Genomic DNA, 115,343 nt, shown 5'->3' on the forward strand with positions numbered 1-115,343 from the left:
GGTGAATACGGTTGGTGAGCCCTTTGTCAATTAGCTTGCGCCGTCCCACATCCAACATTCCCTCGGAAATATCGACGCCCGTCACCTGGGCGTCTGGCGAAGCGGCTCGCAGGGTCTCAATAGCAAAATCAGCCGTACCTGTTGCTATATCTAGGATGCGGGCTGGGCGTAGTTGTTTTAGCTCGCTCACAGCCTTACGTCGCCAGTAGATATCGGTACCTGCGCTTAAGAAGTGATTCAGAAAGTCATATTTACCAGCTATGCTGTTAAACATCTGGGCTACCTGCGTTTTCTTGCCGGCAGCATCGTCTTTGTAAGGTACAACAGTCATACTTCTGAAGCCAAGAACGAAAAATGGATGGGCGAATTGCTCAAACATAACGCCTTGCCCACGATTATGTTGAAAAAAAACGGGCCGGGCGTAATGCCCGGCCCGCTGGAAGCATGTGTGAACTGGCTTAGTCGTTGTCAGTCTTCACTTTAGTTTTTTCGCCGTTAGCGTCTTTGGCCTTCGAGTCGATGGTTCCGTTCTTGGTTTTGGTCTTTGCTTCTTCGCCCTGCGGGCCTTTAGCTTTCACCTTTACCTTGTCAGAATTTTCATCGACCTTGGTTTTGATCTTCGTGCCATCAGCCTGCTTTATCTTGGTCTTGCCAGGTTGCAGCGGTGCCGTTGTGGTTGTCAGAGTAGAGCTGCTGGTGGCAGGTGCTACGTTAGAAGAAGCACTCGTACTGGTAGCTCCTGACGATACAGGATTAATCGTGGGAGCAGTTTCGCCTTCCTTCAGAATCACCCGGAACTCTACGCGACGATTCAGCTGCATGTTCTCCGGCGAGTCGTTGGGAGCAGCCGGACGACGTTCGCCATAGCTCACCGTCACCAAACGCGCATCCGATACACCCTTCTTCAACAAGTACTTGTAGGCAGCCGTCGAACGGTTGTCGCCTAGCTCCATGTTGTACTCGTCGGTGTTGCGTGAATCGCAGTGACCTTCCACCGAAATGTTCAGGCCGGGGTTAGCTTTCAGGATTTTAGCAATATTGTCTAGCTCTGTGATAGACTCCGGCCGCAGGTTGTACTTGTCAGTCTCGAAGTAGATCTTCTTGAACGCGTAAGCTGATTGACTAGTCGTGTCAACATACGGCACGTAGAAGTTCTTGGTAATCGACGTCGAATCGTTGGTCGAAATTGGTACGGCAAACTCTTCCGTAACGATATTCTGTCCGTCTTTCGACACCGCTACCTGGTAAGTACGGCCCGACAGCACGCTTACTCCGTAGTCACCCGTTTCCGGCTTGGTTACGTCGCGGTAGCTCAAGGCCGTTTTGTCGGCCTGTGTTCCCGTGAACACCAGTTCTACGCCTGGGATTACCGAGCTGCTATCACGGGCGCTAAATACCTTGCCTCGGATATTGATGTTCTTGATGTAGTTGATCGTGTAGATATCTTTCTCCCCGTAACCACCAATGCGGTAGCTCGACAAATAAGCATAGCTACCATCCGGGCTCAAGCGGTAGTAGATGTCATCATCAGGCGTGTTAACGGGGTAGCCCATGTTTTCAGGACGGCCCCACTTACGGCCTACCGAATCCCACTGCGACTTGAAGATATCGTAGCCACCCATGGTGTTGTGGCCGCGCGAGCTGAAATACAGCGTCTTGCCATCACGGCTCAGGTACGGGCTATCATCGTCATACTTGGTATTGATTGCGTTACCCAGCGTCTTAGCCGTTCCCCAGTCACCACCAGGCTGACGTGTAGCGTAGTACAGGTCAAGCGTACCGTCTTCCGAGTATTTGCCCGTCGAGAAGTAGATTGTTAAGCCATCAGGGGTAATGTAAGCGTCACCTTCATACGCTTTTGAGTTGATATTGCCGTTCAACTTCTTAGGAGGGCTCCAGTCACCACCGGCCTTCTCAGAATAGAAGATGTCTCCATTTTCGTCCTGACGGTACATCAACAGCTTCGTGTCGTTGTCGAACAGCTGCGTAGATGCATCGTGGCCTTTGCCGTTGAGCGCGCCGCTCAGGGAGCGAGGCTTTTCCCATTCGTCATCGTCGATGCGGTGGGTCTCAAAAATATCCTCGTAGTACTCACCATCGGAAGCGACGTTCCCACCCTTTTTAGAGTTGGCACTTCCTGCGCCTGTTACGTTTTCGCCCCGAGAAGTAAACAGAAGCAGCTTGTCATCAGTAGAGATAACCGGGCTGTGTTCCGAATACTGCGTGTTGACGGTCGGACCTAGGTTCTTTACAAAAATATCCTTAGGGCTGTTGAACTGTACCTTGGCATTTTTGCTGTGCTGGATCAGTTGAGCCAACTCCGCTTTGCGAGTATCGGTCTTCTTTTTGAGCGTAGCATTGTACGCCTGGAAGTGCGTGATAGCCTCATCAAAGTTATAGTTGAGGTGATCTACGCGGCCGAGCCAATACTCAACATCTTTTGACACCTTCGGCTTCAGACGTTGTGCCTTATAGATATAGTCGCTAGCCTTTTCCTTGTCAAAGGACATGTAGGCAATACCGGCTCGGAATAACGCTTGAGCGTTATTCGGTTCCTTGGCCAACACTTGCTCGTAGTAAGGGATGGAGGCCCGGTAGTTCTCTTGATCGAAGAACTTATTTGCGGTCTTTAGCTGCTTGCGCGTGCTCTGGGCCAGCGCTGGCTGGGCCATAGCTGCGCCCAGCGCTAAGGCGCAAGAGGCTTTCAATAACCTTCTGACTAAGTTGTCCATTGTTAGGAGGAGTTTGAAAATAATCGGTTACAAAGAAAGGATTACAGGCAAAATACCTGCCGTCCCTTCTAGAAATGCGTTTTATACTGAAAACCGGTTCTAGGGTTGAGGCAAACTGGAGAATGCTTGAGAGGATAATAACACAAAATCACTTCTCCAACTATTCACTAGCTTCTCATAGTAACTATGAAAAATTGAGGTAGTATAATGGGCAAAGATATAAATTTCATAATACAATCTTTATAGTATCCTATTGAAGTAAGTTGGATACTATACCATAGTAGAATCCAACAGAGCTTACGAGAAACACTGTCGAACTTACTCACCAATTCGCGCAAATATAGGGCTACAACATTAACAACAAGGGTATTATTAGAAATTTATGTCCTCTACTGGCTTTCCGATTCTTCTACCTTTGCCGGTACTAACCTGATTTGTTGTCTATGATCATTCGCGAAGCAAAGTTTGTGATGAGTAACTCGCGAGTCGAGCAATGCCCGCCCCCTACGTTACCTGAATACGCTTTTATTGGCCGTTCCAACGTCGGCAAGTCTTCATTAATTAATATGCTGACGGGACAAAACGGCCTAGCTAAAACCTCGTCGCTACCAGGAAAGACGCAGTTGATTAACCACTTCTTGATCAACGATGAATGGTTTCTGGTGGACTTACCCGGTTATGGGTATGCTAAGGTGAGTAAAGAGTCGCGGGCACAGTGGGGAAAGATGATCAATTACTACCTGCGTAAGCGCGAGAGCCTAGCTTGTGTGTTCGTTCTGATCGATTCACGCCATGCACCACTCGCGCCCGACTTAGAATTTATTGATATGCTGGGCACCGAAGGTATCCCCTTCGTGTTGGTGTTTACCAAAGCCGATAAGATGTCGGGGAGCCGGGCGCATCAAAACGTGAAAAGCTACCTAGCTAAGCTACAGGAGAGCTGGGACGAACTGCCACGGCACTTTGTCACCTCTGCTGCTGAAAAGATGGGCCGGGATGAGGTACTCAACTTTATTGAAGACGTAAACCGGCAATTGGCTCAGGCGGCTGAGAATTCTTAAATTGGCCTTCTAATTGCCCTCCTACTTTGCATTTTTCCTTTTGCTTCTTCTCTTTTTTCGTTTTCACAACATGAAAAAAATCACGTTTGCGCTGGCCTTCGGTTTGTTGGCGGCCACGGCCCCAGCTTTTGCCCAGAAAGCTCAATCTAAATCGCCTGCGCCTACGCCTGAAACCACTCCAGCGACTGAAGCCGCAGCTCCGGCCCCCGGCCACGTTGGTAAGTCCATTCCCGTGGCCGAATACTACGAGGGCGGCCAGGAAGCTATGTATGCTTTTATAGAAAAGGAACTGAAGTATCCCATTTTGGCCAAACGCAACCGAATTCAGGGTACTTGCATCGTGAGCTTCACGCTGAATACGGATGGCACGCTGTCGGGCGTTAAGCTGGTGAAAGGCGTGGGCGGCGGCTGCGGCGAAGAAGCCTTGCGTGTGGCGAAGCTGCTTCAGTTTAAAAAGCCTGACTACGCCATCCTGACGAGCTTGCCTATTGTCTTTAAGTTGTAGGCTAGCTTCGTCGCGGTGACGTCTTCTCTCCTACCTTTGTATCCTTGACTAACTTTCTTTTTCCATGCCTTACGACCTGAAGGAAATTGCCGCCATTAGCGGAATGCCCGGTCTTTACCGCTTAGTGCGTCCAACCCGTGCTGGCGTCATCATCGAATCGCTTGACGAGCGCGGCACTCGTTCGGTAGCTTCGGCACGCAACAAGGTTTCGCTCTTGCACGAAATCTCTATTTACACCGAGGATTACGACCAAACGGTACCGCTAACAGAAGTGTTTGACCGGGTGTATCAGAAGTACGGCACAGCCCTACCGCTGAGCAACAAGTCGAATGATCAGGACTTGGTAGCCTTCATGGGCGACATCATTCCTGACTATGACCGTCAGCGCGTGTACTTGTCCGACATCAAGAAATTGGTGACGTGGTACCACGCCGTTAGCAGCCGCTTGGAATACCAAGAAGCCGCCACGCCAGGCGAAGATGCTGGAACACAGCAAGAGCAGCCAGCCGACGACGAAGCACTAAGCACCGCAGGTATCATTCCGACGGAAGCTGACTCGGATGCAACTGCCAATCCAGAAGCTACTGAGAAGAGCGCTTAAACTCCTCTTTCGTCTTGCCCTTATAAAGAAGGCCGCTTGCGTATGCAAGCGGCCTTCTTTGTTATAGATAGAAGCTAGGTACCTTTGATGGCTTAGCTATTTACAATGGGAGCTTCGGAGTGTTCAGCAGCCAAAAACTCTTCGGCCTTCTCCACTAACTCCTTGGAGCCAATGATAACTGGGCAACGGTCGTGCAAGCCGGTAGGCTCGATTTCCATTGTTCGTGTATAGCCGTTGCTGGACTTGCCACCCGCTTGCTCCACAATGAAAGCCAACGGATTGCACTCGTACAACAAGCGGAGCTTACCACTGGGCGATTTTTTGGTTGCCGGATAAATATAAATACCGCCCTTCAACAGGTTGCGGTGGAAGTCGGCTACCAACGACCCAATGTAGCGTGCCGAATAGCTTTGCTTCTTGCAATGTGCGATGAAAGCCGCCAGCCCTTCGGAGAAGGATTCGGCACTGCCTTCGTTGATCGAATAAACGGTGCCGCTAGCCGGGATGGTGATATTAGGGTGCGAGAGGAAGAATTCACCTAGAGAAGGCTCGTAGGTAAAGCCATTTACGCCGTTGCCAGTGGTATACACCAGCATGGTGCTGGAGCCATAAATTACATAGCCAGCCGCCACTTGGTGGGTACCCCGCTGGAGACAGTCCTGCTCATTGCCCACGGTGCCGGTGGGAGAAATACGCCGGTAGATACTGAAAATAGTACCGATGCTAACGTTAACGTCGATGTTGGAGGAACCATCCAGCGGGTCCATGGCTACTACGTATTTGCCTTGGTTGTTGCCAGTCTGGATTACTTCTTCATCTTCTTCCGAAACAATGGTGCACACCTCACCACCATTACGCAGAGCCCGGATGAAGCGAATATTAGCCACTACATCTAGCTTTTGCTGATCTTCACCTTGTACGTTGCGGTTGCCATAAGCACCTGCAATATCAATTAGGCCCGAGCGATTAATTTCACGATTAACAATCTTAGTAGCTAAAGCAATATCGCGCAGCAACTGAGAGAGTTCACCCGTTGCGTAGGGGAAATCTTCCTGCTTGCGCATAATAAAACGGTCGAGGGTAGTACCAACAGGCAGCGCCAGTGAGTTATGATCCATAAAAAGGTAAAGAAATGAGCAATGGGTCTATGGTCAAAAGTAAGCTTTTTCGGCTTTCAGTAATAGAACTTTGCCGTATGACAATAGAGATTTTACCAGAAAGACAAGCGAAAGAAGCTCCTTTGACGAAGAATAGCGCTTAGCTTAACTAGAGCCTCCTTTTGCTTTCGGGAAAATAACGAAACTGGAGCTCAACAGTGGCTCTCATTGGTTAAATGATAAAAGGGCACCGGGAAGGCTAGTGCATGAGCCAACTGTTTTGCTTAATGCGTGGTATAAGGCAAGTAGTTATAAAGCCTCCTTGCTTTGTCGTTGCATGGTACGCGCGGCAACTTTCGGCAGGCAGTCTACTTCATCTACCTGCCTTTTCTCACCTAATCCCTCTGACTATCATGGCCGTTCTCGTTGGTAAACGTGCTCCATCTTTCCGCGCTAAAGCTGTCATCGACGGCAATATTGAAGACGAGTTTTCACTCGACCGCTACCTAGGCAAGAAGCACGTCCTTTTTTACTTTTATCCTTCTGACTTTTCGGCTATCTGTCCCACAGAAGTGTTGGCGTTTCAGGATCGTCTTGCCGAGTTCGAGGCCAAGAACGTAGCGATAGTTGGCTGCTCCACTGATTCGCACAATGCCCACCTAGCTTGGTACCAGATTCCGCGTAACCAAGGCGGTGTGGCGGGTGTTACGTACCCGCTGGTAGCTGACGCGACCAAGACGATTTCGGCCAATTACGACGTGCTGGGTGGTCATTACGACTACAACGACGCCGGCGAAATGGTCTTTGTAGGCTCCCCAGTGGCTTACCGAGGCTGGTTCCTGATTGATAAAGATGGGATTGTGCGCCATCAGGTCGTGAACGACCGCCCGCTGGGGCGCAGCATCGACGAAGCGCTGCGCATGGTAGCGGCGCTGCAATTTTTTGAAACCAACGGAGAAGCTTGTCCCGTCGACTGGAAAGAACCCACACCACAAGGCGCGCTGCGCTAGTGCGGCTAGCTCATTCCGCCTTTAGGAGAAGCTCTGGTGCGTGGCACCAGAGCTTCTTTCGCTTAGGAAGGTCGGCAAACACGTACTTTTGCATTCTTACCAACTAAGCTCCTAGCTCCCGCTCTTGTTAGCAGTCTACAATATTGCGCTTCGTCTGTATGCCACGCTGCTGCAGCTGGTGGCGCCTTTCAACTCAAAAGCTGCCCAATGGGTAGCGGGCCGGCGCGGTTTGCTAGCGCACATTCAATCCACAATTCGCCATGAAACAGCGCCAATAGCGTGGTTCCATTGTGCTTCGCTGGGCGAATTTGAGCAAGGGCGCCCACTGATAGAGGCATTTGCCCAACAGTATCCTGGTTACAAGATCGTGCTGACGTTCTTTTCGCCCTCGGGTTACAATGTGCGTAAGAACTGGCCGGGCGCCCACTATGTGTTTTATCTGCCGCTCGATACAGCTGCGCACGCCCGCACCTTTTTAGACGCGGTCCGACCTAGGTTAGCCGTTTTTGTGAAGTACGAGTTTTGGTACCACTTCCTATCGGAGCTGCACCACCGGCAAATTCCGACTATTTGCGTTTCGGCTATTTTTCGCCCCGAGCAAGCCTTCTTTAAACCCTGGGGCGGCTTGTTTCGACGCATTCTCGGGAGCTTCACGCACATTTTCACTCAGAATGAAGCATCCGCAGAGCTGTTACGGAGCATTAATATCCGGCAAGTAAGCGTGGCTGGCGATACGCGTTTTGACACGGTGGTGAGCACCGCGGCCGCGCCGCCGAAGTCGCTGCCGCTACTTGAGGCCTTTGTGGCTGATAAAGCGCCAGTGCTGGTGGTGGGTAGTAGCTGGCCGGAAGACATTTCGATAGTTGCCCCGCCGTTGCGTCATATTATGGGGGACAGCATCAAACTGCGCGTGATTGTGGCACCGCACGAACTGCATGAGTCGGGTTTGCGGCAGCTCGAAGCCATGGTACCGGGGCAGGCTGTACGCTATTCTGCCGCCCAGCCCGATACGGTGGCGCAAGCTAGCATCCTGATTATTGATTCGATTGGCTTGCTGCGTGAGCTATACCGTTATGGCGCTATTGGCTATGTAGGTGGTGCTTTCGGCAAAGGGCTCCATAACACCTTGGAAGCGGCCGTATTTGGCCTGCCCCTGACTTTCGGGCCGCGGTATAAGAAATTCCAGGAGGCGCAGGAGCTGGTAGCACTTGGCGGCGCACGTCCCGTAGAGAGTAGTGCCCAGCTAGAAGCCATAGTACGAACGTGGCTTCAGGATACTCAGGTGCGGCAACTTGCTAGCCAGACCAACCGGCAGTACGTACTTGACCATGCCGGCGCCACAGCCAAAATTATGGCGGCGCTGCCGCTAGAGCGTGACTGAGTGACTAAGTGACTGAGTGCTATTCGAGAATCTCAGTCACTCAGTCACTCATCACTCAATCACTCAACTACTCTTTATGACTGGCATTGTTGTTAAATCTACCGGCTCATGGTACTTGGTGCGCGACCTAGCTACGGGGCAGCTGCACCGATGCCGGTTGCGAGGTAAATTCAAACAGAAGGGGTTGAAAGTGAACAACCCGCTGGCGGTGGGCGACCAGGTGGAGTTTACGGTGGAAGAACAAACGGAAGGTGCGGGCGTCATTCACCACATTGAGCCGCGGCGCAACTACATCATTCGGCGCTCGGTGCACAAGACGGAGCATGCCCACATTGTAGCCGCCAACCTCGATCAGGCGCTGCTGGTGGTTACGCTGGTGTCGCCGGCTACTTCGTTTGGGTTTATCGACCGGTTCTTGGTAACGGCCGAGGCGTATAGCATTCCCGTCACGCTCATCTTCAACAAAGCCGACCTGCACGACGAAGACCTAACGGACTACCAGCAGCAAATTCAAAAAATGTACAAGCGTACGGGCTATCCTAGCCTGCTTGCTGCAGCGCGCACAGGCGAAGGAGTGGCTGAGATTGACGCGCTGCTGGATGGCAAAGTCACGTTGCTTTCGGGCCATTCGGGCGTGGGCAAGAGTACACTTATTAATGCATTGGTACCCGACCTCGATCTTAAAACTGCCGAAATCAGCGAGTTCTCGGATAAGGGCGTGCACACCACTACGTTTGCCGAAATGTTGGAAGTACGACCTGGCACCTATATTATTGATACGCCAGGCATTAAAGAGCTAGGTTTGGTGGATATCCCGCCGGCTCAACTCGGGCATTTTTTCCCGGAGATGCGCGCTTTGCTCAACCAATGCCGTTATCATAATTGCACCCACGTGCACGAGCCCGGCTGCGCCGTGCGCGAAGCCGTGGAAAAGGGCAAAATCGCCTTGCCGCGTTACGACAGCTACCTGAGTATGCTGAACGAGGAAGACAACCGACACTAACTGACATGGTACACAGCTTCTTGTTTGCTCCTTTTTCCGATCCGGCCCGCCAGGAGCAGTTTGAGGCTGTCGAAAACGCATTACGCACGGATGCAAGTGCGCCTACTACCCTGCTACTCGGCAACCTAGGTGCTACGGACGCGCCGCCGGTCGATGCCGTGTTGTTGCAACCGGGTAAAATCGTGCTGCTGATGCTGGTGCCACAAAGTGGTCATTTACGCATTCCAGCGCTCGAATATGGTACGTGGCGCCTCAGCGACCAACCGATAGCGGGTTTTGGCGAAGCCGATAACCCGTTCGACTTTTACCAGCATCAGAAAGACTCTGTGCTGGAATGGCTTGGCGTGCAGCTCGACCTAGCGCCGACGGCGTTGCCGCCGCTGGCGGGCTTTGTCGTCTTACTTGCGCCTGTTACCTATGGGCCTGAAGTTGAGAATCAATTAAGCCGACAGACAGCAGCCTACAACTTCCAGCTCGTGAACGACGCGCGACAGATGCCGCGCCGATTGCGGCAGCTGGCACCGCTGGGGGACGCTCCTGCCGAAGCAAACTTAAATGAATGGGCTGCCCAGCTACGTGACCAGTTCTTGACAGCAGAGCCAGCGTTTTCTGACGCGGATGAAGAACCTAGCTACGGGTTCTGGGAGCAGAGTGCCCGCCGGCTATGGTTGTGGCTTGGCGCGGCTGATGTGCCCGCCGACCCACCCTACAGTACAGCTTCTGATCCTCGCCAGCTGGAGGCGCTGCGCCGGGAGCTACAAACTGAGCTTCGGCAGCAGCAACAAGCGGCGCAAGCTCGGGAAACAGCCCGGGAACAGGAGCTTACGCACCTGCGACAACAGCTGGCGCAAACACCCAACCACCAATTGGCCGCCCAACAAGAGCGAGCCGAACTGGAAGAAGCCTTACGCGTAGCGCGCACCGAATCGGCAACTCGTAACCAAGAGCTGGACGCCCGAATTCAGCAGCTCGGCCAACTTATTGAACAACTGCGGACACAAGCGACTACGCCAACGCCCGCAGTAGTGAAGCAGCCTAGCCCAGTGGCTGCGCAACCGAAGATACCATCACCTAGGTCTGTTCGCAAGCCAGCCCCGGTAGCACTGCCGACGAAGCTGAACCTAACGCGGGTGGCCATGGCTTTGGGCGTGCTCTTGTGTTTAGGGGTAGGTAGTTGGGCACTGGTGCGCTTCTCGAAGCACTACCTGGCTGCGCGCAAACCTCGGCGCGAACAAGCTGCGCGAATAGCCCGGCCTGCGGAAAGCTCCTCGCCGCAGGACTACCTAGACTCAGAAAACTTCACGTCGCAGACGGTGGATTCTACTAGTGAACACGCAGAAGCACCAGGCCCAGACGAGTCGTTGATCGTGCAAGATGAGCCACCAGTAGTGAACGACCCGAAGCTCATCATGCAAGTGGCGAGCGACAGCGCCGTGAAGGCCGTGGAGCAGGAAGAAAACCCGGAGTCAGACTCTATAACGCAGTAGTCCAGCTTCTTTGGCGCTTGGCTGCGTATAAAGGGCTTTTCAGGCTTCTTCTAAACTTTTATGGCTGAACAACTTGCCTTTTTAGGTCTCGGTGGCATGGGCGTGGCGATGGCAAAAAATCTGCTCAAAGCTGGTCATCAGCTCAACGTGTACAACCGCACCGCTAGCAAAGCGGCTCCGCTGCAAGAGCTAGGTGCGCGCGTAGCTAATACACCAGCCGAAGCAGTTCAGGGCGCTTCCGTCGTTTTTACCATGGTGACCGACGATGCCGCACTGGAGACCATCACGACGGGCTCCGATGGCCTGCTCAGCGGCCTTGCGCAGGGAGCCGTGCACGTTTCGTGTAGTACCGTGGCGCCCGACACCAACCGCCGCCTTGCAGAAGCGCACCAGAAACACGGCTCCGCGCTGCTGGCAATGCCCGTATTTGGCAAACCTGAAGCGGCGGCAGCCGGAAAGCTTTGGCTTGTCGTAGCCGGCTCCACCGCAGCCAAGCAGAAAGCAGCGCCCTACCTAGGTGCCATCGGACAAGGGACGTACGACTTCGGCGAAGACCCCGGCGCGGCTAGCTTAGTGAAACTTTGCGGCAACTTCATGCTAGGTGCCGCCATCGAGGCCATGGCCGAAGCCTTTACGTTGGCTCAGAAAAGTGGTATCGACCGCCAGAAGGTGCACGAGTTTTTTAGCAACACCCTCTTCGACTGCGCGGTGTACAAGAACTATGGTAAGCTCATTGCCAGCCAGCACTACCAGCCCGTCGGGGCCGAACCGGTTATTATCCGCAAGGACCTGAAGCTGGTCCTGCGCGAGGCCCAAGAACAGATTGTGCCCATGCCGTTCGCAAATATCATTTTTGACCAGCTTTCCGCCACAGTTGCCCGCGGTCGAGAGAATATTGACTGGGCTATCTTTGCGCAGCTCGCCGCCGATAACGCCGGCCTAGGGCAGAAAGGGTAATCTATAATGTAGCGCGAAGCTCCAGCTTCGCGCATCGTTGAACGTCTCACGCTAGTCTACAGGACATAGCCTTATCGTTCAACGATGCGCGAAGCTGGAGCTTTGCGTTACAGATAACTATTCCGTTTCTGCCGGAGGCATCAGCACAGTGTCGATGATGTGCGTTACGCCGTTGCTTGAAACCACATCGGGAGTCGAGACGGTAGCGTTGTTGATCATCACTTTGCCATCCTTCACTGAAACCTTGATTTTCTCGCCGTTCACGGTGGTTAGCTCCTGACCATCACGCAGGTCAGCGGCCAGTAGGCGGCTCGCAATGACGTGATAGGTCAGCAAGCCTTTTAGCTTGTCTTTGCTTTCGGGGCGCATGAGGCCAGCAAGAGCGCCTTTGGGAAGCTTATCGAAGGCAGCATTGTTGGGCGCGAATACGGTGTACGGACCCGCACCGCTCAGCGTACCGTCGAGGCCGGCCGCTTGCACAGCTTTTACTAGCGTCGTCATGCTTTTAGCTTGCACAGCGTTCTGCACAATGCTACGGTCGGGGGTCATGGCAACACCGTCAACCATGACGCCATCGGCCTTGCCCATGCGGGCGGAGTCAGTGGGCATATTGGCCGAGTCGGCGACGCTCATAGTAGAGCCGGGCTCCTGCGTTGCCACGTCGGCACCTTTGTTGTCGCCGCCACAGCTAGCTAGGCTGGTGGCTAGAATACTTGCACTGAGCAGGAAATAGGATGTAGTACGGAAGGTTTTCTTCATGTAACAGTTGAATCGTCAGGGTGAATTGGTAAGCGGAAGAAGCAGGAAGCGAAAATAAGGCACCTCCGCTCCTACTATAACCTACGCACCGGTTGGGCTTCTGGATGCCGCGAGCTAGCCGAATTGGTTACCTTTGTCCTAGCTTCCGCCTTACACAAGCGGAAACCTCACTTCCCCACCTACAACTTTCTAGACATGAAAACCGCTGAAATTCACACCAGCAAAGGCGTTATGAAGTTTGAGTTCTTCGAAGAAGATGCTCCGAACACGGTAAAGAACTTTACCGAGCTAGCCGAGAAAGGCTTCTACGACGGCACCAAGTTTCACCGCGTCATCCCGAACTTCATGATTCAGGGCGGCGACCCAAACACCAAGCCCGGCGCTAAAGGCATGCCCGGCACTGGTGGCCCCGGCTACAAAATTAAGTGCGAAACCTCCGGCGGCAATCAGTACCACGACCGCGGTGTGATTAGCATGGCGCACGCTGGTAAAGACACTGGTGGCTCGCAATTCTTCATTGTGCACAATCGCCAGAACACGGCCCACCTCGACCGGGTGCACACCGTATTCGGCAAAGTAGTAGAAGGCGAGGACGTTATTGACCAGATCCGCCAGAACGACGAAATTGAGAAAATTGTGGTATCGGAAAGCTAGGCCAGCTTAGCTATTTGTACCTTAAGAAAAAGGCCCGTTGGAACACTTCCAACGGGCCTTTTTCTATCTCAATGGGAACCTCTACCTGATGAGCGCGTAAACTCAAGCAGACCTATTGTTAAGAATGATGCTTAAGAAAACGCCTATACTTGCCCTTGCAGTGTTCGCAGCTAGCCTGCAAAGCTGCTCTTTGTTCCGCTCCGACGTAAATTCTGAAAACCCTGCTGTGGCTGCACAAGCCCAGCGGGTAGAGTCCCTGAAAAGTCAGGTAGATGACCAGGAGCGCCTCGTAGATGACGCTAAATCGCGCGTTGATGCTGAGAAGGACCGCCTAAAGGCGCTGAAGTACCAGTTAAAAGGCGCACAACAAAACTTGAAAGGCCGGAAGCTGGAAGCCAAAAGCTAGCTTTCTATTGCAGCGCAAAACACACGCTGTCTATAACAGCAAAACGCCCCACCTACCTTCCGGTACGTGGGGCGTTTTTCATGAGTAGCCTAATGGCTTACCGACGTCGGCCACGAGGCTTTTCGTCCTCATCTTCGTCGTCATCATCGCCGCCGAAGCTAGGCATGGTGAACATGGAGCTGAGTAGGTCCTTGAACTGGGTGCCGGCCGTAACGCGGTTGCGCGAGATGAGGCTGTGCTCAGCTAAGCCGTGCAGGCAGAACTCCATTAGGAAATAGGTCGTCTCCTTGTCCTCGTTAGGGTGCAGGAACGTTACAATGTTGCGCAGACCGGGTACTTGGTCGAGGGCTTTTTGGTAGTCCTTGTCGGAAGCATCGCTGAGCACGTCGACGGTGTTGCCAGCGCCGAACCAATCCTGCACCTCTTTGTAAGGATTCGGGATGTTCTTCTTTTTCTTCTGCTTGTCGGGGTCAGGGAAGTAGTTCAGGAACAGCGTGCGGATAGCCTTGCCCATCAACTTCTCCGCCACGATGCCAGCACCTTCCTGTTCGCCTTCGTACACCAGCTCCACCTTACCCGTGAGGGCTGGTACAGCAGCTAGGTAGTCGGCTACGCGGATGTAGGTTTTCTTCTCACCGTTGATCAGGGCACGACGTTCGGCGGCACTGATTAAGCTTTCGTAAGCAGCAATGGTCAGACGGGCTGATACACCGCTTTTTGCATCGACGAACTCCGAGCCGCGTGCTTCAACAGCCACTTGCTCGACTAGGTCGCTCACGATTTCGTTCGTCGTCACCATGCCTTTCTGCTCTTCTTTGATGCGAGCTTCCTGCTTGGTGATGCGCTTACCAATCTCAATCGACTTGGGATAGTGCGTAATGATCTGGGAGTCAATACGGTCTTTGAGCGGCGTCACGATAGAGCCACGGTTGGTGTAGTCCTCAGGGTTGGCGGTGAACACAAACTGGATATCCAGCGGCAAACGCACCTTGAAGCCCCTAATCTGGATGTCGCCTTCCTGCAAGATGTTGAATAGCGACACCTGAATACGCGCCTGCAAGTCGGGCAACTCGTTGATCACGAAGATGCCGCGGTGCGAGCGAGGAATCAGGCCGAAGTGAATTACGCGCTCATCCGAATACGGCAGCTTCAGCGTGGCCGCTTTGATGGGGTCGGCGTCGCCGATAAGGTCAGCCACCGATACATCGGGGGTAGCTAGCTTTTCCGTGTAGCGGTCCGCGCGGTGCAGCCACGCTACGGGCGTCGCATCGCCTTTTTCGGCGATGAGGTTTTTAGCATAAATAGACAGTGGTTGCAGCGGATCATCATTCAGCTCCGAGCCTTCCACCACCGGAATGTATTCGTCGAGTAGCTCCACCATGAGGCGGGCAATGCGGGTTTTAGCCTGCCCACGCAACCCGAGCAGGTTGATGTGGTGCATGCTCAAAATGGCGCGCTGCAGATCAGGAATAACTGTTTCCTCGTAGCCGTAGATGCCCGGGAACACTTCTTCTTTACGCTGGAGCTTGGCAATCAGGTTATCACGCAGTTCCTGCTTCACAGAGCGCGGCTGATAGCCGGACTTCTTCAGTTCGCCTAGGGTACGGATGTTGGTTGAGATCATATAAAAGGGAAGGTAGTCTGCCAGATGGAAAGATGGGCAAAGGTCAGGAAGCAGACAACTATGAAATAACTGTCTAACCCCATCATTGGTTCGGAAGCAAACGTGCTGAGCCAGCGAAAAACCTAGGTTTTGTTGTTCGCTTACCAATAAGCGTCACTCACATACATATGTGATGCCCCTTAGTTGCAGTGCGCAAGCAGAAGCTATAGTATTGTGTTTGATAAACTTATCTCCAATACTACATGAAAAAATTCTTCAAAATACTAGGCGGGGTGCTGGGGGTCGTCGTACTCGCGGTTATTGGGTTCGTGGTGTGGGTGCAAGCACGTGGCATTCCCACCTACGACAAGCCCACAGCCTCTACGGTGGCTGTAGCTGCCACACCAGAGCGCCTGGAGCTAGGTCGCTCGCTCGTACTGGCCAGCTGCAACGACTGTCATATGAACAAGAAGAACAACAAGCTGTCGGGGCAACAAATGTTAGACACCCCCAAGGAGTTTGGCAGTCTCTACTCGGCTAACATCACGCAAGACAAAGACCACGGCATCGGCAACTGGACTGACGGGGAAGTCATTGCGCTGCTGCGTACGGGAATTGGACGCGATGGGCGCTACCGTATCATCATGCCGCATTTCGTGCACATGTCGGACGAGGACGTGAACAGCGTTGTGGCCTTTCTGCGTTCCGACCACCAGTGGGTGCAAGCCGACGCTACGCCAACCCATGCGCAGGAGCCTAGCCTGCTCGTTAAAACGTTGGTGAACACCGTGATGAAGCCTACGCCTATGCCTACGAAGGCCGTGGTAGCGCCCGCCCCCACCGACCAGCTTGCCTACGGACGTTACTTGGTTGTAGGACGCTACCAATGCTTCGAGTGCCACTCGAAAAGCTTCGAAACCAACAACGCCCTTGAGCCCGAAAAATCGGAAGGCTACCTAGGGGGCGGCAACCACTTGCTCGACGTCAATGGCGTCGACATTGTATCGCGCAACCTTACCGGTGATTCCGGCACCGGCATTGGCGATTGGAATGCTGGCGATTTTACGAAAGCCGTGAAGTTCGGCATGTCGCCGAATGGCCCGCTACACGCACCAATGCCCAAATACTCCACCATGAGCGACGGAGATGCAGCGGCTATTTTCGCTTACCTGCAATCGATTCCCAAAATCAAGAACGCCACGCCCGAAGACAAAGGCGCGGTAGCAGTACAGTAGCCCGATTTAGCCAAATCCTTCTCTGTTCAACACCAACAGCAGCTTAGTTAGCGGCTGGTTATCTTTTTAGCTTCTATGAAGCACGCCCGCTTACTCCTACTTTTCCCCTGCCTGTTGTCGATCGTGTGCCGAGCACAGCAACCGCTGATGCAATGGCACCATCTTGACCCAGCTGCCAACAACACAATGGGTATCAGCACGGAGCGGGCCTACGCCTTGCTGCACGAGCTAGGGTTACGGCCTGCGTCGCCCTTGTTAGTAGCCGTTATTGATGGTGGCGTAGATACTGCGCATGCCGATCTGAAGGCTGTGCTCTGGCACAACCCACGCGAAATTGCGGGCAACGGCCGCGACGATGACCATAATGGCTATGTAGATGATGTGTACGGTTGGAACTTCACAGGTGGGAAAGATGGCCGCAATGTGTTTCACGACCAGAAAGAGGAAACTCGCCTGTATGCCCGTCTGCGTCCTCGCTACGAAGGCAAGACCCTAGCGCAGGTACCGACAGCACAGCAAGCCGAGTTTCGGCTGTACGAACAGGCAAAGGCTGCTTACACAACTAAGCGCGCCGAAGCCGAAACCGCTTACCAGAACGATACGAAACAGCTAGCCGAAGACATAGCTAATTCGGCCACGCTCAAGAAAGCGTATGGGGTGCAGGTGTTGGACTCCTCCTTGCTCCGTCGCTCGCCATCTGCTGACACTACCCTGACCAAGCTAGCTAGCTTGTTCTACCGCGTTACGCGGAGGATGCAACAGCCCAACGCCGACTCAGCATTAAATTATTACCGCCGCTACAATGCCGAATTAAAAGATCGGCTGGATTACGCGTATAACCTAGCCTACGATCCGCGCCCCATTATCGGCGACCAAGTGCAGGACCTTCGCCAGCGGGATTACGGCAACGCCAATCTCGCAACCAGCCTCGTTGACCACGGCACCAAGCACGGCACGCACTGCGCGGGCATCATCGCCGCCGACCGTACCAATAAGCTAGGTGGGCAAGGCATAGCCGACAACGTACGCATCCTGTCCGTGCGCTGCATCCCCGATGGCGATGAGCGCGATAAAGACGTGGCGAATGCCATTCGTTACGCCGTCGACAACGGTGCGAAAATCATCAGCATGAGTTTCGGCAAGTACTTCTCGCCGGAGAAAGCCGCCGTGGATGAGGCCATGCGCTACGCCAACGCGAAAGGCGTGCTGCTCGTGCACGCCGCCGGCAACGACCATCTCAATACCGATCAAATCCCGCAGTACCCGCAGGGCCGTTACCTCAATGGCCAGCAGATCCCGAACCTACTAACTGTAGGCGCCAGCGCCCGCACCAACGACACACACTTGGTAGCCCCGTTCTCCAACTACGGCCGCCAGTCAGTAGACGTGTTTGCGCCTGGCGTGGAAATCATGTCTACGATGCCAAGCAGTAGCTATGCGCCCATGAGCGGCACCAGCATGGCCGCGCCATCTGTGGCTGGCGTGGCGGCAGTGCTGAAAACGTACTTCCCCCAGCTTAGCCCCACCGAGCTGAAGCGCATTATTATGCAATCGGCGCTGCCCTACCACACGCAGGTGCTGAAGCCTGGCACCAAAGAACTGGTCGATTTTGCTACCCTTTCCCGAATGGGCGGGGTTGTCAATTTATATGAGGCCGTTAAGCTAGCGAGTGCTGCACAAGCGCCAAAAGCGCAAGCGCGCAAGTAGCGCGTCCTGTATCTCTTACGGCCGTTGCGCTAGTGCTTGCTCCAGCACTGCTACTGTTTCTGCTCCGGCCGATGGTCGCGGTGCCGCTCCCTGGCGAATTCGTCCATCCCGCCCAATAATCCAGTAGCTCGGGAAGCCACCCACGCCGTAGTTCGCCGAGGCTTTGTACCCGCCGGGGTCAAGGAGGTGCACGCTGTTGGGGCTGGTGAGTGGGTGCCGGGCTAGGGCTTTCTGCCAGTCGTCGGCTTTGCGGTCGATTGAGATGTAGAGAAACACCACATCGCGACCCATAAACTGCTTTTTCAGCTTCACAGCCGCGGGTGCCTCGGCGAGGCACGGCGCGCAGCTACTATACCAAAAATCAAGGTAAACGACTTTACCGCGAAAGTCCTGCAATGACACGCGCTTACCGCTGGCGTCCTGTAAGGTGAAGACAGGAGCTAGGTCGCCACGACGTAGGTGCTCGGTAGATCGTAGTGCTTGCCGTATGGTACTAGCCACAACGGAGTCGCGGTTGTGCGCTTTAAATAAGGGCAACATGGCGAGAACAGGTTGTGGATTGTCAACCAATGGGCCACGCAACTGGTCACAAAGCATACGTCCTATCACTTGGTCACGAGCTGGAGTGTCACCAAAATCAGCCGTAGCTTGTGCAAAGATTTGCTCAGCAGCATTCAAGTCGACAGGCAATATTCCATTTGGCGGCAGCAACCGCGCATATTGGTATTCCTCAAATAGGTGACTCGTTGCAAGTCGTATACTCAAGTCACTGTTGTGGCTGAGCGACGATAAGGGCAAAGCGGTAAATGAAGCAAGAAAGTCCGCAGGCAACGCAGGCTCCTGTTTCGTGGTGTACTTCGCATAATGCATGTAGCTCAGCAAAGAAACAGCCCGTTGTATATCCAAGACCTGCTTGTGAATGCGGATAAACTCGGTGGGCAGTGGTTGCTGAGCAGCATAAGCATTCATATACTCAAGTTGCTGCTGCCGGCGAAGATCAACTTTGCGTTTGTACTCAGCTGGCAGGTCTTTAGTGTATAGTCTTTCTGGAACAGAATCTCGGCTGTTATCGAAGTGTCGGTGTGCTTGGGCTAGGTAGTTGTTGACGAAGCTACCACGGCCTGTAAAATCAACGGTTTTATAAAAGTCCCTGCATTCGGCCGTCACATTGACTGAGTCGCCAGGTTGGAGAAAGACAATCATCGAGCAGTTACTTGGCCCATTGAGCTGACCGTCAATAGGAGCAACTACTCCTTGCAAGACCAATCTAAATTTTCCTGTTGCATCCAGCAGAACTACCTCGGGGCGTTTAACTCCTTTCCGCGCTACCCACACAGAATCGCCTGCATGAGCATTCAGTAATCGTCCGGTCAGGATAATATCCATTTTAGGCACTGACTTAGCTGATACTGCCGTTTCAACAAGCGGCTTAGCAGTAGAACAGGCCGCTAATACGGCCACAAGAATTAACAGCAGATTACGCATAGCTAAGTAGATAAGAATAGAAACAAAAAGCCGCAGAAGTAACGAGACTTCTGCGGCTTTCTATATAGTGCAATGTATTCTTATTCAGCGCAACAGCATGTTACAGGCTCTTGCGGCGGTTCTTTTTGTAGTCCTCGAAGATCAAGTGACCTAGACCTTGCAGACTGCTATAGTACGCTTTGCCTTGGTTCACCTCCGTGAACTCCTCCACGAACTGCTTCAGATATGGGTCGGAGGCAATCATAAAGGTGGTAATCGGCACTTTCAGGCGGCGGGCCGAGGCAGCTAGGTTCAGGGTTTTGTTGACCACTTTCCGGTCGAGACCAAAGCTGTTTTTGTAGTAGCCATTGCCCTCCTTCAAGCAGGTTGGCTTACCATCTGTAATCATGAAAATCTGCTTGTTCGGCGTTTTCCGCTTGCGCAGCAGATCCAAAGCTAGCTCCAAGCCAGCGACTGTGTTGGTGTGATACGGACCTACTTCCAGATATGGCAGGTCTTTCACTTTGATTTCCCAAGCGTCGTTGCCGAACACAATCACGTCGAGGAAGTCTTTGGGATACTTCTGCTTCACCAGCTCGGCCAGCGCCATGGCCACCTTTTTGGCGGGCGTGATTCGGTCTTCGCCGTACAAGATCATGGAGTGCGAGATGTCAATCATCAGCACCGTGCTGGTCTGCGATTTATGCTCGTTTTCCCGCACCTCTAGGTCGCCCTCGGCTAGCATGAACTCGTCGGTGAGGCCGTGATTGAGCTGGGCGTTGCGGATCGATTCGGTCATGGAAATCTGATCCAGCGAGTCGCCAAAGCGGAACTCGCGCATGTCGGTGCTCATCTCGTCACCTTGGCCGGTGTGGGGCGTGCGGTGGTTGCCAGTTGAGCTCTTCTTCAGCTTACCGAAGATTTCCTCTAGGGCACTCTTGCGAATATTTTGCTCGCTTTTGGCCGTAATCTGGAAAGAACCCTTCTTCTGAGGATCTTCGTCGATGTAGCCCTTCTTCTTCAAATCCTCGATAAAGTTGCCCATGCCGTAGTCATCGTCGGTGAGGCCGTACTGTTTATCGAGCTGCGAAAGCCAGGAAAGAGCCTCCCCCACGTCGCCCGACGTGATGGTGACCAGTTGCATAAATAGTTTAAACAGAGAGTCAAAGCCCTTCTCAGGCGACTCCTCAGGCACAAAATCTCGGAAACGAAAGCCAGCAGACATAAGACAGGGGTTAGGCTAGGAGAACAACAGACGAGTGAAGTTGGTTTATCGGTACCGGTTTTTGGGTTGACCACTCAGTGATAAAGCCGCACCGTCGAGCAATGTTACGATGTCTACTTACGCCTCGCCGTTGATATAAGAATCGTTGAACAACTCATCACAACGTCGTTCGACAGGAGACAGAAGGCAGCGTCGCCACACGCTCAAAAATCAACACCCACACATAAACCACCAACGATGAAAGCAATCTGGAACAACACCGTCGTAGCCGACAGCGACGACACCATTGTAGTCGAAAATAACCATTATTTCCCGGCTGATGCTATCAAGCGCGAATTTTTCGAGGATAGCATCGCCCACACAAGCTGCCCCTGGAAGGGTCGCGCCAGCTATTATTCCTTGCGCGTAAACGGCGAGCTGAACAAAGATGCGGCTTGGTACTATCCGGAAGCGAAGGACGCAGCCAAGAACATCGAAGGACGGGTAGCGTTCTGGAAAGGCGTACAGATCGTGTCGTAAAGGCTCTAGCGCAAAGCGCCAGTTTCGCTCATTGTGAACGATTGAGCGGGAAAGAACTACGCTAGCTCGACAACCTAGCCCCGATATTCTCGCAATGGGCGAAGCTGGCGCTTTGTGCTACTGGGGGTGCAACCTCAAGCGCCACGGGGCGTTAGTGCTGCTGTCGGCCCTGCGCCGACCTAGCTTCTTTATTGCTTCCTCGTTATGAAATTACCCGTCCCCTACCTTTTGCCCGGCGCTTTGCTTATGCTAGCTAGCCTCGCTAGCTGCGATACGCAACGCTCCGTTACGGAGCGTGCCGATCCTTCCGCTTCTTTGCGTAGCACTGCCAGCGCCACAGTGCCAGCTACCCCAGCTGTTTCGCCTACGGCTGTTAGCTTTCACAAAGAAGTGACGGAAGACGGCCATCGCTTTGTGGTAGAGACAAAGGGCGAAGGCAGCCAACGCCAGTTGATCTTGAGCGCGGAAAAGGGTGGCCGCGATCTGACTACCAACACGCAGGCCCTAAACGGCACCGTCACCGACGTGGTAGCCACCGACCTCAACGACGATAAATCGCCGGAATTGCTCATCTTCGTTTCCGACGCGGGAAGCGGCTCCTACGGGCAAGTGGTGGCGTATAGTTTTCTGAGTCAAAGTCGTCAGGCGCTTACCGTGCCCGACCTAGCTGGCGCTGCCGCTGAAGGCTATCAAGGGCAGGATGTATTCAAGGTGCAAGGTCAAGAACTGCTTCGCTCCTTCCCGCTCTACAAACCCGCCGACCCCAACTGCTGTCCCAGCGGCGGCACACGCACGGTGCGCTATAAGCTGCCCGCCACAGGCGCCGCGTTCCAACAAGTAGCCTTTGCTGATCAAGCCAAAAAATAGAACACCCTGTAAAGCAAAAGGCCCTGCTACCTAGGTAGCAGGGCCTTTTGCTTGATAAAATCTATAGGACCTAGGTTAGTCAATCCACTTGAACTTGTACTCTAGCTTCGGCACCGGCATGCGGTCAGCCACGCGGCGCAAGCGGTTGGGCAGAGCCACGATGTAGTCACGGGCTTTCTCAGCGGCTTCGTTTAGGCCAGTCACTTTTTCCACTTTCCAGTCGCGGATCAGATCTTCGAGGATGTCGGTGTAGTCTTGGCTGGTGTACACGCCGATACGCTGGGCAGCGTCGGTGAAGTGGCCAAATGTTTTGCCCATTTCCACCCCTAGCTCGCGCATGTAGTGGGCCGGCATCACGATTTTTTTGCGCATCATGTCTTCAAAAGCGAGCATCATTTCTGATGGGTCTAGCTCGAAGATCTTATCAACGAAGGTTTTGTACACGCGAGCATGACGGGCTTCGTCGCCGGCAATCATGCCGCAGATCTTGGAAAGCTGCGCGTCGCCGGCTTTGCGGGCCAGAGTACCCACGCGGCGGTGCGAAATATTGGTAGCTGCTTCTTGGTAGCTGGTGTACACAAACGAGCGGTACGGGTCACGGCCGGTACCTAGGTCGAAGCCGTCGGCAATGAGGTATTGGGTGCTGTTCTCAAACTCGCGCATGTTTACGCGGCCAGTCAAGTATAGGTAGCGGTTCAACAGGTCACCATGGCGGTTTTCCTCGGCCGTCCAGCCCCGAATCCACTGGCCCCAACCGTTGGTGTGCTCGTCGCGGTCGAGGTTTTCGAGGTCATGAAACCACGACTCGTAGTTGGGCAGTGCTTCTTCGGTGATGGTGTCGCCGATGAGCACGGCCAGTAGGTCATAGCTCAAGCCTTGGGCCCGTTCGCGCAAGAGTTTCACTTCATTGAAGAAGACATCGGTGTCGAGCCGAGAATCTGGCAAGAAATCAGACGGCTGCCAGCTGTCTTCAACTTTTCTGAGGAAGGAGTCCATGTTCTCTCGAATGAATGATTCGAGTGATTGGAGTACCTCGGCGCGAGAGGCAAGGGCGGTGGAGATCATGACGACGGGAGAAGATCTGGTGAAAAAACGAATTCAAAGGTACGGTACCCGTATTCAGGGATACGTGAGTTATTCTTCAGGTAGGTCACATAAAATTTTGGCCTTTTTACTTACTTCATCGATTTTACATCCACTTGGTATAGTCGAGGTAACAGCGTATCAGCACTAAATGAAGTTCCTGCCTGAAAGTGCCAGGTAAGTGGCTTAGGCGCCGTTCGCGCCGACAAGTAATATGCTAAGAAGCGTGCCATCGAAGGAGTAAGCAACCACACCACGTCGGGTCGTTGGGCTAAGCGTTGGAGCGCCACGGCAAAGTCGCGCGTACCGGTAAGCTGTTGGCGCAAGGCCGCATTAGCAGGGTCGAGCGTAGTCCAGCCGACTAGGCTCAGCACGGGCTGCTGACTAACGCTGTATATTTCGAAGGGCGACAAGCTTTTGTAAGCCGCCTCCAAGCTAGTAGTTACGATGAAGCGGCCAGCCACCGAGCGTTTTACCTGGGCTAGGTAGGCTTCGTGCGCAGCCCGCTCTCGGCGCAAAACGTGCACACGATGCAACGTTTTGTAGCCATATAAAGCCACCACCAATGCAGTACCAACGGCAACTACCCGCAAAAAGTGCGTGGGCAGCCTTATTTGTTGAGCTGTAGCCACATATCCTAAGTTGCTCAGCAACCATAGATCCATCAGTGGCAGCCCTAGCCGCGGCGGCAGCTTCAGGAGAATACCTAGGCCCAAGATCAACGCCCCATACGCTAGCTGCACCAGCCAAAAAACCAGCTGCTTATTGCGCCACCCAACTAACCAGAAGAGCGCCGCTTGCCCGAGTAGCACCGGAAAGTAGTCGCGGACCAACAAGCTTACTAGGGTTTGCAGCTTGCCAGGCACCTCTCGCTGCAGAAAGTAACGCGCGTCGAAGCGCATCGCCCGCTGAAACAGGGCTTCATTTACTAGCAAGGAGTCGCCAAGCATCCAATGCCTTACAGCTTGCACCCCAAGTTTATCAGTTGCAGTGTGGGGCGTGGGCCGGTACAGCTGGTAGTCATTGCAGTTGGATTTGAGCACATCGAGGGTGCGGTAAGCAGCCATTTGCGGTGTCCAGGCGAATGATAGCAAGGCGCTGCTCACTGCTAGGAGGGCGATGGCCATACCTAGCACACGTAGCCCTGGCCTCCCTCCTAGCCACCAAAGACCCGGCGCTGCTGCCAGCAGACCTAGCCCTGCCGCACTAGGCCGCACCAGCCAAGCTAGCCCTACCATCAACAGGCCCAACGCTACTAATGGTTTTTGGCGCGCGTGCTGTGCCGCCAGCAGCAACCCCGTTCCACTCAGCAAAATAGGGATGCGGCTATAATTGAACCACAAGCTATGCTCCAGCCAAGCTAGCAGAAAAAACAAGGTGAGCCCGGCTGGTAGCCAAGCCGTTGGTACGCGTTGGGGCCACAGCTTACTGAGTACAGCAAAAGCAGCCACTGTAGTCAGGTAAAGTAAGCTGTAGAGCAACAAGCCGTACCAGGGCCAGCCGGGTGCTACTTGGTACAACCACGCTAACAGCAGGGCAATGCCGTGAAAATACAAGTGTAGATCGGTGACCGGTGCCGCCGCCGAAGCGCCACGTAAAAGCTGCGTAATAGCTAGGTCATCATTGGTTTCGTAGTAGCACCCGAGCCCGCTGCTCCCGAGTAGCAGCAATAAGGCTGGCAGCACTACGATACAAAAGGGTCGGGCAAATTTCAAGCAAGTAGAAAATACAGGAGCTCGGCAGAAAGGTCGCCAAAGAAAAAGCAACGCCCAATTTTACGCACAAAGCATTTTTTGCGCTACAAAGCCGTAGCCGCCACACAGCGTTTAGCATACCCCTGCATCACGCTGGATTCCGCGGCCTAGTTACTGCCGAGCTGAGTTGCGCTTCAACCTAACAGGTGAATGAGGAGCAGACAACAACTAAATACAAATTCTAGGATATAAAAATACTAGCCAGTTCAGAGATTGACCATTACCATGATAATTGTCATATACTCAGGGGGCTTCCAAATGGCAAAAAGCAATCTAGTCCAACTTTTATGGAGATGCTTATGTCATCAAATTATCATTAAATAGGCCCTTACTTGCTAGCAGGCATAATAGTTGCCTACTTGTCATCGCTGCTGGTTGTGCTCCGTGCACCGACAAGTAACAAAAGCGATACTTTAATCAATATGAAATAACCTGATTATATAATTATACTTTTCTACTACAAAGACCAATTTCATCTTTAGATCCTTCTATCATAACCGCAGCAACGCCTATTATATTTGTCCAACTTCGTCTCACTTTACGCTACATACTATTGCATACTTATACAATAATCGATTTTGAGGGTGAATTCGATATCCGTATTTCCCTGTTAGGTGCGCGGTACAAAGCAACCTATTATGGCCCGCACGAGGACAAGCTAGGTGACATCCGGCCGGCTGGGGATTTCCCGAGCTTGATCAAAAATATTCACCGGGCTGTGGCCGCCTGCAAAGGTATTCCAACGACTCCACCTTGTCGCACAATTAACATGGCCGAGTGGATTCGGGCCGCTAGCGCCCCAGAAGTTTGGGCTGTGCAATCAACGGCTAATGGCTGAGGCGTCAGTAGTACCCCTTGGCTTCATTTCCTACACTAAACAGAAAAGGCTCCCTACTTACTAGGGAGCCTTTTCTGTTGTGCGCCGTACCATACAGGCTTTTACAACTCCTATTCGGCAGCCTTTTACTGAGCCGAAAACCGCGGTAAATGCTTGCTTTGCACCTGTGAATCGTTCCCTGCTACGCTTGCCCAACTACACGCTGCTATTCGTCAGCCTGTTCACCCTTGCTTACTTCTTCCTGACGCACGAGGGCCTCTATGCTATTGATGATCATTTTTATTCCCGCTATGCCCACCAGCTTGCCACGGGCACTTTTCACCTAGGCCCTGATCCTCATGGCCTGTTGCACGATCCGCTGCACGAGCGGGTGCTCATCTTTGCGCCGGTAGCGTTGCTCTATCGTTTCTTTGGCGTGGATATTATCACCACTACCATCTGGCCGCTGCTGTGCACGCTGGGGTGCCTCGTGCTTTTTTGGGTACTCTACCACCGCCGCGAACCGGTAGTGGCCGCGGCCGCCATGCTCTTGCTGGGGCTCCATTACTTTTCGCTCAACCTCAGCAATTACCTTTACCCCGACAACATTCTGATGCTTTGGTGCTTAGCCAGCGCTGCGGCACTACTATTTGGGCAACGAGCCGCGCGTGCTTCCGGCGCTTGGGGTATAGGCTTTGCGCTGCTGACGTTCGCCGCCTTGCTGAGCAAGGAAACCATCGTGTACTACTTCCCTTTCTACACCTTTGTGCTGCTGCGCGACCTAGCCAGCCGACGCAACTATCGGTTTTGGGCCTTCTCTGTGGGGACGGGCCTACTGCTGCTGGCTAGCTACCTAGCTATTTATCAGCTTTATACCCATGATGCATTGTACCGCATCCACCTTATTGAGCGCACGAATGATTTTTTGAAAGAAGGCAACTACCTAGCGGGTAATCGGGCAGCCCTACTAGGGCGCATCACGTGGCAGCCGCTGGATTTCTTTATCAGTACGGGGCTAGGTGGCGTGCTGGCGCTGGCAGTGGCGGCGATGCTCGGCAAGCGACAAACACAGGACGCAGATACCAGCTTTTGGCTAGGCCTAGCTTTTACAACCCTTGCCTTTTACTGGCTGGGCAGCACTTCGTTAAACCAATACAACCCCATTACGCTGCTCCCGCGCATGACCACGCCCTTGCTACCCCCACTATGCCTAGCCGCTGGTTTTGGGCTACGAAACTTCGTGCAAACGGGTCGCGGGGGCTGGCTGCTGGGCGGCGCGATGCTCGTGGCGGCCGCCTGGGTACGCAGCAGTGTATCGTTGATTTACGCGGGCTTGAGCCTTTATTTTTTCGCCGCAGCGTGGTGGTCGGGCCCGGCTAGGAAAGCAACGGGCACGGTAGCTTTTGCGAGCCTAGCCTTGCTGGCGGTGGGACTGTGCACGGCTATTCGCCCCGTGTACTTCATGCGCAAACCCAGCGTTTCCTCCCACTTCGACCAGAACCGAATCTTCCGCCAATACCTGCAAGCCCCGGCCCGCGGCGTGGTATTCGTCGATGACTTTCTGATTGACAACTACGATTTCTACTACGGCTACCAAGTGCCGCCGGACCTCACGTTTCGCCGCTACACCGCCGCCGATTCGGTGCAGCTAGGTCCTGGCGAGCACGCGTGGCTGCTCCTCAACCGCAGCACGCTCACCAACGACGAGCTGACGCGCAAACTCATTCGCTACTCGGAGCAAGATGTGTTAGCGCGCTTTCCTAGGCGGCGCACCGTGGCGGAAGCGGGCAAAGTGACGCTGTACGAGGTGAAATAGCGGGGTAAGTTACCCCATTGGCTAGCTTCTCATAAGCTTTGAAAGCTAGCTCCGACTTTGGAATAACTGTTTAACAATTTGTCTACTAACTGAGGCGCAGCAACTTGCTTCAACAAACGGTACAGCGCTCCTGCCTCGCGGAAGTTACGCCAACGCACCGCTTGGCGCATTTCCCAACGCAGCCGAATAGCGAGGGCAGCACGCTCGGCGGGAGTGCAGCACAAGGCCAGCACTTTGCGGCACACCTGAATGGTTGAGGCCAGAAAGGGGTCGTTGGGCCGGTAGCCGCGGCGCGACATCGACGCCGGATGCAGACGCTTTTGGGTAGTCACCTCATCGAGGAAGTAGAACTGCCAATTGCGGGCCGCGCGCACCCAGAAGTCGAAGTCTTCGTAGGCGAGTGTCTCATCATAGCCACCTAGGTCGTCGAGTGCGGCGCGGCGCATGAGCATGGTGGGGGTGCTGATGAAGTATCGGCTGAGCACATCGGCAAAAACATCACCGGAAGCTGGCCGCGGAAATAGTTGGCCATCGGCCGTACGCCGGTAATGATAGCGCACAAACTGGGAGCGGTCGTCAATCAGCTCCGCATCTGAGTACACTACGCCATACTGCGCATCAAGGCGCCGAAAAGCAGCTACCTGGTGGGTAATCCGCTCGGGCAGCAAGACATCGTCGGTGGCAAAGTCGAGTAGAAACTCGCCCTTCGACTGGCGGTAAGCGCGGTTGAAAGCAGCGCAGTTCCCAACGTTATCGTGGAGCAATAGCAACTGCCAAGTTGGGTTAGCCGCTGCATAACGCGTGAGGATGCTGGCGCTGGCATCGGTGCTGGCATCGTCGACGAGAATAACTTCTAGGTTCGGATACGTTTGGGCCAGAATGGAATCCAGGGCTTCTGGCAAAAACGGCGCATGGTTGTAGCACAGTGCCACAATGGTAACCAGCGGCGACGCTGCCACTTCAGCCACTTTAGTGGTATGCACGTCAGCTTCTACCATGCCTTAAGCGCGCCAATAGTGACGGAAGTACGCTCCACATCCTATCAGCAACAGCCCAAATCGCACTGCGTGCGCCAACGGAACACCTAGCAAACCGTAACGTGGCAGCAACACGGCCAGTAGGCCCGCGTACAGTACCGCCGATCCGGCTTGCACGGCTACGTAGCGCCCCACGCGCGCCTGCGCCATGAGCAGGAACAACAGCATCCAGGTGAGGAACTTGGCCCAATCGCCTACTAGTTGTGGACCTACCAGATGGCGGGCGGCCACAAAATGCGTATCAAACAACAAGGCCAGCAGCCAGTCGCGCAGCAGAAACACCGCTCCTAGCCCGGCCGCCGCCGCTACGGCCACCACGAGTAGCACCGTGCGCACGTAGCGCCGCAAGGCAAGTGGCTGACTGGCTAGGGCTGCTAGGCGCGGGTAATACACACTACTCATCAGGGCTGAGAATACCATTGTATAGTTGTCCGACAGCTTCGTAACCGCTTGCCACAGATCAACTTCAACCAACGAAAACCTACGGATCAAGACGCCACGCAACACGAAAGTAACGGCGTAGCTGAACAGCAGCACACTCACGGCCATCAACAAGAACTGCCCTAGCTGGCGCACCGCTACGCAGCTTACGCGGCCACGCAACGCAGGCAGCAATCCTTGCCGATATCCCATCCAAAAGCTAGGTACTGCCACTAGCCCTTGCCCCAGCAAATAAGTCAGCAACGCCTGCCTAGCTCCTCGCCCACTCACCAAGTCCGTAGCAGCTGCTCCGGCCCCAAAAATCGCCACGGCGACCGTCAGCCAGAGGTACGCGCGCAGCTTTCCCGCCGCGAGCAGCACGGCCACCAAGTACGTTTGCGCAAGCAACAACGTCACTCCTATCGCAAACAAGACGCCCCAGTCCCACGTCACCTGGAATATGCCGACCAGCGGCCCTGGCACCACCACGAGCGCCAGCAGCCCAAGCAACAACGCACCTACGTTCAAAACCAGCCCAGCTCCTAACCACGCTTTATACTGTCGCCGCGCAGGGTGTAGCGGGGCTAGGTACTTGATTATGCCCACTTGCACGCCGTCGCTGGGCAGTGCCGTGAACAGCGCCAGTAGGTTTTGGAAATGTGCTAGCAACGTGAGGCCGCCGGGACCACCATACAGCGCCAGCAACTTATTAAGCACCAGCGCCCCCGCCGTTCGGGCGCCGAGTGCCACGCCTGTTCCGAGCGAGTTGCGCACGAAGCGCTTCACCACCTCGCTCCGGGTTTCGGGCGAGGCAGCAGCGGCAGCGGTAGAGAATAGCGGCGGCATGTGTAAACCCTTACAACTCCCACGCGAAGGTCAGCTTCAAGCTCAGCACACCACCTAGGTGCCGCTTGAACTGGAGCAGCGAATGATTGGGGCCTTCTGGCAGCGTGGAGGTACCTAGGTCGAGTAGGCGCATGCCGTTGTCGCGGGCAAAGGCATATAGCCCTTCGTTGAGTAGCACCACGGGGCTGAACACATTGTAGGCCAGCGGGCTAGCCGGGTAGAAATTATACAGAACCTGGCTGTTTACGCGAATAGCCACCGTCAGCGCCGCCCACGCGCCTTTGCGGTCACGCACGGAGAACAAGAAGTGATTTTGCGGAAATAGGCGGAACAGCTCTTGCAAACGCGCCACGTCTAGGCTCAAGCTCTGCCCTTTTTCGGCCCGGCATTGTTGCAAGAACTCATAGACAAGCGGCAGCAGCAACGGCGTTTCCTGCTCAACCTGAAACCCTTCACGGCGACATTTCTGCAAACGACGCCGCTCAGAAGGATGCAGCCGAGCTTCAAAGCCTAGCTCCGTTAGCTCCAAGTGATTGTTTAGTTCGGCCAGCGTGACGCGGGCACCTAGCTGCGTGAAAGCCTGCGTCAGCAGCGTACTAGCCGCCTGATCGTAGGCAAACGGGTAGCTGCGCACCAGCACCTGCCGGATGCCTCGCGCTTTCAACTCTTGCTGAACCTGTTGCAAAAAAGCCAACACCACGGCCGCCGTTAGCCCCTCCGCTAGTTGCACCGACCCAAAGGGCGCCTGCCAAGGACTGTACGCCGTGAGCGTATCGGCTTCTATAAATACTTGGAAGCTAGCTATTGTGGCGGCCTGTCGCCCATCTTCCAAGTGAAAACATAGCTGCTCTCCGGCGTGCTGCTGCAAGGCTAGGTGCGCGGGCATGAGATACAAGAAGGGCTCAAAGGCCAGCGGCCGCTCCGGTACAACGGCCGCGTTGCCGGTGGTGCAACGCACTACGTACCGGCCGCCATCAAGCGCGAGTGGAAGCAAACGGAAAGTAGCAGCGGATGACGACAAGACGAAAAAAGAATGTGTGGCTGGCGAAATTACAAGTAAATACGCTACTCCGCAGCAGAAGGGATACGCGCCAACCGTTACGCATCAGGCTGATCTGATCAAACCGTTTTCCTACGACCGATTGTTTAGGCAATAATACCCAACGCAGGGGCTGACTTTCTTCGTACATACCTTTCGCCCCTGCTACCTAGCTTTCCCCTCATGATTACTGATCCAACCGCCGAAGAATCTACCACCGAGGTAGATGATTCCATTGATTCGATGCGTAGCATCACCGACCGCGACGCAACCCGCCAAGCGCGTGAGCAGATGGTGGGTGAGCGGCCGGGCACGTTGCAGGTGCGCGAGAATGCTCTCAAGCCGCGCCTGTTCCTAATTTCGTACGATGAACGATTCATTAAAGAACAGGAATTCAGCAACTACGCCACCCTCCGCACCTACTACGAAGCCCATCCGCAACTAAACCACTGGCTCGACGTGCGCGGCTACAACGACCTAGGGTTGATGGAGCAGCTAATGCACGATTTCAACTTGCCAGCGCTCCAAATGGAAGATGTATTGGGCGACTACCAGCGGGCTAAAGTGGATGTGCTCGAAGACAACCGCTTGTTTTTGGTGTCGCGCATGACGGACTTCACCCCCAGCTGTGACATCGACGACGACCAACTCTCTGTTTTCACGGGCCCCAATTTTCTGATTTCTTTCCAGGACGATTATGAGGACTGTTTGGAATCGGTACGAAACCGCATTCGGTCGGGCAAGAGTCAGATCCTGCGCAGCTCGCCGCTCTACCTAGCCTATGCCCTCACCGACGTAGTACTCGACCACTACTACCCTACCATGGCGGCCATCGGCGACTACATCGAGTCGCTGGAAGATGAGATTTTCCGCGGACGACCTAACCGGCGGCTGCTCGCCCGCATCTTGCGCATCAAGAAAGACATCACGCGCTTTCGTCGCCTCGTGTACCCCGAGCGCGATAAGGTTGCCGAGCTGCTGCGCCTGCCCGACGAAGTGTTGCCCGAAAACATCAAGCTTTTCTACCGCGACTGCTACGACCACGCCATTCAGGCCCTAGACCTCGCCGAGAGCTACCGTGAATCCATCAGCAGCCTCGTGGATCTGTACCTCTCCAGCCAGAGCAACCGCATGAACGAGGTCATGAAAGTGCTGACCATCATCAGCAGCATTTTCATCCCGTTGAGCTTTGTGGTGGGTCTGTACGGCATGAACTTTCAGCACGAGGACGAGCACGGCCACCTCATGCCGATGAACATGCCCGAGCTGTATAGCCCTTTCGGCTATCCTATTACAGTCGCGGTTTTGGTACTAATCGTGACGGTGCAGCTCATATACTTCTACCGGAAAGGCTGGCTCAGGAATGACTGACTTTGTCGAATGACTGAGTGGCTTCGCACTGAGTGACTGAGTGATTGTTCGCGTACCTTGCCCGGCTACACGATACTCAGCCACTCAACGTGGTTAGTTGCTCTTAAAAGCCGTGCGGCGCAACTCCGTGCCTAGGATGCGGTAGAGCTGATAGGTGTTGGTGGCCGGCTCATAGTTCAAATCGATGCCGGGGGCGCTGCTGTCGAATGGCTGGCCAGTGAGCAGCCGCCCCTGCCCGTCGTAGAGGTATGCTTTGTGCGGGCCGATTTCAGTGAGCGCAAAAATGCGGCGCCCATTTCCAAAGTCGAAATATTGGACTGGCTTAGTGCCCGACGTTACGAAGGTTTGGGTAAGCACCTGGCGGCCGGTGGGCTCAAACAAAGCTAGCTTGCCGCCATCTTCGCGCACGACTACGTAGCCGCGCTGGCGTTGATCGGGTATTAGGCGGAAGCTGCTCGTGCGGCTCCAGGTAGCCACCCGGCCCCGACTTACCACATCGCCGCTCAGGTTGAAGCTCACCCGCTCCCCGTGCTGCGTCACAACGGTGAGGCGGCTGCGGCGCAGCGTGGGGCCGGTTTCCACAAAGGCTGCCGAGTTGAGCCGAGCCCCCACACTGATCGGGAAGCCTGGATACACTCCGCCTTGCTGGTCGAAGGCGTAGATATACCCATTTTCCAGGGGCACTACGATTACGTCGCGCCCTCCCACGATGAGGTAGCTAGGTGTCCCGGCCAAGCTAAAATCGAGGCGCTTCGGCTGCCAGCCCGTAAAAGCGTTGCCGTTGGCATCGTACAAGAACAGGTTGCCCCCGCCGCCCGCCACGAGCAAGCGCGTAGCCCCGTTGCCAGCCGGCGAAGGAGTTAGTGAAGTGGCCTGCACCGTATCCGGCAGATTTAGCGGGAAGTTGGACGCCTCACGGCCTTGCTCATTGAGCAGGTGTAGGCGGTCGGGCGTGGCAAAGAGCAGCCCAGTGCCATCAGACCAAGGCATGCGTCGTAAGGCACCAACTAGCGGCCCAGGCAGCGAGTCAGACCATGCCACCACGTTGTCGGGCGTTACGTAGTGTAGCACCCGGGCCTCATCTTGCACCAGCACCCCCGGTGCCCGAGCCCCAGGTACGGGTATCAGAGTAGGCACGCTGGTCAAGGGCGTTTTGAAGGTGAGCAGCATGCCGGTTTCGCTTTGCGTTTGCGCACGGGCTACTGCCGTGCTGGTGGCCGGATGCCGCAGAATTAGCTGCGTGAAATACTCTGCACCGCTTTCCGTCTCGTTGGCGGCCGGCACAAATTGCCAGGCAATCTGGGGGAAGCGCTTCACCAAGGGCTCATTGCGCAGGAGGCCCGCCCGGCGTTCTTCCACCAGCGCCCGCAACAGAACATTCCAGCTATTGCGCGTATCCACGATAACGCTGAGGCGCGCCTGCGGCTGCATGTCTTGCAGAAACGCTACCTGCGTCGGGGAGCGGCTCCACACTTCGCCCGCTACAATATCGGTGAGCCACAGACGTAGCGCCGCGGCGTCTTCTCCGAAAGCTAGGTAGTTACCCACTTGCACCACCGCGGGCGTTTTGAACCCCGCAAACGCAGAGCCTAACAGCTGTGCTGGTAATTCGGCCACACCAGTTTGGTGAATTTGGTAGGTGCCTACCCGCTCAAACGAAGGAGTGGTTCCGGTGGCTCGGCGCAGCTGCCCCAGCAACGTAGCTACCTGCGTTGGGTTGGGGCAGTACGCCAAAGCGAGCTTCGCTGGACTCTGACGCGGTGAGGCGGAGGCTAGGTAACATAGGGCTACTTCCTCGCTCAGGGCGGCGGCCAAGCTATCGACCAAAGGCGCCGTGCGTCGCATCACCGAATCGGGCACGACGGCGGGCGGCGTGCGCAGCGTTTCTACAGAACCTAGCCCCAAGTGCACCAGCACGGCCGTCCGGATGGAAAGCACCTCGGCCATGCGCAGCTGTTGGGCCGGCTGCCCGCGCAGCTTTTCGTGCAAAGACCCACGGGCGGTTTCGGGGTTGGCGAACCCATTAAACAAAACCTTATTGCCAACGAGCTTCATTTCCAGCTGACCACTGCTGCTTAGGCTCGATAAGGTGGTCATGTCCGACGTAAGGTCGGAGCGAAAGAACAGCCCTAAGAATTGCGGCAAACGTCGGTAGTTCAGCAGCAGCGTGGCATCCACGTCTTTGAGCTGCATAAAATCGGTATTCTGAAAATCGGCCGCGACGGTGGGCAGGCCCGGGTGTTCGAGGCGACGAACAACGGCTTCTACCAGCCCTGCGCTGGCACTCAGCAGCAAATGGTTACGATAGTTGTAGAAGGTCAGGCCCTCTCCCGTGCTCTGCACCCGAATGTCGGTGAGGGTTTCGCCGTGGTAGTCGCGCGTGGTTACGCGGTAGTCCGGGTCACGGCCGAGCGCATCGACCAGCGTCCGCACTTGCCGGTACTCGCGCACCGTCTGAATCGGTACCTGAAACAGCACGTCGAAGGAGTTAGGGCTGGTGACGTGCACCGACGTCAGTACGGTTTTGCTGCCCAAAAATCGGAGCAAGCTGTTGCGGGTACCGGTTAGGCTGTCGACCAGCGTCGCTTCGTCTTCCAACTGCTGAAAATACCGCACGCCCGTCAGGTTGTCCCAGAGCTGAGTTTCCTTGAGGTGACGCACCAGCGTTGGATGATCGTGGGTGGCCAGCACCATCACCGCATCATCGGGTACCAGCGTCCAGGGGTCGACGGGAACAAGGGCTACGGTGCGCCGATAGTACACGTAGGAACCGAGGGCGGAAACCAACAGCATCCCAACCAGAAACACCAGTAGCTTATTCGACATTCAGGGGTGGTAAGGGTAGAACAGGGCGGCAAAGGTAGCTATTCGGACCCGCGCGCTGTAAGGTTGCGGGGCGCGGCGACAACCTAGCTTTTGCCTTGTCACTTCTTCTTACGTGGGTTGCCGCCGAGTTGCTGAGTTTCGGCAACCCTCCCTCACATTTATATGTGATTGACAACCACTTACCTGTTCCTTTATCTTTACCAACAGGTTATCCGCTATTATCTTCGTTACCACCCCTACCTCCTAGGTCGCCCGCACACCGGCAGCCATCCTTCCTCGCCAACGGCCTTTCTACTGCCTGCCGCGCGGCACTCTCTCCCTTTTCCAGTTCATCAGCTTACCGCCTGACCTAGGTGCTTTGCGCCAGGCCCCGAGCAGCTATATCCTTCGCCCTTGCGGTGCGCGCTACTTCGTCGCTTTTACCCCACGTCTAGCCTAGGCTTCTCCCCTTCTGGTCAGCAGCTGCTTCTTACCCGGCTCCTTGTACGAGCCCCAGGCGGCTGTGCCTTGCGTCGTCCATTTTTTCAACACCCAACCCTTCAATCCGCATGAAAAAGACTGAAAAACAGCTGCTCGAAACCCTGGCCAAGATTGCCAAACTCGCTAGCTCCGCCACCGAAAGCGACGACAGCGCCACCCCAACCGACAACAGCAGCACCGAAGCGCCCTCCGCCGCCGCACCCGACGACGCCCATGTTGGCTGCTCGATCAAGGAATTGCCCGAGCGTTTGCGCCCTAAGGCAGCCGAAATGGCCGTGCGCATCAACCCAGTTAACGCCCCTTCTCTTACTGCCTTCAACGCCCTAGGGCCAGAGGCCGCCGCAGCGGTATTGGACCCACAATTTCTGACGCTGCTCACCAGCAAGTACTGGGGACCAGCGCCGCGCGTGCTGTCGGTCAGCTTCATGGAAACCACGCCAGCTGATCTGCGGGCGCGCATTTTGAGCCACATGAATGCCTGGAGCACCTCCTGTGGCATCTCGTTTCGCCAAACAACCAGCATCGGGCAGGTCCGCATTTCACGGGCGGGCAGCGGCTACTGGTCGTACCTAGGCACCGACGTGCTGCTGATTCCGAAAAGCAAGCCGACGATGAATTTGCAAGGCTTCAGCATGAGCACGCCCGAGTCGGAATACCGGCGGGTGGTGCGCCACGAAACCGGACATACCCTCGGGTTCCCGCACGAGCACATGCGCCAGGAGCTGATTTCTCGCATCGACCCGCAAAAAGCCTATGCCTACTTCCTGAAAACGCAGGGTTGGAACAAAGCTACCGTCGATGCCCAGGTACTCACGCCGCTGAAGACCGCCGACATAGTAGGTACGGCAGCCGATCAGACGTCCATCATGTGCTACCAGCTGCCTGGCTCTATCACCAAAGACGGCAAACCCATCCCCGGCGGCATCGACATCAACCTGCTGGACTACGCTTTCGCTGCCCGCGTCTACCCCAAAGCTGGGGCTCAGACCGCTCCCCCATCGACAGCAACTGCCTCGGCGCAGCAGTGGGCGCCAGAAGAGGACGTGACGGACGAAGCAGTGCTGGCAGAGGCGCAAGCCACCCTCGCGGCTAGCACCACCGACAGCCAGGTGAGCGACACGCTTGACACGTACGCCACCAGCTCAAATGGCGTGGCTGCGGAGGTGTAAGCACCCATAGCGTGCTCAGACGAACCTAGGCCTCACTACCTAACCTATTCATTAGTAGAAGTTAATCTTTAATAAACCACCACGATGCCAGACAACAAGTCCAAAGTTATTGACCCAGGCACGGTAGACACTGCGTTGCACGTTGACCGGCCGGGGCCGATGCCGTCCGCCGCACCCGTGACGGATAGCGTGACCCAAATCCTCAGCGCCGGGCCGGTAGGGTCCAAGCTGAATATTGCCGTGCTGGGCGATGGTTTTGCCGCCACCGACCAGGACGCCTACAACCAGAAAGTGCAGCAACTGCTGATTGATGGCGTGTTCGGGCACGACTACTTCTACGAAGACAATCAGGCGTTTAACATTTTCCGGGTGAACCTGATTTCCAACGCTTCGGGCGTCAGCACCCGCGTGTACAATGAGAACGGCACCCCCGATAATCCCAAGGACGACTCCATCGTCAGCACAACGATGAAGGATACGGCCCTGAAGTACATCTTCAGCGGGTCGTGGGCGCACTGCTGGCTGGAAGGCACGGCCGACACCGCGGCGCTGGTGCAGGCGGCGCTCAACAAGTGGGTGCCCGATTATGACTTAGTAGTTATTCTCTTGAACGACCCTCGCTACGGTGGGTGCGGTGGCGGTGGCTTCCAAGTGGTGCCGCTCGGCATTGGTTGGGAAGTGCTGGCCCACGAGTTTGGGCATGGCACGGGCGGCGTGGCCGATGAGTATTGCACCAGCAATGTGTACTCGGGAGGCGAGCCGGGCGCTGTTAATGTGACCGTTAACACGAACCGTAACACGCTCAAATGGCGCAACTTCATCAATCCGAGCACGCCTATTCCAACCGGCACTGGAGCCTGCGCGGGCTACACGGCCGGTCCGAAACCGGCGGGCTGGAGCGACTCGCAAGACGTGGGGCTGTTTGAGGGTGGCGGCACCAATGGACGTGGCATGTACCGGCCCGTAATTAACTGCCGGATGCGCGGCAACTCACCCGAGTTCTGCCCCATTTGCTACACCACGCTCAAAAACAAGATGCACCCCTACACCGGGCGCACCTTCCTGAAGTGCTACGCTGGCGACTTCAACGGCGACGGCAAGAGTGACTTGCTCATGCACAACGGCAACTCAATCATGATCTGTCGTTCTAACGGGGAGCAGCTCGATGTGGTGTTCAGCGCCGTGGAGCGCGTGCCGGGTTCCTGGCAGTTCAAGCCCAATGACCGCTTCTACGTCGGCGACTTCAACGGCGACGGCAAAGATGAGGTAGCGGTGTTCAACGGCTCCGACTGGAACATGGAATACCTAGGCCTGCTGGCCGATGATGGCAAAAACGGCCTCAAGCTGATTGCCCGCTACGATAACACCATGCCGAATTGGGACTTCAAAAAAGACGACCAGTTCTTTGTGGCGGACTTCAACGGCGACGGCAAAAAAGACCTCATCGTGTTCAACGGCACCAACTGGAGCATGCCCTACCTAGGAATGCTGCAGTGCTCGGGCACTGGCTTCAGCCTGGTGCGGCGCTACGACGGCAACTTCGCGGGCTGGCAGATGACGGCTGGCGACAAGTTCTACGTGGGCGACTTCGACGGCGACGGCAAACAGGACCTCTATGTGTTCAACGGCGACAATTGGTCGATTCCGTACCTCGCCATGCACCGCAGCACCGGCAACGCCTACACCATGGTGAAGCGCTACGACGCCAACCTAGCTGGCTGGAACATGACCAAGGGCGACAAGTTCTACCCCGGCGACTTCGATGGCGACGGCAAAACGGACTTGTATGTGTTCAACGGCGAAAACTGGAGCATGGCGTACCTTGCCATGATGACTTCTAACGGCGCGGCCGTCACGATGACGCGGCGCTACGACGGCAACGCCCCCGGCTGGCAGATGCGCAAGAGCGACCAGCACTATGTAGCCGAAATCAACGGCGACAAGAAAGCGGATCTGTTCGTGTACAACGCCACCGACTGGGGCAAGGAGTACCTTGGTACCATGGTCTCGGACGGCACCAACCTAGCCTGCGCCTGGAAAGAAGACTGGGTTGGGGAGTGGAACCTAGGTTCCGTCGACCACTTCATCCCCTGCAATTTCGAAGGAGCCGCTGGCAAGCGGGACTTGTTTGTGCACAATCAAAACTGGTTCGGCATGATCAAAGCCACGCCCACGCTGACGCTGCAAAAGCTTTATTATAAGTACATTCATAACTACCGCTACGGTAGAAATTGGTAAGCAAGGAGGTGTACGATGAACAGAAAATCAATCCGCGGTATTTATTCTAAGCCCATGGACGCTGCCGCCCGTCCGATAATCGAAAACGCCAAGCTGCCCACCATGACTGATGCCGTGGCGCCCATGCAGCAAGCGCCCGCCCGCGACGCAAACTCCCGCCTAATGGATGATGCGCAGCCGCCCATAATTGACACCACCAAGCCTACGATGGGCGCGTTTGTTGTGGACCAGCCCGGCCCGATTCGCGTGATACCACGTGTATTGCCAGACCAAGAACCCCGGCTGATCCGCGCCGCGCCCGACACTTCGTACGTAGTGCTGCGGATGCGTGTGCAAGATGGTAAGCTAGCTATTGTTGGCTCTAAACGGGTGGATGGTCCGCTGCTGGCCGAAGAGGAAGTCGTGCAGGATGGTCTAACCTACGAAGCCTCGGTCGATGATAAGCGCCTGAGCCTAGGCTCGGTACCGGATTTCGGCGAGCAGCGCAGCTACCCGCGCCCCGGCACCACCGAGCACTACATCACGGTGCTGCCTAGCTTCGACTTCAACCTGCGCGTGCCCAGCGACAAGATCAGCTTGCAGGATCTGCCGAAGCTGAAGATTTCGCTGTACCGCTTCAAAGTGCCGGTGCCCAACCTGAAGCTAGGCCCGCAACCTCTGCGAGCTCAACTCGACCAAGAGGTACGCGTTGTGGCAGAATTGAACGGCATTCAAGTAGCGAAGCTCCCGAGCGACGTGCAAGAAGTTGTACGACGGGCCTTTACGCGCTAAGCGGTGTAGCGTAAGGCCTGCGAAGTAGCGAAAGTTAAAACCAGAGCTAGGTCTAAGCTCCCCTCCTTTTTTAAGGAGGGGGTTGGGGGTGGTTAGCTAGAGCTAGAAAACTAGAATTAGCTTGTCGTTCAACGACAAGGAACCACCCCAACCCCTCCTTAAAAAAGGAGGGGAGCTTCGTGCTAACCCTAGCCCTATGCTGTGAACCCTTGTCCGATTATATTCTTAGAACCTAGGTCAAGGTCATTCAAGTAGGCTCGAAGCGTAGGCTTCGCGCTACCTTTCTAAAGCGCCACCAGACTCCCGCAGTCTGGTGGCGCTTTGCTTTTGTTGTGGTTGCCGCCCGCGTTGTAGTATCTTCCGCGCTGACAAAACAACTACTCTCACTCCGTATGCCCGAAGAACAAGGCCATTTTCAGCGTGCCATTACCCTTTTTGATGCCGTTATGCTCGTCACGGGCGGCATGATTGGGTCCGGTATTTTCATTGTATCGTCGGGCATTGCTCGGCAGGTTGGGTCGGCGGGTTGGCTGCTCGTGGTGTGGCTGCTCACTGGCTTTATCACACTGGCGGCGGCGGTGAGCTACGGGGAGCTTGCTGCCATGTTCCCCAAAGTAGGCGGCCAATACGTGTACCTGCGCGAAGCATATAACAAGCTCGTAGCCTTCCTCTACGGCTGGACTCTGTTTCTAGTGATTCAAACAGGGGTTATTGCCGCCGTGGCCGTCGCGTTTGCGCGCTTCACGGGTGTGCTGCTGCCCTGGTTCAGCGAAACCAACGTGCTCTTCCAAGTCGGTCCGCTCGCCCTACCCTTCCGCGATACGCCCTATACGTTTCAGTTTACCACGGTGCAGCTATTGGCCATTGCCCTGATCGTGGGGCTCACGGCCATCAACACGCGCGGGGTACGCACGGGCAAGCTCATTCAGAACATCTTTGGCTCAACGAAGCTCATTGCCCTTTTCGGCCTGATCGTGCTAGGCTTTGCCATCGGTATCAACTCGGAAGCTGTTTCGGCCAACTTCCACAACATGTGGGATGCCGCCCGCCACACCGCCGGTCAGCCGACGGTACCGCTTTCCAGTTCGGCGCTCGTGCTGGCCATTGGTATGGGCATGGTCGGCTCCTTGTTTAGCTCTGATTCTTGGAACAACATCGGCTTCTCAGGCGATGAAGTCGTAAATCCGCAGCGAACTATTGTATTGAGCATGGCCATCGGCACGGCTATCGTGACGGCATTGTACCTGCTCATCAACTTGATGTACCTGATGGTGCTGCCTCTTCAGGGCGACCCGCAGGCTACTACTCTCGCGGGCCGCGGCCTGATGTACGCTACCAACGACCTCGTGGCAACTGCTGTTGCAGAAAGCTTCCTAGGTCCAGTGGGCGCCTACGTACTGGCCGTACTCATCATGATCAGCACGTTCAGCTGCGACAACGGCACTATCCTGTCGGGCGCGCGGGCATATTATGCCATGGCCAAGGATGGCGTTTTCTTCCCGGCTATGGCCCGGCTCAACAAGGCAGGTGTACCAGGCGTGGCCCTATGGGTACAGTGCGCGTGGGGCTGCTTACTCTGCCTCTCCGGCTCCTACGGCCAGCTCCTTGACTACGTAATGTTCTCGGTAGTGCTGTTTTACGTCATCACCATCATCGGCATTTTTGTGCTGCGCCGCACCCGCCCCGATGCACCCCGGCCGTACCGAGCAGCAGGTTACCCAATCATCCCGCTGCTGTACGTGGTACTCGCTTCTAGCTTCTGCCTTATCCTCCTCACCCAACCCGAAACGGCTGACTTCTCCCGCCGGGGTCTGGTTTTGGTTGCCCTCGGGGTCCCCGTGTACTTTCTATTTGGGCGACGCTTCGCGAACAAGACGGAGTTGTAAACAGGAGTTTGTCATCGATTCCTCTATAAACAACACCGGCCGCTCAAATTGAGCGGCCGGTGTTGTTTATAAGCTTTTGCAGCTTGGGCAAGTGCTTTCGTACAACCTAGGCTTGCTGGGTAGGGCGGTCGGTGTTCATGTTGTTCGGTACCTCCTGTGGGCCGTTGGCTTCTTTCTCGCCGAATTCCTGCGCGTGGCTGCGCACGGAGTGGTCTAGCTCGTAGCTACCTTCGGCCTCAAAGCCAGGGCCTTGGGCTTGCTCGCCGGCGTTATCGTGGTCGTTGCCTCCCTGGGGCGAGGTTTCGCTGCCTCCGATGTGTAGGTTTTCGAGCTGATCTTTCTGGTTACTGCGCTGGTCGTAGCCATTAGCGCCCGTGTTACGGTAGGCCGAAGGATCGTTGCTCTCTTTGCCGTTACTTTCCTGTTCCTTCACTTTTTTGTGTTGTTCCAGGTTTTCGTTCTTGGCAATGCCTTCTTTGATGTTGGCGTTTTCGTTCTGGTTATCGTCGTTGTTGTCGAAAAGACTATCGAGTATCATCAGTTCCGTAGTTTAGAAAGTGGATGGTAGGGTATGCTTATTTTGTTTACGGCAGGTCGGGTTAAGAGTTGTAGGACCCAGCTACCGTTTGCTAGCTAGCCGCCCTACTCCAAATACCGTACACTACCAGTGCCTGCATTAGTTAGCGGCCCTCATCCGGCTTCCTGACTTATCTTTGTGCCCTAGCTCTCTTCTTGCATGGATTTCTCCAAACTTTACCGCCCTAGTGCCCTCAACAGCTACCAGTTCATTGCCGTGACGGGCCTGATCATGAGCGCTGCGGCTCACCTGATCCTGCATTTTTTTGTGCACCATCAAGTACCAGGGTTCAACTGGCTTTACGTGTGCTGGACGGGCCTCTACATCATTGGCTCCTTGATGAACCTGTTTGGCAAGCCCAGCGACGGACACCATCACCACCATCACTAATCGAGGCAGTTTTCTAGCTGCCTAGCTTGCGCGCAGACTTGCTACCTAGCAGGTCTGCGTTTGTATTTCTGCTCTTTTGCAAAACGCCTATTGGATCAAGCAAGCTTTGCAACGATCCTAGTATAGAGTTGCTGCTCTACGGGGTAGAAGTAAATGTCTGTCGTGGCAAAGGCTTCACCGCCTTAGCATCCCGCTGGTTGCTATTTGGGCGAACAGTAGGCATGTTTGCTGGCGACGAAGGGGTTGAGACACGCATTGCATTAGGACGGCTCACGAAGCTTCCTCCCGGCTCTAACTGCTTGGTAGTGCCTTTTTCCTCAACGTTGGCTACACCAATAAAGCGGCGCATAGGTCTTTTTCTAGGTTCTATCTGCTTGGTAATGCGCGCTGGATTGGGCTGCAGAAAGCCGTCTGCGAAGCAAAAGGCTGGTAACATACCTAAGGCACTTATATAGAAAGCTAGCTTCTTCATCAGACGTAGTAGTTTGCTTATGCAGAGCCATTTGCGTGCAGTAAAGTTGCAGACGCGGCCTGTACAGTCTCGTTTATAAGTCAACTCTTTTGCGTGCTACTAGCATCCGCTACCCGCACGAACAACTCCCGCTTTTACTATTCTTAGTTGAAGTTAAACTTTATGGGCATTTATATTTAATTCTCTATCAGTTATTTATTCTGATTACCTGTGTACTAGACAATCCTTGGCAAAAGAATGTCCGTACACACACTCGTGCCGCTAACCTTCTTGCGGTAATTGAAGCTAGGCCGCCGACGTCTCCCACCCTGTCGCGGCATGTGAAGTATTTCATTTTGCTATGAAGCACATGGACAGTGGCGTTGCGCCAGGTAACCGCACGGTGTGGTGGTGGCTGGCGTTACTAGCCGTAGTGGTGGGAATTGGATTGCGGGTGTGGCAATGGTCACTTGGCACCACCATGTTTATGGATGAGCTAGCCATTGTGCACAACGTAGTTACTCGCTCGGCCGGGCAGTTGGTCAGCGCCCCCTTGGTCGAGGCCCAGGTGGCGCCGCCTTTGTTTTTAGTCGTGGAGAAAGCCTGCTGGACGCTCTTCGGCAGCTCGGAGCTGTCATTACGCTTACCGCCGTTGCTCGCCTCCGTGGTGGCCCTGCTACTGTTCTGGCCGGTGGCGCGACACGTCCTCGACGAGCGCCTGGTGCCGCTGGCGCTGTTGACGTTTGCGGTGGGCGTCACCTTCGTACATTATAGCAACCAAGTAAAGCAGTATGCCAGCGACGCGGCCGTGGGGTTGCTGATCTTGTACCTAGCATTGCGCTTACGCGAGGTCAAGCTGCCATCTGCTCATTTTTGGGTGCTGGGAGCACTAGCAGGTTTGGTGCTGCCTTTCTACTCGCAAGCTTCGCTGATGTACTTCGCTGGTTGTGGCGCGGCGCTGGTGCTCCTGGCCTACTTCGATGCTGGCCGCCCCCGGTTGCGGGTTACGCTGACGGTGGTAGCGGCCTGGGCGGTAGGATGCGTGCTGAGCCTAGCTTTGGCACAGAACACACTACGGCCCATTGACCAAGCCTTTATGCATTATTTCTGGCGCGAAGGCATGCTGCCGCTGAATGTGCACTTGCCCATCGACTTCACCCAGGATCTGGCGGAGCGCTGGGCCAATGGCCTTGGCTGGCCGCATCCTGCCAGCATTTGGGTGGGATTCACCCTGCTCGGCGTGGGGCTACTATGGTGGCAGCACCGCGAAGTAGCCCTCCTACTGACGGCGCCGTGGGTGCTGAGCACGCTGGCGGCGCTGCTGCACCAGTTTCCGTTGCGGCAGCGCTTGATGGATTTTCTGGTGCCTACCCTGATTCTGTTTGTGTTCGTGGCTTTTCAGGCCTTCGTGCGGTGGGCTTGGCGGCGCAGTGCCGTGCTGGGCGGGGTGGCGCTGGGGCTATGTCTGCTTCCTATCTTGTACAGCACGACTCGTCATAATCTGCCGCCTTTCTGCGTGGAAGACGCCAAGACGCTGTACGCTAAGCTAGCTCAAGTACGCCGCCCTACCGATGCTGTTTATGCCTACTATGGGGCAGGGCAGTATTTGCGGTGGTATGGCCCGCAGTATGGCCTTCGCCCCGCCAGCTACAAGCTAGGGCATTGCTACCGCCACTTTCCAGGAGCCGAGCGCAACTACTTGAAGGAAGTAGATGCGTTTCGGGGGCGACGCGTGTGGCTGGTGATGATGCACTTTGACTCGTACGAAGAGCAGGACTTGAACGCCTACCTGAGCAGTATCGGGCAGCCGGGGCCGCGCATTACGGTGCTAGCTCGAATGCCCGACGAATCAGTAGGCTACAAGGTATCCTACGCCCAGCTCTACGACCTGACCGATGCCAAGCGAGCCGCACGCTTCTCGGCCGCCACCTTTCCGCTTGTACCCACGCCCGAGCGCCCCGCCGACGAGATATGCTGGAGCTGCTACGGGCCACAAGCCATTGCTAATAACCACTACTAGCGCACTTCCAACTCCCCAAAAAGCAAACTACACACCGGCGACTAACCTAACTATAATCCCAAATCCAACTTGAATAACCATCAGATTTTCTGGCCTTTCGCAAAGATTATACCTTGCGTAGGTCAGTTTATGGATAAGCTTCCTGGCTAATCTGCAACCCGCATCAGGTAAATGTAGTAAGGACGTGGAAGGATGGGATAAAAGCTCAACAGCTGCATTTTCTCAAGCTCATTCTTACGCTGCCCTTTCTACCTACTACCTGGCTGGTCTTATTCGAGAGCCTTACACACCTGCTTTGTGATACAGAACACGACCGTAGTAGAAGAAGACGGCACCGTTCCGGCTGCTACGCCCGCTCCTGCCCCGCCCCGCATGAGGCGCTTTGCTATCAATGTAGCCTCACTCTTCAGCGTCCAGATTGCCAACTTCCTGCTGCCCCTCCTGACAGTACCCTACGTGGTCCGCATCATCGGGCCCGCTAACCTAGGTCTGCTCAACTTCTCGCAGGCATACGTCACGTATTTCAGCCTGCTGATCAACTACGGGTTCGACATGGCTGCCGTACGCTCCATTGCCGCCAACCGCGACGACAAGGAAGCCACAAGCAAGATCTTCAGCCAGGTCATGGCCGGCAAAACGCTGCTCTGGGTTCTCTCTACGATCATCTTCACGGTAGTTTCGCTATCCAACCCCGAGTTTCGGCAGCACCTATTCCTGCACGTGTGCACCTACCTAGTCTGTATTGGTACGGTGCTTTCGCCCTTCTGGCTCTACCAAGCCATGGAAGACCTAGGTCGGGTAGCCATCTTCAACCTAGCCGTAAAGCTGATCTTCTCCTTGTCGGTGCTGCTGCTGATCCGGCACGCCGAAGACTACTTCTACCAGAACCTAGCGATCAGCGTGTCGCAGATTGCCGTCAGCGTCACGGCTTTGTACGTGGCCATGCGCCGCTTTGGCATCCGGTTTACCTGGCCCACCCGCCCAGAGCTGCTAAACCGTTTCAAAGAAGACCGCACCATCTTCTTCTCGTCGGTCATGATTACGATTTATGCCAGCTCCAACGTGTTCTTCCTAGGTCTGCTTGCCCCAGCCTACAACGTCGGGATTTATTCGGCGGGGACGCGCTTGGAAGGCATGGCCGAGACCTTCGTGGGCTTGGCGCTTAATCAGGCATTTTTTCCCATTGTTGCCAACGCCTTTGGGCAAGGACGCGAGCAAGGCTTGCGCATGGTGCGCAACACCTTCTTCCCCCTGTTCATTCTGATGTCGGTGGTTTGTCTTGGCTTATGGGTCGTAGCGCCGCTGTTCATCGAGTTGCTGTACGGGGCCAAATTCCTAGGCTCTATCTCGGTGTTACGCATTGTGTGCGTGCTACCACTCATTATTGGCATGAGCAACTTGCTGGGCATGCACACCATGCTCAACCTGCGCATGGACAAAGCCTTTTTCATGGTCACGGCCATTGGCTCTGTCATTGGCGTGGCACTTAACATGTTGCTGATCAAAAAATTCGCTCACCTAGGTGCTGCTTATGCGCTTGTTATCACAGAGTTGTACATCACCCTAGCCATGTACATCTACCTGCGTTACAAGGGCATTGAAGTAGTCAAGCTCTCGCATTTGCGCGAGGCTTTTTTCTTCACCAAAACACGCATTCAAACTCTACTTCATCGATAATCATGGAAACTGTAGCGGCCGTAGTGGTCACGTACAATCGCCTCGACGACCTCAAAAAGTGCATTGAGACGCTGCACCAGCAAACCCACAAGATCGATGCCTTCATCGTAATCAACAATGGCAGCACCGATGGCACCGGGGAATGGCTAGCTACGCAACCGGGTCTGCACGTCATCAACCAGCCCAACCTAGGCGGCGCGGGCGGTTTTGCCACGGGTATTGATACGGGCTACAAAGGCGGCTACACCTGGCTCTGGTGCATGGACGACGACTGCCTAGCCGCCCCCGACGCCCTGGAGAAGCTGCTGGCCTCCCCGAACCTAGGTCCGTGCATTAAGAACTCGATGTCGGTGAGCGTGAAGGACCACGAGGAGCTAGCCTTCTTTGTGCCCCGCCCCAACAAAGAATACCGTAAAGTGTCGGACATGACCAGCGTGGATTTGGTGTATGGCGTGGCCTCCTTCTTCAACGGTACGCTTATCCACTCCGACGTGGTAAAAACCATTGGCATTCCGGATAAAAACCTGTTCATATGGGGCGATGAGGTCGAATACATGACCCGTGCGCAGAAGATGGGCTTCCCGGTCGTGACGGTGCCAAGCAGCGTGTTTTACCACCCGCCTTCCTTCGACCGCGACGGTATTCCGTGGCCGGCTGCCTGGAAGCAGTATTACGCCGTGCGCAACCAGCGCCGAGTATTGCAAAACCAACACGGTAACACCATCGGGCGGATGCTGTTTGCCACTTGGGCCACGAAGGCTACGATCCAACAAGCACTTGCCAAACGAAAAAACCGCTTCTATAACTTTCTGCTCTTTGGCGAAGCCGCCCTGGATAGCCTCACCAACAATTTTAGAAAGCGCCCCGATACTATCTTGACGTTGAGGTTATATAAGTGGCGCAACAAATTGGCCTAGCTTTCCAGCAAGCGTCATACAACAAGCTAGCCCAACCAGGCACTCCCAAAACTAGGAGCTGCTTGGTTGGGCTAGCTTGTTGTATGACGACGCCTGCCGGTCGGACGTTTAGGGCGTCGGGTCGGCAGGCATGCTGGATGGTTAGCCTAAGAACGCCAGTAATGCTTGGTAAAACTTAGCTGGCGCCTCTAGGTGTGGAATGTGTCCTACTTTCTCGATAGGCACCAGCTTAGCGCCTTTGATTTGCGCCGCAGTGCGCTGACCCAGCGCGGGATACTGCCCCATCGTAGCCAGCACTTTGGGGTCTTTAATCAGCCCCTTCCCTACTACCGTGCGGTCAGCTTGGCCAATAATAAGCAAAGTCGGCGCCTTCACTCGATTAAATTCGTAGCACACCGGCTGCTGGTAAATCATCTCAAACGTTAGGGCATTAGCGAGGGCTACTTTGGGAAAGTCGGGGTGGCGGGTTTGGGCGACCAGCGGCTTCAACCATTCGTCGTGGGCGGCGGGGTAGCCATTGGGATAGTAGCTGCCGTGGTACTTCCGCATACTTTCTTCGGTGCTTTTCAGCTCCGTCGCTTCCGCTTGGTCGACAGACTGGAAAGGTACTCCTTGACGGTAATCCTCTAGGCCAATTGGGTTTTCCAGCACCAGCTTTTCCGTGGCATCGGGGTACAATAGCGCAAAGCGGGTAGCTACCATGCCGCCCATGCTGTGCCCCACCACCACTGCCTTACGAATACCTAGGGTATCGAGCAAGCGCTTGGTGTTGCGCGCCAGCTGGTGAAACGAGTAATAGATAGCAGGCTTATCAGATTTACCGAAGCCAATTTGGTCGGGCACTACTACGCGGAAACCAGCTTTGGTCAGCGTCTGAATGGTGCCGCGCCAGTACGCTCCAAAGAAGTTCTTGCCGTGCAGCAGCATTACCGTGCGGCCGTTGGCTTTGCCACTCGCGGGCACGTCCATGTAGGCCATGCGCACCGTTTGGTGCTCCAGCTTCAGCGGCAAATAGGCAATAGGATATGGGTACTGATAACCGTTGAGCGTGGCATCAAGCGTGGTCGGTACTTGCGTAGTTTGGGCAAAGCCAACGAAGACATATCCCAAGAAGAGGCTCAGGAGCAAAACAAAACGAGAGGTATTCATGCGGATTACAAAAGTGATTATCCGCTGATACGCACATCCTCCCCGAAAGTAAACACAGGCCCCCTTCGCAGCACCTAGCTTTCCCGACGGTCTAGCTTACTTTTTCTGTGTCTGGAGCATAAGCCGCAGTTCGATTGCGCGCGTATCCTCATCCGACCATACTACTGACTTGACGTCATCTAGCCGGAACACCGACGTCCCATCCGGCTCCCCGTATTCATTGTAGCAATCGGCGATAAACTCATCCTCCGTAAGCCGCACAACGATGGCGTAGTAGTTCATCCCTGAGTACGTATGAAAGTAGAGTACGTGCCGCAGCTGTTTCGATTTCGCTAGAATCTCCGGAATCGTCAGGTACACTTCCTCCGTATTATCGAGGCCTTTTATGCGCCCATAAATCTTGTCGAGGTTGTTCTCTTTCAGCTCAACATTACGAATGTATCGATCATCGTAGTCTGCCTGGAATATTTCACTTTTCCGGATAGCTCGCAAGCCATGTAGTAACCCGTTCGGGTTCACCATTTTCAGCATCACCGTTTCGTCGTTATGGTCTACAACGTAGCCTAGGGCAAAGCGGCTCGGCTCGCTAGGATTTGTGCGCAGCGTAACGATGCGTCTTTCTACACGTGCATTTTCTAACAACTCCGTAATCAGATTTCCCATTTAGTATAGAGTGAGTAGGATTAAATAAATATGTAAGCGGAAGGGTGGCAGCTCCTTTGGTTTCAAGTACAAATTATACTTATTCGCACCATCCACAAGTACAATTTGTACTACTTGGGCGAGTAGGCAGCCTACACGCAAGAAGCCCATACGACTATGCAATTGTACTGCCATTCTCGTGTGAGCTGGGCAGCACTGTTGCATAGCCGTATGGGCTTCTTGCGTATAAGCTTACGTCAGAGCTCGACGGAGCCGACTTATTTCTTCTTTTCCTCTAGCTGCAACGACGAATCACGAATCAGCAGCTTGGGTTTCAACACAATACGCTGAGCCGGGAAGTTTTCGGTGCGCTTGCGCATTTGCAGAAACAACTGCACGGCCGATTCGCCCATTTGCTCGCCACGCTGATCGACGGAGGTGAGGCTAGGCTGGGTGAGCGTAGTGAAAGGCTCGTTACTGAAGCCAGCCACGGCAATATCCTCGGGCACCCGGATGTTGTGCTCATGCAACACGCGCATAGCGCCAGCCGCCGGGAAGTCGTAGGAGGAGAAAATAGCATCAGGACGCTGCTCCAGCTTCAACATCTCTTTCATGCCTGCTTCGCCTGAAGCGTGGCTGGAATTAGGCAGCCAAAACACTATTTCCTCATCGATGGGCAGCCCGTGGGCCCGTAGAGCATCTAGGTAACCTAGGTGCCGGTTGCGAGTCGTGTTCATGTGCTGCGGGCCAGCGAAGTGCGCAATGCGCGTGCAGCCCTGCTCGATGAGGTGCTTCACGGCTTGGTAAGCGCCTTGATAATCATCCAAGATGACCGCATTTACGTGCGCGAGTTCCGGCATCCGGTCGAAGAACACCAGCGGGATGCCCTGCTGCTGCACCTTCTCGAAGTGCTCGAACTCGTGCGTAGTGCGCGACATCGACACCAGAATACCTTCTACCTGCGCGTTGAGCAAGGCTTCGATGTTCTTTTTCTCGCGGCGCACGTCCTCGTTTGATTGGCACATCATCACGTTGAAGCCAGCTTTACTAGCCACCGCTTCAATACCATCCATCACGGACGGAAAAAAGTAGCCGTTGATGTGCGGCACAATCAGGCCGAGCATGTTGCTACGCCCCTTGCGCAGGGCCGCCGCCAAATGGTTGGGCTGATAGTTAAGCTCTTTCGCTAGCTCCCAAACGCGTGCTTTGGTTGCCTCGCTAATGTCATCATGCCCATTAAGCGCCCGCGAAATAGTTGATACCGAGAGGCCTAACTGTTTTGCTATGTCGGTTATTGACGCCTTTTTTGCCACAAACTTGTTCTTTAAATCGTTGCTAGGGAGAGGCCGCCCAATTCTGCACTCATGTGGTAGAAGGTCGGCATGCAGCGCAAGTTATAATTTCATTTCTCTAACCTCAATAATACTTCTTTCGCTTGAGCTACATGATCGGTTGCCCGGCTCATCGAATTGAAAATATATTGGATTACGCCGGCTTTGTCAATGACGAAAGTTACCCGGCCGGGCAGTAGCCCAAGCAGCGCGCGTGGCACCTCATACAACTTACGCACTTGCCCACCCGCATCGGCGAGCAGCGGGAAAGGCAACCGGTGCTTCTGCGTAAACTTTTGGTGTGCCGCTTCGCTGTCGGAGCTAACCCCTACCACCTCGGCACCTAGGTCTTGGAACTCCTCGTACTGGTCGCGAAAGGAACAGGCTTCAGCAGTACAACCAGGCGTGTCGTCTTTGGGATAAAAGTAGAGCACAATGCTGCGCTTGCCGCGTTGTTCGCTCAGCTGAAAAGTATCGCCAGTGGTAGTTTTCAATGAAAACTCGGGGGCTTGATCGCCGATTTGGAGCATGAGAAAAGGGGGGTGATGAATAAGGCTAAGGCAACTCGAAACAGGTGGCAACTCAGCACGCCCAAAACTAATAAGCTGCGCTATTGTTCATGATGCGCTTCTACGGTCGCACGCGTCGCGGCCTAGAGAGCCTAGAACGCAGTAGTGCTTCTTTTCGTGCAACGCTCGGCATCTACGTTCTCACTCTAGGGTTCAGGGCCGGGTTATAACGGCTCGCCCGACACGCTGAAACTGCTGAAACGAAAGGGTTTGCACGGTGTTCTCGCCGCTAGGCTGTGGCAAGTAGCCCTTCACTCCTATTGAGGATACTTCAGTTACAATGAGCAGGCAAGCATACCACGGGTGTCCTTCCTCCGTGATTTGCACGATATCCTGTTCCTCGGCCCGCCCTTGGCTGGCAGCTTGCACGACAGTTTCTTTGCTGGTAGCCAGCTCATCTAGGAAAACTTCGAGACCTTCACCCGACATAACAAACAGAAAGTAAGTTGAACAAAGTACTTGTACGCCAAGCCAACGATTGCTAGCTAGGTTCTGTGCCTGTACGTAATCCGTTCACGCTACGGCTAGCTCGTGAGCCAGGTGAGGCCTTGTCTTGTGCCTAGTAGTTACGCTAATACGCCGCGCGCTGTACTTCCTTCAAGGTCATCCGGCGACCATCCCAAGTGTTCTGGCGCAGCATCACATTTGGGTACTTCTTGGCAAACCAATACACGTTCTCCTTCTTGTCGGCTAGCGCCACGACTACGCGCCAGGCCGGCTCCGGCGTATCAGCAACCAAGCCGTCGGCGACCCGAATCTGGGCGGTGTAGTACACCGGTGCGTGGCATGAATCGAGCGGTTGGGCAGCGCATATAGTGGCGCCAAAGGCTGGTTTACGCCCAAAACGCAACGTGCGCAAGGTATAAGGTAGCGCCTCTTCAAACAGTATATCGTGCCGCATCTGCCGCTGACCAACGCCCGGCTGGTTCTGGGAGGAATTATAGGCCTCTACGTACTGCAATCCATCATCGGTGATGGCTTTGAATGTGGCGCCCTCTCCATCCTGGGCTGAGGTTGTGAGTTTGTACAGCGGAACCGGCTGGTCGCGGCGAAAGAACAACGAGGTGAGACAGTGCCGCGGCAAAGAAGCGGTTGGTAGCGAATAAAGTTGATTCACTTTGATTACCGGAAACAAGTCTTTCCGTTTGTGGTCGGTGCTCTTAACGTTGTACTCCATGCTGAACTCTTCCTTCACGGTCAGGATGGTGCAGTCAAACTGTTGGGGCTTATTCCCAACAGTTTGTTCGACCGCATAGGTAGCTACTTCCGTTAGGCTATCCTCCCAGAATTTATCCATGGCCCACTGCGCGTTGAAATGCGGCACGAGCTCATGCAATGCTGTGGCACGCGTTACGGCATTTTCCGTGTGTTCCGGCTCTTGTTTTTCCGTTGAGCAAGCTCCACTACCCAGCAACACTACAAGAAAAAAACAGTACCGGCGCGTGGCAAAACCCATGAGAACAATTGGAAGTTAGCTCTTCCATACGCGGAAACGCCACGCACGTTTGCCCCAACTACTGCTCAGTTGCGCGCCACGCAGCTAAGTCCTCGGCCGTGTCAATGTCGCGCAGCACGGGTAGCAGCGCCACGCGCAACCCTAGGTGCGCCGCGTCGGCCAACGTGGTAGCTAGCACATCGGCTGTGCTCCATGCCTTATTCTGAAACAGCTCGCTATGCAATTGCTTCATCCCTAGCAAGTAATACCCCCCATCGGCGGCCGGCCCGAGCACAAGGTCGTGCGTCGATAAAGCTTGGAAAGCATCCGTCAAATGTCCCTTTGTCAGCGCCGGACAGTCGGTGCCAATAATAACCGCCGAAGTTGCGCCCTGGTGGAAGGCTGCTGCAAAAGCTACCTGCATTTTCTGACCTAGGTCGCCGCCGGGCTGCACTTCTTGCTTGAAGCCATGCCACACGTCAGCCACATCTGGTGAAGAAGCGGGCTCGGCAAACCACACCGTTTTAGCCACGTCAGCTAGCCCGTTGGCGGCCTGTTGGGTATGCTGCACCAGCGCTTGGTATACCTCTAAAGCTGCTTCCGGCCCAATGGTGGCCGCCAAGCGAGTCTTCACCCGGCCTAGCTCCGGGTGACGCGCAAAAACAAGTAAATGGTGCAAAAGAGTAAAAGTTAATGAGCCACGGGGCAGCTAAGTTGCTTCGCTCCTTATTATGCTGTTGTGCCGCCGCAACTAGAGCCCGCGCCAGCGGTGCAGCCGTAACAATGCTGATTGATAACAATGGAGCGCTGATCCAGAGCAGCTAGGTTGAAGTCGCGAATGTGCTGCGGAGCGCGGGCATCAACCAGCAAGTCAAGCATCTGATTGAAGTCGCAGTCATATAGTTGCCCATCCCAGCCAATAGAAAGCGTACTGCGGCACATCACATTAGCCGCTGCAACGGGGTTATAAGCAGCAATGAGCTTTTCCATGTAGCCCGTATAGTTGCCGCTTTCCAGCAGATAGTCGAGGAAGCGACTGACTGGCAAGTTGGTAATGGTGAGCAGGTTATTAAACACGATTCCATGCTCCCGTAATAAGCGCTGCTTGAAGTCGCGCTCCAAGCCAATTTGACTGCCGGGCAGGAAGGCACCTGCCGGATTGTATACCAAATCCAGCGTTAAGCCGCTGCCTTCTACGCCGTAGCCCACTTCGTTCAGCATACGCAAGGCTCTGATCGAGCGCTCGAACACGCCGGTTCCTCTTTGTGCATCGGTGCGGCCCGCCGAAAAGTGCGGCAGCGACGACACAACGCGCACCTGATGCTTGGCGAAAAAGGCCGGCAAGTCGTGGTACTTTGGGTTGGCAACAATAATGGTCAGATTGCAGCGCACAATGGTCTGCCGACCTAGAGCCGAAATCTGCTCCACCAGCCAGCGGAAATCCGGGTTCATCTCCGGCGCACCACCGGTTAAGTCAACCACTGAAATATCCGTTTGCGCCAACGCGTCCAGACATAGCTGCATGGTTGCGCGCGTCATGATTTCGGTGCGGTCCGGACCAGCATCGACATGGCAGTGGCGGCAAGTCTGGTTACACATCTTGCCCACGTTGATCTGCATAACGCTGATACCCGTCGGGCGAAGCGGCAGAAGCACCGCCTCACGCAAGCGTGAGGCGAAAGCCGGAAACTGCGCGCCCGTTGCTTCCGCCTGGTTCAGAACGGTTAGCTGGTAATCGGTGTCAGCTAAGGGGTGATGTTGAGCGTGCAGTGACTTCATGTAAATAACGCGCTGAGTAAGTGCTAAATGACGAAGAGAGGAGTGCTAGGTCGGTGAGCAAACCTAGCCTGTGCGAATGTTCTTAGGACTACTAACCCAACTTTTCCGTATATCCTCCCCTCCGCAATCACATCGTCAATTCTTTGGCCTTATTCATCATCTGCACGCCGTGCACTAAGGCCGCGCCGCCTTTGATAGCCGCCGCTACGTGCACAGCTTCCATCATCTGGGCCTCGTCGGCGCCTTTTTGCAACGAATCAGAGGTATAGGCATCAATGCAGTAAGGACACTGCACGGCGTGCGCCACGGCAAGCGCAATCAATGATTTCTCCCGTTCCGTGAGGGCACCATCTTTGAACACTTCCGCGTAGTAGTCGAAGAACTTGCGCCCCATCTCTGGCTGCCACTCGGTGATATTGCCAAATTTGGCGAGGTCGGCGGGGTTATAGTAGGTTGACTTTTCCATGTTCCGTGCGTGGTTATGCGGTGATTGAAAGAATAGCTAGCCAAAAAGCATCTAAAGCCAGACAGCTTTCCTGGCTACAAGGCTAGCTTGTAGTTAGTAAAAGAAATTCCTAGCTAATTGTTTAGGCACGCGGCCCTTATATGCGTTGCACTCGAATCTGCACCCGCTCACCGTCCTCACTGGTGAGGGGTTCGAGCACAATGCGGTCTTCCTCGTCGAAGTAGATAGCGAGGCCCCGCACAATGCCCACGGCTAACGCGCCCATACGGCGCGGCGACACGTAGTTGATCAGGACCTCATCTGGAGCAATGCGCTTCACATCGAGGACCGGAGGTTTGTTGCCGGTGTGCTCCTGGCGTACCCGCGTGTGCATCACGGCCTCCGTATGCTCCAGCATCTCCAGCGTCCGCCAGTCGGGGTCTACTAGCTTGTGGTACATGTACATTAAGTCGGGCACCAAGTATTCCCCAAACTTCTCCTGAAGCTTCTCGGCTGGAATACCGGTCATTTCGGCTGCTTTGCCTACTAACGCGAAAAGGTGCGCGTCGGGGTACACGTCGCGGTGGTTAAAGTCGTCCGCGCTCAACCCAGCGTTGGCTACTAGCTGAATCCAAGTACTATGGTCGTACTGCGTCTGGACGTAACGCTTCAGGAGCAAGAAGATGGTTCCGTGCACTTGTTTTTTGCTTGTAGTCTACCTTTTCCTAGATTCTGTTACGCCTTCAACAACTGCTGCTTTAAATAAAATAAAGCGTCGCAAGAGTCATCGAACTCCTGCGACGCTTCATCGCTAAGCCACTATGTGCTTACTACTAGATGTTGCCAATAACGGTCATCGTAGAAAGTGTTGGCGTTGGGCTGCCACCCTCCTTCTCAACGGTCATCGCAAAGGCCTGAGCACTAGCAATATTCTTCATCTGCTGCAAACTATCGCCGGCAGCAGTAGCCGAGGCTAGCACCCCAGCATCCACAGGCTTGCCTTGGTCGAGCGCCCACAGCTGATACTGTTTGCCGGGTGGTGGTGCGGGCAATTTGCGCACATCCAAGTACACGGCTTTGGTCGTGGGGTTGTAGAGTACCCTAGCTTTCGCCCCTGGGGCCGACGGCGTGCCTACCAGCGCTACCGTTTTGAACTGGTCGCTGCGCAGCACGGCTAGCTCTTGGTTGCGGTAAGACAACGTTTTATTTACTGCCTGCACTGTAGAGGCAAACCCAGCTTGTTGATTTTGTGCAACTACTAGGTCTGTCTCGGCCTGCTTCCATTTGTTATAAAACACCAGGTTGGCAGCACCGCTCAAAACCAGTAGTGCCACGGCGGCGGCCATGCTCCAGCTTACCCGAAAGGGTACAATTTTAGGGTCTTCAACTTCAGCAGCTGGCGCGGTCATTTGGCGCACGACTGGCTCCGGTGAGCTAGCTGTTGGCGCCGGTGCTGCGTCTTGCCGAATGGCGGCATGAAAGCCTGCCAAAACCCGCTCTTTCATGCCGGAAGGTGGCGTGAGAGCGTGTGCTTCTCCGTAGATGCCTAGCGCGCTTTCGATCTGCTCGAGCTCTGCCCGAACCTCCGGATACGCGGCAGCTTGACGTTCTACGTCAGCGCGTTGCGTGTCGTCCAGTTCGCCGAGGGCGTACTGTTCGAGGATGCCTGATTCGATATATTCCTGGATGTTCACGGCTATCGAATCAGTTTTGCGAGTACCTTGATTGCGGCCCTGGCCCGGGTCTTTACCGTGCCGAGGGGTAAATTGAGTTCTTCTGCCACTTCGCTTTGCGTAAATCCGCCGAAATAAAGCAGGTCAATGATTTGTTTCTGCTCAGGGTTGAGCTGACGGGTCACTTCCTGCAGACCAATGTGCTCAGGCCGGAACGACGGTTCGGCGGCCTGGCGCAGCGCTGCACTTTCTTCTATCGGCTGCGTACGACTATTTACGCGGTACTGTCGAGACCGGATTTTGTCAATCGCTAAATTTCGACTGATATTTAAAACCCACGTGAATAATCTGCCTTTAGAGGCATCGTAGGACTGGAATGAGTGCCATATTTTGACTAAACTTTCCTGGAGTACATCCTCTGCTATTTCCTCTTTTTTTACAATTCGGAAGATCACGCCATACAGCGCAGCAGAATACTTCTCATAGAAAAGCGTCATGGCAGACTCGTCCCGGGCGCGGAGGCGCTGCACCAGCAGCTCCTCTGAAACTGGCGTGGGTAATTCGGGGGTAGTGGCAGACACGGCTACGATAGAGAATTAGACTTGTCACCAGTTCTGAGAGACCAACGACGAGACGAAAGTAAACATTAAGCGTGCACTTCGACAACCAAGTTAGTGCCATATCACTTTTTGGTGTCGAGGTCTAAGCTGCTACGGGTGCTTGTCGTGCAGGGTTCACAGACGAGCTTATCCTATCCAATTTCGTGATCTGCTTACCAGTAGAGGCGCTGGATTCGCACTTTTCTTCTCGAATAAATTCTTGCTAAGCGGTACAGCATAGCGGTCAGCAGCAGTTTCAAAACGCAGAATTTTGCGTCTTTACAGGCCCCAACGTCCGTACACAGAACCTTACTTTCTTGTTTACTACGCAAAGACAAGCGCGCATTCGTACGGCCCACCCGCCTACGTCAACAACCTGCTCTGTCTGCTGCTACCTAGCTTCTTTTTCATTCGTCATGGCAATTGAGTCTTTCAATCCCTACACCAACCGTGTTGTTCGGCGCTTTCAGGCATTTTCCTGGGTCAAGACCGAACGCATTCTAGCCCAAGCGGCCCAGGCGGTCCGCACTTGGCGCACTACTTCGTTTGAACACCGTGCTGCGTGCATGCATCGGGCCGCCGAGCTGTTGCGCGAGCGGCAAGATGAGCTAGCGCGTATCATGGCCGTGGAGATGGGCAAACCCGTTGCAGATGGCCGCGGCGAAGTGCAGAAGTGCGCCCTTACCTGCGACTACTACGCCGAGCATGCCGAGGCGTTCCTGAGCGATGAGCCCCTGCAGTCGGAAGCAGCCCGCAGCTTTATTGCTTACGAACCCCTAGGTGTGGTATTGGCCGTGATGCCTTGGAATTTTCCGTTCTGGCAAGTAGTACGCTTCGCAGCGCCCGCCCTAATGGCTGGTAATGTGGGGCTGCTGAAGCACGCTTCCAACGTGCCGCAGTGCGCGCTGGCGCTGGAAAAAATATTCCATGACGCTGGCTTTCCGCCAGCTACGTTCCGTGCGTTGCTCATCGAAACCGATCTGGTTGCCAAGCTCATTGAGGACGACCGGGTGCAGGCCGTTACCCTTACGGGCAGCGAGCTAGCCGGGTCGAGAGTAGCCGCCGTGGCGGGGGCCAACATTAAAAAGGCGGTACTGGAGCTAGGTGGCTCCGATGCCTTCATTGTGCTGGCCGACGCCGATCTGGAGCTTGCAGCCAAAACCGCCGCTCAGGCGCGCATGATTAACTCCGGCCAGAGTTGCATCGCGGCCAAGCGCTTTATTGTGGAGAAATCTATTCTCAAGGAATTTGTGGCCCAGCTGAAGGCGCACCTGCAAGCCATGCGCACCGGCGATCCGCTCGACGAAGCTACGCAGTTTGGCCCTCTCGCCCGCCCCGACCTAGCTGACGAGTTGACCGCGCAAGTCAACGACTCAGTGGCGGCGGGCGCCAAGGTGGAGCTAGCAGGTGGGCAGGATAAACCTGGCTCTGCGTTATTCCGCCCGATGATTATTTCGAGAGTGAAGCCCAAACAACGCGCTTACCACGAGGAGCTGTTCGGCCCTGTGGCCATCGTCATGGAGGCCAAAGATGCCGACGATGCCATTCGCCTGGCCAACGATTCGCGTTTTGGCTTAGGCGGAGCTGTCTGGACGCGCGACGTGCAGCGCGGCGAGGAGCTAGCCCGCCGCGTTGAGTCGGGGGCTGTGTTTGTGAATGCCATGGTGAAGTCGTCGCCGGAAGTACCGTTTGGCGGCGTAAAGAAATCCGGCTACGGGCGGGAGCTTTCGTACCTAGGTATTCGGGAGTTCGTGAACCAAAAATCGATTTGGATCGGTGGCGAAGCTCCGCCTAAGCAAAAGAAAGTAGAGTAAGCTAGATCTAAGCTAAGCTCCCCTCCTTTTTTAAGGAGGGGTTGGGGGTGGTCCTGTTAGAGCTAGAAGACTAGAACTAGTATCGTTCAACAAGAGGAACCACCCCCAACCCCTCCTTAAAAAAGGAGGGGAGCTTCGTTCTGATCAGCGCTTTCTAGCAGTACCCTAGGAGCTTGTATGTTACATAGCCCGTTATTTCATGAAAAAGCAAACTCCAGGTACCCAAAGCGCCCGCCTCTGGAATAGGCCAGTAGCTCGCTGACTCTTCCAGATCGGTGGTGCGGAAGTCGACGGGGAAGAGTGCGGGGTTAAGGCCAACCTTGCGAAAGCACCCCGCCGCCCGGCGCATGTGAAACGCCGACGTGACTAGTACCAGAGATTTGATTTCGGGATGGCGCGCGAGCAGTTCTTTGGTGAACAAGGCATTTTCGCGGGTATTGCGGCTTCGGTCTTCCAACAGGATATCCGCCTGCGGCACCCCGCATAGTCGCAGCAGGGTATTTACTTCCGCCGCTTCGGTGTGCACGTACTTGTCGATGTCGCCGGAGCCGCCCGACACGATGATGCGCCGCACCCGGTGCGTACGGTACAGCCAAAGCGTGTGCGTCAGGCGGTCGGCGGCACTGGAGAGATATACCCGGTCGTGCGGCGACTTATGGGTGTTGGCCATGCCGGTCAGCAGCACCGCTGCGTCGTGGGGCGCAATGGTGCGCACGGATACAGGCGGCAGTTCCCAAGCCAGCAAGGCCCGGTTCGATAATGCGGCATTTGTGCCGACGAGCGCCACAACCAACGCAGCTATCACGAACCGTTTGCGCCGAACAGGTTGGCGAGTAATTAGCGCCGCAACCAGCAACGCGACCAGCCACGTCGCGGGCATCACGACGTAGTACAGAAACTTGGATAGTAGAAAAAACACGCTTGCGAAGCTAGGATAAAATAAGCGAGGACCAACGCCCGCTACGAGCCACGATTCGTGAACAGCCAGCGTCACGGGGTTCTCCGGTGCTCTTCCCTACTGGTAGGTAAAACGCCCAAACGGTCGTGCTGCTTAAGCAACACGACCGTTTGGGCGTTTAGACCAACTAGAAGCTAGGTAGTGGTTGGCAGGAAATCGCGCAACCGTTGCAGCATTCCGTGCACTTCTTGTTCGGTAGTAAGTGTGTCGCACTCCAAGATCCGACCTTGGCAGTAGCTGACAAAGAACGGTGCTATCTTCTCTTGCATCATCTTCTTGGCCACCGGATTCTCATCCGAGTTTAGGCGCAAAAACAGAATGTGCTCAAACGGCTTTTCGTCGGCGAACTTAGCGAAGGGCGGAGCTAGCTGCTCGCAGATGTCGCAATTCTCAGAGGTGAATTTGGCGAACACCTTCAGGTGGTCGTGCGTGAGATGACGAAGACCTTCGTCGTTGGTATCCACGACGCGCATGCGTTCAGATACTTTCATAGGCAGGGCAGATAAGGTAAGGGGGACTTTGAGACCAGCAAAGCTAGCTTTGGTATGTTTGGGAGGACAGACAAGCAAGCGGCTCTGAAAAATTCCCCAAGAGCGGCTTTTTCCACGACTTCTAAAAGGCAGATTTCTACTTTTTCAACATCATCTCCCGGATGTACTTCACGGGTGCGCTACCGTAACTCAGAAACTGCTCATTAAACGCCTTTATGTTGAATTCTTTACCCTCGCGCTTTTTCAACTCTTCGCGCAAGTCGTAGATGGCGGTGTAGCCGGTGAAGTAGCTGCTGAGCTGCACCTGTGATAGGGTAGCACGGCGCCACTTATTGCGAGCTTCGCTTTCTTCCTGGAACCCATCACGCTGCAAAAGGGCTAGGGTCTGGGCCTCGGTGATGTTGCCAACGTGTACCTCATGGTCGAGAATGGCGTTCAGGGTCACGCGCATGTTCCACTTATCCCACATCAGCCAGATTTCGTCGGTGTTGTCACCGTAGCCGCTTTCCAGCATCATGCGCTCGGCGTACACGGCCCAGCCTTCAATCATGGCGCCGTTGCCGAAAATGGACTTGATGAGCGAGGGCGAACGGTTGGCGTACACCAGCTGCGTGTAGTGCCCCGGAATGGCCTCGTGGATGTTCAGGATTTGAAGCGTGTAGTCGTTGTACTCGCGCAAGTAGCTCTGCGCCTGCGCGGCCGGTTGCCCGTCGAGGGGCTCCACGTTGTAGTACGTGTTGGCTGCTTTATCATAAGGGCCAGGCGCCGATACCGAAGCCCCGGCGCCGCTGCCACGCATATAAAGGGGCGTTTCGCGCACGACCAACGGCTTGCTTGGATCCTGGGTCAGTAGCTTATGATCGTTCACGAATTTCACCAGCACTGGAATCTGCTGCTTCACGGCCGCCACGAATCCAGCCTGCGTGGCGTGCTTTTCAGAGAGCTTACCAACAACCTGCTTGATGAGCGCCAACGAATCGGTAGGCACAGGTTGACCGGCAAAGTACTTAGGCCATAGGCGCGTAGCGCGCTGGTGCATGTCGCGGAGTAGCTCGCGGCGGTGCTGCTGGGCTTTTTGGTACACTTCGTCGGCGGTGTAGCTCGACTGAATATCGTAGGCGAACTTCTTATCGAACAACTCCTTACCTAGCCGGAAGCTGCGAAACTTACCGGCGGGCATTACTTCTCCCTTCAGAAAAGCAACGTAAGATTCCATGGCTTGGCGCGCAACCGTGATTCGGTCGCGCAGCTGCTGCTTTTCCCGCTCCGACAAGCCCGACCTCGCGACCGAGTCGAGCAATGGTTTGCCGAACACGTTCAGCCCGCCTTGGTTTTGCAGGATTGCTAGCTCGGTGTGCTCTTTGGTGGGCTGCTTGATGTTGGCTTTGGCGGCTTCGTAATAATCAGTAGCCCGCCAAAGCTTAAAGGAAATAGAACGCAGGCGCCGGTCGAGCGGCTGGTAGCGGCCGTTGAGAATTTCAGCTACCGACGAAGCTAGGTTGTAGTTGGCCGGGTTCCACTGCCAGTCGCGGAGTGTGTCGGCGTACCAGCGGGCACGGTTGAGGTAGTTCTCAATGAGACGGTAGTCCGTCTGGTTGTTCACCGAGAGCTTCCCCGCCTCAATGCTTAGCAGTTGCTTGCGGGCCCGCACCTGAAAGGCCGAGTCGAGCTGCCGACGCCCAGCGTTGGGTATTACTAACAGCGAATCGTACTTGTGAAAACCAGCGCCCGACGCCCACTTCGGGTTATAATACCAGAGCGAATCGATAAAACTAGGCTTGAAGCGCTCAAAAACCGCATCGGGCTGCATATCGGCTTCGGCCTGCTTGCGGCTATCCGATTTGCCGCAGCCAGAGAGCAAGGCTGCCGTAGCGAAGCTAGCTAGGAGAACTTTTGAGGAGAAATGGATCATATAAAATTATAGAAACAGAGTCATGGTCGAGTTAAACGCTACTTCTACGCGCTTAGCTGTCTTGTGGGTGTTTCGCGAGGCTACTACGGGCATAACCTGGTGAGACCTAGGCGTGAGGCGTTGTAAAAACGTAGATAATCCACTATGTCCGTGAAAACTGGGTGGTGGTCATTACGCTGTGCAAACAAAGTACTTACTTACAGCACTTTCCCCCACCCAACTATTCTTAGCCAATGAAGTTTTTTTCCCGCTTAAGCCTGTTGACCGGGCTAGGCCTAGCCTTGCTCGGCTCCGCCCGCGCCCAAACTCCCGCTGTGCCGCCGGTGCAGAAAGCCCCTATTATGAGTCGGTGGGCCAAAAAGGTGACACCCGACAATGCCTGGCGCGAATACCCCCGTCCACAGATGGTGCGCCCGCAGTGGCTGAACCTGAACGGCCAGTGGGACTACGCCGTTACGCTCCAAACGGCCCCTACGCCAACGGCGTTCGATGGTCAGATTCTGGTGCCTTTCTGCCTGGAATCGACGCTGTCGGGCGTGACGAAGCCGCTGCAAGCCGACCAGCGTCTTTGGTACCGACGGCAGTTGCAGGTGCCAGCGGCCTGGCAAGGACAACGGGTGCTACTGCACTTTGGCGCTGTCGATTACCAGTGTAGCCTATGGATGAACGGCGGCCTGGTGGGCGCCCACACCGGCGGCTCCGACCCGTTCACCTTTGATGTTACCAACTTTTTGAAAGCTGGCGGCACCAACGAGCTGCTGCTAGGGGTAACCGACCCCACCTCGACCGACGAACAGCCCCGCGGCAAGCAACTGCTGAATCCTAATGGCATTTGGTACACCCCCGTGTCCGGCATCTGGCAGACGGTGTGGCTGGAGCCGGTGCCTGCCGCGGGCTACTTGGAAGAAGTGCGGCTGACGCCCGAGGTAGACTCTAGCCGCTTGCGGGTGGAAGCCCTCGTGCACCGCCCAACCGAAGACTACACCACCGCCATCCGCCTCACTGCCCTCGATGGCAAAAAGACGGTGGCAACAACCCTAGTGCGCGCCGGGCAGGTGGCTTACCTCAACCTTCCTAGCCCCAAGCTCTGGTCACCCGACAGTCCCTTTCTCTACGACCTAAAAACGGAGTTCGTGACAGTGCAGGACCCCTTCGGCACTACACCCCGCAACCAGCGTCCTCGCAACGAGCGAGCCGTGGCGGCGGCTTATGCCAAAGCTACCGTGACGGGCGCACCGGTCGATGCCGTGACGGGCTACTTTGCCATGCGCAAGATTTCAGTGGGCCCAGGTCCCATACCTGGTCAACCGGTGCTGCTACTCAACAACAAGTTCGTCTTTCAAAACGGACCGCTGGACCAGGGCTGGTGGCCGGCTAGCTTGCTCACGCCACCCTCCGATGAGGCCATGGTCTTTGAGCTAGACTTTCTCAAGCAAGCGGGCTTCAACATGCTACGCAAGCACATCAAGGTAGAACCTGACCGCTACTACTATCACTGCGACCGGCTGGGGCTGCTGGTATGGCAGGATATGCCCTCGGGCTTTTTCGATATGCCGGCGCAAAATGAGCGCTCTGGAGCGATACAGGAGCCACTACGCCGCTCAGTCGCCAAAGAGCAGTTTGAGTTGGAGTTGCACCGCCTCGTCGATCGCCTCTACAACCACCCTAGCATCGTGACCTGGGTGGTACACAACGAGGGCTGGGGCGAGTACGACAACCCGCGCTTAGCGGCGCAAGTGCAGGCCTTGGACCCGAGCCGACTGGTAAACGCCGTAAGCGGCTGGAACGACCGGGGCGCCGGAAACTTCTACGACATTCACACCTACGAGCCAGAACCTAGGGCTCCGCAAGCACAGGCAAACCGGGCCATCGTTATCGGCGAATTTGGGGGCATCGGCTGGCCCATCGAGGGACACCTCTGGAACCCGGCCATGCGCAACTGGGGCTATCAGACCTACAAGGATGCGAAAGCAGTGGAGGAAGCTTACCAGAAGAAGTACGCCAAAATTGTAGAATACTATCAAAAGAACGGGCTCTCAGCAGCCGTATACACCCAAACCACCGACGTAGAGGGCGAAATAAACGGCCTACTGACCTACGACCGGGAGGTCATCAAGATTCCGGTGAAGACGCTGCGCAAGATTCACGCGCCACTGCTCAAGTAGCTCGCCTCTTGGTATAGCACCCCGCTCTACTCCTTACAACTAGCTGCTTAGCTTCCGCTTTATACACAAACAGCCTGGAAACGTGTCGTTTCCAGGCTGTTTGTTTTCTACCTAATAAAAGCAGACCTAGCTTCCTTTAGCCGACCTAGCTCCTCGCCTACTTGCCCACCACTTTATACAGCATGCCGGCGCTGAGCTTGTCCGTGGTTTGCATGCCGTTCAGAATGGCTAGCTCCTGGTGACGCTTCGCCGGGATGCCGTTGGCGGTAAGCGCCTGGGCGAGCGTCTGGCCAGCTTTGGCAGTTTTGATGCGAACTTTCTCCGACTGCCGATTGAGTTTGCTAGCATCGGTGAGGCGGGCAAAGCCTTGGGCTACCCGCTGAAACTGCGTCCCGTACGTGTCCAACGTGTTAGGCGCGCACAGCCCAATCAGCGCGTACAGCCTTTTGCCATCCTGAATAACGTAGGAGAGCGTGCTAGCCGTAATACTCTGCCCACCCGATTGGCTTTGCCCCACTTGGTTGCCTTGCACCGCCACGGCAGGAAAGCCGTTGATAGTCGTGCGCGACGCTTGCGGCGACTGAAGCTTCAGCTGCTCCGCTAGGCTCTGGGCGGCGGCCTCCAAGGTGCCGTTGCCGGCTGTGGTTAGGATTTGCACGGCCTTGCCACTAGGCTCAGCCATCTGAAACTGCGTGGGCGAGTTCTGCGTCTTCCAGCCGCTAGGTACCGGAAACTGGAATTTCAGGTCGGGATGGTAGAACATGCTACCTTCCACAAAGCCCTGTCGTGGGTCTTCGCCGTAGGGAAGCCCTTCTAGCATCCGCAGGTAAGAATTTCGATTGACGGTGAGCGTACGCCCTCCAACCTGCTGTTTGGCATTGGCAGCCAGCTGTTTCACGGTGGTGTAGCGGTCGGCAGAATTCGGGTGCGAAGACAGGAAATCGGGCACAGCCTCGGCTCCACTAGCTGCCTGCTCTCGTTGCAGCGTTTGGAAAAAATCGGCCATTTGGCTCGCATCGTAGCCAATTTTGGTGCTGTAAGCGACTCCTAGCTGGTCCGATTCCCGCTCGTCGTCGCGGCCATACTTTAAAAATAATAGCCCCACCCCCTGCGACAGTGGCTGCGCCATCTGCGCAATTCGACTCGAAAAGATGGACCCTAGCAGCAGCGCACCGGTGGCTAGCGTGGAGCGCGTTTGCTGCTTCTGCCCATGCTTGGCCGTGATGTGTCCGATTTCGTGCCCTAATACTCCGGCAAACTGCGCTTCGTTGTTGAAGTGCGCCATAATACCACGAGTGAAGTAGACGTTGCCATCCGGCGCCGCAAACGCGTTGATGATGGGCGAATCGACAATGGTAAAGTTGTAGCCGTAGCTAGCGCGGTTCGAGATAGCCGCCATTTGCTGGCCTTTCACGTCGATGAACTTCTGCAACGGCTCATTATTGAGCAAGCCAAACTGCGCAATTACCTCCGGGTCGGCCTGCTTGGTTTGTTGGGGCGCACGAAACGCAGTAGCACCGGCCAACGGAAGCAACAACCCGAACGTGGCGAGACGAGGATGGTGGGTAAAGAAGGAAAACAGATTCATAGCAAATAGGGAGAGTGGGTGGAAAAACAGAACAACAGCGCCTATTTTGTTGCGGGAAACGCGAGCCGCTACCTACGCTAGGCGAAATTTGTACCAACCGCAGCAAAAGTAGGATAATGACTAGTTTTTAATGAAATACTATGTAACTCGACAGTAGGTTGCTCTGGCCTGATGTTGGTTGAGCTGCTTCTCAGGACCTAAGGCTACTCCTCTCCCTCAGCCTGCGGATTTTACACTTATTACTTCTTATGGCATGAGCCGATTGCACCTTCTTTTCCCTTTTGCCCTACTCGCCTGTTCCCAGCAATCTGCCGACCAGCCCGCTACGGTTCGTGCTCCTTACATCACGCCGGTCTCGGCAGCCCAGGCTCCAGCCGGCTTCCCCGAAACCTTTGAAGCTGGCAGCAAAGGCGCGTACGCCGAGGCCGATGAAACCTTAGGCTCTGGCTCCTGGCATTTTACGGAGGCCCTGATCGGAACCTCCGAGCAAGATCACAAACGCGGCGAACACGCTGCTCGTCTGCGTGAGCGGGGCCGCCTGCGCATGAACTTCGATGCGCCACGCGGGGTGCGCAGCATTCGCGTCAGCAGCGCCAGCTACGGCGACGATGCCCCGAGCACCTGGGAGTTGTGGGCCAGCTCCGATGGTGGTCGCCGTTACGTGCGCCTCGGTCAGTCGGTGCGCACTAGTGCCCGCCTTGTGGCTACCACCTTCCCGGCTCCTACCGCGGGTGCACTTCGCCTGGAAATTCGCAAAACGGATAAGGGTAAAGGGCGCCTGAACATCGATGATATTGTGCTGGATGCTTCTGGTAGTGTAGCACCTAGCCCGGCACCTAGGCCGAGCGCTTCGTTGCCTAGCCTCCCTCCTGCTACCACGCGCCAAGCCACCGCTGTTGTTACCAGCCGCGACGATAACATGGCCTTAGGCAACCCCAGTGGGGCAACCAGTGACCCGGCCAACGCCACCAATTACTTGCTGGTGCATCCGCAGTTCACCATTGGCTACAACGCCAACCGTGGCACGCCCACCTGGGTGAGTTGGCACCTAAACCGTGCCTGGCGAGGCTCGGCCCCACGCCAAGACGACTTCCGCCCCGACCTAGCCCTGCCCCGCGGCTTCTACCAGGTCACGCCGCGCAGCTACTCAGGCTCAGGCTTCGACAAAGGCCACAATTGCCCTAGTGCCGACCGTACCACCGACCTCGACGATAACTCGGCAACCTTCTTGATGACCAACATGATTCCGCAGGCGCCTAATAACAACCAGCGGACCTGGTCGGCCTTGGAAGAATACGGTCGCTCGCTGGTAGACCGTGGCAATGAAATTTACATCATCATGGGGAGCTACGGCAAAGGCGGCACCGGTGCCAACGGCCTAGCTACGACCCTCGACAATGGCCACGTCACCGTGCCCAAGCGCGTTTGGAAAGTGCTGGTGGTGTTGCCTGAAGGTGGCAACGACCTGCAGCGTATCGCCGCGGGCCAGGCTCGTCTCATCGCCATCGATACTCCTAATGACAATGGTGTCAGCCCCAACTGGGGCCAGTACCGGGTATCCGTCGACGCCATCGAAGCTGCTACTGGCCTAGATTTACTGAGTAAGCTCCCGCTAGAGGTGCAAACGCGTCTGCAAGCTAGCATTGATTCCGGGCCGACGCAGTAGCAGCAAGCCTACACAATACACTGAGCCCCGGCGGGACGACATCCAAGCTAACGTGGAATGTCGTCCCGCCGGGGCTCAGTGTATTTGGTACAAACGAGGAATTACTGCACCTTCTTTTGCCCAAAGAAATTACCGGGGTTCCAGGTCGGGCGGGCAGGGTTTTGAGCAATCTGGTAGCCAATCAGAAAATTGAGCTGCACGTACTTCTTACCGGCTTCAAAGTCAAATACGCCGTTAATATCGTCCTGGGGTTTGTGGTAGTACTTGGCGCGCCACTGCTGCACGGTCTGGCTAAGGTTATTCTGGCCGTCGGCCGTTTTGTTGCCGTACTTGATGTGCAGCGCGGGTATCCCTTGGGCCACAAAGCTGTACTGGTCGCTGCGGATAAAACGGTTCTGCTCGGGCTCCGGGTCATCCTCTACCGTCAGACCTAGGTAGTTGGCAGCATTCGTCACTTGGGTTTGCAACGAGGAGTTCTCCGCGCCCAGCGGCACCACCGATAGCAACGGCGCGATGATGGTCGGCATATCGGTGTTTACGTCAGCCACAATTTGCGCTTTCGGCACGGTTGGGTACTTCGCAAAATAGCCCGAACCCATCAGGCCCATTTCTTCGCCCGTCACCAGCACCAGCAGCACCGAGCGCTTGGGCTTCTCCTTCAGCCGCGAGTATACTTTGCCAATTTCCAGCACGCTCGCCACGCCAGAGGCATTGTCGTGGGCGCCGTTGTAGAGCGAGTCGCCCTCCACAGGCGTGCTGATACCTAGGTGGTCGAGGTGGGCGCTGTGCACCACGTACTCGTTTTTCAGCTTGGCATCAGTGCCCGGAATCTTGCCTACTACGTTATAGCTGTCTACGTCTTGGTAGGTCGAGCGGAACTGCGCCGTCAGGCTGCCGGTCAGCGCCTGCGACATGGGTTTATCGGTGCGCAGTGAGGCTAGGACCCGGCCGGTGTCGGCAGCGGCACCCACAAACAGGTTTTGTAGCGTAGCAGCATTCACGGTACCTAACATGCGAATCTGCTTCGTAGCATAGCTCCGCGACACGGCCACTTTCCCATCCGGCCCTAATACGCTTATCACTCCTTTCGGCTGTGCAATCAGCTTGGCCGTTGGCTTGGTGCTGGCTACTAGCACGCCTACTGCACCGTGGCGAGCAGCAGTTTGCATGATGGTTAGCAGGTCTTCATTGTAGAGAGCTACCGTAGAAGAAAACTTCTTCGGCGCGCCCCGCACAATCACCACCACTTTCCCTTTCGCGTCGACGCCCTTGTAGTCATCGTATCCTAGCTCAGGCGTGCTGATGCCGTAACCGGCAAACACCAGCGGCGCCTGCACGCTCACCTGGGCTTCCTCCGGGTTGGGGTAGAACATAAAATCCTGTCCGTACGCGAGAGTCGGTGCAGTGCCTTGCTGGGCCTGCACCGTCAGCGTAGCACCGGGCGCGGTGAATGCACGACGTAGGCGTACCTTCTGTACATAGGTCCCGTTTTCACCGGCGGGCTGGGCACCTAGCTTTTTGAGCTGCTCGGTGACGTAATCTACCGCCATCTGGTAACCGGGCGTGCCGGGCAAACGGCCTTTTAGCTTATCGTCGGCCAGGTATTGAATATGAGCCTTTATGTCGTTGGGCTGCACTTGGGCTAGGGCGTCTGTAATAGGCTTAGAGACGGTGAAGCTCTGCGCTCGGGCTTGCTGCGCCACGGCCAGACTCCCGAGAAAGAATAGAAAGGGTTTGATGTTCATACTGTGAAGCTACGCAAACGAAAAAATGCCGAAAACTACGAAAGTCGGTGTTACGGACTCACGTTTGCGCATCTTGGCTGCATGCGTCCTCCTATGAAGGACGAGTGAATGGTTGCTAGCAAGCAACAACCATGGCTTCGAATTGCAGCTATCGTGGTAGCACCTATTGGTTAGTTGCTTCTCGACATCAGCTAACGGGTGGTCATTTCCTTTTGAGGGTTAGCCGCTGCTACATGAAACATAATGTTCGCAGACTTCCTATCATCTGAAACAGGTCGCTTCACGAGGCTAGCTACGTTTGCTGGGCTAGGTTGTCCCTTATACTGCCTGACAATAGGCACTTGAGTAAAGGAGAGAGCCGCCCGCCACTTTTTTGCCACTTGAACAGAATTCAACTTAGCACGCTGTCTATTAGTAGCGGATTTTTTACCAGAGTAAGCAAACAAGACCACCAAAATCAGGAGCACGGGCAAGGGCAAAGGCTGACGCATAACGGGAAGTATAAGAATGGTGATTAGGATAAGTTATCTGCCCGATTCCCTAGACCGTATGCTCTCCAACAAAACCCAAACGCACCAGTAAAAGCATTGCGTTTCTGAAGGCACGTTCGTTATCAGGCAGTTAACCAAAGATATATGATCCTGATAATCAAATAGAAGCCTGCCTTATCACATATCCATGTGATTAAAAAGCAACTTTATTATTGTACAAGCTCTCAGCTTCTGATGACAGCTCGCCTGCCGCAAGCACAGAAAAGCCCCGCTGGTACGGCTTCAAGGAAGGCGCACCAGCGGGGCTTGTGGCTTAGAAATTTAAGTAAGGCCTAGGTCTCCGTTAGTACCGTCTTGAAGCCAGCCAGCTTGCCTTCAGAAGTTTTTCCAAGAGCAAACACCTGCACCTGTGGACCCGTGCCGAGGCGGTATACTTGGGTATCTTCTAGCTCCTGCTTCATGTACATCTGCAAGGCTTTGAACCGGTTAGCTAGGTCTACGTCGTTCAACACGCCTTGGTCGGCAGTGTGGTTGCGCAGAAAATAGGTTAACTCCTGCGTTTCTACCTTGGTGTCAGCTGGCTGACCTAGTGCCTTCAGGATGGTGTCATTGGTCAGTTCGCCACTGGGCACGTCATAGCTCACGGGTGAAAGCGGCGCATCTGATTCGCTCACGAAATACAGGCCCGCCACTAGTTGGCTCAGCTGGCCACCAGTGGATTCACCAGGTCCGGTAGTAGAGGCTTTCTCACGTACGGCTTTGGTTTCCTCCGCTTTCGTTGCCAGGGCCGGATCAGCCGCCGCGCCCCGCGGCTCCGACCTAGGTACCTTGTCCATGATGGCTGCTGCGAGTTCCCGCATCCGGTCCTCGGGCACCTTGATCTTGGGGTTGGCAAAATTCATGTCCGACACGTGGTTCATCGGAATCAGGTGAATATGTGCGTGCGGCACTTCTAAACCGATTACAGCTACTCCGATCCGCTTGCACGGCACGGCGGCCCGAACTCCTTGTGCTACGCGTTGCGCAAACAGGTTCAGCTCAGCCAGCTCCTGGGGCGGCATATCGAAGATGTAATCGATTTCGCGCTTCGGAATAACGAGCGTGTGCCCCTCAACCAGCGGCGTAATGTCCAGAAAAGCTAGGTGGTGCTCATCCTCGGCAACTTTGTAAGCCGGCAGCTCACCGCTCACGATACGAGAAAAGATGGAAGGCATAGAGAAGAGTAACTGAGTAGCGAAGGAATTGAGTATGGGCTTACTGCCCCGGGGTGGAGTACGCAGCAGCTTCCTGCCCCAAAGTACGCGGCAAAAAGAAAAAGGGCGAAGCTATTAGCTCCGCCCTTGTCACAATTACTCAGCTGCCCCGCTACTCCGCTACTCATTAGCGGCTGATTTCCAGAACTTCAAACTGAAGTTTGCCGGCGGGTACCGTGATTTCCGCCACATCACCGACCGATTTGCCAAGCAAACCTTTGCCGATGGGTGATTTCACCGAGATTTTGCCGGCAGCTAGGTTCGCTTCTTCCTCAGCCACCAGTGTGTAGTCGAGCACGGCGTTATTTTTCAGGTTCTTCAGCTTCACTTTGCTCATAATCAAAGCTTTGCTGGTATCCATGTTTGTATCATCGATGACACGGGCATTGCCAAGCACTTCTTCCAGCTTCGCAATCTTTAGCTCTAGGTGCCCTTGGGCATCCTTGGCTGCGTCGTATTCGGCATTCTCACTCAGGTCGCCTTTGTCGCGGGCTTCGGCCAACTGCCGGGCTACGTCGGCCCGACCCCGGATCTTGAGTTCTTGCAGCTCATCTTTCAGTTTCTGCAAGCCTTCGGGAGTGTAATAATTAATGGTAGCCATGTCGGAGGGTGGTAAGCTAAAAAACAAGGAGAACGGTCGGCCAAGCCAACCGTTCTCCGAACAGGTTTGATACAAATATACGAAATCCGCTTAAACTTCCGACTATGCCTTCCCCTGGTCCGAGCCCAAAAAAGCGGCTATTTTGCGGGTAAGCACCTCATTGATGCGACGATACGATTGGTGCGTCCAGCCACCAATGTGTGGGGATAAAATTACGTTCTCAGCGTTTCGCAGAAAGTCGAACCTAGCTTGCTGTTCGGGCGTGAGCGTAGCTAGCTTTTCGTTTTCCAGCACATCGAGCGCCCCGCCCCGCACCTGCCCGCTTTGCAGCGCCTCAACCAGTGCCGCATGGTCGAGAACTTCGCCGCGGGCCGTGTTCAGTAGCCAAATCGGGTTTTGAAAAGCACCAAGTACTTCGCCGTTGATGTAATGGTGATTGGCCGCGGAGTACGGAAAATGTAGGCTAACTACTTCGGCACGAGCTTGCAGCTCCGCCAGCGTCACCAGGGTAGCATATTGGTCGGCGGGCACCGTCGGGTCGATGTCGTAGGCCAGCACGGTGCAGTCGAAAGTCGAGAGGCGGCGGGCAAACGACCGCCCCATGTGACCGTAGCCAAACAAGCCCACCACTTTCCCGCCTAGCTCCTCTCCTCTGTTCGCCTCGCGGCGCCACACGCCTTGTCGCACCTCCTTATCAGCCCGCACTACGTTACGAAACAGGCTCAGCAATAGCCCAATGGCAAATTCTCCGACTGCGTCGCGGTTGCCCTCCGGCGCATTGAGCAGCGTAACACCAGCAGCGGCTAGGGCTTCTTCGTCAATATTGTCCACGCCGGCCCCTGCCCGGGCCACGTAGCGCAAATGAGGCCCATGTGCCAGCAGGTCAGCAGTGATGCGTAGTTTGCTACGCACCATCAGCCCGTCATACGGATGAGCGGCCAGGGCCGCCGGCACTTCATCAGCTTTCAGATCAGGCCGAAAATGAAGCTGCACGCCAATTTCCTGCAACATTGGCGGCAAGGAAGGATGCATTTCATCAATGCAGAGGCAGAGAGACATGAATTCAGTTACCAATTAACAGTTATCAATAATCAGTGCGCTGTCGTGCTTGTAGCTTTCCTAACGCTCTTGACGGTGCTTATCAATCAGTTGGGTCAATCCGATAAACTCTGGCACACCTAGCTGCTCGGCGCGCTTATCAAAGATCGGGTCAGTGGTCATTTCCGCAGGCATGCCGAATGGCTTTAAAGCGTTCCGGAGTGTCTTGCGACGCGTTTGGAAAGCTTGCTTCACGACTTGGAAAAACAGCTTCTCGTCGCAGTCGAGCTTTTCGGTTTCATTGCGCGTCAGGCGGATAACAGCCGACTGCACTTTGGGCGGCGGAACGAATACATGGGGCGGCACCGTGAACAGCATTTCTACCTTGTAGTAGGCTTGCAGCAACACGCTCATGATACCATAGACTTTGGAGCCGGGCGGCTCAGCCATACGGTCCGCTACTTCCTTTTGCAGCATACCCACCACCTCACGTACCTGTTGCCGGTGATTGAGCACCTGAAAGAAAATCTGGGTGCTGATGTTATAAGGAAAGTTGCCGATGATACTCATCGGCTTGCCTGGAAACAGTTGCCCTAGGTCTTGCCGCAGAAAATCGGCGGAGATGATACGCCCGTGCAGCGAGGGGAAGTGCTGCTCTAGATAGGCTACCGATTCACGGTCAATCTCGACAACAGTTGTTTGGTACTCGCTGTGTTGGAGCAAGCTGCCCGTGAGCACACCCATGCCGGGACCAATTTCTAGTACTTCCGTTACGCCGTCGGGCAAGCGCAGCGACTCAACAATGCGTTGAGCAATAGACGGTTCAGCCAAAAAGTGCTGACCTAGGTGTTTTTTGGGGCTGACGTGGTCCATGGCGCGGAGGGGCGTACAGAGGGTGAGCAGTAAAACGTTGCGCAAGGCTAACACTGCCGAGAAAACGATCATTCAGCACCCCACTTCTGCGGCTTGCTGTACGAACATCTCTCAAAAGACGGCTACCTTGCGGATCAAAGATACGTTTGGCGCAGCCGATTTTTGGCTGATGGTCGTTAGTCTTCCCTCTGCATTGCTCCCTTAGCCCTCCTGCTCATGCCTCTTCATCTCTCCTACGCTGCTGATTTGCCCCAAGGCGTTAGCTCTGTTTTCATTCTGCCTGCTGGCACTAAAGAGTTGCCCGCTGACTTGACGGACTTGCCTGAAGCCGCCCGTCAGTATGTACACGACCAGCTAGCTTCCGACAGCAAGTTTGTCACCGTCAATCACTTCACGCATCAGCATTACTTTGTGGTGGCGGCTACGAAGCCCACCTCGCATTTAGTCGCGGAAGAATTGCGTAAAAGTGGCTATCAGTTGCATGGCTTGCTAAAGACGGCCAAAGTGCAGGAGCTTTATATCCGTGACCTCACGGCCGAGGGTAATGGGGCGTTACCCTTAGCTGAAGGCCTTTACCTAACGGCTTATCAGTTTGAGGGGTACCGGACCGACGAGAAGAGCCAAGCGCCAGCTAGCCTCACGCGTGTGGTTCTTACTGGGTCTACCGTTTCGGCGGCGCAGGTGCAAGAGTTGGAAGGGCTGTTGCTGGGGGTTTGCCTAGCTCGCGACTTGGTCAACGAACCGCTCAATAAGCTAAACGCAACCCAGTTTGCTGAGCGCATGGCCGCCGCTGGAGACGAAGCCGGTTATCATACCGAAATCCTCGATATGATGCACATCGAGGCGCTGCGTATGGGCGGCCTGTTGGCGGTAAACCTAGGTAGCCCCGAGCCGCCTACATTCACCATTATGGAGTGGAAGCCCGACAATGCGCGCAATGCCAAGCCGTACGTGCTGGTTGGCAAAGGGGTCGTGTTTGACACGGGCGGGTTGAGCCTGAAGCCTACGCCCGGCTCTATGGATCTGATGAAGTGCGACATGGCCGGCGGTGCGGCTGTTACGGGTGTGCTCTACGCCCTAGCCAAGAATCAAGTACCCGTGCATGTTATCGGCCTAGTGCCCGCCACCGACAACCGCCCCGGCGGCAACGCCTTCGTACCTGGCGACGTGCTAACCATGTACAACGGCCTTACCGTGGAAGTGCTCAACACGGACGCTGAAGGACGCCTACTGCTAGGTGATGCACTGGCATTTGCCCGCAAATACAACCCCGAAATGGTCGTGGACATTGCTACCCTTACTGGCGCTGCGGCCCGCGCCATCGGCAAAGAAGGCATTGTGGCCATGGGCACCGCCGGCGACGAGCGCCTGCACCAACTCAAGCAAGCGGGCCACCGTGTGCACGAACGCATCGTGGAGTTTCCGCTTTGGGATGAGTACGCCGACCATATCAAATCCGACATTGCCGACATTGCTAACCTAGGTAAAGTCGATGCAGGTGCCATCTCAGCCGGCAAGTTCCTGGAGCGTTTCATCGACGACTATCCTTGGGTTCACCTCGACATTGCCGGCCCGGCGTTTCTCACTGCCCCCGACAGCTACCGTGGCAAAGGCGGCACTGGCACAACCGTGCGGCTGTTGTATGACTTTTTGAAAAGCCAAGCGTAAAACCAACCAACGGTGTGCGTAGTCTGATGCACACCACCATTCTCCTGACTTCACCCCTATTTTCATGACCAACCTGCCCCGCCTAGGTATTTCAGTCGGCGACCTCGCCGGCATCGGGCCGGAGATTATCTATAAAACCTTCCTCGACAACCGCCTGCTCAAGTACTGCACGCCGGTAGTGTACGGTACGGCAACTGTCCTCTTCGACGATTTTCCGGTTGAAAAGCAAGCTAACCCGCTAACATTTCGTCAGGTACGTTCTGCCGCCGATATTGATCCGGGCAAGCTCAATGCAGTTACCTGTTGGGAAGAGGATTTCATCCTGACTCCTGGTCAGCCTACTGAAGCATCAGGGCGTGCCGCTCGCCAATCGCTCCTGGCCGCTTGCCGCGACCTAAAAGAAGGGTTGCTCGACGGTCTCATCACAGCGCCTATCAGTAAAGAGAACACACAGGCCGACGACTTCCGTTACCCAGGCCACACTGAGTTCCTGACGAGCTTTTTTGGTGCTCCCGAAAGCTTGATGCTGCTCGCCAGCGAGGAACTGCGAGTAGCGACGGTTACGGGTCATGTGGCACTGAAAGACGTTCCCGGCAAGATCACCAAAGAGTTGCTCTCGACCAAGTTACGCATCTTACTCCAATCGCTGAAGCAGGATTTTGGTCTCGACAAGCCGCGGGTTGCAGTGCTAGGTTTGAACCCACACGCTGGCGAAAACGGACTGCTCGGCACGGAGGAAAATGACATCGTGTCTCCTGTTATTCAAGAGTTTCTGGAGAACGGGCACTTGGTATACGGCCCCTTTCCTGCCGATGGGTACTTCGGTACCGGTCAGTTCCGCAGCTTCGACGCGACGCTATCCTTGTACCACGACCAAGGCTTGATTCCGTTCAAAACCATTGCGTTTGAGCGGGGTGTTAACTTCACGGCCGGCTTGCCTATTATCCGCACCTCCCCCGATCATGGCACTGCCTACGGGCTTGCAGGCAAGTTTGCAGCTGATCCTACGTCGTTCCGCGAAGCCTTGTACCTCGCTTGCGACTTAGTTCGGAAGCGCGCTGAACAATCTGTGGAGAGGCGCTAGCGCTACGCTTTCACAAACCTAGCTTTACACCATCTGCCCTGCACTCTTATAAAAGTGTGGGGCAGATTTGCTTCGTAAGAAGGCTGTTAATGAGTGACCGCCGGAAATTTTCTTTTCAAAAACGAAATTTATTTTCTGCGAAAAACATTCTTTTACACCTTTGCACTTCTTCGCACCCTAAGCATCACTTCTGTTCTGTTTTCTCTCTTTATGAGCATCGATACTCCGCAGCAATACAAAGAGGCGCTTCGTCAGCTCGATTTGCTGATGAACAACTCAGCGGCGTCCAACGAGGAAAAAACAGCAACAGTAGCCCAGCTCACAACGGCGATAGAAACGTATGAGGAACGACTGCACCTAACTTCTCTACCAAACCTGCCGACCACTTTGGTTGATATGATTGAGCTAAAGCGGCAGCAACTCCGTCTTAAACAAAAAGACTTGGCCCAACTGCTGGAGGTTCCGGCCGGCCGGCTTTCACAGATCCTCAGCGGCAAGCGTCGCATTACGCTTGACCTAGCTAAAAAGCTCTACGAACGCTTGGGTATCAGTCCCGAGTTTATCCTTAGAAAGGCATAGGCCGCTGGTATTCTACCTTACGTTTTTATAAAACGGGGAAATCTTTCTACTTTTGCCCCCTATTACAAATTCCCGCCGTGAAAAAGGACACTCAATATGATTTGGCAATTGCCAAGCTAGCTTCCAAAACGCACCACTTTGCGTTTGAGCTAGGTCCGGATTTCTTTGCGCAGTTTGATCAAAACCTAATTCAGGATGGTCGCCTCCATGCTGATGTAGACCTCATCAAAACGGAGCTTCTGCTAACGCTGAACTTTCACATTACAGGCACAGTGCGCTTAGTTTGCGACCGCAGCCTAGATGAGTTCGACCAGCCTATTGATGTGCAGCACCAACTGTTGGTACGCTTCGGAGACCAGGAGCTAGAGCTGGATGACAACGTGCTTCAAATCACGCCTGACACGCAGACCTTGCCCATCGCCCAGCACCTTTTTGACTACATCGGGCTAGCTATTCCGATGAAAAAGCTGCACCCGCGCTTCCAGAACGAGCCTGACGAAAACCCCGATGCTGATGCTAAACTCATCTTCACCACCAAAGCGGATGATGACGATGACGAAGAGTTCACCGACCCACGTTGGGATGCACTACGAAACCTGAACTAGGTGCTCGTGCACTAAATCCAAATTCAAAATTTCAAACTCAACACTTTTTAATTTTCACTCATGGCTCATCCTAAGCGCCGCCAGTCCTCGACCCGCCGCGACAAGCGTCGCACCCACGACAAATTGACTCCCAAAGCAGTTACTATCTGCCCTAACACGGGTGAATTGCACCTACGTCATAAGGCGTATGTAGTAGATGGCGACCTGTACCACAATGGCAAAGTAGCAATCAAAGACTTTGCTCCTGTTGCCGCAGCTGCTCCCTCTACTGACGAGGAATAACCTTCGCTTTACCGATTACAATCGGTTTGCCTTTCCGACTACGTACCCCTTGATTCCTCGTACATGAAGATTGCCCTGGACGCAATGGGTGGTGATTTCGCCCCCCAGGCTGCTGTCGATGGCGCTGTGTTAGCAGCTGAAAAGCTAGCCGGCTCAGCTCAGATTGTGCTTATTGGCCAAGAATCAGCCGTGCGCCCCTTACTCGAAAAGTACGGGGCGGCGGCTGAAAGCTTGCTACTCGTTCCTGCTAGTCAGGTAATTGAGATGGGCGAGCACCCGGCCAAAGCCTACCAGCAAAAACAGGATTCCAGCATTGCCGTTGGTTACCGCATGTTGCACGCCGGTGAAGTAGAAGCTTTCTGCTCTGCTGGCAATACGGGCGCAATGCTCGTAGGTGCCATGTTCAGCGTAAAAACAGTGTCCGGTGTACTGCGCCCTGCCATCGCTAATTTTGTCCCGAAGATGGGGGGTGGCTATGGCATCCTGCTCGACGTAGGGGCCAATGCCGAATGCAAACCCGAAATGCTGGAGCAGTTTGGGGAGCTAGGTTCGCTGTATGCACAATATGTATTAGGCATCGAGAAGCCTACAGTTGGCCTCATGAATCTAGGTGAGGAAGAAGGCAAAGGCACCGCTAATGCTCAAGCCGCACACCAGCTATTGAAAGTGAACCCCCATATTCACTTCTTTGGCAACCTTGAGGGTCGCGACTTATTTAACTCGAAGGCCGACGTCATTGTGTGCGACGGCTACACGGGTAATGTAATTCTGAAAATGGCCGAGTCGATTTACGATATCTTGGCCGAGAAGCAGATGCACGATCCGTTCTTCGACAAATTTAACTACGAAGCTATTGGGGGCAGTCCAATCCTAGGCATCAACGACAATGCTATCATTGGACATGGCGTAAGTACGCCTCAGGCCATCTGCAATATGTTGTTGCAGGGCTACCAAATGGCTAAATCCGGTATTGCGGATCAGATTAAATCTACTTTCAAGTCTTGAGTCTAGTAGAGACCTTTCTACTGACAAGCTGCTTTTGCGCCCCCAATGAAAATTACCGCCGCCATTACTGGGGTGGGCGCCTATGTGCCCGATTACATCCTCACCAATAAAGAACTCGAAACCTTAGTAGAAACTACTGACGAGTGGATTGTTAGTCGAACCGGCATTGAGGAGCGACGCATTCTGAAGGGCGAGAATCAGGGCACTTCGGTGATGGGTATAAAGGCCGTAGAGCAATTGCTGGCGAAAACCGGCACTCGGCCCGAGGAAATAGATTTAGTTATCTGCGCTACTACTACGCCCGATTTAGTATTCCCAGCTACGGCTAATATCATCTCGGCCGCTGTTGGTATCAATAACGCCTTCAGCTTCGACATGCAGGCGGCCTGTTCAGGCTTTATTTTCGCACTGACTACAGGAGCTCAGTTTATTCAAACGGGCGCCTATAAAAAGGTTATTGTCGTTGGTGCCGACAAGATGTCGAGCATTATCGACTATACTGACCGCGCCACTTGCATCATCTTTGGCGACGGTGCCGGTGCGGTTTTGTTGGAGCCGAACACGGAAGGGCTAGGTCTGCAAGACCAAGTGTTATGTTCTGACGGCCACGGCGAGCCCTACTTACACCAAAAAGCAGGCGGTAGTCGCCGCCCCCCATCTGCCGAAACTGTTGCGCAACGCGAACATTATGTGCACCAAGAAGGCGCTACCGTATTCAAGTTTGCCGTAAAAAATATGGCCGACGTAGCAGCTCAAGTTATGGAGCGTAATCATCTTACAGCTGATGATGTGGCCTGGCTAGTACCTCACCAAGCTAATAAGCGCATTATCCATGCTACCGCGCACCGTATGGGCGTAGGAGAAGAGAAGGTGATGCTCAACATTCACCGCTACGGTAATACCACCAATGGTACCATTCCTTTGTGCTTAGCTGACTACGAATCGCAGCTTAACAAAGGCGACAACCTCATCATTGCTGCCTTTGGCGGCGGATTTACGTGGGGTGCGTTGTATCTAAAATGGGCTTACGACCCAAAACCTGATCCGCAACTCGCTTAAGTAATGGGCTGAACGCGGAAAACCTCTATACTTGCACTCCCGTTGTGCCGCCCCGCCATCTTACGGGACGGCACTTCTTTTTTTGCTTTTGAATGTTGAACGTTGAATAATCAGGCATCTGCATACCTAGCTATTCAGCCTTCAGGCTCTTATTCAAAATTCAACACCTACACCCAATACTATCCAGATGGCAACCACCGCAGATTTTAAAAACGGCCTCTGCCTCGAGTACAACGGCGACTTGTACATCATCACTGAATTTCAGCACGTAAAGCCGGGCAAAGGCCCTGCCTTCGTACGTACCAAGCTGCGCAACATCAAAACCGGCAAAGTCATCGACAACACCTTCAATGCCGGTGTGAAAGTGACAACAGCACGGGTGGAGCAACGGCCGCATCAGTTCCTGTACAAGGATGAATATGGCTACAACTTCATGAACAACGCTGACTTCGAGCAAGTAACGCTGCCTGAATCCATGGTACCGTTCCATGATCTGCTAAAGGATGGCCAAGAAGTTACCATACTTTTTCACGCCGAAACGGAGCAGCCGCTCACCGCTGAGCTTCCTCCTTTCGTAGAGCTCATGGTGACTTACACCGAGCCCGGTCTACGTGGTGATACGGCTACTAATACTCTCAAGCCCGCAACAGTAGAAACAGGAGCTCGTATTCAGGTGCCCTTATTCATTGAGCAAGACACCAAAATCCGCGTCGATACGCGCGACTATTCTTATGTCGAACGAGTCAAGTAATTCCCCGCAGAAGCAGCCTGCTATGAAAGCAAAAGAACTCCAAGAGTTGATCGACTTTATCGCCAAGTCGGGTCTGAACAAAGTCAACATTGAAACCGAGGAGTTTAAAATCTCGGTGCAGCGCGAACCTAGCTACAAGCCAGTTATTAGCTCGGCGCCAGCTCCGGCCCCCGCGCAGGCGGCACCAGCCGCCGCTGCACCGGCACCGGCCGCACCAGCAGCCGCACCAGCACCGGCTGCTTCCGCTGCTCCTAGCAACAACTATGTGCCACTCAAGTCGCCTATGATTGGTACGTTCTACCGGTCAGCCAGCCCCGATAGTCCTGCCTTGGTGAACGTGGGTGACTTGGTTGAGCAAGGCCAGGTGATCTGCATTATCGAAGCCATGAAGCTGTTCAACGAAATTGAAGCTGAAACTTCAGGCCGGGTAGTAAAAGTGATGGTTGAGAATGCTAACCCAGTCGAATACGACCAGCCGCTCTTCCTGATTGAGCCAATGTAATTTTCAGAGCTTAGAATTGAGAGCTTAGAGCATAGACCTAGGTAGTAAACAGCCTATTGTCTACGTTCTAAGCTCTCCGTTCTCACATCTAGATCTAAAGACCTGTGTTCAAGAAAATATTAGTTGCCAACCGGGGCGAAATTGCATTACGCATTATTCGTACCTGCAAGGAGATGGGCATTAAGACTGTGGCAGTGTATTCCACAGCTGATAAGGAAAGTTTGCACGTGCGCTTTGCTGACGAAGCCGTGTGCATCGGCCCCCCGCCCTCGGCGCAATCCTACCTGAACATCCCTAGCCTGATTGCCGCAGCAGAAATCACTAATGCTGATGCAATTCACCCTGGCTATGGCTTTTTGAGCGAAAACGCGGAATTCTCGCGTGTTTGCCAGGAAAATGGCATCAAGTTCATCGGTGCTACCCCGGAGATGATTAACTCTATGGGTGATAAAGCTTCGGCAAAGGCCACGATGAAGAAAGCTGGTGTGCCCACCATTCCTGGTTCTGATGGCTTGCTGGATTCGATTGCCGAAGGTCTAAAGGTAGCACACCGCGTGAAGTACCCGGTTATCCTGAAGGCTACGGCTGGTGGTGGTGGTCGCGGTATGCGCATCGTCCGCAACGACGACGAGTTTGAAAAAGCGTGGAACAGCGCCCGCACTGAAGCGCAAGCAGCGTTCGGCAACGATGGCATCTATCTGGAAAAATATGTGGAAGAGCCGCACCACATCGAAATCCAACTTGTAGGCGACCAGTACGGCCGCGCCGCTCACCTCTCGGAGCGTGACTGCTCCATTCAGCGCCGTCACCAGAAGCTGGTGGAGGAAACGCCTTCTCCTTTTATGACCGACAAGTTGCGGGATAAAATGGGCAAGGCGGCAGTGGCGGGTGCGAAGGCCATCAGCTACGAAGGAGTAGGCACCATCGAGTTCCTAGTGGACAAGAACCGTGACTTCTACTTCATGGAAATGAATACTCGTATTCAGGTAGAGCACCCCATTACGGAGGAAGTAGTAAACTACGACCTCATCAAAGAGCAAATTAAAGTAGCTGCTGGCATACCGATTACGGGTAAAGATTATTTGCCCCAGATGCACGCTATGGAATGCCGCATCAATGCGGAGGACCCAGCAAACGGCTTCCGTCCTTCGCCCGGCAAAATTACGGTGCTACACATCCCAGGTGGTCATGGCGTGCGCGTCGATACGCACGTGTACGCGGGCTACACCATCCCGCCGAACTACGACTCAATGATTGCCAAACTCATCACCGTTGCGCAAACCCGCGAGGAGTGCATTGTGAAGATGAAGCGTGCCCTGAGTGAGTTTGTAGTAGAAGGCGTGAAAACGACTATCCCCTTCCACCTAGCTTTGATGGACAACGAGGATTTCCGCGCCGGAAATTTCACTACGGCATTCTTGGATTCATTCGATTTCTCGGTGTTGTAGTAAGCTCTCTTTATACAACAAAAAGGCCCGATCAGAATTGATCGGGCCTTTTTGTTGTAAGTAATAAGTAGATACCTACGAGGCTACCGGATTTTCAATTTCCTGCACCAACTCCCCGTACCACTCCTCGCCGTACTTGCGGATAAGTGGCTCTTTCAAGAATTGATAAATCCGTACACCTAGGTTAGCGCCAAACGAACACGCCGGATTGCAGATGTTCCAGCGGTCGTAGTTCAGCGCTTCGAAGTCTTCGTACTTGGTAATGCGGATTGGATACAGGTGGCAGCTGATTGGCTTTTTAAAGCTGGTAGCACCGGCCAAATAGGCCTGTTCAATACCGCACTTCAGAATGCCCCGCTCATCATAAAGCGCATAGGCACACTCTCGGTCATTGATGGTCGTGGTGCTATAGTCACCTTCCCAATCTTTGATGTATAGCCCTTGCTCCTCAATGGCTTGCTGTCCGGCTTCCGTAAGAAACGGCTTAATTTTATTGTACTCGGCTTCTAGAATAGCTAGCTCTTTCTCTTCTAAAGGCGCACCTAGGTCGCCTTCTACGCAGCAGGCGCCTTTGCAGGCCTCCAGGTTGCAGACAAAGAAGTTGTCGCGGATGTCGTCAGAGATGACAGTATTTTGGATGATAATCATGATGTTGCAAACAAGCGAACTACAAAGATACACAAGCGCAACGGAGTGATTAGGCAAGGTCGTTCAACAACTTCGCCTAGTTATTCCGTTACTCGGTCACTTTCTGAATGATCTGTTCGGTTAGCTCGCATTGGCGCTCATGCGAATACGTTCGAATGGCCTCTTGCTGTGCAGCTTGGCCTAGCTGTTGCGCCCATTCTGGGTTATCAAGGCAGCGCAGTACGGCTTGTGCACAGGATTGGGTGTCACCGGGCGGGTAAAGCAATCCAGTTTGGCCGTCCTTTATGATTTCCGCTGTCCCACCAATGCGCGTACCTAGCACGGGTAGTCCCGCCGCCATGGCTTCAATGGTCACCATGCCATACGTTTCGTTTTTGGAGGCCATTACAAATACATCAATGGCGCGGTAGAAAACCTCCGTTTGGGCATTGAAAGGACGAAAATGGACGGCTTGCCCCAAGTTGTATTTTCGTACTAGGCCATGCAGATGTTCTAGGTATTCGTCTCCTTCGTTTTTTGTCGGTTCGCCCATCAGCACTAGTTCGACCGGCCGTTGATGTTGCGTCCGCAGTTGATGCACTACCTCAATCACGAAGTCCTGTCCTTTGCCACTATCAAAGCGGCCTAACAGGCCTAGCAACGGACCTTCAGCAGGAAGCCCTAGCTGCTGCCGGGCAGCGGCCTTGGTCAGGCCTGGATTGATAAACCGCCCTAGCTCAATACCGAGCGGCACTACATGCACCTTGGCTGGATCGAAGCGGGTCTTTTCGGCAACTTGCTTAGCCAGCCAAGGCAGTGGGGAAAGCCAAGCATCAAGCACCCCAAAACGTAAGGTATGAAATAGGTCACGTTTGGGCGGACCTAGTTGCATGTGTTGCTGATAGATAAGCTTAATCCGCCTACCCATCAATAGCTTTACTAGGCTCACCAAACCGAGGTCGCGGTTCTGGGTGACGATAAGCACTTGAATCTGCTGCTGTCGTAAGTACCTAGCCAGTTGGCGAGCGGCACCTAGGCTAAACGATTTTGATCGACTGTTCAGCGATACCGAATACAGGCCTTCTAGTTGCGCCTGCTTCAGCGCGGGTGAATCAGGCGGTGCGATCAGCGTAATTTTCCAGCCTCTCGCTTGCATCCATTTCGTGAGCTTTACCGTGTTGATTTCTAATCCGCCCCAACTCCGGGATAGGCACAATAATGCTACAGGTGGCTTATTCGTAGAAGTAATATGGTTAACAGCAGAAGAATTCACGCAGCGAAGATACAGCTGTAACACCTCTCAGAGCCATAATAAGCCATCGTTGCAATGAAACCACGTGAAGCGCTGTTATACACATACTTTTCTCAGCAAGGGCAACAGTCGGGTAGCAAATTGCTTCAATTCGGTATAAGTACCATTCTATTTCCTTCCCCCACCCGAAAGCCTTACCTTTGCTAATAAGCCAAAAAGCTTAGTTTAACGCATGGCACTGGATTATCTTACTTTATTAAATCCCTCCCAAGCGGCCGCGGTGATGAACACCGAGGGTCCGTGCATGATTATCGCGGGCGCCGGCTCGGGCAAGACGCGCGTGCTCACGTACCGCATTGCACACCTGCTAGAGAAGAATGTTGACCCGTTCAATATCCTAGCCTTGACGTTCACCAATAAGGCCGCCAAGGAAATGCGCGCCCGTATTGAGAAAGTAGTAGGCCCTGATGCGAAAAATGTATGGATGGGTACCTTCCACTCGGTGTTTGCCCGCATTCTGCGCTCGGAAGCTGATAAAATTGGCTACCCTCGTTCTTTCACCATCTACGATACTCAGGACAGCAAAACGCTGGTTACGCAGATTGTGAAGGAGTTGGAATTGGACGATAAGCTCTACAAGCCGAGCATGGTGCTAGGTCGCATCTCGGCCGCGAAGAACAAGCTGATTTCGGTGCAGCAGTACCTCAACGACCCAGTTATCCGCCAGGATGACGAAGCTGCCCTGCGCCCTAAAATTGGGGTGATTTATCAGCAGTACGCCCAGCGTTGCTTCAAAGCCGGCGCTATGGACTTTGATGATCTGCTCTACCAGACCAACGTGCTGTTCAAGGACCACGTGGATGTGCTGAACAAATACCAGAACATCTTCAAGTACGTGATGGTGGACGAGTATCAAGACACAAACTACTCGCAGTATCTCATCACGCGTAAACTAGCCGCCAAGGACCGCAACATTTGCGTAGTAGGTGACGATGCGCAAAGTATCTACGCTTTCCGCGGCGCCGATATCAGCAATATTCTCAATTTTGAGAAGGACTATCCGGAGCTGCAGGTTTTTAAGCTAGAGCAGAATTACCGCTCGACTAAGAATATTGTGAAGGCGGCTAATTCCGTCATCAAGAACAACAAAGCGCAGCTACGCAAGGATGTTTTTTCCGAGAATGAGGAAGGCACGCTGATTGAGGTTATCAAGGCAGCTTCTGATAACGAAGAAGGAAAGCTAATCGCCAATTCGATCTACGAGGACAAGATGAACCATCATCTATCCTACGATGATTTCGCTATCCTCTACCGCACCAACGCCCAAAGCCGGGCAATGGAAGAAGCCCTGCGTAAGCTTAACATCAAGTACAAAATTGTTGGGGGCTTGTCGTTCTACCAGCGCAAGGAAATCAAGGACTTAGTGGCCTACTTGCGTATGACGGTGAACCCTAATGACGAGCAAGCGCTACGACGCGTCATCAACTACCCGAAGCGCGGGATTGGCGACACAACCATCAGCAAGCTGATCAATGCAGCTGAGGAAGCAAATCATACGATTTGGGAAGTAGTGAGCAACGCCGACCAGTTTCTTCCTACCCGCGTAGCTAACCCTGTCGTTGGTTTCGCGGAGCAGATCAAGAGCTACACCGTGGTTGCCGGCAAGGAAGATGCGTTTGAAGCAGCCAAGTTTATCGCCAAAAACTCCGGCATGATCGAGGAGTTGTATGCCGATAAAAGCATCGAAGGCCTGTCGCGCTACGAGAACATTCAGGAGCTATTAAATGGTATCAAGGAGTATGTCGATGATCCTGAAAGAGAGGATAAGTCGCTAGCCTCCTTCCTGCAAGACATTGCCCTCGTTACGGACGCCGACACTAAGGACGCTCAGCAGGACGGCGAGATGGTGACCCTTATGACGATCCACTCGGCGAAGGGGCTAGAATTCCGTAACGTATACATTGTGGGGATGGAAGAAAACCTCTTCCCTTCTCAGATGATGATCACCTCGCGGGCTGACCTAGAGGAAGAGCGCCGTTTGTTCTACGTGGCCATCACGCGGGCTGAAAAGAAGCTCACGCTTAGCTATGCTACCTCGCGCTACCAGTGGGGCAACTTGCGTAGCTGCGAAAAAAGCCGGTTCTTGGATGAAATTGATCCGCAGTACGTTGACTTTAAGTTTTCGGCTTCCTCTGGCCCGGGCGCGGGCGAGTCACCATTTGGTCACGTGCTGGAACGTCGGAGCAACCTCATCCCTCCTGCTCCGCGCAAGACAGTAGCCAAGGGGTATACACCACCCGCTGATTTTCAGCCCAGTGACACGTCTAACCTTACGGCAGGTCAGCGCGTAGAGCACCCAAAGTTTGGCTTTGGCACAGTAGCTAAGCTAGAAACCCAGGCTGGTTCGACCAAAGCTATTATTCAGTTTGAAGAAGTGGGTGAAAAAACGCTGCTGCTGAGCTTTGCTAAGCTGCGGGTGTTGTAGCTCCTAGCTTGGTTCCTGAGTCGTTAGTCATAAGACTCGGGCTATATTTACACCGACAAAGACTAGTCTGAGCCACTCTTGGCTCAGGCTAGGTTTGCTTTACTTTCCGAATGACATATCTCCCTTCCCCTTATAAAAACGAGCTGCTGCTGCGTGAATACGGCCAGAGTACCTACGAACTGGTGCAGACTCTGAGCACCATCGAGGACAAAGCCGAGCGCACTCGGCGTGCCCAGCAGATTGTGCAGCTCATCTTCCGCCTGAACCCTAGCCTACGCGACCAGCCTGATGCCCAACAGAAGGTATGGCACCATCTGTTTATGATGGCCGATGAAGAACTAGACGTAGACAGCCCCTTCCCGCTCAAGAGCCTAGAGTTAGAGCAAGAACCTGAACGCGTTGCTTACCCAAAGAACTCACCCAAGCTGAAAGCATACGGCCGAGGCGTTGAGCTGCTGATTGAAAAAGCGCTGGCTATGGAGGATGCAGCAGAGCGCGAGCAGGCGACTATTGCTATCGGACGCACCATGAAGTTCTTGTACCGTTCTCACAATAAGGAGAATGCGAAAGACATCACCATCCTGAAGCACTTGAAGGAGCTATCAGGTGGCAAGCTGGAGCTAGATCCTGCCCAAGTAGACGCCCAGAACTTGTTTGAGTTTGCTACGAACGGCCGCCCGGCGCCCTTCATCGTGCCGCAGCCGCGTAACGACCGCAGTGAACGTACTGACCGTGGCGAACGTGGTGACCGGGAAGTACGCCGCGGTACCAGCAACAACCGTCGCGACAAGCAGCGTCGCGGTGGCAAGAAGCGTCAAGAGCCCCAACAGCCTCCCCAATAACCCAGTTTGCTGCAAGGGTTCAGGTTAGTACTGGTACTCTATGCAGCTATTGGCTTGCTGTCTTGCCAGACAGCTCTATTCTATTCGAATTCAACCTAGCTTGCGGCTTGCAACCTACAGCTTGCAGCTCTTCCCGAAATGGCCTGTTTTGAAGTAATTGGCGGTCAACCGCTAAAAGGAGAAATTATACCCCAGGGTGCTAAAAACGAGGCACTCCAAATCTTGTGTGCCGTACTGCTTACGTCGGAGCCCGTTACGATTTCTAACATCCCCGATATTCGCGACGTCAATAAGCTCATCGAGCTATTGCGTGACATGGGCGTGAAGGTTGGTAAGCTATCCTCCGATACGTATCGTTTCCAGGCCGATGATGTTCACCTAAGCTACCTTGACTCGGAGCAATTTGTCACCCAAGGGAGAGCATTGCGCGGCTCGGTGATGATCCTAGGTCCGATGCTGTCCCGCTTTGGCAAGTGCCAATTGCCGAAGCCAGGTGGTGACAAAATTGGTCGTCGTCCCCTAGACACGCACTTCGTAGGTCTGGAAAAGATGGGCGGACAACTCACGCTCGAAGGCAATGACTTTTACCGTATCTCAGCACCGAATGGCTTGAAAGGCACCTACATGCTGCTCGATGAAGCTTCGGTAACTGGTACGGCCAATATCGTTATGGCTGCCGTGCTAGCGGAGGGCACTACAACTATTTACAATGCCGCCTGCGAGCCCTACTTGCAGCAGCTCTGTAAAATGCTGGTACGCATGGGCGCCAAAATCAATGGCATCGGCTCTAATCTGCTGACCATCGAAGGCGTCGAGGAGCTCGGTGGCACTGAGCACCGCATGCTGCCCGACATGATTGAAATCGGTTCTTTCATTGGCCTAGCTGCCATGACGGGCTCCGAAATCACCATCAAAGATTGTCAAATTCAGGAGCTCGGTCTGATTCCAGATACGTTCCGGAAGCTAGGTATTCAACTGGAATTCCGCGGCGACGATATCTACATTCCGGCACAAGATCATTACGAAATCGCGACTTATCTAGACGGTAGCATCCTGACCGTGTCAGACCATACATGGCCGGGTTTAACCCCCGATTTGCTAAGCGTAATTCTGGTGGTAGCTACGCAAGCGAAAGGCACGGTGCTGATCCACCAGAAAATGTTTGAGTCGCGCCTTTTCTTCGTAGACAAGCTGATCGATATGGGAGCACAGATTATCCTCTGCGATCCGCACCGCGCCACAGTTATTGGCCTCGATCAGCGCACTCGTCTGCATGGTATCACCATGACGTCCCCCGATATTCGTGCGGGTGTTGCGCTGTTGATTGCGGCCCTTTCCGCTACAGGTCGTAGCTTGATAGAAAACGTGGAGCAGATTGACCGTGGTTACCAGTACATTGATAAGCGACTGACGGCGCTAGGTGCACAGATTCGCCGCTTGTAGAAAAGTTATTTCACAAAAAAAGCCCCGCCTTGTACAGGCGGGGCTTTTTCTTTTCACGGTACCTTGTTAGAAACCTAGGTAGTCACCATATCCACCACGGATGTCGTGAGCGACAGCACGATGCTGAACAGGATGGCTGCTAGAAAGCCATCAAGCTTGAAGCCAGGTAAGATTGCATCGGCTATCAATACAATAACGGCGTTAATCACCAGTAGAAAGAGCCCTAGGGTTAAAACCGTAATTGGGAAACCAAGGATCTTTAAGATTGGCTTAACGACGGCATTTAGCACAGCCAGAACGAGCACCAGCAAGATTGCGTCGCTGAAGCCGGCAAGGTGAGCGCCAGGCAGAAAATTTCCTAGAACATAGGTAATGACGGCCGTTAGAAGGAACTTGATGATGAAACCCATGATAATGGTGCGTTAGTGAGGGAGAGAGTGTGCGCTCAAAAGAGCTGGACAACCATACGCAGAATCAGGGTTTATGTTGGTACTGGCTACTTCTCTTGCTCCCGGGCTTTCAAACGGCCTTGCGATACCGCCATCCAGTTGCACAGGTGATAGAGCAAGCGGGCGCCTACAATGCCATTCCAGTCGGTATCACCGGGCGCTACTTCGTTCAGGTCACACCCGATGATCTGCCGTCCCGAGCGTACGACCATTCGGATCAGGTATAACGCCTGCTCAAACTCTAGACCGCCTGGTACAGGCGTGCCGGTACCAGGGCAAAGCTTAGGGTCAAGGCCGTCGATATCGAAGCTGATGTACACTTTCTGGGGGAGTTGTGCGATGATCTTCTTGCACTCCTTGCGCCACGATTTACCGCCGTACATCTCTTCACGCATAAACCGATCGGTGAACATGATAACGCGGCCATTACTACGCTCTACCAGTTCAGCCTCTTGCTGGCAATAATCCCGAATACCTACCTGCACAAGCTTCTTAAGCTGTGGCAGCTGTAAGGCATTATACATGATGGATGCGTGCGAATACTCAAACCCCTCATACGCCGGGCGCAGGTCGCAGTGAGCGTCAAATTGCAGGATGCCAAATTCTTCGTGCCGGTCAGCCAACGCGTGCAGGTATCCTAAGGGAGTACTATGGTCGCCACCCAGTACTACCACCCCTTTTCCAGCATCGAGGTAAGCGCCCGTTTTTTGCTTGAGCCACTCTAGTAACGTTTTACCACTTGCCGTTACGCGGCCTGGTACGTCTGTAAAGTGAGCAGCATTTGTGGCAGGCTTGCCATCCTCAAGCCAGCCAATGTAATCGGCAGCGGAGGCGCGCAATTGGTGACTTTCCTGCGTCCAGTGCTCATCCGATTCTTCCATGGCTAGCCCCAGCCGCCACGCATCCGGAATGTCCGCGTCGTAGAGGTCTACCTGCAGCGATGCTTCCCGGATAGCTTCAGGCCCCTGCGCAGTTCCTGCGCGGTACGAAACCGTCACTTCCCATGGTACAGGAACGATTACTACTTGTGCTTCTTCGACAGTGAACGGGAGACCATATACGCCCCCAGCGGCGTCGCCAAGGGCATTAGGATCGAAGTTAGCGAGTTTCTGATCTAGGCTAGAAGTAGATGCAGACATAAGAAACCAGATAAAAGGCGTAGATGAGAAAAGAAAAAACTGTCATGGGGACCTAGCTATGCGCTTGCTCAATGCAAACGGAAGCTTCAGCCCACATGACAGCGTAGAAAATAAGCAAACGAAACGTTAGTTCCTTTAAGAAGGCTGAACACCTCCTAGGAAATCGTAGGTGCGAATGATTTCGAGAATTTTTTCGAAGGTCGGACGGTCGAAAAACAGCATGAGCGGCAGCTCGACAGAATTCTCCTTGTCTGAAAACTGTGTGATTACCGAGAAGATCAGCGGCTGCACCATCGGTTTGTGCAGCATTAAGTTACCTAGAGCTTCTGTTATTTCGCCTTTCGGAGCTTGAGGTGGCGCACCATAAATACGTGCTTTCAGAATGTTAGCAAGCTGCGTTACCAACGCTCCGGTGATAATGTTGCTGATTTCCAGCAGCAACGACTCCTGCATCTCGTTGATATCAGTAGACTCCGGCACATTCATGCGTAAGCAAACGCGGGAAAGCCGCTGTACATGTTGCCCGGAGAAAAACATCAGCGTCGTACCGTTGAAATCCCCTTTGATGTCGGACTGAATAACGGCATGTCCATTCTGGTAGTCTTGCACCTTATCCAGAATATTGCGAACAGGCATAATATCCAGGTTAGGTACTTCGAGCAAAACTTTTTCCTGCGCAATTATCGCAAACGAGTCAGCCGCTCGGGCCAAGCCGATGTTGAGAATTTCGCGGATAATATCCCGCTCTAGTTCCGTCATGTGCAAATCCATAGCAATCAATCAGTTGGCAAGTCGCTGCAACTCGGCAGCAATTTGAATTCTGCAATACGTTTTTTATGGGCGCTTGGCTAGAAAAAGACGAGTAAGTGCAGGCACATCGAGCACCAAACATACTTGACCACTCCCTAGCAACGTAACTCCCCCGAACAAATCAATTGTGTCCAGCGGCTTACTCATTGGTTTGATAACAATGGCTTGCTGGCGCAGAAAGCGGTCTACGATCAGGCCTAACTTACGATTGTTGTAGTTCACAACGATGATATCCTGACGGCCGACTATATCAGAACGCAGGACGGGCAGCAGTGGCCCATCACCATTGTGCAGAAGTCGGCGCAAGCTTACGACGGGTACACGCTCTTCCTGAAGATCAGCAAGCAGCGTTCCGCCTACGACATGTAGCTGCTCCGGCCACAGCGACACCACCGAATCAGTGTGCATAAGCGGAATAGCATAGCTGCGCTCATCCAACTCAAAAAGCAAGGCTCCTTTTACGGCAATGGAAGTAGGCAGCACAAGTGTGAAGGTGGTACCCTGCCCCAACGTGGAATCAACGCGCAACTGCCCACCAAGCGAATCAATAGCGAGCTTCACCACATCGAGGCCCACGCCACGCCCGGAAATTTCGGTTACTTGCTGTGCCATCGAAAAACCAGGCTCGAACAAGAAGGCCCGTACCGCCGCGTCATCGAGCGTAGCCGCTACTTCCTTACCGACCAAGCCACGCTCTACCGCTTTACGCCGTACGCTAGCGATATTGATGCCCCGCCCATCATCGGCAACGTGGATCAAGACGTCGTCACGTTCTGTTTGGGCCGACATGGTAAGCTGCCCCACGGCTGGCTTACCAGCTTTCAGACGATCGGCTGGTTGCTCGATGCCATGTCCGATGGCATTGCGCACCAAGTGCAGGAGTGAATCCGTGATAATTTGCAGGATGTTGCGGTCGATCTGAATATCCTGTCCTACTAGCGTCAGCTCTACCTCTTTTTGCTCAGCAGCGGCAACGTCGCGTACTACACGAGGAAATTTATTGAACAGCGAACCTACGTTTACTAAACGCGCGTCCATTACGCTGTACTGCAACTCGTCGGAGATGCGGAACAAATGAGCGGCTGTTGCTTGCAGGGCTGGGCTCCCAATCTCCTGGCTCAGCGTTAAAATTCGGTCCCGATCAATAATCAGCTCTCCTACCAGGTTCAGCAGGTGATCTAGCTTTTTGATTTGGATATAGACCAAATCGGATAGTTCTAGCTTCCGGTTCGCATCGTCGTCAGCTGCCGTTTCTGTATCTGGCAGTAGTGGCTCCTCCCCTTTCACTAGCCGGTCTAAGTTGTCGAGTAGCTCTTCAACGCCAGCGACAGACTCTGTTTCCTGCCCATCACCGACTGCCCGAATCAAATTACCTAGGGTGTCTACCCCAGTAAAGAGCACGGGTACTACGGAACCGGTAAAGGTCTTTTCCTTGCTGCGGATCAAACCGAAGATGGTTTCCATGTGGTGAGCCACTTCACCAATCTGATTGTAACCCATAGCCCGGGCATTCGACTTCAGATTGTGCATGAGCCGGAACAGCTCGTTGAGGGCAGGTTCATCAGTCGGCGTTTTTTCCAGCTCGCTGATGTGGCGGCTCATGGCGTCGTAGTATTCGAGCGCCTCGGCCATGAAAATTTCCCGGTATTCTTGCTCCCGTGATTTCATCGGCACACGGTCTGAGCGGCGGACACTATAGGTAAACGCTGGCTGGAGTCTGCCTTTGTTATAGTGGTATTATTGATACAAGCTGCTAGGTCACGCAACGGAAGTATTTCATTAGCCCAACCAGCTCGAATTACTGAATTGGGCATACTGAATACTTCCGAGGAAGCTTTATCCTGCACAATCACTACGCCACCACGCTTGCGAATCGCCTGTGCGCCTAAGGTGCCATCATGGCCTAATCCGGTCAGTATTGCTCCTAGCACCCGTAGACCAGCTACTTGCACAGCCGAACACATAAGCAGGTCAATAGACGGTTCGTCAAAGCTAGGGCTAGGTTCAGGCGTTGCAACAAGCTTCCAGATTGGCCAAGCTCCTGCATGACCAGCTTGCACCACCATATTGCATTCGCCCGGCACGACCGTAATTTTTCCAGCTTCTAGGATGCTTTCTGTTTCCGCTATTTCTACGGGCAACAACGTAGAACGTCGTAGTCGGGCTACGAAGGCAGGGGTAAAATGAGCTGGCAGGTGAACAGCAACGACAAGTGCCCAGCTAAGCCCTATTTTTAGACCCTTGACCAATTCCTCTACTGCCCTCACTCCCCCCGTTGAGGCACCAATTACAACAATGCCACGCGGTAAGGCAAGTGTTCTGGTATGAGCTGGCAGTGTGCGCTTGCTTGCTGGTAAGAGTGGCGGTTGTAACGCCCGAACCTTGTGCAAAACATCTTCCTGCCATCTTTCCACCGCTGCATTCTCTCCTAATGGCAACGGACCAATGGAATTGCGCACACCCCAGCGAGATGTTTGCTGCAGTATACCCTGTAACAACGGCGTGCTAGCATAGAGCAGCACCGGCACCGGGTATTGCCGCGCCAATGCTTCGAGCGCAGAAATATGGCTATCAGCCACAATCACCACGTCTGGGCGAAGGCGACGCGCTTGCATACCTAGCTCCTCCGAGTCAGAGCCGGCATTCACTACCCGTAAATCGGGCTGCTTCTGCACCAAACGGGTCAGCGTAAGTCGGACCTGAATAGGCAGATTGCCAAGTAGTATAGTAAAAGGAGTTAAGGTTTGCACGAGGTAGAAAACGCAAGATTGGCCCGTTCCAGATAGAAGGTGCTCTTCTCGCTGTGAACAAGGCCAAGATCGAACCTAGGCCTCCGTTGAAGCGGGGCCTTGTAGAGCGTCCCCTACAATTTCAAGTACTTTCTCTTCGGAGAAAGGCTTGACAATGTAGGCCGTAGCACCGCTCTCAAGGGCCTCATTTACAATCACCTCTTGTCCCACGGCACTACACATAACCACTTTCACATCAGGTTGCTCTTGCCGGATGCCCTTTAGCACGTCTAGGCCTGTGTTGTCGGGCAGGATAACGTCGAGCGTAATTAAGTCAGGAGTTGTTTGCAAAGCTAGCTCCAGGGCTTGTTGGCCGTTAGCAGCTTCGCCCACTACTTCGTAGCCGGCATCCGTAAGCATGTTCTTAAGCATCGTGCGCATGTAAAAGGAATCATCCACGATGAGAATGCGGTTTTTCATAAAATTAACTTAGTGAAGCAGATTTGAGGGAACGAGAAGCTGAACTAGGGCTTTGTACGCACCGAGGCAGGTGAAGATTCCGATTTGGGTTGCAGCTGCATAATTTCCGAAGGAGTCAGCAGCTTGAGCATGTCCAACACCACAATAATACGGCCTTCTACCTTGGCTATTCCTTCAATATACTTGTCTTGAATGTTGATGTCTTGAATGAATTCTGGAGCTTTCTCAATGATGGAGATGGGAATCGACAACGGCTGCGGCACTTCTCGCACCACAATACCGATTGTATAATCCTTCGCCTCAATGGCTAGCGTATAACTCACACTAGGCAGCGGCTCCCCCCCTGGACGCAAGTTGAAGCGTTCTTCCAAGTCTATGACGGCAATAATATCGCCGCGCAAGTTGGCTATGCCTTTCACAAAAGCTGGGGTCTTTGGCATCCGCGCGATTTCTGGGGTTATCGTAACCTCCTTTACCTGCTCAATCCGAATACCATACTCTTCTTCGCCTAAGCGAAAGATGATCAGCTGAATGATGGGCTCCTGTTTGCTAACTTTTCTATCGCTTGTTCCTTCTAATTCAGGCATTACCAAAGCAATTTAGAGGAAGAAGCAATAGCTATGACGGCGCACATGCCTTGCTTCTTCCTCGTAATACAATACCAGTACTTACTTGTTCTTCGCTTTAGCTCGGGCACGTGGGGCCGCCTGCTCTTTTGCTTGTGGTTCTGCTGGCTTAGGCTCGGCTGGCGTGCCACGCCGTGGTGGCGCTTTGCGCGCAGGCTTGCCATTGGCTGCTGTGTCGGTATTTGCCGTGCCATTTTCGGAAGGAGCACTAGCTAGCTTTTTCGGCAACTGCCTAGCACTAGCAGCCGGTGCACTTGCCTGTTTGCTAGCAGGCATTCGACGTATAGTTCGCTCTGCAGGCAGCGCCGGCTCGTTCCGACGATTCAATAAATGCCGTAGGCTGAGACGTGGCTGCGGTTCTGGCTCGGGCTCTGGCTCCTCTTCCATCAACTGGAAGGCGGAAAGGCCTTCTTGCAAGTCGTCGGCAATATCAGTGAGGCGCTGGCTCGATACGGTCAGTTCTTGCATGGAGCTGGAGAGTTGCTTAGCGGTGCTCGCAACCTGCTGCGTGCCAGAAGCCGTTTGTTCGGCAATAGCTACGACTTCCTCAACGTACTTCACTACGTCGCTGATGCTAGTTTTCTGCACTTCTGTAGCCGTGAGAATGTCGCGCGACGTGCGCAGTGTTTCACCACTGCTGGTGGCAATATTCTTAAAGGCAGAGCTAGCTTCAAAGGTGGCATTCTTACCTTTCAACACGCGCCCTTCCATGGTTGAAATGGCAGTAGCTGCTGAGGTAGTGTCTTTGCGAACGTCCTCTACCAACGTGGCAATTTCGTTGGCTGATTTGCGCGAGCCTTCTGCAAGCTTCCGGATTTCTTCTGCTACTACAGCGAAGCCACGACCTGCTTCACCCGCACGTGCTGCCTCAATGGCGGCGTTCAATGCTAGCAGGTTGGTTTGGGAAGCAATATCAGTAATTACGCCAAGCGACTTGCTGATTTCCTGTGAACGAGTGCTTAGCACTTCAATGGTTTTGGAGGTTTGAGAAGCCGCACTGGAAATTTCTTCCATGTTCTTCACCACTTCTGCCACCGTCTTCAGACCTAGCTGCGAAGTTTGCTCACCTAGGATAGCCGATTTGTTTACAATATCTGCTTTGCCGGCCGTCTCTTTGGTGGCTTGCATAATCTCTTCAATGAGCTTGAAGGCTTGGTCCGTTTTGAGTGCTTGGTTCTGCGCACCCTCGGCCATTTGCTGCATTGCCAAGGCTACGTCTACCGTTACACGGCTCATCTCCTGCCCCTTACCTACCATCTCTTCCGAAGAAGCGCCTACCACCTGCGACGAGTCGTTGATTTCGCCTAGTAGGGCATTTAGGTTGTCGACAGCTAGGTTCAGAGCGCTCGACATGGCTTCAATATCGCCAGCCGTGGCGACGTCTACACGCTGCATTAGGTCACCTTCCGAAATAGCTCGTACTACCCGGCTAACTTCCAGTACGGGTGAAGCTATCGATTCCAGAAGCTCATTAAGTGTGTCTACCAGTTCCTTCCAAGAGCCACTTACCCCACCTACCGTGGCCCGTTCGGTTAGCTTTCCTTCTACCCCTGCAACTTTCGCCACGCGGCTAACTTCTACAGCCAAGCGATTTAGGTCGTCCACCATTCGGTTGATGGTATCGGCTAGCTCGGCTACTTCCCCTCTTGCTTCTAGCTGTAACTTCTGCGTCAAGTCGCCTTGGGACACTGCCGTTACAATCTTGACGATACCGCGTACTTGGGTGGTAAGGTTGGCCGCCATCGTGTTTACGTTGTCGGTCAATGCCTTCCAGATTCCGCTTACATTCGGCACGTTGGCCTGACCACCTAGGCGACCTTCCGTACCTACTTCCAACGACACGCGCGTTACCTCGCCGGCAAAGATGTTCAGCGAGTCCACCATGCCGTTGATGTTGTCTTTTAGGTCGAGTAATTCGCCTTTTACATCGACTGATACTTTTTGGCTTAGGTCGCCGCGTGCTACAGCCGTGGTCACATTGGCAATGTCTCGCACTTGGCTGGTCAAGCTAGCCGCCATGGTATTCACATTGTCGGTTAGGTCTTTCCACGTTCCCCGTACGTTGGGCACATTGGCTTGACCACCGAGTCTTCCCTCAGTTCCTACCTCACGAGCTACGCGGGTTACCTCGTCGCCGAACGTATTCAGCGAGTCCACCATCTGGTTCAGGTTCTCTTTAAGCTGTAAGAGTTCGCCGCGTACGTTTACCGTTACCTTCTGGCTCAAGTCGCCGCGCGCTACAGCAGTAGCTACATTGGCAATATCTCGTACCTGACTCGTCAGGTTCGAAGCCATATTATTTACGTTGTCAGTCAGATCTTTCCATGTGCCGCTCACGCTAGGTACATTGGCTTGTCCGCCCAGAATACCTTCGGTGCCTACTTCCCGTGCTACGCGTGTTACCTCACCAGCGAAGATGTTGAGCGAGTCCACCATCTGATTCAGAATGTTCTTCAGGTCGAGGATTTCGCCTTTCACATCCACAGTCATCTTCTGGGTCAGGTCACCCTTGGCTACGGCGGTAGCTACGTTGGCGATGTCGCGCACCTGACTCGTCAAGTTCGAGGCCATGAAGTTCACGTTGTCAGTGAGTTCCTTCCACGTACCACCAACTCGAGGTACGAGTGCTTGGCCGCCGAGCTTACCCTCAGTACCTACTTCGCGGGATACGCGCGTTACTTCATCACTAAATATGTTGAGCGAGTCCACCATCTGGTTAAGGATGCCTTTGAGTTCCAGGATTTCGCCTTTCACATCCACGGTCATCTTCTGGGTCAAGTCACCTTTGGCCACAGCAGTAGCTACGTTGGCAATGTCGCGCACCTGGCTCGTCAGGTTCGACGCCATGTAGTTCACGTTGTCGGTGAGCTCCTTCCACACGCCGGCCACATTGGGCACGAGTGCTTGACCACCTAGCTTACCTTCGGTGCCTACTTCTTGGGCTACGCGCGTTACTTCGCCAGCAAACAGGTTCAACGAGTCCACCATCTGGTTCAGGTTCTGCTTCAGCTGCAGCAGCTCCCCTTTTAGATCAACGGTTACTTTCTGGGTCAAGTCACCTTTCGCTACGGCCGTGGCTACGTTGGCGATGTCACGCACCTGGCTCGTCAGGTTCGACGCCATGTAGTTCACGTTGTCGGTGAGTTGTTTCCAAACACCGCTCACATTGGGCACGAGTGCCTGGCCACCTAGCTTACCCTCGGTACCTACTTCCTGCGCCACGCGCGTTACTTCGCCAGCGAAGATGTTGAGCGAGTCCACCATCTGATTCAGAATGTTCTTCAGGTCGAGGATTTCGCCTTTCACATTTACTGTCATCTTCTGGGTCAGGTCACCCTTGGCTACGGCGGTAGCTACGTTGGCAATGTCCCGAACTTGACTCGTCAAGTTCGACGCCATATTATTTACGTTGTCGGTCAGGTCTTTCCAGACACCACTCACGTTAGGCACGAGTGCTTGGCCGCCGAGCTTACCTTCGGTGCCTACTTCTTGGGCTACACGCGTTACCTCGCCAGCAAACAAGTTGAGCGAGTCCACCATCTGGTTCAGGTTCTGCTTCAGCTGCAGCAGTTCCCCTTTCACATCGACCGTAATCTTCTGGCTCAGGTCGCCCTTAGCTACGGCCGTGGCTACATTGGCAATGTCGCGCACCTGACTCGTCAGGTTCGAGGCCATTGTATTTACGTTGTCAGTAAGTTGTTTCCACACGCCACCAACATTCGGTACCGACGCCTGTCCACCGAGCTTGCCTTCGGTGCCTACCTCTTGCGCTACACGGGTTACCTCGCCGGCAAACAGATTTAGGTTGTCAATCGTCTTGTTGATGGTTTCGGCCATCACTTTGAAGTCACCCGACACAGGTATCTGGAAAGTCTCATCCAGGTTACCCTTCGAGATATTCTTGAGCACCTTCCCTACTTCGAGTACCGGAACAGCAATACTGTCTACTAATCCGTTGATATTATTAATCATGTCGCGCCAGAACCCGGCCGCATTCTCGGCCGAGGCGCGCGCTTTTAGATTCCCTTCTACCCCGGCGACCTTCGAAATGCGCGAAACTTCACCGCCTACTCCCCCGATCATTTCGACCATTGAGTTGTAAGCCTCTGCAATTTCAGCGAAGATGTCATCATCCTGCTTGGTTAGCCGAACAGATACATCACCTTTCTTAAAAGCATCCAGAGCATAGAGTACTCGATTCAGCTGCTCATTTATATAATCAGGGCTCTGCGTGCGAGACGTTGCACCTGCGTTTCCCCGACGGCGAGTCAGGTGGTTCGACGTACGTTCTCCATTCACTTTTGTCCCGTTGGCAGAAGCCAATGGGGTAAGTTCCGGCGTGTTTTCCGGCGTAGCTGAAGGAACGTCTGCGGAAGAAGTAGGTCGAGTATTCTTACCTGAAGCCATATGAACGGGGAGATTGCAGCGCCTAATTAAAGAAAGGCTAACTTAATCTTGGCGGAATGAGTGAGCCAATAGTCAGACTGGCAAAGGTAATAACTACGCCACTGTCTTCCCACTAGAATCGGGGCTTCCGTGCAGGATTTTACGAAGTAATACTTCTCCAAAAGCGAGGTTTGTGAACCTCTCAGCCCAAGCACCGTGTTAAAACAAAACGAGATAAGGTGCTCGCCACGAATGCGACCGGCTAGGTTATTGCTTGTGTATTCGTAGAGCTACACCGGATTATTCCAGCATCTTTGCGGCAAAATTCAACTTTTGTTTTTCATCTGCCGTTCTCTATTCACAACCGCATTCCCTCCTGCACTAGTACCCTTTTATGGTTAAGAATTTAGTCATTGTGGAGTCACCTGCCAAAGCCAAGACCATTGAAGGTTACTTGGGCAAGGACTTCGTAGTCAAATCCAGCTTCGGCCATGTTCGTGATTTGCCGAAGGATAATAACGCCATTGATATCGCCAATGGGTTTAAGCCAACCTATGTTGTTTCGCCCGATAAACGTGAAATTATTGCGCAACTCAAGAAGCTAGCAAAGGAAGCCGAAACCGTATGGTTAGCCAGTGACGATGATCGCGAAGGAGAGGCCATCAGCTGGCATTTGGCTGAAACCCTGAACCTGAACGATGCGAAGACGCGCCGTATTGTGTTCCGAGAAATTACGAAGAACGCCATCCTCAATGCTATCGACTCACCTCGTGCGATTAACCTGAACTTGGTAAACGCCCAGCAGGCCCGCCGTGTACTCGACCGCTTGGTTGGTTTTGAGCTTTCGCCAGTGCTCTGGAAGAAGGTAAAGACTGGCCTCTCTGCTGGCCGGGTGCAATCGGTTGCAGTGCGACTAGTAGTAGAGCGTGAACGGGAAATCAGTCACTTTAAAACCTCTTCCGCTTACCGCATCACGGCGCGCTTTGATGCGGGTCGTGGCGCCGTACTAGAAGCCGAGCTACCAACTCGTTTTAAGGAACAAGCTGAAGCGCAAGAGTTCCTGACTCGTTGCATTGGTGCCACTTATAGCATCGATAACCTAGAGAAGAAACCAGGAAAACGTTCGCCTGCTCCTCCTTTTACGACATCTACTCTTCAGCAGGAAGCTTCACGCAAGCTAGGTTTTTCGGTAGCGCAGACTATGAGTGTAGCGCAGAAACTGTACGAAGCTGGTAAGATCAGCTACATGCGTACAGACTCCGTAAACCTGTCGCAAGATGCGCTGGTTGCAGCTCAAGCAGAAATCGAGCGGGCTTACGGGGCGGAGTATGCGCATACCCGGCAGTTCAAGACCAAATCGGCTTCGGCGCAGGAAGCACACGAAGCCATTCGTCCTACCGATTTTTCCCTCACAAAGGCAGGTTCTGATTCTGCGGAACAGCGGTTGTACGACCTTATCCGCAAGAGAGCTATGGCTTCTCAGATGGCCGATGCTGTAGTGGAACGTACAGTAGCCACCATTGGCATCAGCACCCAACCAGGCGTAGCACTGACGGCTACGGGCGAAGTCATCACGTTTGAAGGCTTCTTGAAGGCTTATAGCGAGTCAAAAGATGACGAGGATACGGATACTGAATCGTCGTTTTCGCGTGGCTTACCACCTTTGACTACGGGCCAAGAACTGCCTTTGCAGCTGTTGCGTGCCACAGAGCGTTACGCACAGCCCCCTGCACGTTACACGGAAGCCTCGTTAGTGAAGAAATTGGAGGAAATGGGTATCGGTCGTCCATCAACGTACGCCCCTACCATTTCTACGATTCAAAAGCGTGGCTACGTGGAAAAAGACAGCCGTGAGGGCAAGGAGCGCAAGTTCCATGTGCTAACGCTGGAAGGCAGCGAAGTTCAAGTCGAGGCTAAGACGGAAACCTTTGGCGCTGACAAAGCCAAGCTCTTCCCAACGGACACCGCGATGGTGGTCAATGATTTCTTGGTGGAGCACTTCCCCATTATCATCGATTATAAATTCACGGCGAAGGTAGAAGGCGAGTTTGACTTGATTGCCAACGGCCACGAGCAGTGGGAGCACATGTTATCCAATTTCTATGGTACCTTCCACGAAACAGTGGAGCGTGGCCAAGATATTGAGCGCAGCACCCTAGGTTCGACCCGTGAAATTGGTACACACCCTGAAACGGGTCAAAAAATTACGGCTCGTCTCGGTCGCTTCGGCCCTTATGTACAGATCGAACCGAAAGAAGGTTCTGAGGAAAAAGCAGTTTATGCTAGCCTGCGCAAGGGACAGTTCATCGAGAACATCACGATTGAAGAAGCTTTAGATCTGTTTAAGCTACCTCGCGTAGTCGGTCAATTCGAGGACAAGGATATGACGGCTGCCCTAGGTCGCTTTGGTCCTTACATCCGCCACGACAGCAAGTTTTACTCTCTTACTAAAGAACAGGATCCGCACACCATTACGGCTCCTGAGGCTATTGCTTTGATCGAGGGTAAGCGCAAAGCTGATGCAGAGCGCTTGATTAAGGAGTTTCCAGAAAACCCAGAAGTGCAGGTGTTAAATGGCCGTTTCGGACCGTACATCGTGGTGGGTAAGAAGAACGTGAAAATTCCGAAAGGTGAAGAACCGAAGGAGCTAACGCTGGAACGCTGCCTTGAACTTGCGGAACAAACACCCGACAAGCCAGCAAAGGGAGGCCGTTTTGCCAAGAAAACGCCTCCAGCACCCGAGGTAACAGCGGATACACCTAAGAAAAAGGCGGCTAGTACTACAACAGCTAAAGCTAAATAACATCTGCATAGGTTAGATATAGTACTAAATGACGAGCCGGCTGCGTTTCATGTGAAACGCAGCCGGCTTTTTTATATTTATTCTTTATAGCATCTTCGCTATTTAATTTACAGCTTTTAGCTATCAATGCTCTATACGCTTCTCATTTCTATCCGCAGCTTTAGCCTATTTGTATTATTGCACGCTTCTTCTGATCTGGCACCTCCGCAAGAAATTGCTACTTCACCTAGGTCGTACTTGTGGCTAAATCATCCTTATTCTTCCGCGCAGACGCTGGCAATACGGTTTGCACCACCACCAGGGTGTAAGCGGGTACCATTAACGGCCGGTTCGTTTGGTGACTGGTTGCGTCATGTGCCTTTGTTGCCGGTGGGTACGCCGGTTCGGCTCTATAACGGGCAGATGAAAGACCCGCAGAACATTCATGCAGCCGTGCTAGACCTTGATGTTGGCACGCGCGATTTGCAGCAATGCGCTGATGCTGTTATTCGTTTACGGGCTGAGTATCAGTTCAGCCAAAACCCTAACCAGATTCACTTTCACCTCACGAGCGGACACGACATCTGGTTCTCAGACTGGTATAGCGGCAAAGGCTTTCAGGTACGAAACGAGGAAGTACTACCCGCTACAAAAGCAGTAGAACTGCCTACCCACCTCGTCTTTCGGCGCTACCTTGATCAGCTTTTCGACTACGCAGGCACCTTGTCATTGAGCAGAGAACTCCAATCGGTACCGCTAGCACAAGTGCAGCCTGGCGACGTTCTACTCCGGGGCGGCTCACCAGGACATGCCGTGCTGGTGCTCGACGTAGCCGAGCATCCTAGCACCAAGCAGAAATTCATGCTACTCGCCCAAAGCTATATGCCAGCGCAGCAAGTGCACGTCCTGCTCAATCATCCGCGCACTGGCTTAGGAGCATGGTACGCCGTGAACCCCACCAGCTCGGAAGTGCGTACACCTGAATGGACATTCGCGGCAACAGAGCTGCGGCGTTTCTAGCTTTCACTCACCAACACACGTTTGAATGGAAACTTCCAAACGCAAGAAAATAGTAGTCTTAACTGGCGCAGGCATCTCAGCCGAAAGCGGCCTAGCTACCTTTCGAGGCTCTGACGGGCTCTGGGAAGGCCACCGGGTGGAGAACGTGGCGACGCCCGAAGCATTTGCCCGCAATCCGGAGCTGGTGCTTGAGTTTTACAACCAACGACGGACGGCCGCGCGGGCAGCGCAGCCCAATGCCGGACACCTAGCCTTGGTTGCCTTGGAGCAAGCGTATGAAGTGGTCATTGTCACGCAGAACGTTGATGATCTACACGAACGGGCAGGCAGCAGTCATGTCATTCACCTGCACGGGCAACTGTTTGAATCGCGCAGCACGCGCTACAACAGCTTAGTATATCCGATGACCACCGATCGAATCGACCTAGGTGACTTGTGCGAAAGGGGGCATCAGCTCCGCCCCAATATCGTGTGGTTCGGGGAGGAAGTGCCGCTGATGGAGCGGGCAATTGAAGAAACGGCTACGGCTGATCTCTTTATGGTGGTAGGTACTTCTTTACAGGTATATCCGGCAGCAGGATTGGTCAATTATACCCCAACAAATTGCCCCACTTACATTATTGATCCGCATCAGCCGCCGCTCACAAGCCGTCGGAACTTGCACTTTATAACAGAGCCAGCTAGTACCGGCGTACCTAGAATAGCGGCTGAACTGCTGACACAAGGCTAAGTTTGTTGGTCTGAAGCTAGGTGATCATTTAACCTAAATTTAATCAGAGGCTACCTCAACACCATTTTTTGCGTAGACCGCCTTTAGCTTAGCTTTGCTGGTCATCTATGCGAAAGACTTCTTCCCTACTGTTAGCTGCTAGCTTACTGCTAGCTACCATCACATCGTCGTTAGCACAAACACCTGCTCACACCGTTTATCTACTGGGTAATACGGCAACAAACGACCTTCCCCCTGCTCGCATACAAGCCTTACGACGGCAGTTGGAGCAGCAAACCGGTCCCTTCACCGTGGTGCACTTAGGTGACATCGTGGGGAATGAAGGCCTAGGTGGCAAAAAGGACACCACGCAGACCGATCTGCAAGCTCGTGCTGATGCGCTTATCGGCCTAGTGAAAGGCTTACCAAGCGGCAAAATCTATTTCATACCAGGGGACAAAGACTGGGCTAACTCCGGCCCCGAGGGCTTGAAACGGGTAAAGCGGTTGGAAAAGTACATTGAACAGCAGCTTCCGGATCAGAATGCCTTTGCACCGACGGGTGGTTGCCCTGGCCCCGAAATCATAGATGTGGCGCCGCTGGTCCGGTTGGTTGCCATCAATACCCCGTGGTGGACGCATCCTTACAATAAGCCGGAAGCGCCTGACACAGAGTGCAAAACGCTGACCCGTGAGGAATTTCGGGAGCAACTGCAAGATGTGCTCGATGACACGAAGGGCAAGAATGTGTTGCTCGTGGGGCACCAGCCGGTGGTCAGCAATGGCGTGTATGGTGGCCGCATGCCCCTAGGTCGGCACCTCTTTCCGTTTGGCAATGGCGTGCCGCTGCCCGTGTTTGGCACCTTCTACGCCGCGTACCGGCAGAATGTGGGCACCCCACGCGATATGGCCAACCCAAACTATGAGGCCTTCCGCAAGGAGATGACGAACACGTTGCGCGACAATCCGGGCGTGGTGTATGCCGCCGCGCATGATTACAGCTTGCAACTCACACGCGCCGAAGACAACTACCACCTGGTAGCGGGTAGCTTTACCGAACACGAACACGTGGGAGCTAACGCCAACTCGCAGTTCAACGAATCCCGCGAAGGATTTTCTAAGCTTGAATATTACGCCGACGGAACTGTCAAAGCCTCCTTTTATACGTTCGATTCGAATAACCAAGATGCCGCTGTAGCTCAGCAGGCTTATTCGGCTACGTTGTTTCAGTCGGCTTGCACCGAACCTAGGTTGCCCAAGGTACCTGTCAACTTCTTTATCCCAGAGTGCCCTTCGGCTCCGAAAGGCGTTGCGAAAGTAAAGCCCGACGCCCCCTGGCAACCGACTGTAACGGTTGCGCCAGGGCCGCAATATGCGGCAAGTAAAGGCACGCGGTTCTGGATTGGGCCGCTCTATCGTACTTCCTGGACGCAGCCGGTGCAGGTACCCACCTTGGATTTAAGCCAAGAAAAAGGCGGTTTGCGCATCTTCGGTAAGGGCGGTGGCCGGCAGACGACTTCCGTCAAACTAATTGCGGCCGACAGTTCCGAGTACGTTTTCCGCTCGGTTGACAAGGATGTGACACGCATTTTGCCGCCAGAGCTGCGCAACTCTATTGCCGCCAACGTGCTGCGAGATATTACCCCCACGGCGCATCCCTACTCGGCGTTGGTTACGGGTTCTTTGCTCGACCAAACGGATATTCTGCACGCCCGGCCTAGGTTGTTCATTTTGCCCGATAACAACCAGCTAGGTCCTTACCGGGAAGAGTACAAAGGCTTACTTGGCACGCTGGAAGATCGGCCAGTTGACCCCAAACCGAACCTGCCAGGCTTCGGTGGCGCCGACGAGGTACGCCGCTCCTTCAGCTTCTTCCGCCAGATGTACAAGGACAATGATACGCGCATCGACGCGAAGGCTCTTGGCAAAGCCCGGGCCTTCGACATGCTGGTAGCTGACTTTGGCAAGCACGAAGACAATTGGAAATGGGCCGGCTATAAGCAGGGAAAACAGACGATCTACCGTCCAATTCCGCGTGACCGTGACCAGAGCTTCACCCTATGGAATGGGCTGCTGACTTACCTGGCTAACCGTGAATGGGCCGTGCCGAGCATCGAAGATTTCCAGGCTGAATTCCACGACATGGAAAGCCTAAATTGGCCTGCTCGCCACCTCGACCGCTTCTTGCTGCAGTCGCTCACGCGGGAACAATGGCAGGAAATCGGCAAATACATGCAGCAGAGAATTACGCCTGCAGCTATCGACCAAGCCACGGCCCAACTGCCGAAAGAGGTTCAGCCGATTTCTGGGCAGGAGCTCAATCAGAAACTCAAAGCGCGCATTCAGGAATTACCAGCGGCTTTGGACGAGTACTACTTGCTGCTTGCTAAGCGCGTAGACGTTGTTGGTTCCAACAAAGCTGAGGTATTTCTAGTGGATCGACTGGAGAACGACGATGTGCGCGTACGCATGTTTGACAAGGCCAAAGATTCGGAAGAGCCAAACGGCGACCCCATCTTCGACCGGACATTCCACCCGAAGGAAACTGCGGAGGTAAGCCTCTACGGCTTAGATGGCAAAGATGTATTCACCGTGACCGGCAAAGCGCGGCATAGCATTCTGGTGCGTGTTATTGGTGGTTCCGGCAAGGATCGGATTACTGATGAGTCGCATGTGGCCGGGCTGCGCACCAAGACCAAGGTGTACGACGTAACTGATACCGAACTGCACCTCGACAAAGACAGCGACAATCGCACATCTGACAAACCCGGCATAAATGCCTATGACCGTGAGGCTTTTGAATATGATGGCTACAAACCTAGGGCTACGGCCATCTACAATTCCAGCGATGGATTTGGCTTAGGGGTTGGACTCGATATTGTCCGCCAAGGCTTCCGTAAGCCCGGCTATAAAAACCTATATGGCGTTGACGTGCAGGGCACTACTAATGGCAACCGCCAACTTGCCGTGAACATGCGCCACCGTCACGCTATTGGCTTGTTTGATATTGGGGCCCGTGCCGAATACGGCGATTATTTCCGGTTCTATAACTTCTTCGGCCTTGGCAACGATACTAAGAAAGACCAAGGCTTGTACGACCGAAACTTCTACAAAGCGCGCTACAGTGGCTACAATATCAATGCATTCGCCGAGCGCGTCTTTTTCAATAAGAGCGTTCTTCGTTTCGGCCCGACGTATGAGCAGTACACCTCTGATTATGCATATAACAGCCTGCTAGGCGGCGGTAATCCTAGCCCACTTCCCTCCGACCGGCGACCAAATACCAGCTTCCAACGCCTAATTGGGGTGAATGCGCTGTTTGACCTAGACCTGCGGGACCGTCAAACCTTTGCCCGGCGCGGAGTACGCGTTGTAGCCCAACACGATACGTATCATCAGCTTAATGGCACCAAAGGCACTTTCGGCCTTACGCAAGGTTTCGCCGAGTACTATGGCTCTGCCCGTATTGGTCTGCCTGTTACGCTCGTGCTAAAAGCAGGTGGCGCGAAGAATTACGGGGAGGACGACGAAATTCCCTTCTACAAATTCACCAGCATTGGTCTAGTCAATGGGTTGCGCGGCTATTATCGTAACCGCTTCACTGGCGACGCCAGCGCTTACTTTAACTCGGAGCTACGCTTAGCTTTGGGGCGCTCCCGCAACGGTATCCTCCCCTTCTACTACGGTGTTTTTGGTTTCTACGACCAGGGCCGGGTTTACTACAAGGGGGCTTCGCCCGATGGGTGGCATCGCGCCGCTGGTGCTGGCTTCTACATTGCTCCCGTAACGGAGTCGCTAGCTTTGTCGGTTTCTTACCAAAAGTCACCCGAGAATGGGTTGTTGCAATTCGGAGTTGGCTTCCGCATCGACCAATAAGATGTGCAGGGCACAGTACCAGCTAGGTGCAACAAGCAGTACTACTTATCACTATTTTTGAATGGCAGCTACATCTCGTTTATGCAATAAATCAGCTAGTTACCGCCCAACTACGATGTTGCAGCTATCTTGGCTAGGATTGAGCAACACGTAAAGCGGCTCAACTTCTTACTTTTGGTTAGCAGTTGCTCCTTGAGAGCGGCTCGTTTTTCTTTACCTAGTCGCTCCTGGTTCATGCAACCCGATGCGACACCTTGCTACTCTTCGTCTTCCCACCTAAGCCCACCCTACCCATCCATCTAATCTACAGAACCCATAAGAATCAGCGCTTTTGGACTATCCTCTCCTAAAACTTGCGGCCATTGATATTGGCTCAAATGCAGTACGGTGCCAAATTTCGGCAGTACTCCACTACGGCGACCGATACCGCCTCAAGCGCGTAGAGTACGTGCGCTTCCCCATGCGATTGGGGGAAGATGTATTTGCCACGGGCGAAATTTCCCCGGCTAAAGCCGATAAGTTCGTCAAGTTTCTTCATGCGCTCAAGCTACTGATGGAAGTGCACGAGGTGGCTCATTACCTCATTTGTGCTACTTCGGCCATGCGCATGTCGACAAATGCGGCGGCCATCGTCGAACGTGTGCAGCATGAGCTAGGGATGACCATTCAGGTAATCGATGGTCAGGCAGAAGCAGCCTACATCAACCGTGTTATTGAGTACTTGCTGGAAGACAAAAAGCACTACCTGCATATCGACGTAGGTGGCGGTAGCACGGAATTTAACATTTACCACGACCGGCGCAAAGTAGCTTCGCAGTCATTTGAGGTAGGATCTATTCGGCGCATGCAGCAGGAAGAAGGCGTTAAATCCGATGATTCCTTGAATGAGAAATGGCTGCGTATGGAGGAGTGGGTGAAGGAAAATGCGCGTCGCTACCACGTTACGCAAGCTATTGGCACTGGCGGCAATATCAATAAGATCTACAGCATTGCTCAACCTAGCTTAGATCAACCCGTTTCCCGTCGCCGTATTGCTAGTGTGCTTCAGCAGCTAGGCAAAATGACCATGGATGAGCGCGTGAACGTGGCCATGCTCAACCCAGACCGCGCCGACGTTATTGTACCCGCCGGCCAGATCTATTTGTCGGCCATGGAGTGGGCCAATATCAATACCATGCAGGTGCCAGATATTGGTCTTAAAGATGGTATGCTGCAAGCGCTTTTCGAAGATCATTTCGAGGAAATACGCCCGGCCAGCGACCACTCCGGTCGTAAGCCCATCACACAAGTACAGGCACGCGCCCGTGAGATAGAGTAGTCGCTACTCATCACAGCTTCGTACGAACAGCAACAGAAAGGACCTAGGTGCTGAGCACCTAGGTCCTTTCTGTTGCTGCTTAGCTATCTAGGCTTCTTTGCCTATTCCGATAATGGTTTACCTAGGTAAGTATCTGGGCGTATCGCTTCGTCCAATTCTCCTTCTCCGATGGCAACAGAATGCGCGTATTCCGCGTCCTCTGGTATCACGTCTTCGCACGCCAGCTCTGCAGCCAACGTCGCTTCGTTGGCAGCTTGTTCGGTATTGAGATCATCAGCCAGCTGATTGCGGATAGCTTGTTGCAAGAGCAAGTGCAGCAAGCCTTCAGGTGTCGCGGCAGCCATGCGCTCTTCATCACGACGGTAGAAGTCCCGGTGCACGTTCACAGTAGGCTCGTCTGGCCGTGGACGCACGTGCACGTAAGCTCCGTCTTCGCGCATCAGGTACGCGTTCTGATTATCCTGCAGGTTGAGCATCAAGATGCTGATTGCTTCCCGCTTGAGCTGCGGGTTCACAATCAGGAACAAGGCTTCAATACGTCGGTCAAAAGAACGCACCATTACATCAGCTGAGCCGGCGTACACTTTGGGGGCGCCAGCCTGGTGGAAGTAGAACAAACGAGCGTGCTCTAGGTAGTCGCCTACAATGCTGCGCACCTCAATATTCTCACTCAACCCCGGCCGGCCTGGGCGCAAACAGCAGATGCCACGCACCACAAACCGGATAGGCACCCCAGCTTTGGAAGCTCGGTATAGTTCATCGATCGTCTCTTTGTCTTCCAAAGAGTTCATCTTCATCACGATACCACTCGGCAAGCCCTTCTTCGCGTTCTTCATCTCTTCGCGAATTAGATGGATGAGTTGCTGACGCATGTCTTTGGGCGCCGTGATGAGGTACTCGTAATCGTCGGGTTGCGAATGGCCGGTAATTACGTTGAAGAACTCAGACACGTCGTGGCCATACACGTCGTTGGTCGTCAGCAAGCTCACATCAGTGTAGAGGCGCGAGGTCTGCTCGTTGTAGTTACCGGTGCCGATGTGCACGTAACGCGTTACCTTCTCCCCTTCCTTACGGATGATTTGGAGCATCTTGGTGTGCGTCTTGTACTTACCAACCCCATAGATAACGAAACAGCCGGCTTTTTCCAGTTTAGCGCCTTCGCGGATGTTACGTTCTTCGTCGAACCTAGCTTTTACCTCAAACAACACGGATACGTGTTTACCGTTCTCAGCAGCCTTTAGCAACGCTGCTGTTACGCGCGAGTCATCTGCTAAGCGGTAAATGGTCTGCTTGATGCCGAGCACGTGCGGGTCTTCGGCCGCCAGCTCTAGCAGGCGCACCACCGGCTCGATGCTGTTGTAGGGGTGATGCAACAGAATATCGTGGTGCTTGAGGTAGTCAAAAAGGTTTTCTTCGGCGCCTTCAGGCAAGCTCAAAGGCGGAACCGGTGAGGGCATTTTGGCTGCCTTGCCACGGAAGTTTGGGTGCCGCACAATTTGCAGCAGGCCCTTCATGTCAATCATTGAATTGATAACGAACACATTGCCGTTATCAATCCGCCACCGCTCTTTTAACACGTCCATCAGCACTGGCGAGGCGTCTTTCTCTACTTCCAGCCGCACTACGCGCCCCTTTTTGCGTGTCTTCAGCCCAACTTGGATTTCTTTGATGAAGTCCATGTCGATATCGTCAGATTCTTCTAAGGTGAAGTCGCCGTTACGAGTGATGCGGAACAGGTTAGCGGAGGCAATTTCTACGTTGCGGAACAGCTTCGGCAAGTTGGCGCGCACGATCTCTTCAATCGGCACGAAAATCACCTTGTCTTTGCGCGTCAGCTCAAAGAAGCGCGACAGGTTCTGCGGAATCTGCACGAAAGTCAGACGCTCATGTCCTTTGCCAATCTCTGGTTCGGCCTGCGTATGAGTCACCACGCCGAAGATGAGCATCTGGTTCATCATCAGCGGGAAACCATGGTACGAGTCGAATACCATAGGCGTGAGCAGCGGGAAGATGGTATTCTTGAAGTAGCCGTCGGCCTTCTTCATTTCTACTTCCGTCAGCTCATCCATTCGCAAGATGTTGAAGCCGTTCTTCTCAAACAGCGGCTTCAACTCATTCAAATAGGTAATGGATTGATCGTTGACGAAGCGGTGGGCAAAATCCAGCAGCTTGCGCCGAAACGGCAGCTCGCGCAGTCCGGAATAGTCGACGCGCTCTTTGCCATAATCTAGGTAATTGTATAGGGAACCCAACCGGATCATGAAGAACTCGTCCAGGTTGGAAGAAGTAATACTCAAAAAACGCAATCGGTCGAACAACGTGCGCGACTGATCTTTGGCTTGATCGAGCACACGGTAGTTGAAGCGCAGCCAGCTTAGGTCACGGCTGATGTACTTGCTTTTGCGGATGAGGTCGGCAGATTTAAAGAGTTTCATAGTTAAGCAAAGGAAGAATAATATACGCAGGTAAGCAGCTTGGCGGTGCAATTCTTAATTAAGAAATAATAGCGGTAGCTTCAATTTCAACTAACAACCTAGGATCGATTAGCGCTTTCACTTCAATCATGGAAGAAGCCGGGCGGATAGCCCCAAATACTTCTCCGTGTGCCCGGCCTACAGCTTCCCACTGCGTTATATCGGTAACGTAAATGCGCGTGCGAACCACATGTTCGAAGGAAGCGCCTGCTTCTTGCAGCGCTGCGCCTATTTTCTCCAGTACCCGCTGCGTCTGGGCGTAAGCATCTGCGCCCGCGATGATGTCACCATCTTGAGCCGTTGTACCCGCTACTTCTACCACGCTCCCTACGCGTACAGCGCGTGAATAGCCTACAATCGGCTCCCAAGGGGCGCCGGAAGAAATAAGTTGTCGCATTCTGTTGCAGAGTAATGAATAAAAAAGCCCGCTTTAGGAGCGGGCTTTTTCTAATTCAACAGCGGTTACACGTCCAGTTTGGCGTACTTGGCGTTGCGTTCGATGAAGTCGCGCCGCGGGGCTACTTCGTCGCCCATGAGCATGGAGAACAGGTGGTCGGCCTCGGCCGCCGATTCTACCGTCACTTGCTTCAGCGAGCGAGTGTCAGGCTGCATGGTCGTCGTCCAGAGCTGCTCGGCGTTCATCTCCCCTAGCCCTTTGTAACGCTGCACGTTTACGGTTTCGGGTTTGCCACGGCCTAGCTCTTCCTGCGCTTCTTGGCGCTCTTGCTCGGTCCAGCAGTAGCGCTCCTCTTTACCACGCTTCACCAAGTAAAGTGGCGGCAGCGCGATGTAGATGTAGCCCCGGTCAACTAGCGTACGCATGTAGCGGAAGAAGAACGTAAGAATCAGCGTCCGAATGTGCGAACCGTCGATGTCAGCATCGGTCATGATGATGACTTTGTGGTAGCGCAGCTTGTCGGTGTTCAGTCCCTTGGGGTCGGCTTCGGCACCAGTCTCCGCGTTGGCAGGCGTACCGAACGACACGCCGAGCGCGGTAATCATGTTCTTGATTTCCTCGTTCTCGTAGATGCGGTGTTCCTGGGCTTTTTCTACGTTCAAGATCTTACCCCGCAAGGGCAGAATAGCCTGGAACGCACGGTTGCGCCCTTGCTTAGCGGTACCACCAGCCGAGTCACCTTCCACCAAGTACAGTTCGCATATCTCGGGGTTCGACTCCGAACAGTCGGCTAGCTTACCGGGCAAGCTGTTGGAGCCTAGCACGGTTTTGCGCTGCACCATTTCGCGGGCTTTGCGGGCAGCAATCCGGGCACGAGCGGCCAAGATTACTTTTTCCACGATTGTGCGCGCTTCCTTGGGGTTTTCCTCCAAGTACTGGTTCAGGATTTCACCCACGGCTTGGTTCACCGCGCCACTCACGTCGGAGTTACCTAGCTTGGTTTTGGTCTGGCCTTCAAACTGCGGCTCCTGCACCTTCACCGAAATAACAGCCGTGAGGCCTTCACGGAAGTCGTCGCCTTGAATTTCGACCTTGGCTTTCTCCAGCATGCCCGACTTATCGGCGTAGGCCTTCAACGTACGCGTCAGGGCCGAACGGAACCCGGCTACGTGCGTGCCACCTTCGATGGTGTTGATGTTGTTGACGTAGCTGTAAATGTGCTCTTGGTACGAGTCATTGTACTGCAAGGCTACCTCTACGGGCGTGCCGCCTTTTTCCGTAACAACGTGGATAGGCTTAGGCATCAGCACGGCTCGGCCGCTGTCGAGGTAGTTTACAAACTCGCTCAAACCACCTTCCGAGAAGAACTCCTCATAGAGGAACTTATCTTCAGCGTCTTTTTCGCGGCGGTCGGTCAGCGTGATCCGGATGCCTTTGTTCAGGTACGATAGCTCGCGCAGACGCGTGGCAATGGTTTCGTACTTGTAAACGCTTTCCGTAAAGATGGAATCATCGGGCAGAAAGTCTACCTGCGTGCCATGCTCGTCGGTATCCCCAATTTCCTTCACAGGGTACTGGGGATGACCAATCTTATACTCCTGCTCGTACATGTGGCCATTGCGGCGCACTGTCACTTTCAGGTCTTTGCTCAGCGCGTTCACGCAGCTCACACCTACGCCGTGCAAACCACCGGAGACTTTGTAAGAGTCCTTGTCAAATTTACCACCGGCGTGCAGTACGGTCATTACCACTTCCAGGGCCGAGCGGCCTTCTTTCTGGTGGAAGTCAACGGGAATGCCACGGCCATTGTCGCGGACGGTAACAGAGTTGTTTTCATTAATGGTGACCTGGATCAAGTCACAGTGACCAGCCAAGGCTTCATCGATGGAGTTGTCGACTACTTCCCACACCAAGTGATGCAGACCTTTGATGCCAATATCACCGATGTACATGGCCGGACGCTTGCGTACGGCCTCTAGCCCCTCTAGTACCTGGATACTATCAGCTGAGTACTCGTCGGGGGCTTTTATTTCTTTCGTTTCGCTCATGTGTTGCCTGTAAATTCAGCGCAAAGGTTAGTATGCAAAGATACCGATTTTATTCGATTTTTGCCAGGATTTGCGGGTTTTAGCACCACTTCTTACCCGAAAAATCCTGAAAAAAGAAGCCACAAAAAAGCCTTCCCCGCTGGGAGGAAGGCTTTCTGCAAATGCGACTAAAAGCGCATTACTTGACAACTAACTTTTGCTGTGCTACTCCACCTTCGGCGCTCACGCGCAGGGTATAAACACCCGCCGCTTGCTGGGCGAGGTCGAGTGTTACGGTAGGGTTGGCAGCTTCTACGGCGCGAGTATATACTACTCGGCCCATGGCATCAAACACATGTACTTGCGCAGCCTTGGTCAAGCCCGAACCTAACTTCAGCGTAAACTGTCCCCCTGT

General features: G+C 54.1%; 95 protein-coding genes (2 of these 95 cut by a window edge). 46 read left to right on the forward strand and 49 right to left on the reverse strand.

What is annotated here, in order from left to right:
* Both ubiE and SD425_RS15290 read right to left on the reverse strand, forming a co-directional pair.
* Positions 1–331: the 5' end (the start) of a bifunctional demethylmenaquinone methyltransferase/2-methoxy-6-polyprenyl-1,4-benzoquinol methylase UbiE gene (gene ubiE, locus SD425_RS15285; RefSeq protein WP_324670811.1), read on the reverse strand. Its footprint begins 398 nt before the window's first position; 331 of the gene's 729 nt are visible here — the first part of the coding sequence; its start codon is at positions 329–331; its stop codon lies off the left edge, out of view.
* A 127-nt stretch (positions 332–458) separates the two neighbouring features.
* Positions 459–2,732, reverse strand: coding sequence for an OmpA family protein (locus SD425_RS15290; protein ID WP_324670812.1), 2,274 nt, complete (start codon positions 2,730–2,732; stop codon positions 459–461).
* A gap of 443 nt (positions 2,733–3,175) precedes the next feature.
* Between SD425_RS15290 and yihA the strand changes: the two genes are divergently transcribed.
* From yihA to SD425_RS15305, 3 genes are all read left to right on the forward strand, one after another.
* On the forward strand, positions 3,176–3,793 hold the full coding sequence (gene yihA / locus SD425_RS15295) for a ribosome biogenesis GTP-binding protein YihA/YsxC (protein WP_324670813.1): 618 nt from the start codon (positions 3,176–3,178) through the stop codon (positions 3,791–3,793).
* A gap of 70 nt (positions 3,794–3,863) precedes the next feature.
* Positions 3,864–4,298: an energy transducer TonB gene (locus SD425_RS15300; protein WP_324670814.1), complete on the forward strand. Its 435-nt coding sequence runs from the start codon at positions 3,864–3,866 to the stop codon at positions 4,296–4,298.
* 64 nt (positions 4,299–4,362) lie between these two features.
* On the forward strand, positions 4,363–4,899 hold the full coding sequence (locus SD425_RS15305) for a DUF5606 domain-containing protein (protein ID WP_324670815.1): 537 nt from the start codon (positions 4,363–4,365) through the stop codon (positions 4,897–4,899).
* A 92-nt stretch (positions 4,900–4,991) separates the two neighbouring features.
* On the opposite strand, the gene fbp is transcribed toward SD425_RS15305, so the two are convergent.
* Entirely contained in the window at positions 4,992–6,017 is a 1,026-nt protein-coding gene (gene fbp / locus SD425_RS15310; RefSeq protein ID WP_324670816.1) for a class 1 fructose-bisphosphatase, read from the reverse strand.
* A gap of 392 nt (positions 6,018–6,409) precedes the next feature.
* Between fbp and SD425_RS15315 the strand changes: the two genes are divergently transcribed.
* The 5 genes from SD425_RS15315 to SD425_RS15335 all read left to right on the forward strand — a co-directional run bounded on the left by SD425_RS15315 (position 6,410) and on the right by SD425_RS15335 (position 11,834).
* On the forward strand, positions 6,410–7,006 hold the full coding sequence (locus SD425_RS15315; protein ID WP_324670817.1) for a peroxiredoxin: 597 nt from the start codon (positions 6,410–6,412) through the stop codon (positions 7,004–7,006).
* 124 nt (positions 7,007–7,130) lie between these two features.
* The gene (locus SD425_RS15320; RefSeq protein WP_324670818.1) at positions 7,131–8,387 is read left to right on the forward strand and encodes a 3-deoxy-D-manno-octulosonic acid transferase; all 1,257 of its coding nucleotides are present in this window, start codon (positions 7,131–7,133) and stop codon (positions 8,385–8,387) included.
* A gap of 76 nt (positions 8,388–8,463) precedes the next feature.
* Positions 8,464–9,390: a ribosome small subunit-dependent GTPase A gene (rsgA, locus tag SD425_RS15325; RefSeq protein ID WP_324670819.1), complete on the forward strand. Its 927-nt coding sequence runs from the start codon at positions 8,464–8,466 to the stop codon at positions 9,388–9,390.
* A 5-nt stretch (positions 9,391–9,395) separates the two neighbouring features.
* Entirely contained in the window at positions 9,396–10,877 is a 1,482-nt protein-coding gene (locus tag SD425_RS15330; RefSeq protein WP_324670820.1) for a hypothetical protein, read from the forward strand.
* A 60-nt stretch (positions 10,878–10,937) separates the two neighbouring features.
* Positions 10,938–11,834 (forward strand): NAD(P)-dependent oxidoreductase, encoded by an 897-nt coding sequence (locus SD425_RS15335; protein ID WP_324670821.1) that lies wholly within the window; start codon positions 10,938–10,940, stop codon positions 11,832–11,834.
* Positions 11,835–11,951: 117 nt separating this feature from the next.
* On the opposite strand, the gene SD425_RS15340 is transcribed toward SD425_RS15335, so the two are convergent.
* Positions 11,952–12,593: a fasciclin domain-containing protein gene (locus tag SD425_RS15340; RefSeq protein WP_324670822.1), complete on the reverse strand. Its 642-nt coding sequence runs from the start codon at positions 12,591–12,593 to the stop codon at positions 11,952–11,954.
* Between the two features lie 195 nt (positions 12,594–12,788).
* Here SD425_RS15340 and SD425_RS15345 point away from each other — a divergent pair, with 195 nt between their 5' ends.
* Both SD425_RS15345 and SD425_RS15350 read left to right on the forward strand, forming a co-directional pair.
* Positions 12,789–13,247, forward strand: coding sequence for a peptidylprolyl isomerase (locus SD425_RS15345; protein WP_324670823.1), 459 nt, complete (start codon positions 12,789–12,791; stop codon positions 13,245–13,247).
* Positions 13,248–13,371: 124 nt separating this feature from the next.
* Positions 13,372–13,653, forward strand: coding sequence for a hypothetical protein (locus tag SD425_RS15350; RefSeq protein ID WP_324670824.1), 282 nt, complete (start codon positions 13,372–13,374; stop codon positions 13,651–13,653).
* Positions 13,654–13,750: 97 nt separating this feature from the next.
* Here SD425_RS15350 and SD425_RS15355 read toward each other — a convergent pair whose 3' ends face one another.
* Positions 13,751–15,277, reverse strand: a complete 1,527-nt coding sequence (locus SD425_RS15355; RefSeq protein ID WP_324670825.1) for a sigma 54-interacting transcriptional regulator — start codon at positions 15,275–15,277, stop codon at positions 13,751–13,753.
* Positions 15,278–15,519: 242 nt separating this feature from the next.
* Here SD425_RS15355 and SD425_RS15360 point away from each other — a divergent pair, with 242 nt between their 5' ends.
* Entirely contained in the window at positions 15,520–16,491 is a 972-nt protein-coding gene (locus SD425_RS15360) for a c-type cytochrome (protein ID WP_324670826.1), read from the forward strand.
* Positions 16,492–16,566: 75 nt separating this feature from the next.
* Positions 16,567–18,198 carry a S8 family peptidase gene (locus tag SD425_RS15365; RefSeq protein WP_324670827.1) on the forward strand — a complete coding sequence of 544 codons (1,632 nt, stop codon included), beginning with the start codon at positions 16,567–16,569 and terminating at the stop codon, positions 18,196–18,198.
* 15 nt (positions 18,199–18,213) lie between these two features.
* Here SD425_RS15365 and SD425_RS15370 read toward each other — a convergent pair whose 3' ends face one another.
* Positions 18,214–19,683 (reverse strand): TlpA disulfide reductase family protein, encoded by a 1,470-nt coding sequence (locus SD425_RS15370; protein ID WP_324670828.1) that lies wholly within the window; start codon positions 19,681–19,683, stop codon positions 18,214–18,216.
* Between the two features lie 100 nt (positions 19,684–19,783).
* Positions 19,784–20,887 carry a vWA domain-containing protein gene (locus SD425_RS15375; protein ID WP_324670829.1) on the reverse strand — a complete coding sequence of 368 codons (1,104 nt, stop codon included), beginning with the start codon at positions 20,885–20,887 and terminating at the stop codon, positions 19,784–19,786.
* 237 nt (positions 20,888–21,124) lie between these two features.
* Between SD425_RS15375 and SD425_RS15380 the strand changes: the two genes are divergently transcribed.
* Positions 21,125–21,406, forward strand: coding sequence for a DUF427 domain-containing protein (locus SD425_RS15380; protein ID WP_324670830.1), 282 nt, complete (start codon positions 21,125–21,127; stop codon positions 21,404–21,406).
* Between the two features lie 204 nt (positions 21,407–21,610).
* On the forward strand, positions 21,611–22,273 hold the full coding sequence (locus tag SD425_RS15385) for a PliI family lysozyme inhibitor of I-type lysozyme (RefSeq protein WP_324670831.1): 663 nt from the start codon (positions 21,611–21,613) through the stop codon (positions 22,271–22,273).
* A 75-nt stretch (positions 22,274–22,348) separates the two neighbouring features.
* On the opposite strand, the gene SD425_RS15390 is transcribed toward SD425_RS15385, so the two are convergent.
* Together SD425_RS15390 and SD425_RS15395 are read right to left on the reverse strand one after the other, a co-directional pair.
* Positions 22,349–23,338, reverse strand: coding sequence for an acyl-ACP desaturase (locus tag SD425_RS15390; RefSeq protein ID WP_324670832.1), 990 nt, complete (start codon positions 23,336–23,338; stop codon positions 22,349–22,351).
* 110 nt (positions 23,339–23,448) lie between these two features.
* Entirely contained in the window at positions 23,449–25,071 is a 1,623-nt protein-coding gene (locus tag SD425_RS15395) for a hypothetical protein (protein WP_324670833.1), read from the reverse strand.
* 592 nt (positions 25,072–25,663) lie between these two features.
* Between SD425_RS15395 and SD425_RS15400 the strand changes: the two genes are divergently transcribed.
* The gene (locus tag SD425_RS15400) at positions 25,664–25,948 is read left to right on the forward strand and encodes a hypothetical protein (RefSeq protein ID WP_324670834.1); all 285 of its coding nucleotides are present in this window, start codon (positions 25,664–25,666) and stop codon (positions 25,946–25,948) included.
* A 166-nt stretch (positions 25,949–26,114) separates the two neighbouring features.
* Positions 26,115–27,743, forward strand: coding sequence for a hypothetical protein (locus tag SD425_RS15405; protein ID WP_324670835.1), 1,629 nt, complete (start codon positions 26,115–26,117; stop codon positions 27,741–27,743).
* A gap of 29 nt (positions 27,744–27,772) precedes the next feature.
* On the opposite strand, the gene SD425_RS15410 is transcribed toward SD425_RS15405, so the two are convergent.
* The 3 genes from SD425_RS15410 to SD425_RS15420 are packed head-to-tail and all read right to left on the reverse strand — an operon-like array spanning position 27,773 to position 31,040.
* Positions 27,773–28,726: a glycosyltransferase family 2 protein gene (locus SD425_RS15410; protein WP_324670836.1), complete on the reverse strand. Its 954-nt coding sequence runs from the start codon at positions 28,724–28,726 to the stop codon at positions 27,773–27,775.
* Positions 28,727–28,744: 18 nt separating this feature from the next.
* Positions 28,745–30,046, reverse strand: coding sequence for a hypothetical protein (locus SD425_RS15415; protein WP_324670837.1), 1,302 nt, complete (start codon positions 30,044–30,046; stop codon positions 28,745–28,747).
* 10 nt (positions 30,047–30,056) lie between these two features.
* A complete protein-coding gene (locus SD425_RS15420; RefSeq protein ID WP_324670838.1) occupies positions 30,057–31,040 on the reverse strand; it encodes a hypothetical protein in 984 nt (327 codons plus the stop codon).
* 228 nt (positions 31,041–31,268) lie between these two features.
* On the opposite strand from SD425_RS15420, the gene corA reads away from it, so the two are divergent.
* Entirely contained in the window at positions 31,269–32,456 is a 1,188-nt protein-coding gene (gene corA, locus SD425_RS15425; protein WP_324670839.1) for a magnesium/cobalt transporter CorA, read from the forward strand.
* Positions 32,457–32,549: 93 nt separating this feature from the next.
* Here the strand turns inward: corA and SD425_RS15430 are convergent, their stop codons facing one another.
* A complete protein-coding gene (locus tag SD425_RS15430; RefSeq protein WP_324670840.1) occupies positions 32,550–35,282 on the reverse strand; it encodes a hypothetical protein in 2,733 nt (910 codons plus the stop codon).
* A 548-nt stretch (positions 35,283–35,830) separates the two neighbouring features.
* Between SD425_RS15430 and SD425_RS15435 the strand changes: the two genes are divergently transcribed.
* From SD425_RS15435 to SD425_RS15450, 4 genes are all read left to right on the forward strand, one after another.
* Complete coding sequence (locus SD425_RS15435) at positions 35,831–36,931, forward strand: M12 family metallopeptidase (RefSeq protein WP_324670841.1); 1,101 nt, start codon at positions 35,831–35,833, stop codon at positions 36,929–36,931.
* Positions 36,932–37,015: 84 nt separating this feature from the next.
* Positions 37,016–39,169, forward strand: coding sequence for a M64 family metallopeptidase (locus tag SD425_RS15440; protein ID WP_324670842.1), 2,154 nt, complete (start codon positions 37,016–37,018; stop codon positions 39,167–39,169).
* A gap of 15 nt (positions 39,170–39,184) precedes the next feature.
* Positions 39,185–39,940 carry a hypothetical protein gene (locus tag SD425_RS15445; protein WP_324670843.1) on the forward strand — a complete coding sequence of 252 codons (756 nt, stop codon included), beginning with the start codon at positions 39,185–39,187 and terminating at the stop codon, positions 39,938–39,940.
* Between the two features lie 392 nt (positions 39,941–40,332).
* Positions 40,333–41,826, forward strand: a complete 1,494-nt coding sequence (locus tag SD425_RS15450) for an APC family permease (RefSeq protein WP_324670844.1) — start codon at positions 40,333–40,335, stop codon at positions 41,824–41,826.
* Positions 41,827–41,932: 106 nt separating this feature from the next.
* On the opposite strand, the gene SD425_RS15455 is transcribed toward SD425_RS15450, so the two are convergent.
* Positions 41,933–42,364 (reverse strand): hypothetical protein, encoded by a 432-nt coding sequence (locus tag SD425_RS15455; protein WP_324670845.1) that lies wholly within the window; start codon positions 42,362–42,364, stop codon positions 41,933–41,935.
* A 198-nt stretch (positions 42,365–42,562) separates the two neighbouring features.
* On the opposite strand from SD425_RS15455, the gene SD425_RS15460 reads away from it, so the two are divergent.
* From SD425_RS15460 to SD425_RS15475, 4 genes are all read left to right on the forward strand, one after another.
* The gene (locus SD425_RS15460) at positions 42,563–42,793 is read left to right on the forward strand and encodes a hypothetical protein (RefSeq protein ID WP_324670846.1); all 231 of its coding nucleotides are present in this window, start codon (positions 42,563–42,565) and stop codon (positions 42,791–42,793) included.
* Positions 42,794–43,605: 812 nt separating this feature from the next.
* On the forward strand, positions 43,606–45,264 hold the full coding sequence (locus SD425_RS15465) for a glycosyltransferase family 39 protein (protein ID WP_324670847.1): 1,659 nt from the start codon (positions 43,606–43,608) through the stop codon (positions 45,262–45,264).
* Positions 45,265–45,561: 297 nt separating this feature from the next.
* Positions 45,562–46,941, forward strand: a complete 1,380-nt coding sequence (locus SD425_RS15470; RefSeq protein WP_324670848.1) for a flippase — start codon at positions 45,562–45,564, stop codon at positions 46,939–46,941.
* Between the two features lie 2 nt (positions 46,942–46,943).
* Positions 46,944–47,858 (forward strand): glycosyltransferase family 2 protein, encoded by a 915-nt coding sequence (locus tag SD425_RS15475; protein WP_324670849.1) that lies wholly within the window; start codon positions 46,944–46,946, stop codon positions 47,856–47,858.
* A 141-nt stretch (positions 47,859–47,999) separates the two neighbouring features.
* Here SD425_RS15475 and SD425_RS15480 read toward each other — a convergent pair whose 3' ends face one another.
* From SD425_RS15480 to SD425_RS15535, 12 genes are all read right to left on the reverse strand, one after another.
* Complete coding sequence (locus SD425_RS15480) at positions 48,000–49,007, reverse strand: alpha/beta hydrolase (protein ID WP_324670850.1); 1,008 nt, start codon at positions 49,005–49,007, stop codon at positions 48,000–48,002.
* A gap of 96 nt (positions 49,008–49,103) precedes the next feature.
* On the reverse strand, positions 49,104–49,670 hold the full coding sequence (locus SD425_RS15485) for a hypothetical protein (RefSeq protein WP_324670851.1): 567 nt from the start codon (positions 49,668–49,670) through the stop codon (positions 49,104–49,106).
* Positions 49,671–49,927: 257 nt separating this feature from the next.
* Positions 49,928–50,962, reverse strand: coding sequence for a LacI family DNA-binding transcriptional regulator (locus SD425_RS15490; RefSeq protein ID WP_324670852.1), 1,035 nt, complete (start codon positions 50,960–50,962; stop codon positions 49,928–49,930).
* Between the two features lie 89 nt (positions 50,963–51,051).
* Positions 51,052–51,510: a peroxiredoxin gene (locus tag SD425_RS15495; RefSeq protein WP_324670853.1), complete on the reverse strand. Its 459-nt coding sequence runs from the start codon at positions 51,508–51,510 to the stop codon at positions 51,052–51,054.
* Positions 51,511–51,702: 192 nt separating this feature from the next.
* On the reverse strand, positions 51,703–51,978 hold the full coding sequence (locus SD425_RS15500) for a hypothetical protein (RefSeq protein WP_324670854.1): 276 nt from the start codon (positions 51,976–51,978) through the stop codon (positions 51,703–51,705).
* Between the two features lie 142 nt (positions 51,979–52,120).
* Positions 52,121–52,873 (reverse strand): hypothetical protein, encoded by a 753-nt coding sequence (locus tag SD425_RS15505; RefSeq protein WP_324670855.1) that lies wholly within the window; start codon positions 52,871–52,873, stop codon positions 52,121–52,123.
* A gap of 190 nt (positions 52,874–53,063) precedes the next feature.
* Positions 53,064–53,663: a TIGR04282 family arsenosugar biosynthesis glycosyltransferase gene (locus tag SD425_RS15510; RefSeq protein WP_324670856.1), complete on the reverse strand. Its 600-nt coding sequence runs from the start codon at positions 53,661–53,663 to the stop codon at positions 53,064–53,066.
* A 50-nt stretch (positions 53,664–53,713) separates the two neighbouring features.
* Positions 53,714–54,763 (reverse strand): arsenosugar biosynthesis radical SAM (seleno)protein ArsS, encoded by a 1,050-nt coding sequence (gene arsS / locus SD425_RS15515; RefSeq protein WP_324670857.1) that lies wholly within the window; start codon positions 54,761–54,763, stop codon positions 53,714–53,716.
* Between the two features lie 127 nt (positions 54,764–54,890).
* Positions 54,891–55,229, reverse strand: coding sequence for an arsenosugar biosynthesis-associated peroxidase-like protein (locus SD425_RS15520; RefSeq protein ID WP_324670858.1), 339 nt, complete (start codon positions 55,227–55,229; stop codon positions 54,891–54,893).
* Between the two features lie 136 nt (positions 55,230–55,365).
* Positions 55,366–55,905: a heme NO-binding domain-containing protein gene (locus SD425_RS15525; protein WP_324670859.1), complete on the reverse strand. Its 540-nt coding sequence runs from the start codon at positions 55,903–55,905 to the stop codon at positions 55,366–55,368.
* A 136-nt stretch (positions 55,906–56,041) separates the two neighbouring features.
* A complete protein-coding gene (locus tag SD425_RS15530; protein WP_324670860.1) occupies positions 56,042–56,902 on the reverse strand; it encodes an anti-sigma factor in 861 nt (286 codons plus the stop codon).
* 2 nt (positions 56,903–56,904) lie between these two features.
* Positions 56,905–57,462: an RNA polymerase sigma factor gene (locus SD425_RS15535; RefSeq protein ID WP_324670861.1), complete on the reverse strand. Its 558-nt coding sequence runs from the start codon at positions 57,460–57,462 to the stop codon at positions 56,905–56,907.
* 434 nt (positions 57,463–57,896) lie between these two features.
* Here SD425_RS15535 and SD425_RS15540 point away from each other — a divergent pair, with 434 nt between their 5' ends.
* The gene (locus tag SD425_RS15540; protein WP_324670862.1) at positions 57,897–59,294 is read left to right on the forward strand and encodes an NAD-dependent succinate-semialdehyde dehydrogenase; all 1,398 of its coding nucleotides are present in this window, start codon (positions 57,897–57,899) and stop codon (positions 59,292–59,294) included.
* 154 nt (positions 59,295–59,448) lie between these two features.
* Here SD425_RS15540 and SD425_RS15545 read toward each other — a convergent pair whose 3' ends face one another.
* From SD425_RS15545 to SD425_RS15555, 3 genes are all read right to left on the reverse strand, one after another.
* Entirely contained in the window at positions 59,449–60,288 is an 840-nt protein-coding gene (locus tag SD425_RS15545) for a YdcF family protein (protein WP_324670863.1), read from the reverse strand.
* A gap of 98 nt (positions 60,289–60,386) precedes the next feature.
* Positions 60,387–60,743, reverse strand: coding sequence for a thioredoxin family protein (locus SD425_RS15550; RefSeq protein ID WP_324670864.1), 357 nt, complete (start codon positions 60,741–60,743; stop codon positions 60,387–60,389).
* A gap of 136 nt (positions 60,744–60,879) precedes the next feature.
* Positions 60,880–62,655 carry a DUF885 domain-containing protein gene (locus SD425_RS15555; RefSeq protein WP_324670865.1) on the reverse strand — a complete coding sequence of 592 codons (1,776 nt, stop codon included), beginning with the start codon at positions 62,653–62,655 and terminating at the stop codon, positions 60,880–60,882.
* Between the two features lie 233 nt (positions 62,656–62,888).
* Here SD425_RS15555 and SD425_RS15560 point away from each other — a divergent pair, with 233 nt between their 5' ends.
* Positions 62,889–64,820 carry a glycoside hydrolase family 2 protein gene (locus SD425_RS15560; protein ID WP_324670866.1) on the forward strand — a complete coding sequence of 644 codons (1,932 nt, stop codon included), beginning with the start codon at positions 62,889–62,891 and terminating at the stop codon, positions 64,818–64,820.
* Between the two features lie 157 nt (positions 64,821–64,977).
* Here the strand turns inward: SD425_RS15560 and SD425_RS15565 are convergent, their stop codons facing one another.
* Complete coding sequence (locus tag SD425_RS15565) at positions 64,978–66,408, reverse strand: M48 family metalloprotease (protein ID WP_324670867.1); 1,431 nt, start codon at positions 66,406–66,408, stop codon at positions 64,978–64,980.
* 253 nt (positions 66,409–66,661) lie between these two features.
* Here SD425_RS15565 and SD425_RS15570 point away from each other — a divergent pair, with 253 nt between their 5' ends.
* The gene (locus SD425_RS15570) at positions 66,662–68,074 is read left to right on the forward strand and encodes a DNA/RNA non-specific endonuclease (protein ID WP_324670868.1); all 1,413 of its coding nucleotides are present in this window, start codon (positions 66,662–66,664) and stop codon (positions 68,072–68,074) included.
* 101 nt (positions 68,075–68,175) lie between these two features.
* Here SD425_RS15570 and SD425_RS15575 read toward each other — a convergent pair whose 3' ends face one another.
* The 5 genes from SD425_RS15575 to rsmA form a co-directional block, all read right to left on the reverse strand.
* Entirely contained in the window at positions 68,176–69,819 is a 1,644-nt protein-coding gene (locus tag SD425_RS15575; RefSeq protein ID WP_324670869.1) for a M28 family peptidase, read from the reverse strand.
* Positions 69,820–70,642: 823 nt separating this feature from the next.
* Positions 70,643–71,524 carry a nuclease A inhibitor family protein gene (locus SD425_RS15580; RefSeq protein WP_324670870.1) on the reverse strand — a complete coding sequence of 294 codons (882 nt, stop codon included), beginning with the start codon at positions 71,522–71,524 and terminating at the stop codon, positions 70,643–70,645.
* A 166-nt stretch (positions 71,525–71,690) separates the two neighbouring features.
* Complete coding sequence (greA, locus tag SD425_RS15585; RefSeq protein WP_324670871.1) at positions 71,691–72,164, reverse strand: transcription elongation factor GreA; 474 nt, start codon at positions 72,162–72,164, stop codon at positions 71,691–71,693.
* A 102-nt stretch (positions 72,165–72,266) separates the two neighbouring features.
* Positions 72,267–73,223 carry an NAD(P)-dependent oxidoreductase gene (locus tag SD425_RS15590; protein WP_324670872.1) on the reverse strand — a complete coding sequence of 319 codons (957 nt, stop codon included), beginning with the start codon at positions 73,221–73,223 and terminating at the stop codon, positions 72,267–72,269.
* Positions 73,224–73,283: 60 nt separating this feature from the next.
* Positions 73,284–74,075 (reverse strand): 16S rRNA (adenine(1518)-N(6)/adenine(1519)-N(6))-dimethyltransferase RsmA, encoded by a 792-nt coding sequence (rsmA, locus tag SD425_RS15595; protein ID WP_324679553.1) that lies wholly within the window; start codon positions 74,073–74,075, stop codon positions 73,284–73,286.
* A 216-nt stretch (positions 74,076–74,291) separates the two neighbouring features.
* On the opposite strand from rsmA, the gene SD425_RS15600 reads away from it, so the two are divergent.
* From SD425_RS15600 to accC, 10 genes are all read left to right on the forward strand, one after another.
* Entirely contained in the window at positions 74,292–75,743 is a 1,452-nt protein-coding gene (locus SD425_RS15600) for a leucyl aminopeptidase (RefSeq protein ID WP_324670873.1), read from the forward strand.
* Between the two features lie 64 nt (positions 75,744–75,807).
* Positions 75,808–76,827: a 4-hydroxythreonine-4-phosphate dehydrogenase PdxA gene (gene pdxA / locus SD425_RS15605; protein WP_324670874.1), complete on the forward strand. Its 1,020-nt coding sequence runs from the start codon at positions 75,808–75,810 to the stop codon at positions 76,825–76,827.
* A 210-nt stretch (positions 76,828–77,037) separates the two neighbouring features.
* Positions 77,038–77,406 (forward strand): helix-turn-helix domain-containing protein, encoded by a 369-nt coding sequence (locus SD425_RS15610; protein ID WP_324670875.1) that lies wholly within the window; start codon positions 77,038–77,040, stop codon positions 77,404–77,406.
* 77 nt (positions 77,407–77,483) lie between these two features.
* Positions 77,484–78,011: a DUF177 domain-containing protein gene (locus SD425_RS15615; protein ID WP_324670876.1), complete on the forward strand. Its 528-nt coding sequence runs from the start codon at positions 77,484–77,486 to the stop codon at positions 78,009–78,011.
* A gap of 60 nt (positions 78,012–78,071) precedes the next feature.
* Complete coding sequence (rpmF, locus tag SD425_RS15620; RefSeq protein WP_324670877.1) at positions 78,072–78,293, forward strand: 50S ribosomal protein L32; 222 nt, start codon at positions 78,072–78,074, stop codon at positions 78,291–78,293.
* 63 nt (positions 78,294–78,356) lie between these two features.
* A complete protein-coding gene (gene plsX, locus SD425_RS15625) occupies positions 78,357–79,298 on the forward strand; it encodes a phosphate acyltransferase PlsX (protein ID WP_324670878.1) in 942 nt (313 codons plus the stop codon).
* 45 nt (positions 79,299–79,343) lie between these two features.
* On the forward strand, positions 79,344–80,357 hold the full coding sequence (locus SD425_RS15630) for a beta-ketoacyl-ACP synthase III (protein ID WP_324670879.1): 1,014 nt from the start codon (positions 79,344–79,346) through the stop codon (positions 80,355–80,357).
* A gap of 187 nt (positions 80,358–80,544) precedes the next feature.
* Positions 80,545–81,108 (forward strand): elongation factor P, encoded by a 564-nt coding sequence (gene efp, locus SD425_RS15635; RefSeq protein ID WP_086593220.1) that lies wholly within the window; start codon positions 80,545–80,547, stop codon positions 81,106–81,108.
* Positions 81,109–81,130: 22 nt separating this feature from the next.
* A complete protein-coding gene (gene accB, locus SD425_RS15640) occupies positions 81,131–81,610 on the forward strand; it encodes an acetyl-CoA carboxylase biotin carboxyl carrier protein (protein ID WP_324670880.1) in 480 nt (159 codons plus the stop codon).
* A 104-nt stretch (positions 81,611–81,714) separates the two neighbouring features.
* Positions 81,715–83,058, forward strand: coding sequence for an acetyl-CoA carboxylase biotin carboxylase subunit (gene accC / locus SD425_RS15645; RefSeq protein ID WP_324670881.1), 1,344 nt, complete (start codon positions 81,715–81,717; stop codon positions 83,056–83,058).
* 75 nt (positions 83,059–83,133) lie between these two features.
* On the opposite strand, the gene SD425_RS15650 is transcribed toward accC, so the two are convergent.
* The gene (locus tag SD425_RS15650) at positions 83,134–83,706 is read right to left on the reverse strand and encodes a DUF3109 family protein (RefSeq protein WP_324670882.1); all 573 of its coding nucleotides are present in this window, start codon (positions 83,704–83,706) and stop codon (positions 83,134–83,136) included.
* Between the two features lie 88 nt (positions 83,707–83,794).
* On the reverse strand, positions 83,795–84,958 hold the full coding sequence (locus tag SD425_RS15655) for a glycosyltransferase family 4 protein (protein ID WP_324670883.1): 1,164 nt from the start codon (positions 84,956–84,958) through the stop codon (positions 83,795–83,797).
* Between the two features lie 217 nt (positions 84,959–85,175).
* On the opposite strand from SD425_RS15655, the gene SD425_RS15660 reads away from it, so the two are divergent.
* The 3 genes from SD425_RS15660 (at position 85,176) to murA (ending at position 89,707) form a co-directional block, all read left to right on the forward strand.
* Positions 85,176–87,422: an ATP-dependent helicase gene (locus tag SD425_RS15660; protein WP_324679555.1), complete on the forward strand. Its 2,247-nt coding sequence runs from the start codon at positions 85,176–85,178 to the stop codon at positions 87,420–87,422.
* Between the two features lie 110 nt (positions 87,423–87,532).
* Positions 87,533–88,264, forward strand: a complete 732-nt coding sequence (locus SD425_RS15665) for a DUF4290 domain-containing protein (RefSeq protein WP_324670884.1) — start codon at positions 87,533–87,535, stop codon at positions 88,262–88,264.
* A 138-nt stretch (positions 88,265–88,402) separates the two neighbouring features.
* Positions 88,403–89,707, forward strand: coding sequence for a UDP-N-acetylglucosamine 1-carboxyvinyltransferase (gene murA / locus SD425_RS15670; protein WP_324670885.1), 1,305 nt, complete (start codon positions 88,403–88,405; stop codon positions 89,705–89,707).
* Between the two features lie 74 nt (positions 89,708–89,781).
* On the opposite strand, the gene SD425_RS15675 is transcribed toward murA, so the two are convergent.
* The 8 genes from SD425_RS15675 to SD425_RS15710 form a co-directional block, all read right to left on the reverse strand.
* Positions 89,782–90,117 carry a phage holin family protein gene (locus SD425_RS15675; RefSeq protein WP_086593213.1) on the reverse strand — a complete coding sequence of 112 codons (336 nt, stop codon included), beginning with the start codon at positions 90,115–90,117 and terminating at the stop codon, positions 89,782–89,784.
* Positions 90,118–90,203: 86 nt separating this feature from the next.
* Positions 90,204–91,295, reverse strand: coding sequence for an agmatinase family protein (locus SD425_RS15680; RefSeq protein ID WP_324670886.1), 1,092 nt, complete (start codon positions 91,293–91,295; stop codon positions 90,204–90,206).
* A gap of 135 nt (positions 91,296–91,430) precedes the next feature.
* Positions 91,431–92,066, reverse strand: a complete 636-nt coding sequence (locus SD425_RS15685; RefSeq protein ID WP_324670887.1) for a chemotaxis protein CheC — start codon at positions 92,064–92,066, stop codon at positions 91,431–91,433.
* A 63-nt stretch (positions 92,067–92,129) separates the two neighbouring features.
* Complete coding sequence (locus SD425_RS15690) at positions 92,130–93,773, reverse strand: chemotaxis protein CheA (RefSeq protein WP_324670888.1); 1,644 nt, start codon at positions 93,771–93,773, stop codon at positions 92,130–92,132.
* Positions 93,770–94,855 (reverse strand): chemotaxis protein CheB, encoded by a 1,086-nt coding sequence (locus SD425_RS15695; protein WP_324670889.1) that lies wholly within the window; start codon positions 94,853–94,855, stop codon positions 93,770–93,772. Before SD425_RS15695 ends, SD425_RS15690 begins: the two co-directional genes overlap by 4 nt.
* A gap of 75 nt (positions 94,856–94,930) precedes the next feature.
* Positions 94,931–95,314: a response regulator gene (locus SD425_RS15700; RefSeq protein ID WP_324670890.1), complete on the reverse strand. Its 384-nt coding sequence runs from the start codon at positions 95,312–95,314 to the stop codon at positions 94,931–94,933.
* 44 nt (positions 95,315–95,358) lie between these two features.
* Entirely contained in the window at positions 95,359–95,901 is a 543-nt protein-coding gene (locus SD425_RS15705) for a chemotaxis protein CheW (RefSeq protein ID WP_324670891.1), read from the reverse strand.
* 81 nt (positions 95,902–95,982) lie between these two features.
* Positions 95,983–100,347: a HAMP domain-containing protein gene (locus SD425_RS15710; protein ID WP_324670892.1), complete on the reverse strand. Its 4,365-nt coding sequence runs from the start codon at positions 100,345–100,347 to the stop codon at positions 95,983–95,985.
* Positions 100,348–100,720: 373 nt separating this feature from the next.
* Between SD425_RS15710 and topA the strand changes: the two genes are divergently transcribed.
* The 5 genes from topA to SD425_RS15735 all read left to right on the forward strand — a co-directional run bounded on the left by topA (position 100,721) and on the right by SD425_RS15735 (position 110,030).
* The gene (gene topA / locus SD425_RS15715) at positions 100,721–103,129 is read left to right on the forward strand and encodes a type I DNA topoisomerase (RefSeq protein WP_324670893.1); all 2,409 of its coding nucleotides are present in this window, start codon (positions 100,721–100,723) and stop codon (positions 103,127–103,129) included.
* Between the two features lie 126 nt (positions 103,130–103,255).
* Positions 103,256–104,128, forward strand: a complete 873-nt coding sequence (locus SD425_RS15720) for a DUF4846 domain-containing protein (RefSeq protein WP_324670894.1) — start codon at positions 103,256–103,258, stop codon at positions 104,126–104,128.
* 25 nt (positions 104,129–104,153) lie between these two features.
* Positions 104,154–104,858 carry an NAD-dependent deacylase gene (locus tag SD425_RS15725; protein ID WP_324670895.1) on the forward strand — a complete coding sequence of 235 codons (705 nt, stop codon included), beginning with the start codon at positions 104,154–104,156 and terminating at the stop codon, positions 104,856–104,858.
* A 107-nt stretch (positions 104,859–104,965) separates the two neighbouring features.
* On the forward strand, positions 104,966–108,712 hold the full coding sequence (locus SD425_RS15730) for a hypothetical protein (protein ID WP_324670896.1): 3,747 nt from the start codon (positions 104,966–104,968) through the stop codon (positions 108,710–108,712).
* Between the two features lie 331 nt (positions 108,713–109,043).
* On the forward strand, positions 109,044–110,030 hold the full coding sequence (locus SD425_RS15735; protein WP_324670897.1) for a phosphatase: 987 nt from the start codon (positions 109,044–109,046) through the stop codon (positions 110,028–110,030).
* Positions 110,031–110,131: 101 nt separating this feature from the next.
* On the opposite strand, the gene ppk1 is transcribed toward SD425_RS15735, so the two are convergent.
* The 4 genes from ppk1 to SD425_RS15755 form a co-directional block, all read right to left on the reverse strand.
* Positions 110,132–112,465: a polyphosphate kinase 1 gene (gene ppk1 / locus SD425_RS15740; RefSeq protein WP_324670898.1), complete on the reverse strand. Its 2,334-nt coding sequence runs from the start codon at positions 112,463–112,465 to the stop codon at positions 110,132–110,134.
* 58 nt (positions 112,466–112,523) lie between these two features.
* Entirely contained in the window at positions 112,524–112,901 is a 378-nt protein-coding gene (locus tag SD425_RS15745; protein WP_324670899.1) for a RidA family protein, read from the reverse strand.
* A gap of 65 nt (positions 112,902–112,966) precedes the next feature.
* Positions 112,967–114,949 carry a DNA topoisomerase (ATP-hydrolyzing) subunit B gene (gene gyrB / locus SD425_RS15750; RefSeq protein ID WP_324670900.1) on the reverse strand — a complete coding sequence of 661 codons (1,983 nt, stop codon included), beginning with the start codon at positions 114,947–114,949 and terminating at the stop codon, positions 112,967–112,969.
* Positions 114,950–115,127: 178 nt separating this feature from the next.
* Positions 115,128–115,343, reverse strand: partial view of a T9SS type A sorting domain-containing protein gene (locus SD425_RS15755; RefSeq protein WP_324670901.1) — the 3' portion only. 1,104 nt of this gene lie beyond the right edge of the window; 216 of the gene's 1,320 nt are visible here — the last part of the coding sequence; its start codon lies beyond the right edge, outside the window; the stop codon is at positions 115,128–115,130.

Source organism: Hymenobacter sp. GOD-10R (genome assembly GCF_035609205.1).
Taxonomy (GTDB): Bacteria; Bacteroidota; Bacteroidia; order Cytophagales; family Hymenobacteraceae; genus Hymenobacter.

What these genes read in the sequence shown, in the direction of transcription:
- corA (WP_324670839.1), top strand. Translation starts at nt 31,269, where the DNA reads ATGATTACTGATCCAACCGCCGAAGAATCTACCACCGAGGTAGATGAT.
- SD425_RS15485 (WP_324670851.1), bottom strand. Translation starts at nt 49,670, where the DNA reads ATGGGAAATCTGATTACGGAGTTGTTAGAAAATGCACGTGTAGAAAGA.
- SD425_RS15385 (WP_324670831.1), top strand. Translation starts at nt 21,611, where the DNA reads ATGAAATTACCCGTCCCCTACCTTTTGCCCGGCGCTTTGCTTATGCTA.
- SD425_RS15360 (WP_324670826.1), top strand. Translation starts at nt 15,520, where the DNA reads ATGAAAAAATTCTTCAAAATACTAGGCGGGGTGCTGGGGGTCGTCGTA.
- SD425_RS15725 (WP_324670895.1), top strand. Translation starts at nt 104,154, where the DNA reads ATGGAAACTTCCAAACGCAAGAAAATAGTAGTCTTAACTGGCGCAGGC.
- fbp (WP_324670816.1), bottom strand. Translation starts at nt 6,017, where the DNA reads ATGGATCATAACTCACTGGCGCTGCCTGTTGGTACTACCCTCGACCGT.
- SD425_RS15675 (WP_086593213.1), bottom strand. Translation starts at nt 90,117, where the DNA reads ATGGGTTTCATCATCAAGTTCCTTCTAACGGCCGTCATTACCTATGTT.
- SD425_RS15335 (WP_324670821.1), top strand. Translation starts at nt 10,938, where the DNA reads ATGGCTGAACAACTTGCCTTTTTAGGTCTCGGTGGCATGGGCGTGGCG.
- SD425_RS15745 (WP_324670899.1), bottom strand. Translation starts at nt 112,901, where the DNA reads ATGCGACAACTTATTTCTTCCGGCGCCCCTTGGGAGCCGATTGTAGGC.
- SD425_RS15290 (WP_324670812.1), bottom strand. Translation starts at nt 2,732, where the DNA reads ATGGACAACTTAGTCAGAAGGTTATTGAAAGCCTCTTGCGCCTTAGCG.
- efp (WP_086593220.1), top strand. Translation starts at nt 80,545, where the DNA reads ATGGCAACCACCGCAGATTTTAAAAACGGCCTCTGCCTCGAGTACAAC.
- greA (WP_324670871.1), bottom strand. Translation starts at nt 72,164, where the DNA reads ATGGCTACCATTAATTATTACACTCCCGAAGGCTTGCAGAAACTGAAA.
- SD425_RS15690 (WP_324670888.1), bottom strand. Translation starts at nt 93,773, where the DNA reads ATGAAATCACGGGAGCAAGAATACCGGGAAATTTTCATGGCCGAGGCG.
- SD425_RS15475 (WP_324670849.1), top strand. Translation starts at nt 46,944, where the DNA reads ATGGAAACTGTAGCGGCCGTAGTGGTCACGTACAATCGCCTCGACGAC.
- SD425_RS15720 (WP_324670894.1), top strand. Translation starts at nt 103,256, where the DNA reads ATGCTCTATACGCTTCTCATTTCTATCCGCAGCTTTAGCCTATTTGTA.
- SD425_RS15580 (WP_324670870.1), bottom strand. Translation starts at nt 71,524, where the DNA reads ATGCCTTCCATCTTTTCTCGTATCGTGAGCGGTGAGCTGCCGGCTTAC.
- SD425_RS15560 (WP_324670866.1), top strand. Translation starts at nt 62,889, where the DNA reads ATGAAGTTTTTTTCCCGCTTAAGCCTGTTGACCGGGCTAGGCCTAGCC.
- pdxA (WP_324670874.1), top strand. Translation starts at nt 75,808, where the DNA reads ATGACCAACCTGCCCCGCCTAGGTATTTCAGTCGGCGACCTCGCCGGC.
- SD425_RS15630 (WP_324670879.1), top strand. Translation starts at nt 79,344, where the DNA reads ATGAAAATTACCGCCGCCATTACTGGGGTGGGCGCCTATGTGCCCGAT.
- SD425_RS15550 (WP_324670864.1), bottom strand. Translation starts at nt 60,743, where the DNA reads ATGAAAGTATCTGAACGCATGCGCGTCGTGGATACCAACGACGAAGGT.
- gyrB (WP_324670900.1), bottom strand. Translation starts at nt 114,949, where the DNA reads ATGAGCGAAACGAAAGAAATAAAAGCCCCCGACGAGTACTCAGCTGAT.
- SD425_RS15565 (WP_324670867.1), bottom strand. Translation starts at nt 66,408, where the DNA reads ATGAATCTGTTTTCCTTCTTTACCCACCATCCTCGTCTCGCCACGTTC.
- SD425_RS15730 (WP_324670896.1), top strand. Translation starts at nt 104,966, where the DNA reads ATGCGAAAGACTTCTTCCCTACTGTTAGCTGCTAGCTTACTGCTAGCT.
- SD425_RS15455 (WP_324670845.1), bottom strand. Translation starts at nt 42,364, where the DNA reads ATGATACTCGATAGTCTTTTCGACAACAACGACGATAACCAGAACGAA.
- SD425_RS15705 (WP_324670891.1), bottom strand. Translation starts at nt 95,901, where the DNA reads ATGCCTGAATTAGAAGGAACAAGCGATAGAAAAGTTAGCAAACAGGAG.
- SD425_RS15710 (WP_324670892.1), bottom strand. Translation starts at nt 100,347, where the DNA reads ATGGCTTCAGGTAAGAATACTCGACCTACTTCTTCCGCAGACGTTCCT.
- SD425_RS15430 (WP_324670840.1), bottom strand. Translation starts at nt 35,282, where the DNA reads ATGTCGAATAAGCTACTGGTGTTTCTGGTTGGGATGCTGTTGGTTTCC.
- SD425_RS15570 (WP_324670868.1), top strand. Translation starts at nt 66,662, where the DNA reads ATGAGCCGATTGCACCTTCTTTTCCCTTTTGCCCTACTCGCCTGTTCC.
- murA (WP_324670885.1), top strand. Translation starts at nt 88,403, where the DNA reads ATGGCCTGTTTTGAAGTAATTGGCGGTCAACCGCTAAAAGGAGAAATT.
- rsgA (WP_324670819.1), top strand. Translation starts at nt 8,464, where the DNA reads ATGACTGGCATTGTTGTTAAATCTACCGGCTCATGGTACTTGGTGCGC.
- yihA (WP_324670813.1), top strand. Translation starts at nt 3,176, where the DNA reads ATGATCATTCGCGAAGCAAAGTTTGTGATGAGTAACTCGCGAGTCGAG.
- arsS (WP_324670857.1), bottom strand. Translation starts at nt 54,763, where the DNA reads ATGAAGTCACTGCACGCTCAACATCACCCCTTAGCTGACACCGATTAC.
- topA (WP_324670893.1), top strand. Translation starts at nt 100,721, where the DNA reads ATGGTTAAGAATTTAGTCATTGTGGAGTCACCTGCCAAAGCCAAGACC.
- SD425_RS15650 (WP_324670882.1), bottom strand. Translation starts at nt 83,706, where the DNA reads ATGATTATCATCCAAAATACTGTCATCTCTGACGACATCCGCGACAAC.
- SD425_RS15315 (WP_324670817.1), top strand. Translation starts at nt 6,410, where the DNA reads ATGGCCGTTCTCGTTGGTAAACGTGCTCCATCTTTCCGCGCTAAAGCT.
- SD425_RS15305 (WP_324670815.1), top strand. Translation starts at nt 4,363, where the DNA reads ATGCCTTACGACCTGAAGGAAATTGCCGCCATTAGCGGAATGCCCGGT.
- SD425_RS15680 (WP_324670886.1), bottom strand. Translation starts at nt 91,295, where the DNA reads ATGTCTGCATCTACTTCTAGCCTAGATCAGAAACTCGCTAACTTCGAT.
- SD425_RS15300 (WP_324670814.1), top strand. Translation starts at nt 3,864, where the DNA reads ATGAAAAAAATCACGTTTGCGCTGGCCTTCGGTTTGTTGGCGGCCACG.
- SD425_RS15575 (WP_324670869.1), bottom strand. Translation starts at nt 69,819, where the DNA reads ATGAACATCAAACCCTTTCTATTCTTTCTCGGGAGTCTGGCCGTGGCG.
- plsX (WP_324670878.1), top strand. Translation starts at nt 78,357, where the DNA reads ATGAAGATTGCCCTGGACGCAATGGGTGGTGATTTCGCCCCCCAGGCT.
- SD425_RS15380 (WP_324670830.1), top strand. Translation starts at nt 21,125, where the DNA reads ATGAAAGCAATCTGGAACAACACCGTCGTAGCCGACAGCGACGACACC.
- SD425_RS15540 (WP_324670862.1), top strand. Translation starts at nt 57,897, where the DNA reads ATGGCAATTGAGTCTTTCAATCCCTACACCAACCGTGTTGTTCGGCGC.
- SD425_RS15445 (WP_324670843.1), top strand. Translation starts at nt 39,185, where the DNA reads ATGAACAGAAAATCAATCCGCGGTATTTATTCTAAGCCCATGGACGCT.
- SD425_RS15600 (WP_324670873.1), top strand. Translation starts at nt 74,292, where the DNA reads ATGCCTCTTCATCTCTCCTACGCTGCTGATTTGCCCCAAGGCGTTAGC.
- SD425_RS15555 (WP_324670865.1), bottom strand. Translation starts at nt 62,655, where the DNA reads ATGATCCATTTCTCCTCAAAAGTTCTCCTAGCTAGCTTCGCTACGGCA.
- SD425_RS15590 (WP_324670872.1), bottom strand. Translation starts at nt 73,223, where the DNA reads ATGTCTCTCTGCCTCTGCATTGATGAAATGCATCCTTCCTTGCCGCCA.
- SD425_RS15450 (WP_324670844.1), top strand. Translation starts at nt 40,333, where the DNA reads ATGCCCGAAGAACAAGGCCATTTTCAGCGTGCCATTACCCTTTTTGAT.
- SD425_RS15390 (WP_324670832.1), bottom strand. Translation starts at nt 23,338, where the DNA reads ATGATCTCCACCGCCCTTGCCTCTCGCGCCGAGGTACTCCAATCACTC.
- SD425_RS15345 (WP_324670823.1), top strand. Translation starts at nt 12,789, where the DNA reads ATGAAAACCGCTGAAATTCACACCAGCAAAGGCGTTATGAAGTTTGAG.
- SD425_RS15685 (WP_324670887.1), bottom strand. Translation starts at nt 92,066, where the DNA reads ATGGATTTGCACATGACGGAACTAGAGCGGGATATTATCCGCGAAATT.
- accB (WP_324670880.1), top strand. Translation starts at nt 81,131, where the DNA reads ATGAAAGCAAAAGAACTCCAAGAGTTGATCGACTTTATCGCCAAGTCG.
- SD425_RS15520 (WP_324670858.1), bottom strand. Translation starts at nt 55,229, where the DNA reads ATGGAAAAGTCAACCTACTATAACCCCGCCGACCTCGCCAAATTTGGC.
- SD425_RS15350 (WP_324670824.1), top strand. Translation starts at nt 13,372, where the DNA reads ATGATGCTTAAGAAAACGCCTATACTTGCCCTTGCAGTGTTCGCAGCT.
- rpmF (WP_324670877.1), top strand. Translation starts at nt 78,072, where the DNA reads ATGGCTCATCCTAAGCGCCGCCAGTCCTCGACCCGCCGCGACAAGCGT.
- SD425_RS15700 (WP_324670890.1), bottom strand. Translation starts at nt 95,314, where the DNA reads ATGAAAAACCGCATTCTCATCGTGGATGATTCCTTTTACATGCGCACG.
- SD425_RS15465 (WP_324670847.1), top strand. Translation starts at nt 43,606, where the DNA reads ATGAAGCACATGGACAGTGGCGTTGCGCCAGGTAACCGCACGGTGTGG.
- SD425_RS15415 (WP_324670837.1), bottom strand. Translation starts at nt 30,046, where the DNA reads ATGCCGCCGCTATTCTCTACCGCTGCCGCTGCTGCCTCGCCCGAAACC.
- SD425_RS15495 (WP_324670853.1), bottom strand. Translation starts at nt 51,510, where the DNA reads ATGCTCCAAATCGGCGATCAAGCCCCCGAGTTTTCATTGAAAACTACC.
- SD425_RS15480 (WP_324670850.1), bottom strand. Translation starts at nt 49,007, where the DNA reads ATGAATACCTCTCGTTTTGTTTTGCTCCTGAGCCTCTTCTTGGGATAT.
- SD425_RS15665 (WP_324670884.1), top strand. Translation starts at nt 87,533, where the DNA reads ATGACATATCTCCCTTCCCCTTATAAAAACGAGCTGCTGCTGCGTGAA.
- SD425_RS15440 (WP_324670842.1), top strand. Translation starts at nt 37,016, where the DNA reads ATGCCAGACAACAAGTCCAAAGTTATTGACCCAGGCACGGTAGACACT.
- rsmA (WP_324679553.1), bottom strand. Translation starts at nt 74,075, where the DNA reads ATGGACCACGTCAGCCCCAAAAAACACCTAGGTCAGCACTTTTTGGCT.
- SD425_RS15610 (WP_324670875.1), top strand. Translation starts at nt 77,038, where the DNA reads ATGAGCATCGATACTCCGCAGCAATACAAAGAGGCGCTTCGTCAGCTC.
- ppk1 (WP_324670898.1), bottom strand. Translation starts at nt 112,465, where the DNA reads ATGAAACTCTTTAAATCTGCCGACCTCATCCGCAAAAGCAAGTACATC.
- SD425_RS15330 (WP_324670820.1), top strand. Translation starts at nt 9,396, where the DNA reads ATGGTACACAGCTTCTTGTTTGCTCCTTTTTCCGATCCGGCCCGCCAG.
- SD425_RS15370 (WP_324670828.1), bottom strand. Translation starts at nt 19,683, where the DNA reads ATGCGTAATCTGCTGTTAATTCTTGTGGCCGTATTAGCGGCCTGTTCT.
- SD425_RS15365 (WP_324670827.1), top strand. Translation starts at nt 16,567, where the DNA reads ATGAAGCACGCCCGCTTACTCCTACTTTTCCCCTGCCTGTTGTCGATC.
- SD425_RS15460 (WP_324670846.1), top strand. Translation starts at nt 42,563, where the DNA reads ATGGATTTCTCCAAACTTTACCGCCCTAGTGCCCTCAACAGCTACCAG.
- SD425_RS15435 (WP_324670841.1), top strand. Translation starts at nt 35,831, where the DNA reads ATGAAAAAGACTGAAAAACAGCTGCTCGAAACCCTGGCCAAGATTGCC.
- SD425_RS15340 (WP_324670822.1), bottom strand. Translation starts at nt 12,593, where the DNA reads ATGAAGAAAACCTTCCGTACTACATCCTATTTCCTGCTCAGTGCAAGT.
- SD425_RS15355 (WP_324670825.1), bottom strand. Translation starts at nt 15,277, where the DNA reads ATGATCTCAACCAACATCCGTACCCTAGGCGAACTGAAGAAGTCCGGC.
- SD425_RS15375 (WP_324670829.1), bottom strand. Translation starts at nt 20,887, where the DNA reads ATGTCTGCTGGCTTTCGTTTCCGAGATTTTGTGCCTGAGGAGTCGCCT.
- SD425_RS15500 (WP_324670854.1), bottom strand. Translation starts at nt 51,978, where the DNA reads ATGTCGGGTGAAGGTCTCGAAGTTTTCCTAGATGAGCTGGCTACCAGC.